Consider the following 111,473-nt stretch of genomic DNA (forward strand, 5'->3'; position numbering starts at 1 on the left):
GAATTCGCCGTCATGTGGTCGGGCGTCTTCAATTTCCTCGGGGTGCTGACCTCGAGCGGCGCGGTGGCCTTCGGCATCCTGTCGCTGCTGCCGGTCGAGCTCATCCTGCAGGTCGGCTCGTCATCAGGCTTCGCCATGGTGTTCGCCCTTCTGGTCGCCGCCATCCTGTGGAACCTCGGCACCTGGTTCCTCGGCCTGCCGGCCTCGAGCTCGCATACGATGGTCGGCTCGATCATCGGCGTCGGCCTCGCCAACCAGTTCATGGCCCCGGCCGGAAGCGCCACCAGCGGCGTCGACTGGGGGCAGGCGACCAATGTCGGCATCACCTTGCTGGTCTCGCCGATCGTCGGCTTCTTCGCCGCCGCCATCCTGCTCTATGCCATGAAGCTCCTGATGCGCAATCCGGCGCTCTATGAAGCGCCGAAGGGCAATGCGCCGCCGCCATGGTGGATCCGCGCGCTGCTGATCTTCACCTGCACCGGCGTCAGCTTCGCGCACGGCTCCAATGACGGCCAGAAGGGCATGGGGCTGATCATGCTTATCCTGATCGGCGTGGTGCCGACAGCTTACGCGCTCAACCGCACGCCCGACATCAACTATCTCGACGCCTACAAGGCGGCCTCGGTGTCTGTCGAGCAGGCTCTGGGCAAGTACCTCAAGCCTGGCGTTGCTGTCGCCGATGCCAATGCTGCCAAGGCTGCCGTGCAGGAGGCCGTGCGCAGCAAGAGCTGGAACGATCAGACCACGATCGCGCTGCAGACCTATATCCACAACACCACCGCCGGGCTGCAGCCTTACGCCTCGGTCAATAACGTGCCGACCGACCTTGTCAGCAACGCGCGCAACGACATCTACCTGATCGGCGAAGCGCTGAAGCTGATCGACAAGAAGAAGCTGCTGCCGATGCAGGACGCCGATCTCAAGGCGGTGACCGACTACCACAAGGCGGTCGACAACGCGACGAAGTTCATTCCGCTCTGGGTGAAGATCGCCGTGGCGCTGGCGCTCGGCCTCGGCACCATGGTCGGCTGGAAGCGCATCGTCGTCACCGTCGGCGAGAAGATCGGCAAGAGCCACCTGACTTATGGTCAGGGCGCCGCCGCCGAGCTTGTCGCGATGATCACCATCGGCATGGCCGACCGTTTCGGCCTGCCGGTGTCGACGACGCACGTGCTGTCGTCCGGCGTCGCCGGCACCATGGCAGCCAACGGTTCCGGCCTGCAATGGTCGACCGTGCGCAACCTGCTGCTGGCCTGGGTGCTCACGCTGCCCTGCTCGATCGCGCTGGCCTTTGTGCTGTTCGTGATCCTCCGCCACGTGTTCTGAGCAGGAAGGTCCTCAAGGAAACGGCGCGGCTGGCGGCGCCGTTTCTTTCCACCGCCGCGCAACTTCTGCCCTGCTAGAGCGGTTCACCGTTTCACGGAAACGGCGAACCGCTCTATCTCTTTGTTTTGCGCAATTCCGGACGGAAAACCGCTCACACTTTTCCTGGAATTGCTCTAAGGCGGCGCAGCTGGCGCAGCGACAAAACATGCAGCAGGATTGAGCTTGGCACCACGAAAGCAGGGGTCAGCACACCCGGATAATCGCCAGCGCCGATGCTCAGCACATCCGGAACGATCAACTGCCACGGGCCGGGCGAGGTGATTATGCCCATGGTGATCGCGACAGCGAAATCGGCAAGGCCGAGGATATTCCAGAGAATTGCTGCCCTCCGGCCCCCGGCTGTGCCGGTCGCCACCGCGATCGCCGCAGGCAACGCGAACAGCCCTGTCAGCACGTCGCCGACGCCTGCCGGCACCGCGAATACGCGGGGCAGCGCACCATGCAGCCACGCCGCGAGCGCCCAACTGCCGAATACGCGGTAGAGCTGAACCGCGACGAGCCAGCTCGCCGGCGTCGCATCGAGCACCTGCCCGACCCGCCTGGAGAACAGCAACAGCGGCGCACCGATGATCACCGGCAGGAAGATGGCCGATGGCAACGCCGGTAAAGCCGTGGCGTCCGGATGGAAGATGCCATTGATCGCGGCGCTCCAAGCGACGGCGAACCACAGCGTATCCGGGATCATGATTGCCAGCCAAGTCGCGCGACGTTGACCCGGTGTCAGGCTCGTATGTTCGAGGCCGAGCCACAATCCCAGGGCGATGAGCCCGTGGGCCGCGAGCTGGTGGAACGTGGTCGGAACGCCGCTCTCCGGGATCGCCGGCCAACGATAGATCAAGAGTAGCCACAGCGTTGTGAGCGGCACAAACCACAGCAGGCCTCGCCAGGCGTCACGCAATGGAACGACGGCAGGGGAAACAGCTTCGGCGGTCATCGGCGGTACTCCATTGAGCCCAGCGCATTTTGCTGACGCCCAGATGTAAGCCCGCTCTCCGCGAGGCGGCTATCCGCGACAATGTTGATGGCCTGTGAAGCAGAGCTTCACAGTTTGCGGGGCTCCCAGGCGAGCGGCCGCTGTGACTTTTTCCCGAGATTGCTCCGCTTGTGGCGGATGCAAATATCAGGTCGGATCTTCGCGATGCAGGTCGTGGATGGTCACGCCGTCGGCGTTGTCGGGCAGCATCAGCCACTTCTTGTGACGCAGCGTGCGCTCGGTGTCTTCCAGGCCCATTTCCCAGTGCTCGCGCATCGAGGTACCGGAAAACTCGTAGTCCTTGGCGTGGCCTTCATAGCCTTTGTGCTGGTAGATCAGGTGGACGATGTTGACCACGCCGGCGTCGGAATAGTCGGCCATCAGTTCCTTCTCGCCGTCCTTGAGCTGGTCCGGCGGCACGCGCTTCAGCGCGTCGAGCAGCTTCATCTTGAGCGCATGGATGCGCTGGAAGTTGTCCGTATTCTGGCGCGTGCGGCTGGAATACATGATGTCCTTGTGGCGCGACAGGACGTCGGCCAAGCCGCGCGGCAACACGCCGCGGGCGCTGAACAGATCGACCTGGAACACCAGCGAGGAGCGGTCCTCCTCCTGGTCGAGCAGGTATTGCAGCGGCGTGTTGGAGACGATGCCGCCGTCCCAGTAATACTCGCCTTCGATGCGGATCGAGGGGAAGGCCGGCGGCAGCGCGCCGCTCGCCATGATGTGCTCCGGCCCGATGCGCACCTTGTCGGTGTCGAAATAGACGAAGTTGCCGGTCCTGACATTGACCGCGCCGACGCTCAAGCGCTTCTTGCCGTCGTTCAGCACGTCGAAGTCGATCAGGCTTTCCAGCGTGTCCTTGAGCTCGGCGGTGTCGTAGAAGCTGGTGGCGCCTTCGGCTCCCGCCAGCTGGAACCAGGGGTTCGGGCTGCGCGGCTTGAAGAAGCCCGGCTGGCCCATCGTCATGGTCATCAATGACGAGGTCTGGTTGCGGATATCGCGATAGATGTCGCCCTCGGGCGTATAGGCCCATATCTTGCGGCCCGAGATCGTCTGCCAGAACTGCTCCAGCCGCTGCAGGCGGCGGCTAGGCTCGTTGCCGGCGATGATCGAGGCGTTGATGGCGCCAATCGAGACGCCGGACAGCCAGGTCGGCTCGCAGCCGGCGTCGGCAAGCGCCTGATAGACCCCCGCCTGGTAGGCGCCGAGTGCGCCGCCGCCCTGAAAGACCAGGGCAATGCGGTCATATTGCGCCGTGATTTCCGCGATGGTGGCGGCGGCCGCCTTGTTGCGGGTACGCTCAAGCACCGACTTTCTCCAGTTCCTTCGCGCCGGCAGCCGATCGGCCGCGGTCTGCGAGATAATCATGCACGACTTCGCCGAGACCCAGCGTCAGGTCGGCGGTGAAGTGAACGGCCGAGACGATGTCGAGCACAGGCAGCTTGGCGACATCGGCCATGACATGCGGCCGAAGGTCGAGCGCGGCGGGCGCCGTCCAGGCCTCCTTCAGCGTGATGTCGGTGAGATAGTAGCGGACCAGCTCGCAGATGCGCGGGCTGCCGTCGACATGCGGGATGATCTTGATGAGGAAATTGGGCGCGGCGAGCGAGGCGAGCACCTCGTCGTGGTCGGCTTCGCGGTGCTTGTAGCCCATGGTTCCGGTGGCGCACAGAACGCTGCCATAATGCAGCGTGCCGACCACCACCTCGCCCTCATGCGCGATCTTGGGGTTGGCGAGCTTTTTCGGGAAACCCCAGAGCTCGCGGCCGCCGGCAATCGGCGCGTCGTCGTCGAGATACATTGAATGCACGTAGCCGCCATGCTGGCCCTTGTAGCGCACCGGGATGACCTGACCGGTCTCGGTGTAATCGCCGAAGCCCGTGGAATCCGGCATGCGGATGAATTCGTATTTGACCAGCGGCTCGTCGATCTCGAGCGGCGCCGGCACGACGGCTTCCAGCGCGTCGCGCGTCGTGCGGTAGGTGATGATGATGTATTCGCGGTCGAAGAAACGATAAGGGCCGGGCGGGAAGGACGGGTTGGTGAGCGGCATGGCATAGGCACGCTTCACGACATCGGCGATTTCCATGGCTGGTGCCCCAGGAAGGTTTGAAATGACCCCGCGCGAATGCGCTGGCAAATATGTTGCATGGCAGCATGACAGTGCCGTGTCAGCCCGGCGACACGCCGCCACGGAGCCGGCAAATGGCGCTGCCGCGCTGTAATCGAGCCGACACACGGCCGTGCCATTGTCGTGCTGCATTGCACCAACTATCTGCTCTCCCAACTCGTTGCGTTGATGAGTCCCTCCCACCTCTTGCGAGATCTCCCATGGGTTCCCTGTCTTCGAAGAATGCGCTCGTCACCGGCTCGACCAGCGGCATCGGCCTTGCAATCGCCCGTGCCTTCGCCGCAGAGGGCGCCAACATCACCATCAACGGCTTGGGCGACGCGGCGGCGATCGAGCAGGAGCGGGCCGGCATCGAAAAGGATTTCGGCGTCAAGTGTCGCTATTCGGGCGCTAACATGATGGACGGCGCCGCCGTCACCGCCATGATCCACGAGGCCGAGGCGGCGTTCGGCAGCCTCGACATCCTGGTCAACAATGCCGGCATCCAGCATGTCGCGCCGATCGAGGAATTTCCCGACGACAAATGGGAAGCCATCATCCGCATCAACCTTCTGGCCGCCTTCTACGCCATCAAGGCGGCGGTGCCCGGCATGAAGAGCCGCAAATGGGGCCGCATCATCAACACGGCTTCGGCGCATGCGCTGGTCGCCTCGCCGTTCAAGTCGGCCTATGTCTCGGCCAAGCACGGCATCGCCGGCCTGACCAAGACGGTGGCGCTGGAAGTGGCGCAGGACGGCATCACCGTAAATGCGATCGCGCCTGGCTATGTCTGGACGCCGCTGGTCGAAAAGCAGATTCCCGACACGATGAAGGCGCGCGGCATGACCGAGGAACAGGTCAAGCACGACGTGCTGCTCGCGGCGCAGCCGACCAAGGAGTTCGTCACCGTCGAGGAGCTTGCCGCGCTGACGCTCTTTCTGTGCTCGGATGCCGCCAAGCAGATGACCGGCACGACCCTGCCGATGGATGGCGGCTGGACGGCGCAGTAAGCGCAACGGCGATCGCAAAACGAAGGCGGTCGGAGGCAACGCCTTCCTTGACAATCGGCGGCGATCGTTCCAGCATTCCGGCAAGGGGTTCCCCGCGACGACCCCGTGAGGCGTCAGCCCAACGATCGCGTCCAAACTCTCTTTGCTCAGGAGGTGGACGCTATGCCATCAACAACCGCAATCACCGTTCCGCAGCTTTCCCGTCTCGTCGGCTTGCCCGATGCGCCTTGCCTGGTCGATGTGCGCATCGACGAGGACTATGAAGCCGATCCGCGCCTGTTGCCGGCGTCATGCCGGCGCGATTTCAGGACTGTCTCAAGCTGGGCGTCGGAATTTTCGGGGCGCAAAGTCGTCGTGATCTGCCAGAGGGGGCAGAAACTCTCGCAAGGCGTTGCCGCGTGGCTGCGCCACGAAGGTATTCCGGCGGAATCGCTGGAAGGCGGCTTCGAGGCCTGGGTCGCCGCCAGGGCGCCGTTGGTCAGCGCCGGTGCGATCCCGCTCCGTGACGAGAAGGGCCGCACCGTATGGGTCACGCGTTCGCGGCCGAAGGTCGACCGCATCGCCTGTCCCTGGCTGATCCGCCGCTTCGTCGATCCCGAGGCGGTTTTCCTGTTCGTTGATCCAGCCGAGGTGCCTCTTGTGGCGGACCGCTTCGCAGCGGTTCCCTTCGACATAGAAGGCGTGTTCTGGAGCCATCGTGGGGATCGCTGCACTTTCGACACGATGATCGAGGAATTCGGCCTGCGCGTCGAAGCGCTCGATCGCCTGGCGCTGATCGTGCGCGGCGCCGATACGGCGCGCCTCGACCTCGTGCCGCAGGCGGCCGGGTTCCTCGCCGCCTCGCTCGGCCTGTCGCGCATGTTCCGCGACGATCTCGAGCAGCTCGAAGCCGGCATGCTCCTCTATGACGCCTTCTTCCGCTGGTGCCGCGATGCCGCGGACGAGACGCACAACTGGCCGGCAGGAGGCAAGGCGTAATGACCGCACTCGCCAAGAACGACGCCGCGCCGCTGGTCGATGTCCCGACCGTGCCGAGCTTTCGCGAGGCGACGCGGCTGTGGGCCAAGATCGGCCTGCTGTCCTTCGGCGGGCCGGCCGGGCAGATCGCGCTGATGCACAAGGAACTGGTCGAGGAGCGCCGCTGGATCGGCGAGGAGCGGTTCCTGCACGCGCTCAACTACTGCATGCTCTTGCCCGGGCCCGAGGCGCAGCAGCTTGCCGTCTATATCGGCTGGCTGCTGCATCGGACGGCAGGCGGTCTCGTCGCCGGCAGCCTGTTCGTGCTGCCGGGCGCGCTGGTCATGCTGGGCTTGAGTAGCTTCTACATGCTCTACAACGATGCACCGGTCGTCGAGGCGCTGTTCTTCGGCGTCAAGGCGGCGGTGCTTGCCGTCGTCGTCGAAGCGGTGATCCGCATCGGCAAGCGGGCGCTGAAGAACCGGGCCATGATCGTGATCGCGGTGGCGGCCTTCCTCGCCATCTACGTCGCCAGAGTGCCGTTCCCGCTGATCGTGCTCGCGGCAGGCCTCATCGGCTGGATCGGCAATCGGTTTGCGCCACGGCTGTTTTCCGGCTCGGCACATGGCAAGGGCAGCGTCGCCGACATCAAAGGCGTGGTCGACCTGATGTTCGAGCGCGGTGAGCTCGGCCACACCGTGCCGACCAGATGGCATGCGGCCCGCACCATCGCCATCTGGCTGCCGCTCTGGCTGGGGCCTGTAGCACTGGTCGCCGTGCTGGCGGGGCCGGGCAGCGTGTGGGCGCAGGTCGGCGGTTTCTTCAGCCTGATGGCCGTGGTCACATTCGGCGGCGCCTATGCGGTTCTCGCCTATGTGGCACAGGCGGCGGTGACCTCGTTCGGCTGGCTTTCGCCTGGACAGATGGTCGACGGGCTGGGGCTTGCCGAAACGACGCCCGGGCCGCTGATCCTGGTGTTGCAATTCGTCGGCTTCGCCGCCGCCTATCGCCATGCCGGTGCAATCAATCCTTTGCTTGCCGGATCGCTCGGGTCGGCGCTGACGCTCTGGGCTACTTTCGTCCCGTGCTTCTTCTGGATATTTTTAGGCGCGCCCTACATCGAGCAGCTGCGGCAGAACCGGGCGCTGGCGGCGGCGCTCGGCGCGATCACCGCGGCGGTGGTGGGCGTCATCATGAACCTTGCGCTGTGGTTCGCGCTGCATGTCGTCTTCGGCAAGGTCGCAAGCGTCGGCTGGGGCGTGGAGGTTCCGGTCCTGTCCTCGCTCGACTGGCGCGCCGCGCTTCTGTCGGCGGCGGCGATGGTCGCCATGTTCAGGCTGAAACTCGGCATGCTGCCGACGCTGGCGGGATCGGCTCTGGCGGGGCTTGCGCTGCAGGCGCTGTAGGCCCGCACGCCGTTCGATCAAGTTGGCGTTAACGAAAAAGCCGACCGGCCGGGAATAAACCGCCCGGTCTGCGGGTCTCCAGAGCATGCGCCATTTGTGCGCAACAGCAGGAGACCGACCATGAAGCGGCGCGAAGACGAATACGCATGTGAACAAGGCGAAGGCGTCAGCCGCCGGCGTCCTATGGAGCGGATGAGCCGGGCGCATCCGGTCCGGGCGATACCGCCTCGCCGCCGGCCCTGATCCGTGCCGATCGCAACCATCGAGATCCACGACCATGACGGCGACCGCCCCTTTGCAGCCAGCGATGCGCCGTCCTCTTCCGAGGCACGCCTTGCTTCCGAGACACTTGACTCCGGTGACACCAATGCCTTCTCCTCCCTCGAAGCAGGCGCCATCGCCTGCGGTCGCGATCTTCGCCCACACGAGCAGGGACAGATCGTCGCCTCCCGCTGAGGGCGGCAAACCCATTGCGGGAGCGCCCGACGGCGGAACGGTGTTGAGCGAAAAGATGCTGGCAGCGCGTTTTGCCGAAGTGGTGCTGCCGCATCTTGGCGATGCGCTGTCGCTTGCCCGCTGGCTCACGGGCAATCAAGCCGACGCCGAGGATGTGGTGCAGGAGGCCTGCCTCAAGGCGCATGCGGGCATTGCAGGGTTCGCTGGGGGAAATCCCCGCGCATGGCTGCTCACCATCGTGCGCAACGCTTCCTACACATGGATGGCGCGCAACCGCCCGCGCAGCGTGGTCGCCGTCGGCGACCTCGCCGATCTCGACGACGTGTCGCCGCCGCCCGACACTGACACCGACAGCCCGGAGGCGGCGCTGATCGCCAAGGCCAATTCGGCGGCGGTGGAAGCGGCGATCGCCAGGCTCCCGCAAGCGTTCCGCGAAACACTTGTGCTGCGCGACATCAACGGTCTCAGCTACCGCGAGATCGCCGCCATGCTCGGAGTGCCGCAGGGCACGGTGATGTCGCGGCTGGCGAGAGCCCGCGGCCTCTTGATGACGGAACTTGGAGGGCGCCACCATGAGCCCGCATGAAAATCGCCCGCGTGAGGATGGATTGCCGCAAGACCCGCAGGATATGAAGCTGATGATCCACGCCCTTGTCGATGGCGAGCTCGATGCCGCGGCCGCTTTGGCGGTCGAGCGGCGCATGGCCGCCGATCCGGCGCTGGCCGCCGAACACGCGCGCCTGGTGGCGCTGCGCGGCGCTGTCGCCAATGTGCCGCGTCAGACGGTCCGCGACGATTTTCTGGCCCGCATTGCGGCCATCGCCGAGGTGAGTGGGGCCGACGAAGCCGTCCAATCCACAGCCGCGAAGGCGCAGTCACAGCCGCAACAGCAGCAAGGCAATGTCGTCGAGATGCGGCCGCGTGCGGCACGCTGGTTCAACTCCTTCGACTGGCGCCAGATGGCGGCCTCGATCGTGCTGACGGCGTTTCTGGCCAGCGGCGCGACGCAGTGGCTGGCGACGTCGGACAATGGGGCCGACAGCTTCGCCGTAGCCGTCGCCAACGGCCATCGCCGCAGCCTGCTCGCGGCGACCCCGGTCGACATCGTCTCGTCCGACCGCCACACGGTGAAGCCATGGCTCGACGGCCGCATCGGCGTCTCGCCTGCGGCGCCCGACATGGCCAAGGATGGTTACGCCCTGCTTGGCGGACGCGTCGAGGTGATCGGCGACAGGCCGATGCCGGCTCTGGTCTACCGCCATCATGAGCATCTGATCACGCTGGTGGCGGCGCCACGGCAGAACGAGGCCAAATCGGTGCCGGTGGCGGACGATCTGTCGGCAGGCGGTTTCCTGCTGGTCCACTGGACAGACGACGCCTTCTCCTACTGGGCGATCTCGGATGCCGAACGCCCCGCGCTCGACGATTTCGTCGCCCGCTTCCGGGCGGCGATCATCGCCAATCCGGCGGCCGGCAGCCCGGGTTAGGGAAACGAAACTTCTTTCGCCGCTATTTCTGAGCGCGATAACCGTTTGGCGGGATGAGCGAAGGCAGATGCCTGTCCGTGTGAGATAATCGGGCCAAAGCACCTGCCCGGCGGCCCGGGCGCGCACGTGGATAAGTCAAAGTCGACCTTGGTATGTTATACACGCTTCGTTCTCGGGGGCGGACACGAGTCGATGGATCAGGAAAGACTTTTAGCCGCGGTCCTCTTGGCTGATGTCGTGGGCAGCACGCCGCTCTATGAGCGCATCGGCGACGATGCCGCTTTGCGGCAGGTCTCGGATTGCCTCGACGCGATACGCGAGATCGTCGCCCAACACGGCGGCGACTTCATTTACTCGAAGGGTGATGATGTGCTCAGCCTGTTCGAGAGCTCGGAGGCGGCGCTGATGGCGGTCTGCCAAATCAGCCATCAACTGTCGAAAAAGCCCTTGATCGCCCGGATCGGATTGCATTTCGGGGCGGTCATTCGCGCGCGGGACGCGGTATTCGGCGACGTTGTCAATGTCACCGCAAGGTTGTCCGCCACGGCCAACCCCGGGGAGGTGCTGATCAGCCAGAGCTTCTTCGAAGCCCTTTCCGCGGGCAGCCGCAGTACCTTGCGGCTCCTCGACAAGATGGCCTTCAAGGGCAAGCAAGAACTCTTCGATGTCTATACGCTGCGAAGCGACAATGAGGCCCTCAGCACGCACGTCGCCAACCGAGGCACTTTTGTCGATAGGCGCTCCGCCCCGCCGCCGCAGATCAATCTGGTCATCCGCTATGAAGATCAGTCGCGATCCTGCCGAAACAACGAATTCGTGACGATCGGCCGATCTCCGGAATGCGATATCGTCGTCCAGCGGCCCTGGGTTTCAAGGCACCACGCGACCTTCACCATTTCGAATGGTAAAGCGCGCCTTGTCGAGCGAAGCTCGTCGGGCACATTTGTGTCGATGGGACCCGGCCATGAAGTGTTCATACGCCGCGAAGATATTCTTCTCTTCGGCTCCGGCGTCATCTCGCCCGGACGCAGATCGTCCCTCGGCGACGCCCAGATCCTTCACTACGAAATTATCTCAGGCTGACCCGGCCGGGCATTTGGCCACGATCAGTCCGATCCATGGAAAATTGTTCGGGGAGGAGCCCTCGAAAGGCGGATCGTTCCTTCTAAGACAGGCCAGAATCTATAAAAATTATAGAAATTAGATCCGGCGCCGGCTTCCGAGGAACGCGCATGCCCGATCCAACCGTTGTCGGTTTCTCCGGAACATATGTGGTTGACGCCGACCAGGCCGGCTTCGGGCGCGAGCCTGCTCTTCTGCGCCTGCGCCATTTCGCGGGTTCTCACCTTTCAGAGCCGACAAGTTTTAACTTCCTTACGGCGATCTCTCGCTTGCGACCCGGATATGCCGTTTCGCGCGATCCATCGGATCACGGATTGGAGTAGCTGGAGACAACTGCAGGGAAACCACGCTCCATGACATCAGCCAATATTCTGATTTGCGATTTTGTCGGGCTGCGCTTTGGCGCGGACGGCAATCCCGACCACAGCGAGGTCAAGGCCTATATCGAAGCCAAGGGTGGGGTGTTCCACCAAACAGGCATCGCCGAGGCCGGCCCACTTGATCCCGACAGGCTGCATTTCTTCTACCTGCCGCAATTGAGCACGCGTGACGAATTGCTGGCAGAGGCCGGTGACGGCCGCTACGACGCCGTCATCGCCGCCGCGACCTTCATTCCGGCGGAGACCAGGTTCCGCCTTGGCGGCGTGCGTATCGGCGCCGGCACCGGCAATATGGGCTCGGCATCCTGGGGCGGAGGCAGCGGGGAAGGCGGCGAAGCGCCGTTGATGAACACGCCCGGCATCAACAGCCGCGCCACCGCGCAAATGGCCATGAAGGCGCTGCTGAAAGTCAGGCCGGATCTCCCCGTGGACAAGCTCAACACCCTGGTCGCCGGCGGGCAGTTCGATACCGGAAAAGATCTGCGGCATTATCCGACCGAGAAGCTCGAAGGCAAAAGGCTGGCGGTGATCGGCTACGGCAATATCGGCCGGGAATTCGCCAGGCTCGGCCAAGCCTTCGGCATGCGGGTCATCATCCATGCGCGGTCCCGTCACCATAAATGGATCGAGGCGGAAGGCTTCCACTATGAGGAGACCATGGAAGACGCCGCGCGCGGCGCCGACGCGCTTTCGGTCCACCTAGGCCTCGGTCCCTTCGATGCCGGCCAGCAGCGATACGCCAATGCCGGACTGATCGGAGATGAAGTCCTCTCCCTCCTCAACCACGGCGCGGTGCTCATCAACTACGATCGCGGCGAGCTGGTCGATGTGGCAGCACTGGAGCGCGCGCTGGCGTCAGGGCGCGTTTCCCATGCGGCGATCGATGCGGACCTGTTCAAGGACGGCAGCACGCTTTCGGGACCAATGCTGCCCTATCTCAGACTGGTCGAGGCCTATGGCCAGCGTCTGGAACTCCTCCCTCACGCCGCGGCCGACACCGACCACCCCTCCCGTGTCGCCGGCGCCAAGCAGGCCGTCGACCAGATCTACGCCGCCATCGTCGAGCATCGCGTCCACAATCTGAAAGGATCGCTGCCTCCGGGCTTTCTCGACATGGGAGCGAAAGTCCCGCCCGGTATCGGCGGCGTCAATCCCCAGCATCTGGCGGCGCTGGCCGGCGATCAAAACGCGGCCGCCGATCTCGCCCGATCGGGCGCTCTCGTCGCCGCGTTTTGGGAACGCATCCTGGCAGCGCCCGAGCAGGAACGACCGGCGCTGATCGCTTCCGGAGGCGAGACATTCGCCGAGGCCGCGAACCACCTCTCCACGCTTTTGCGCAGGCACCATCTTTCGGGGCCGTTCACTTCGGGATCACTTTGACCCCAGCGTGCGGCGACCTGCTCGCCAAGCCTTTGAAAATATGGTGATCCCGACAGGAATCGAACCTGTGACCTACAGATTAGGAACCCGCAACAAGTCCAACGTTTGCACGGCTTTGAGCCGTTATGTTGCGTTTATGTTGCGCTCACAACGGGTGCTAGCAGGGAGCTAACGGCGTCGTCAAGTTCGGACTTGTCTTCTTTGTGCTCAAACAAGTGGCCGTAGGTGTCCATCGTTAAGCCGATAGTCGAATGGCCTAGAAGCTGCTGAACCCGTGCGGGCAGCAGGCCCCTGCCGCCGTCCTTTTCGCGGTTCAAGCACCACGAGGCGAACCAGTGGCGGAACGCGTGAAGTCCGGTGTACTTCGGCGCCAGGATTGGCTTCCCGTCTTCGTCCTTCTCACCTGTGTCGATCGTGATGCCAGCTGCGAGCATGGTCGGAATGAGACCGCTGCGAATGATGTTGCCATGCGCCTCGATGTTCCCAAGCGTGTTCGGGAAAACGAGGTCCAGTTTCTTCTCGCCCTTCGGGCATTGCAGCTTCCATTCCTTGAGCGCATTCACCACAACCGCGGGCAGGGGAATGGTCCGCTGGCTCGTCTCCGACTTTGGCATCCCAATGACGTGGAAGTTGTCGGCCCGCTGTGTCACCGTGAGTTTGCTCTTCGCTAGGTCAACATCTGTCCATCGCAGGCCGCGCAATTCCGATGCTCTCAAGCCGGTGAAGACTGCCGTTATCAGCAGGGGGCGGAAGCGCCCCTTCGCAGCGGCGATCAGCTTGTTGATTTCATCCAGCGTCGGAATGTCCACACCATATTGAAGCTTCTGCTTCCGCCTCTTGTCAGCCTTAGCACGCTTGCTACGCATCCCCTGAAGCGGGTTGACCACGATGTAGCCGCTTTCCTTTGCTTCCGAGAGGATGGAGCTAAGGCTGGTGCGAACACCCCTGACCATCGCAGGCGAGCGCGGTGCGCGGCGCAAGTCGTCCTCCGGCAAGCTATCATCACCCGCTGCTAGCGCGTCGAGGAACTTGCGGATGCGGGGCATGTTCATCCGCGACAGCTTTTCGTTCCCGATGAACGGTTTGATATGAAGGTTGAGGTGCTGTTTGTATTGCAGATAGGTGCCGTGCTCCAACTCATTTTGCGCTCGCGTCAACCACAACAGGCCCACGTCATTGACCGTCTTTGACGTGCTGTCCACGACATGCACGCCATCACGCACTTCCGAGCCAGCCTTCAGCGCGTAGGCATCGGCATCTTTTTTCTTGTCGAAGGTCTTGGCGCGGCGCTCGCCATTTTGATCCACATAATCGACCAACCAAGCTTCCTTCTGGACGCCCTTGGACGTGGTCCACTTACGCTTACGAACAGACATAGCTGTATCTCCTGTCTCAAGAGATATTATGTTGCATAAAATCTGTCGGTCAGCAACGAAAGTAGCGCCGAGATCTGGCCAATGATAAGTCCACGCTATGGCGCAGAACAAGAATCACCACTTCGTTCCACGATGTCACTTCAAACCATTCTCGCTTAACGAGGAAGGGGTGTGTATCAACGCCTATCATACGCCAAGCGGAAAGTTGATCAGAAACGCATCCATATCTGGCCAGTGTTCTAAGAACTATTTCTACGGAGAGGACAACAAGCTCGAAGTGGCCCTTCAAGGTATGGAGGGTCTGCACGCTAGTGCAATCCGCAATGTTCAGGGAAGAAATGGAAAGCCTGCGGATGACGAGCTTTTCAGCTTCCTCCGCTTCACTCTCTTACAGCACCTTAGAACTGAGCAGGCCATGCTCAAAATCAAGCACATGCAGCAACAAATGATTGATACTGCCTTTGCAGGTGATGCTGCGCAACCCTACAAGCCGCCCCCTCTTTCCCAGAGAGAAATTATTCAAATGGCAATGTCGATCCTGAAAGATGCTTCAGATGTGGTCGACGATCTAAAGTCTGTCGTTGTGAGGAATGAATCGGATATCGAATTCATAACGTCAGACGACCCAGCGATTCATACCAATAGATACCATATTCAGCGCCTGGGAAGAACCAATTTTGGACTCGGAAATGCCGGAGCGATAATAGCTCTCCCGCTGTCGCCGAGGCTTTTGTTCTTAGCGTATGATGGCGGATGCTACACCATCCCCGATAAAATCGGAGGGGTGGTTGCAATCTCTAAGCGCTCGGAAGTGCAGGGCCTCAACCGCTTTCAAGTGTTGAACTGCGGGTCGTGCCTCTTTTTCAGCAGTCGGGATATGGCTGATGAGGTTCAAGAGCAATTTAAAGAGAATCAGGAAAGCCGGATTGCAACATGGTCGGCAATCGAGGAACTAGTCGAGGTCGCCGAGGGCGTATTTCGAGCCGCTGGATCTGCGGAGGAGGCGCAGCAGGGAAACAGTTTGATGCATACGTCGTCCCAGTATCCAATCCCGAGTGGCTGGCCTTCGTTCTTAAAGTTTCGGAATCCGGTTCGGGTTGTGGAAACCGGCACCGCTGCGGGGATTCGGCGTTTGGCGGCAGGCGGCCAAAGCCGCCGCCTGTAGCGCGAACAGCATGCATGCCGCCCCAAGTGTGCGGGCGGCGCGATGTTAGCTGTGTGGGGCGGTCTAGTGGGAGGAGTATAGCGCCATCACAGCAATCAGATAGGAGATGGCAATCAGGAGATAGGCGGTCTGGAGCGGCGTCATCTGGGGCGAATCCCTGTTGAAAGATGACCCCCTATATACACCGCCGTTCCTCGCGAATTTCTACCTTTCTGCAACAGTGTCTTCAAACGGGCGTTGATACACGCTTTTCACAGAAAAGAACGGTTTCTCCACAGGGAGTGGCGCTAGACGGCTTTTTTCGCTTGTTTCGAATCAGACAACTGCCAGTCGCTCTACCACATAGGAACATTGTCCTATTGCTGTTTCGTCCGAACAAGGACGCAACCAGACAGGAGAACAGCAATGTCGAAGTCCAAGAGCAAGACCGAAGCCGCCAAGCCCGCCACCAAGAAGAGCCAGGTCGAGGCGATGCTGCGCGATGCCGGCGCAAGCGTCCAGCAGATCGCTGAGAAGCTGTCAATCAGCAAGCAGGCCGCCTACTCGTTGATTGGCGACGTGAAGCGCGGCGGTGTCGCCGTTAACGGCGCCCTCAAGGATGGCGCGATGCACTACAGCGTGGGCGAGGGTAAGAAGCCCAAGGCAAAGGCCGCACGCGCCTTCGGCAAGGGAGCGACCGTCAGCGACGCTCCTTCATCTCAGACAGAAGCGAATTGAAATATCCAGCAGAGGGGGCGGGTCGCTTATCAAGCCAGACCGCTCCCTCTTCGCCTTCGACCAGCCGTTCCACGATTGTATCAACGCTGCTCAGGCCATAGGGCGTTTTCGCTAGAACGACGAAGCCCTTCCCGGTCTCCGACGCCTCCAACTCGAACTCGTTCTGCTCCATCAGCATCGCTATCGCGCCTTCAACGAGGCCGGGCTTGACGCGGGCTTTCGTCAGGGCGCGGTGCAACGCGCTCTCCACCTGGCCATCACGCCGCGCCTTTTTCGCCGCCTCAAGCTTCGCCGGCCCTTCGGTCTTGAGCTTCTCGATCTTCGCATTGAGCTCGGCAATCTCGGCCAGAGCCGACGTGGCGTAGTCCGCTGCACGGCTCGACAGAACAAGATCGCCGTCCGCATGCCCACGCTCACCATAGGCGAGGCGATAGGGTTCAGGCACTGTTTCAAGTTCGGACACCGTGATCTTCCTGCGCAGCTTCACGCCGCCAGTCTCATAAAAAATGTCAGCCATGTTTATGCTCCTTGTCCTGCATGCAAACGCTGCGCATCTTCGACCGCCCGCGCATTGGCTGCCGCCAGCCGAGCCGCAGGGGTGTCGGCAGCCGAATTGACGATGGACACGAACAGGTGCCCCGACCGCTCGGTCGCCTCCACCGCCTTCCTCAGCCTTTGCAGGCGAGCGTAGTCGACGGGATGGAGGTGCGCCCGATAGTGATGGCGAACGCTCTCCAGCTGCGCTTCGCCCAAGCCGCTAACCATGGCAGGCCTGCGCAGGATGGCAGCGAGGATCGTCTCGTTGTTGTCAGCCTTCGCCTTTGCGATGGCGTCGGCGCGTTCCTTGTCGCCCATCGACGCTAGCGTGCGCGTGATGTCACTCTCGATGGATAGAGCAACGTTGTCCTTGGGAGCGGGCGGGGCGCTGATCCGCTTCTCAATGGCCTCTATCTCAGCGATAGCCTTGCTGCGCGCGGCGTCCATCTGCGACGTGACGCGCTGGCCGGTCTTGCGTGCAGCTTCCGCCACCCGCAAAATATTCCACTCGGGCGTCACGGATCGGTCGGCAGTCGCCGCTGTTTCGTAATCGCGCAGGCTTACTGCGCCCTCGCGCGCCAGCTTCACCGCGTTCGATAGTCCGTTCAGCACAGGGTCAGCGACAGGGGAGCCGGTAGTCGGATCGAACTCCGCGTGCCGATCAACGAACGCTTCGTTTAGATCGGCAGGAACTTTTATGGCCATGATAATCTCTCCATCAGACTTTTCTATTTTCCAGAACGAGCAGGGCGCGCGAAACCCGGCAGGTTGCGGCCTCAATCGCTATGAACCCGCCGTTTGGTAGCGCACGGCTTCGTGGCGCGAGCAGCACACGCGCGTCGTCGCCGTCGAAGCTCATGAACGCGCCGGGTAAGCCATCTACTTTCACGGCTTCGCCGGACTCGAAGGTTGGCGTCTCTGCCGGAATCAGCATCGACGTGCTTTTCTGAAAGCCGGTGAACGAACCATCCGAGTTTCTGCGGATCAGCTTAGCGTCCTGGCCGCCCGAAGCGTTGCCCACGAAGCCCAGAACGCAGTATTTCAGGCCGCTCCCGAGCAGAACGATGTCGCCAACCGCAACGGTCATCAAATCTCCTCCGGCTGCGCGAGACGCTGTTCCACAGCAGACAGGTTGATAGATGGCTTGCCTTCGCGATCGCGCTGGACAAGCAGAGCGAATTGCCAGCGCGGAATCGTCAGATGCTCCGAAGGACCGTCATCGAAGTCGCGCTGCACGGTTACGAACAGCTCAGCAAACTCGCGCGGCGCTTTGACCAACATCTTGCCGTCTTCGAACTGCTCGACGAACGGGTGGGCGGGCTTTGGCGCAGCCACCGCGCAGTAGAGCGTGTCCTCGCGAACAGGGTGATGGAGCTGTCGGCTCCGTACCGTGCCGATGTGAATCCGGGGTCGAAATAGTTTCTCTTGTGCCCACGATGCAGATCGCCTTCACTCCGCAGCGTCATCAAAAGTTCGGTGCCGTTCTCCGAGTCGTGATCACGGATAAGCAGCAGGTGGCGACCAGCGGGTAGGTCGATGGGCGTGCCGTTTATTACAGCGGCGACGATCCAGATGTTCCCGCGCCGCGATTTGATGATGTCACCGGCTCGCATGTCCTGGCTCATCGTGAATAGCTCCCTTCAATGGTGTTTGTGTCCAAGGGGAGGGCTTTCTTCAGCAGTTCGTGAAGCTCCACAACTTGATCTTCCGCCAGCTTTTCGATGCCGTACTTATTTGCCGCTTCGTACAGGGTTGTGAGCCGTTCCTGCTCAACTTTGGTGAGCAGATGCAGGTTGTAGGTCCTCATTCCGGTGCCGCCATCACGCGGAGCGTTGACGCGATCAAGCCCGAGAGATTCAAGGGTCCGGCGCAGGCTGTTCAGCACCGTTTGATAGTTCAGCAGGTCTTTCAAGCTGACGACGCCGTTTTGGCCAATCTTGGCGAACTCAACTTCCTGCCGTTCCAAAATGATGGTCATGGTGGCAGCGGCTTTGATCAGGGTGAATTGGCCCTGAGCAACGTTCTCCTGCCCGCCGAGGTCTCTGACGTATTCGGCGCACAAGTCGTGCAGACGGCGCGCCCACTTGGAGCGCCCGTCGATCCCAGGAAGGAGCTCCTTGCCCTTGGTGACACGGGACTGGAAGTTCCCGTGTCGTGGCACTGGATAATTCATCGTCATGGCGGCGACTGCGCTTACGGCGAGGGAATGAGGGCGCTCTCGACCACCAGCGGGCGCGGATAAATTCCGAGTGCGTAAGTCTCGGTGACGAAGCTTTCGTTGCCGCCGGTCTGGATGTTGGCACCGGCTACCAGCGCGCGGAAGTAGACCACGGTGTTGGTGTGCTGCTCGTCCACTGCGTCAGCGATCTCCACCTTGAAGTTGTACTTGAACTTGGTGGCTTCGGCGGCGCGCAGAGCTATCTGGCCGGGGTCCGTTGAGCTGCGCCCGACGACGAGCGCCGGGTCGCCCGCGTTGCGGGTGCCTTTCGCCTTGTCCACGAAGTCGTCGCTCACCGTGGGGAACTGGACGATGTTCGCGACAGAGCCGAACTCGCCCATGTTGCTCACTTCGTTGATCTCCACGTAGCTGTCCGCCTCGAACTGGCTTTGGTTGATGGCAGCCGCCGTTGTGCCGATGTAGATCTTCGAACCTGCGAATGTGTTTGCCATAGCTTGCTTGCTCCACGTTGCTTGGCGCTGGCTGTCTAGGAAGCTGTCGAAAAGCTAGACAAAGCTGCTATCGGCAGGCTTGTTTTGCTTCTGTGTGACGTAACTGAAAGCGTAGGGCGGCCCGCAACATGGGCGCAACATGAACTATTTTTAGGAATGTTTAGAATCGCTTAGCTGGCGACATACAGATACAAAATCTGTTGCTTAAACTACTGTTCTAGCCCACGTGGTATCGGGTGGACTGCTAAGTTAAAACGGCGGCCACTTCGAGGAATGTCTGATCCTCTGACTTTTTTAGGGGGAGGGCGGGACGTGCGGGGCGTCACGTCACGTTTTTTCGCACAATTCCCCAGGAGCGACTTCGCAGCGCATTTTCGGGGGCGCGCGCCACAGGCGGGGGGAATTGCTGATTTTAATAAGAAACGTGGGGCACGTCCCGCCATTGCGGCGCACTCCTTTGAAATCATTACGCTTTTCGGGGCCGGAGGTTGCGAAAAAACGCCCCGCCCCTTCGCGCCTAACGTCCCTGACGTGCCGCCCTAGAACGGAATCTCGTAATCATCGTCAGCGCGGCTGGCCTCACGTGTGGCCCCACTTTCGGGCGGGACGTCAGCCCCATTTCCCTCTTCCTCTCGATTCTCAAGCCATGTGTTTAGCCCGTTACCCCAATCAATCGTTCCATTGAGGTACGTCTCCATGCACTTCCTGCACGATGGGAGACTCGGGAACTTGAGGATTTGCCCGCGCTTCGTCCCGCCCTCCTCGCCGCCCCGTGGATAGGAGACATCATCTCTCGACACTAGGTCGGGAAACCACTTCCGTATCTTCTTCCCGAGCTTGGAACTGATTGACTTGTAGTGCGTCCCGGTCTGCCCGGCATGCTTGAGGTAATCCTGCCACAGCCATTCACTCGGACATTCGCCAAGCTGGACATATCTACTCTGGGTGCCAGGCAACCGCCCACTGACAAGCAAGTCCACCATCCACCGTTCTTCAGGATCGAGCGACTGCAGTTTCTGCTCCATAAGCTCATCCGTCTGCGGGATGTCATTGCGCGGATGCCAGTCACCTAGATCCTCATTAAGCAACTCATAGAGCATGGCTTCCCGCCCCCCGTTGTCCATCTGCTCAAACAGGGCTTTGAAGTACTCCTTGTTCCCCATCTTGGTCGGCGGCACTTTGAAGATGGCGAGACGCCGCGCCGTCCGCGATGCCGGGGCCACCCAGTCGTTGTTGCTGGTGCAGATGATATGGGTGCAGTTTGGCACCATGTAGATGTCGATGCCCTTCGGCTGAACGGCAAAATATGGCTCGGTAATGATGCCCTTGTATGCGCCTTCATCCGCCTTGTTTCCGGGCCAATGCGCTTCATCCACGTAGAGCAGGCAAGCGCGCTGGAGATGGGCGTTGAACTCGCCAGTAAGCTGCTTTGGCTTGTCGATGCGGATGCCGTTCGCTCCGAAGCCAAATATTAGGCACATCTGATTGGCGAGCGCGCCCTTGCCAGTTCCTTCCTCCTCGGACTTGAGGATGAGCATCACCTCGGCGCGCGTCGTCGGGTTTTGCACTGCCCATGCCAGCCACTTCCAAATGTATCGTCCGTGCTTTTCATCACGGCTGGCGAGAACATCGAAGATGTGCTGCCGCATGAGCGACCAGTCGCCCCGCGTGGGCACCACGCCAAATCCCTGCCATAGGTTGAGGCGGGGCGACGTGTCCACAACACTGCCTTTGGGCCCAGACTCAAACGCAATGCCCACATATTGGCGGCGCTGCGAGTGCGCCAGCCACCAACTGCCCTTGCCCTTCTTGCCCACCCGTATGTTGTCATGCAGGTTGCGGAAGGCGTCGAAGCTCATGGTGATGAAGCTTTCGTTGCCGCTGGCGTCCTTCTGAAACTCCCCGACCACGACTTTGCCGCCAAGCTGGATGACGAAATACTGTTCGTTCATCTCAGCGAGCAGACCGCTCTCAGCGTAGCCACACCACTCGGCAATCTTGTTGGCGACCTCGGTGCCGAAGATTTCGCGCATCTTCGGAAGGCCGGGTGTCCTCTTGTTGGGGTTTTTGAGATTGGTGACAGCGTCTGATGCCGCTCGTTCTCGGTCTTCAACCTCATCATCGCCTGCCAGCGTGGCAACGGTCGCGACGAAGCTTGCTGCGTGGCTCGCCATTGCTTCACCACATCGCGCAAGGAACCCGCCAACTGCTCCAGCGGCAGCATGTCGAAGCTCACTGCCCTTGGCCGGCCAATACCGCACTAGCAGGGCAGCGGCAGCTAGCGTCTTGGCTGCAACGAGAAGCCGCTCGGAATCAACGGCTGTGGGGCCCTTGTCCGCCGCCCATGCTATTGGCTCGCCGGTCTCCTTGTGCGTGCTTGGGGGAAACACGGTCTGCGCCCCGTTGCTCCGCACTTCGATCAACATCCTGCTCTGACCCTCATAGTTTGGGTTTGGGTCCTTGAGCTGGACTGTGGCATCAAGCTCCGTGATGTAGAGCCGATGGCTTGCAGGCTTCGATGCCCTGCCAAACACGGCATCGGTAGGCGGAAGCATTTTTGCGGCCAGCGCCAGCGCCTCCGAGCAGTCTATATCGACATCAGTTAAGCCGCTTGACGCTTTGCCAAGCAGCACGCCGATGTTCATCTGCTCGGTCTTGAAATATTCAGGAGCGGTTTCAGCGCTGATGCGCAGATCGCTCCAACCATCAAGATAACATCCCTTTTCCTTGAAGTTGATTGGAAGCGGTGACCAGCCTCTGCCGATGTAATCGAGGGCGGTTGATAGTGGTGTCATGTACCCTAAGTCCTTGTACCATCAAGACTTTGCGGGTACTTTGGGAGTTGATCCCAGGGTCGACTTCCGCACGACACCCTCGGTTTCTTCTGTCTTTTAAGTGCCATAATTCAGCGCCGGCCTAATCAGGTCCGGCGCTTTTTTTGATCACGCCGCCTCCAGTCCAAAGAATTCGCGCAGCTTGTGGCGGCTGATGACCCATTGTCCGCTCACGATCTTCGCGCCGGGGATTTCGCCCTTCTCCAGCATGTAGGCGGTGATGCGCTGCTTCCTACCAATCGCTTGCGCGATAGCGGGGCTACCCCAGATGAGGCCCAATTCATTTTCAGGATTGGTGTCGTCCATCGGACAGCTCCAAGTTCATTGGATGCACCGGTGGCAGTCTCGATGGAAGGGCGTGGAGACAGAGGACGGCGCGGATTCGTTCACGCGCGGCTCCCAAGGGAGCGGGCCTAAGCCACTAAAAGCTGGGCCAGTATGATTGTGTCCCCGTGTTCCGGACCTGTCTAGAAAGGGCAGCAAAGCACGCCTTTTTAGTTCATGCAAGAGCGAGCGACTATCAGCAATTTGTTCTGCACCATGCTGCGTTCATGTTGCGTGTAGGAGCTTGCTCCCCCTTGCAAGTCATTGCTTTTGCTTGCTTCGTGTTGCAGGCCGACGCAACATGAAAAAGGCTCCGAAGCGAACTTCGAAGCCTTCTTAAGTGGTTGCAACTGCTTGTTAATTTTTGGTGATCCCGACAGGAATCGAACCTGTGACCTACAGATTAGGAATCTGCCGCTCTATCCTACTGAGCTACGGGACCACGCGGCCCGACACATAAACGCTTCGGGCCTGTTCGCCAAGAGGCATGGAGACCTCCCCTTTGGCTGTAACTCATCTCGGTGGGCCGCGCCGGCCAAGCCGTATGGCGGAACGTCGCCTTCGCCTGCGTGCGCTCAGGTGGCGAGCGCGGTCTCGGCCAGCTTCACCCAATAGCTCATGCCGTGCGGGATGACCTCGTCGTTGAAGTCGTAGGCCGGGTGATGCAGGCCGGCCGAGTCGCCATTGCCGATGAAGATGAAGGCGCCGGGGCGCGCTTCCAGCATATAGGAAAAATCCTCGCCGCCCATCACCGGCTGGATGGCGCGGTGGACATGGCTGTCGCCGGCGATGTCGGCGGCGATATCGCCCGCAAACACGGTTTCCTCCGCATGGTTGAAGGTGACAGGATAGTTGGCGTCGTAATCGACCTCGATGGTGGCGCCGAAGGCGGAGGCGAGCCCGGCGCAGAGTGCGCGAATGCGCTCCTCCGATTTCTTGGCCACTTCTTTCTTCAGCGTGCGCACGGTGCCGGCGATCTCGGCGCTTTCGGGGATGACGTTATAGGCGTCGCCGGCGTGGAACTTCGTCACCGACACCACCACCGACTCGACCGGATCGGTGCTGCGCGAGGCAATGGTTTGCAGCGCGCCGACCAACTGGCTGGCGATGACGATCGGGTCGATCGTGCCGTGCGGCATCGCGGCATGGCCGCCGCGGCCCTTGACGGTGATGGTGAATTCGGCAGTCGCGGCCATGATCGGGCCGGGCTTGATGGCGAACTGGCCGACCGGCAGGCCCGGCATGTTGTGCATGCCGAACACTTTTTCGATGTCGAAACGCTCCATCATGCCGTCCTTGACCATTTCGTTGCCGCCGCCGCCGCCTTCCTCGGCCGGCTGGAAGATCACAGCCACGGTGCCGGCGAAATTGCGCGTCTCGGCCAGATATTTGGCGGCGCCCAAGAGCATGGCGGTGTGGCCGTCATGGCCGCAGGCATGCATCTTGCCGGGCACGGTCGAGGCCCACGGCTTGCCGGTGATCTCGTCGATCGGCAGCGCGTCCATGTCGGCGCGCAGCCCGATGGTCGGGCCATCGCCCTTGCGGCCGCGGATGATGCCGACGACGCCGGTCTTGCCCAGTCCCGTCACCACCTCGTCGCAGCCGAAGGCCGTCAGCTTCTCGGTGACGAAACCGGCGGTCTGGAAAACGTCGAAATTCAGCTCCGGTGTCTGGTGCAGATGTCGTCGCCAGCCGGCAACTTCTTCCTGCATTTGCGCGGCGCGGTTCAGAATCGGCATGGTCGGTCCATCTCTTGGTTGACTGGCGGCAGTCGGTTCAGGGCCACTGCTCAGCAATTGTGAATATATGGCACTTTGCCATTTTGGCGTCACATAGGGTAAATAGCACCGCAACAATGCGGCCCGGGGTCGAGGGTCGGGTCGCATTATGCTGGCGATGGGTAACGAAATCTTACGGAGCCAGCGGCGATCACGGCAAGAGGCGATTTCGGATTTGATCATGCGGCAAAGGCATTTCCTCAACCTGTTGCTGGCAGGCGCGCTGGCGCTTCCGGCGCTTGCCGGCACGGTGCGCGCCAATCCGGTCGTGCTTTTCGACCTCAAGAGCGGCTCTGTGTTGGAGCACCAGGACGCGTTCAAGCGTTGGTATCCGGCCTCGCTCAGCAAGCTGATGACGGCCTATGTCGCCTTCCGCGCGATCCAGGCCGGCGAGGTGGCGCTCGATTCGCCGATCAAGGTGACGAAGCACTCGGCCGGCGAGCCGCCGAGCAAGATGGGCTTCAAGCCGGGTTCCGTGATGCGGCTCGACAATGCGCTGAAGATGATGCTGGTCAAGTCGGCCAACGACATAGCCATGGCAGTCGGCGAGAATATCGGCGGGTCGCAGGACGCATTCGCCGACCGCATGAACGCCGAGGCGGCCCGGCTCGGCATGGTGGGCACGCATTTCGTCAACCCGAACGGGCTCTATTCGCCGGAACAGTATACGACCGCGCGCGACCTTGCCGTGCTGGTGACGGCGTTGCGCAATGATTTTCCGCAATATGCCCCGTGGTTCTCGATCGAAGGCCTTGCGGTCGGCAAGAAGGCGCTCCCGAACTACAATCTCCTGATCGGCCGCTATCCGGGCGCCGACGGCATGAAGACCGGCTTCGTCTGCCCGTCCGGCTTCAACATGATCGGCTCGGCGACGCGCAACGGGCGCACGCTGGTCGCCGTGGTGCTTGGCGAGAAATCGGCGATCAGCCGCGCCGAAGCGGCGGCAAAGCTGCTCGACCAGGGTTTTGATAAGCCGGCGGCGGGTTCGACCACGCTGGCCGCTCTCAAGCCCTATGGCGACACGCTGTCACCCAACGACATGCATGACGAGATCTGCGCGAAAAAGCCGAAGGCGGAGCAATCGGAGGCGGCGCCCGAGGTTGCCGCCAAGAATAAACCGAAATCGCCCTATCAGGTGAAGCTCGCCCATCCCACGCTCATCGCAGTCGGCCTCGGCGGCGCCACGGGACCCGCGCCCAAGGCGTTCGTCGACCAGACCGACCAGAACTATGCCGATGTGCCGCTGCCGGTCTGGCGGCCGGACAGGCCGGCGCCGCCTGGCGCCGAGCCGCTGGCGACCGCCGCTGCCGGAGCGCAGGGCGACCAGCCCGTCAAAGCTGCCAACTAGGCAAACCAATGAGTGGCTTTCCCATCCCTGTTTCGGTGCTCACCGGCTTTCTCGGCGCCGGCAAGACGACGTTGCTCAATCGGCTGCTCAAGGATCCGGCGCTTGCCGATACGGCGGTGATCATCAACGAGTTCGGCGAGGTGGCGATCGACCATCTGCTGGTGGAGCAGGCGTCGGACGGCATCATCCAGCTTTCCGACGGCTGCCTCTGCTGCACGGTGCGCGGCGACCTGGTCGATACGCTCGCCGATCTGGTCGACCGGCTGCAGACCGGCCGTATCGCGAAATTGGCCCGTGTCGTCGTCGAGACGACGGGCCTGGCCGATCCGGCACCGGTGCTGCAGTCGATCATGGCGCATCCGGCGCTGGTGCAGGCGTTCCGGCTCGACGGCGTCATCACGCTGGTCGACGCCGTCAACGGCGAGGCGGCGCTGGACGCCCATGTCGAGGCGGTGAAACAGGCCGCGGTGGCCGACCGCGTCGTGCTGACCAAGACCGACCTTGTGGACGCGGCCGCAGTCGAGGCGTTGCGGGCAAGGCTCAAGCAGATCAATCCGGGCGCCGTCGTGCTCGATGTCGAGGAGGCCGGCGCAGCGGCGCTGTTCAATTGCGGCCTCTATGATCCTGAAACCAAGTCCGCCGACGTGCGGCGCTGGCTTGGCGAAGAGGCGGCGCACGACCATGATCACGACCATCACCACCATGACGGCGACCATGATCGCCACCACCATCATGAGCATCGCCACGACACGCGCGTGCGCTCGCACTCGCTTGTCCATGACGGCCCGGTGCCGTTCTCGGCGATCGAGATGTTCCTCGATCTCCTGCGCTCGACGTATGGCGAGAAACTCCTGCGCATGAAGGGCGTCATCGAACTCGCGGAAGACCCGTCGCGGCCGCTGGTCATCCACGGCGTGCAGAAGATCCTGCATCCGCCGGCGAGACTGCCGGCCTGGCCCGACGGCCAGCGCGGAACCAGGCTGGTGCTGATCACGCTCGACATGCCTCAGGACTATATCCAGCGGCTGTTCGCGGCCTTCACCAACAAGCCGTCGATCGACACGCCGGACCGCGCAGCGCTGGAAGCCAATCCGCTCGCGATTGCCGGGCTTTAAGCTGAAGCAAGCAGGTCAGCCGCGTTGCCGCGCTCGACCAGGAAACGGTGGCCGCCAGTGACGGCCGCCGTCTCAAGCAGCTGGTGGCCGGCATCGGCGCAGAAGGCCGGGATGTCGATCACCGCCAGCGGATCGGTGGTTTCGAGCCACAGCCGGGCGCCGGGTCGCATCGCGGCCAGCCGCTTGCGGGCCTTCAGCACCGGCAACGGACAGTTCAGTCCCTTGAGATCGTAGATGGCGGGCGGCTTTGCCAAGCGGAAGTCTCAGCCGCCGAACATGCCGAGAAGCTTCTTCTTCAGCTTCGACACGGTGCCCTGGTCGGCGTCGGCGGCGGCCTGCGTTTCCTGCGCCGGCTGGGCGGGCGCGGCCTCGACGCCAGCGGTGACGACCGGCTGCTGCGCCGCCTGCTTGGCGGCCTCCTTCTCGGCCAGCGCCTGCGCCCTTGCCTCTGCCTTGGCGGCCTTGGCCGCCTCGATCGCGGCCAGGCGCTGCTCTTCGGCCTTGCGCTTGGCTTCCTTTTCCGCGTCGGCTGCCGCCATCTTGCGGCCGAGCGGGGAATCGATGCGGCCCATGCGGGTCGTTTCGGTCACCGAGCCGTCGGAATTCAGCGACGGCGGGTCGATCGGCACGCGCTCGCCGCGGGCGCGGCGCTTCGACCAGTCGGAAACGATGCTCGCTTCCTTGATGCCGGCAATCGTCGGCTTCGGCGGCGGCGTGCTGGAATTGACGGCTGCTTTGAAGGCCGCGTCATAACGCTTCTCGTAGTCGGCGTAGGCCGTTTTCAACGAGTCAGGCTGCATGGTCGCGGGGCAGGGGCCGGTCGGGTCGAAGGTCGTGCCTTCCGGCGCCACCTGGTTGAAGACATAGCGCTTCTCGCAGACGTCGACCTTCGGCGGCACCTTGGTGATCTCGAAATTGTCGTAGCCGACCTTCAGCATCTTCCAGAACTCGTAGTTCGGGTCGTTGCGGTAGCGCGCCATGTTGGCGGCGGTCATGCGGAACGGAAAGGCCTGGATTTGGAACTCGGTCTGGCCGCCTTGGAAGGCGTCGCGGCCGAAGGCATAGATCTGCTCGATCTGGGCATCGGTCATCGAATAGCAGCCGGACGACGAACAAGCGCCATGAACCATCAGGTTCTGACCGGTGCGGCCATTGGCGCGGTCATAGGCGTTGGGAAAGCCAATGTTGAAGGACAGATGGTAGCTCGAGCGCGGATTCATCTGCGAGGGACGCACCGTGTAGAAGCCTTCCGGCGCCTGGCGGTCGCCCTCGGTGTATTTGGGGCCGAGCTTTCCCGACCATTTGCAGATGTCGTAGGTGGCGACGAGATCGTAACGGCCATTGGTCTTGGCCTTCCAGATCTCAAGCTTGCCTTCTTCCTTGAAGATGCGCGCCATCACCGAAGAGGTGCGCACCATGCCCTTGGCCTTCATGTCGGCAAGGATCTTGTCCGGCAGCGGCTTGTTGGCCTCCGGCGCAAAATCCTTCATCGACGAATCATTGCAGCCGGCGATGCCGATGGCGGCGATCAGGACTCCGGTGCGGGCAAGCTTGGCAAACATCGATACGGCTACGTCTCTTCTCTCGGGCCAACGGCTGTCGGCATGGCCGGGCCCATAGGCTGAACACCAGTGGACCGTAAGCCCGTTAACCTTGAAAATTCCTTACCGCAAGCCTTGGCAAACCCCTCACGGCGATTTCCATTGAGCCGAATCCGGCGGCATTTTTGTGGCGGAATTGCTTATTCCGGCCACAGTTGAACGTCTTGTCGTGACTTGAGAGGTCAGAGGCTGCGGCCCATCGCCAGGTATTTCTCGCGGCGCTGCTCGCGGAAATCGGTGTTGGCGCCGGCGAAATCCTTCATCGTCCTGGCGATGAGGTCGCCGGTGGACGCAATCACCGTTTCCGGCGCGCGCTGGGCGCCGCCCATCGGCTCGGGAATGATGGCGTCGATGATCTTCATCTCGAGAAGGTCCTGCGCGGTGATCTTCATGTTGGTCGCCGCGTCCTTCGAGCGCGTGGTGTCGCGCCACAGGATCGAGGCGGCGCCTTCGGGCGAGATCACCGAGTAGATGGCATGCTCCAGCATGTAGACGCGATTGGCGGTGGCGATCGCGATGGCGCCGCCGGAGCCGCCTTCGCCGATGACCACCGAGATCGACGGCACCTTGAGCGAAAGACAGGCCGAGGTCGAACGCGCGATCGCTTCGGCCTGGCCGCGCTCCTCGGCGCCGACGCCGGGATAGGCGCCGGCCGTGTCGACCAGCGTCAGGAGCGGGATCTGGAAGCGGTCGGCCAATTCCATCAGGCGCACCGCCTTGCGGTAGCCCTCCGGCCGCACCGAGCCGAAATTGTGCTTGATGCGGCTTGCGGTGTCCGAGCCCTTTTCCTGGCCGATGATCGCCACCGGCTCGCCGCGAAAACGCGCGAAGCCGCCGACAATCGCCTGGTCGTCACCGAAATTGCGGTCGCCGGCCAAAGGCGTGAAATCGGTGAACAGCCCTTTGATGTAGTCGACACAATGCGGGCGGTCGGGATGACGCGCGACCTGCACCTTCTGCCAAGGCGTGAGCGCCTTGTAGAGGTCGCGCAAAGCGTCGCGCGAGCGCTTTTCCAGCCTGCTGATCTCTTCGCCGACATCGACCGCCTCGCCGTTCTCGGCAAGCTTCTTCAGCTCAAGGATCTTGAGCTCCAGATCCTGCACCGGCTTTTCAAAGTCGAGGTAGTTGTACATGCTTGAGCGGACCGATCCGTCGGAAGGCAAATGGCTGGCGGAACCGCTGAAATGCCGGCTCCGGGCGGTGGAACGTCGCCCTCACATAGCGATATGAGGCCTAGTCGGCAAGCGGGTGATGATCGTTGACCAGCCGTACCAGCCGCTCCTCCAGCACATGGGTGTAGATCTGCGTGGTCGAGATGTCGGCATGGCCAAGAAGTTGCTGAACGGCTCTGAGATCGGCGCCGTTCTGCAGGAGATGGCTGGCAAAAGCATGGCGAAGCACATGCGGCGAGATCTTCGCCGACGCTATGCCGGACCGCGCGGCCAAGCCCTTGAGATCGCGGGCGAAAACCTGCCGGGAGAGATGGCCGCTGTCGGAAGAGGCCGGAAACAGGAACGGGCTCTCGGCAAAGGCCGGCCGCTCGGCCCTTGCGGCGAGCCAGGCGCGCATGGCGGCGCGCGCCTTGGTCGAGAGCGGCACCATGCGTTCCTTGTCGCCCTTGCCGCGCACCATGAAGAAGCGATCGTCGCGCAACGCCACCGTGACCGGCAGGCCGACCAGTTCCGACACGCGCAAGCCCGTTGCGTAGAGCACTTCGACCAGCGCGTGCAGGCGCAACGCGGCCAACCTGTCGCCGTCCGGCCCGGATTCTCCGGCTTCCTGCGCTGCCCGGTCGAGCAGGCGCCCGGTCTCGGCTTCGCTCATCGTCTTCGGCAGCGGCCGGCCCTTGCGTGGGCTGTCCAGCGTGCCGGTCGGGTCGTCGCCGCGCAGCCCTTCAGCATAGAGGAATTTGAAGAACTGGCGGATCGCCGACAATTTGCGCGCCTGCGAGGTCGGCGCGAAGCCGCGCGCGGCGATGTCGTCGAGATAGGCACGGATGTCGGCCGATCCCGCGCCCGCCAGTCCGCCGTTGATCGCCTCGGAAGCATCCTCCAGGTCGCGACGATAGGACGAAAGCGTGTTCTCGGCCGCGCCCCGCTCGGCGCTCATCATCTCGAGGAAGGCTTCGATGCGGGCGGCGCTGTTCATCGGGCCGGGATCAGCTCTTTGTCGGTTTTCGTGGGTCAGTTTTTCTTCGGGTTGAGCTTTTCAGCCGGAATTCGGATGCTCATTTCGGCCTTTTTCGGCTCCACGAACATCGCCAGCGCGAACATCGCGCCATAGGCAATGCCTGCAAGAACCGCCAGCGTCACGACGAAGCGAAACAATGTCGGCATTCAATTTTCGCCCGTCTTGTTGTTCTGCTTTTCCAAAGCCCTGTGCCCTTATGGGACGCCGATCCGGTCAATTCAAGCACGAAGCATTCCGGTGAACAGGAGGTTTTGCCGGGGAAGCTTCGCGGCCGTTTGTCCGGCCGTGCTTGACGCAAACAGGCTTTTGATGTCGATACGGCGCAAAGAGGCCCCGATGAACGCTCTGCCACCAAATCCGACGGACGAAGGCCGCGCCGCGCTGATCGAACGGCTCGGAAGCCGGTCGATCGTCTTCGTCGGACTGATGGGCGCCGGCAAGACCGCGATCGGCCGCAAGGTGGCGGCGATGCTGTCGCTGCCCTTCATGGACAGCGACCAGGAGATCGAAAGCGTCTCGCGCATGACGGTGCCGGAGTTGTTCGAGCGCTATGGCGAGCCGGAATTCCGCGCGCTGGAGCAGCGGGTGATCCTGCGCCTGCTGGAGAACGGTCCGCAAGTGCTGTCGACCGGCGGCGGCGCCTTCATGAACGCGCAGACGCGCGAGGCGATTTCCGCGCATGGCGTATCGGTCTGGCTGAAGGCCGATCTGGACCTGTTGATGGAGCGCGTTTCGAAGAAGCAGAACCGGCCGCTCTTGAAGAATCCCGACCCGCGTGGCGTGCTGGAGAAGCTGATGGGCGAGCGCTATCCGGTCTATGCCATCGCCGACCTGACTGTGCCGACGCGCGACGACCGCAAGGAGATCATCGCCGGCGAAGTCGTCGCCGCGCTCTGCGCCCATCTTGGCATCGACGCGATCGCAACCGGCGCTACAAGCGCCACAACTGGCGAGATTCAATCGTGAGCAATGCCGAACCGGTGAAGGTCGAGGTCGGGCTCGGCGACCGCGCCTATGACATTCTGATCGGCTCAGGGCTGTTGACGCGCTCCGGCGAGGAGATCGCGCGCCGGCTTCCCGGTACCCGCGCGGCCATCGTCACCGACGAGAATGTCGCCGCCGCACATCTCGATACGCTGAAGGCTGGGTTGGACAAAGGCGGCATCCAGTCCGCCGTCATCAAGCTGCCTGCGGGCGAGAAGACCAAGAGTTTCGTCCATCTGGAGGAAGTGGTCGACGGTGTGCTCGCGGCAAGGCTCGAACGCCGCGACGTGGTGATCGCGCTCGGCGGCGGCGTCATCGGCGACCTCGCCGGCTTTGCTTCCGGCATTGTGCGCCGCGGCATGAATTTCGTGCAGATACCGACCTCGCTGCTGGCGCAGGTCGATTCTTCCGTCGGCGGCAAGACCGGCATCAACAGCGCGCGCGGCAAGAACCTCGTCGGCGTCTTCCACCAGCCCAGGCTGGTGCTTGCCGACACCCAGGTGCTCGACACGCTGCCGATCCGCGAGTTCCGCGCCGGCTATGCCGAGCTTGCCAAATACGGGCTGATCGACCGCCCGGCCTTCTTCGCCTGGCTCGAACAGAACTGGGGGCAAGTCTTCGCCGGCGGTCCGGCGCGGGTCGAGGCGATCGCCGAGGCCTGCCGCGCCAAGGCCGACGTCGTTGCCCGCGACGAGTTCGAGACCGGCGACCGCGCCTTGCTCAATCTCGGCCACACTTTCGGTCATGCGCTCGAAGCTGCCACGCAGTATGACGGGAGCCGGCTCGTCCATGGCGAGGGTGTCGCCATCGGCATGGCGCTGGCGCACCGCTTCTCGGCGCGTCTCAACCTGGCAAGCCCGGACGACGCGGAGCGCGTCGAAGCGCATCTGCGCGCCGTCGGCCTGCCCTGGCGAATGGCCGACATTCCAGGCGAGCTGCCGGATGCCGAGGCCTTGCTCGGCTTCATTACCCAGGACAAGAAGGTCTCGCGCGGCGCACTGACCTTCATCCTGACGCGCGGCATCGGCCAGGCTTTCATCGCCAAGGACGTGCCGTCGTCGGAAGTGCTCTCCTTCCTCAAATCGAGCCATCCCGGATGGCTCGAGATGAGCCATCCCAGATGAACGGCGCCGGCTGGATCGTCGCCGCCGTCCTTGCCGCCATCGTGCTTTTGGCGCTTTTCTTCCGCGCCCGATTGCTTGCCGCTTGCGGCTATGCGCTGCGGCCGATCGAGCCGCCGCAGCGGTCCGAGCGCAATGGCAAGGATGAAGACGGCGACGAACCCCGGCGCGATGACACGGCTGCCGAGGAGCGCAATCGGCTTGAGGGCCTGTTCGATCTCGACGAGCTCGAAGTGTCGGATGTCATGGTCCACCGCACCAATATGCGCTCGGTCAATGCCGACAATGCGCCGGAAGCGGTGGTGCGCGAGATCCTGCAGAGCCCGCACACCCGCATGCCGCTGTGGAAGGGCTCGCTCGACAACATCGTCGGCGTGTTGCATGCGAAGGATCTGCTGAGGGCCCTCAACGAGGTCGGCAACGATTTTTCGCGGATCGACGTCATGAAGATCGCGGCCAAGCCGTGGTTCGTGCCGGACACCACCACCTTGCAGGAGCAGCTCAACGCCTTCCTGCGGCGCAAGGCGCATTTCGCCATCGTCGTCGACGAGTATGGCGAGGTCGAAGGGCTGGTGACGCTGGAAGACATCATCGAGGAGATCGTCGGCGAGATCGCCGACGAGCACGACATCGACATGCAGGGCGTCAAGAAAGAGGCCGACGGCTCGGTCGTCGTCGACGGCACGGTGCCGATCCGCGATTTGAACCGCGCGCTCGACTGGGACCTGCCCGACGAGGAGGCCACGACGATCGCCGGCCTGGTCATTCATGAGACGCAGTCGATCCCGGAGGAGAAGCAGGCCTTCACCTTCCACGGCAAGCGTTTCGTGGTGATGAAGCGCGAGAAGAACCGCATCGCCAGATTGCGGATACGTCCCGCCAGCGAGGGCTGAGGCGCGTGTCGATGTCCGGCGATGCCGCTCAGAGTTCCTTGGTCCAACGCTCGCTGAGTATCGCGCCGGTACCGGCATCGATTGCCGCCAGGCTGACATCATAGCCCCAGAGGTTGCGGATATGGCGCAGCGTCGCGTCGCGGCTCTGGCCCTCGAGCATGACGCCATCCTTGACCGTGTGCTGGAGCCGCAGATGCCGGTCGCCGAGCAGGTCGACGTCAACCACCTGGATGTCGGGACGGTTGGCGCCGATATCGTAGCTTTGCGCCAACGCCGACCTTATCTTGCCATAGCCGCGCTCATTGTGAATTGAGGCCACCTCATAGTGCGGCTCGTCGGCACCGTCGGCCAGAACGAAGAGCCGCCATTTGCGGATCAGCCTTGGGCTCAGATACTGCCGGATGAAGGATTCGTCGCGATGGTTGGCCCAGGCGTCGAGCAAGGTGTCGCGCCAGTCGCCGCGGCCGGCGATGTCGGGAAACCAGTCGCGGTCCTCGGCGGTCGGCGCGGTCGAGATGCGCTGGATGTCCTGCATCATGTCGAGACCCAGCGCATAAGGATTGATGCCGGAAAAGCGGGGGTCGTCATAGGCCGGCTGGAAGACCACGTTCGAGTGGTTGCGCAGGATTTCGAGCATGGCGCCTTCGCTGATGCGGCCACGGTCGAACAGCATGTTCATGAGCGTGTAATGCACGAAGGTCGCGCAACCTTCGTTCATCACCTGGGTTTGCCGCTGCGGATAAAAATATTGCGCGATGACGCGCACGATCCTGACGATCTCGCGCTGCCAAGGCTCGAGGACGAGACTGTTCTTTTCGAGGAAATAGAGCAGATTCTCCTCTGGCAGATTGAGCGATTTCTTCCGCTCGGCCGCGTCGTCGTCACCGGCTGTTTTGGTATCGTCGCTCTCTTGCGAAGGCGGTAGTGTCCGCCAGAGATCGTTGAACGAACGCTCCTCGTATTCCAGGCGCTCGCGCAGCCCTTCACGCTGCTGCTCGGACGACAGTCTCGGCGGCCGATGATAGCGGAACACACCCTGCTCCATCAGCGCGTGGGCCGAATCCAGGATTGCCTCCACGGCCGCCAAGCCATGCCGTTCCTCGCATCGGGCTATGTAGCTCTTGGCAAAATCCAGATAGCTCAGGATGCCGCCGGCGTCCGTCCATTGCCGGAAAAGGTGATTGTTCTTGAAGAAATGATTGTGTCCCAGCGCGGCATGCGCCGTCACCAAAGCCTGCAGGGCCATGGTGTTTTCTTCCATGAGGTAGACGATACAGGGATTGGAGTTGATGACCAGTTCATAGGCCAGACCGCGTGCGCCCTTACGGTAGAGCAGTTCGTTGTAGAGGAAGTGCTTGCCGAACGACCAATGCCGGTACATCAGCGGCATGCCCACCGACGAATAGGCGTCGAGCATCTGCTCGGAAGAGATGATCTCCATCTGCACAGGGTAGATGTCGAGGCGAAGCTCTTCGAGGCCGATCGCTTCGATCTCGTCATAGACCCGGGACAGCTTGTTGAAATCCCAGTCCGACCCGGAAAACAGCAATTCGGATTTGCGCGCCTGGCTGACCATCGGCCTATGTTCCTTCGAGCCTCAGTCCTCAAGCGCTCTTGCGCAGATCAGGTTGCCTGGCGAAGAGCTCGCGGAAGACCGGGTATATGTCGGCCGGCGCGGCGATGCGCCTCATCTGGAAATTCGGCCATTTCCCATCGACGGCATTGTAGGCGCGCCAGAGCGATGTGCCGTTCTCGGTCGAGCCGAAAATGTGGCTTTCCCGCTCGTCGATGATCTCCACATAGGCGAAATACTGGCAAAGCCGCATCAGCTTGCGGTCGAGCAGTTCTATGCAGCGCTCGGAATCGGTGGCGAAATTGTCGCCGTCGGAGGCCTGTGCGGCGTAGATGTTCCATTCGGCGACCGGGTAGCGTTCCTCGATGATGCGGTGCATTTCCTCGAGCGCGGTGGAGACGACCGTGCCGCCGCTTTCGGTGTGGTAGAAGAACGTATGCTCGTCCACCTCCTTGGCTTCGTGAGTGTGGCGGATGAAGACGACCTCGGTGCGTTCGTAGCGCCGTGTCAGAAACAGATGCAGCAGCACGAAGAAGCGTTTGGCCAGATCCTTCTCGCGCTCTCCCATCGAGCCGGAGACGTCCATCAAACAGAACATCACCGCGCTGGCGTTCGGCACCGGCTGGGGATCGAAGCGATTGAACCGGATATCGACCGGATCGACATAGGCAATTCGCCTGCGCCTGCGCTCGATCCGGTCGAACTCCTCGCGCAGGGCAGCGATGCGTTCGCTCATGGCCGTGCTTGCCGGCTTCGCTTCAAGCTCGGCAATCTGCAGGGCGATTGCGTCCAACTCCGCCTGCTTGGGGCGTCTGAGCGCGATGCGGCGCCCATGGCTGTTGCGCATCGTGCGCCCGACATTGATGTTGGTCGGCGCTCCGCTTGCCGTGAAGCCTGCCCGTCTCGGCTTGAAGCTCAGTATCTGCTTGAGATTGAGCTTGACCAGATCCGGCAGTTCGAGGTCCTCGAAGAAAAGGTCGAGCACTTCCTCGCGTGACAGCACAAAGCGGAAGTCGTCTTCGGATTCCGTGGTCCCTGGAGCCGATCCGTAGCCTCCGCCGCCGCCCGGTTTGGAGATAAGATCGCCAGGGCTGAATGTCCTGTTGCCGGGCAGGATGTGCTGGCGCCTGCCGCTTTCCTTGTCGTCACCGAAGGTCGGTTCGCTGGTGCCCTTGCGAGGCATCGGCACGGCATGCTCGCGGTCAATGTCGGCGATACGACCTGTCCGGACGTGGTCGCGGATGCTGCGCTTGAGCTCATCACGGGCGCGCCGGAGGAAGCGCTGGCGATTGCCCAGGCTCTTGTCCTTCGGGTTCAGGCGGCGGTCGATGAAGATCGGCATGGAACCGTCCCGGCTTTGCTCAACCCGCCTTGTTCACGCGCATATACCAGTCGACCAGCCGGCGAACCTGCCGCTGGGTGTAGCCGCGTTCCACCATGCGCTGCACGAATTCGTTGTGCCGTTTCTCCGTGACGCTGTCCTGCTTGGAGCCGAAGCTGATCACCGGCAGCAGGTCCTCGACCTGGCCGAACATGCGCTTCTCGATGACCTCGCGAAGCTTTTCATAGCTCGTCCAGGAGGGATTGCGGCCATGGTTGCGCGCCCGGGCACGCAGGGTGAATTTGACCACTTCGTTGCGGAAGTCCTTCGGGTTGGCGATGCCAGCCGGTTTTTCGACCTGCGACAATTCCTTGTCCAGCACCTCGCGGTTGAGGATCTGGCCGGTGTCGGGGTCCTTGTAGTCCTGATCCTCGATCCAGGCGTCGGCATAGGCGATGTAGCGGTCGAAGAGGTTCTGACCGTACTCGCTGTAGGATTCCAGATAGGCCTTCTGGATCTCATGGCCGATGAACTCGGCATAACGCGTCGCGAGTTCCGACTTGATGAATTCGAGGAAGGCGGCTTCCGTTTCTTTCGGAAATTGCTCGCGCTTGATGGCCTCCTCGAGGATGTACATCAGGTGCACGGGATCGGCCGCCACCTCCTTGGTGTCGTAGTTGAACGTCTGCGACAGGATCTTGAAGGCAAAGCGCGTGCTGACCCCGGTCATGCCCTCGTCGACGCCGGCAGCGTCGCGATACTCCTGGACCGACTTGGCCTTGGGGTCGATCTCCTTGAGGTTCTCGCCGTCATAGGCGCGCATCTTGGTGTAGAGCGGCGAGTTCTCGTGCTCGGCAAGGCGGGTCGAGACGGTGAAGCGGCTGAGGATGTCCAGCACTTCGGGCGCGCAGGGGCTGTTTGCCAGCTCGCTCTCGCGCAGCAGCTTCTCGTAAATGTGCCTCTCCTCGGTAACACGAAGGCAATAGGGAACCTTGACCACGAGGATGCGGTCGAGGAAGGCTTCGTTGTTCTTGTTGTTCTTGAACTGCTGCCATTCCGATTCGTTGGAATGGGCCACGACGATGCCCTGATAGGGGAAGGCACCGAAATTCTCGGTGCCGTTGTAGCTGCCTTCCTGGGTTGCCGTCAGCAATGGGTGCAGGACCTTGATGGGCGCCTTGAACATCTCGACGAATTCGAGCAGCCCTTGCGTGGTCCGGTTGAGGCCGCCGCTGTAGGAGTAGGCGTCCGGGTCGGACTGGCTGAAGTGCTCCAACTGCCTGATGTCGACCTTGCCGACCAGGGCCGAGACATCCTGGTTGTTCTCGTCGCCGGGCTCGGTCTTGGCGATGGCGATCTGGCGCAGCCGCGACGGCATCAGCTTGACCACGCTGAATTTGGAGATGTCGCCCGACAGTTCGTCGAGGCGCTTGGCCGCCCAGGGCGAAATCAGTCCGTTCAGGCGGCGGCGGGCGATGCCGTATTTATCCTCCAGCAGATCGCCCATGCGATCGGGATGGAAAAGGCCGAGCGGCGATTCGAAGACCGGGCTGATCTTATTGCCGACCTTGAGCGTGTAGATCGGGCGCTCCTCCATCAACTTCTTCAGCCGTTCGGCCAGTGAGGATTTGCCGCCGCCGACCGGGCCAAGGAGATAGAGAATCTGCTTGCGCTCCTCGAGGCCCTGCGAGGCATAGCGGAAATATCCGGCGATGCGCTCGATCGTATCCTCCATTCCGTAGAAATCGGAGAAGGAGGGATAGACCTTGATGGTGCGGTTGGAGAAAATGCGGCCGAGCCGCTCGTCCTTGCTGGTGTCGACCAGGTTCGGCTCACCGATCGCCTCAACCATGCGTTCGGGCGCCGACGCATACATGGATTTGTCTTCGCGGCAGGCCAGGAGATATTGCTGCAGGCTGATCTCTTCCTGAGCCGCGTTGGAATAAATCTCCGAAAACAGATCGAAGACGTCTGATTGGTTCTCGCGCATGGTGCTTTGCCTCGGAGCCGGTGGGCTGCCAATCGGCTCATCGCTGCATCAACTGCCGGAAAGCACTGTTTGTTCCCTTCACACGAAGGATAGCGCATGCAATCTGGCATTGACCCGGGGGATACCCGACGCGGCCGAAAATGCTCGCCCGAGAAATACGTGGTGATTGCCGGCGGAGCTTCAAGGTCCTGATTTGGTTTGCTGCCCACAAGTTGTCATTATTGATCCAATCGAGGTGCGCGGCGCGCTTGCGCCGCAGCCTGGCCGGAGATGACATGATCGATCGACGCGGCTTCATCGCGGCATGCCTGGGGGCGCTGCTGCCGGCAGGTGCGTCAGCCGCCAGGCGTCCGGGCCGGCAGGCACCGCAAACCCTCGATTACGGTCCGGCCAAGCTCGATGTCTACGCGCCGGACGGCGCAAACAACCTGCCGGTGGTTTTCTTTGTCCATGGCGGCGCCTGGCGGTTCGGCAAACGCGGCCAGGTCGGCTCAAAGCCGGACTTCCTGCTCGCCAATGGCTTCGTGTTCGTCTCGATCGATTACCGCATGCTGCCAGAAACCGATGTCGCTACCCAGGCCGGCGACGTCGAAAAGGCCTACGGCTATGTGCGCGCCAACATTGCCCGATACGGCGGCGATCCCAGTCGCATCGTCGGCATGGGCCATTCGGCCGGGTGCCATCTGATCGCGCTGACCGGCATGCGCGGCGGGTTGCCCGGTGTCGCCGCGCTGATCCTGGACGATACCAGGGCCTATGATCTTGCGGCGCTTTCCATGAATGGCGGCATGATGGGCGCCTATGCGCGTGCCTTTCCCGACCCGACACAATGGGCGGCGCTATCGCCGTCGACCCATGTCGACGGCAGGAAACATCCGCCGACCTTCATCGCCTATTCGCGCGCGCCCGGGCGCGCCGAAGCGTCGAAGGCTTTCGCGGAACGCCTGCGCGCCGCCGGCGCCAAGGTCACGCTGTTCGATGGCAGCGCCTATACGCATATGTCGATCAATCGCGATTTCGGCCAGGACGGCGACGCCTTGACCGCGGCTGTGTTGGCCTTCCTCAAGGCGAGCGTCGGCTGAGAGCTTACCAGCGCGTCTTCTCGCCGGGTGCCGCTGGCTCGATCGCCAGCGCATGCACGCCGGCTTTCAGTTCGTCCGCGAGCAATTCGTTGACGGCACGGTGGCGCTCGATGCGAGCCATGCCGGCAAAGTTCGGCGAAACGATGCGAACGCGAAAATGCGTCTCGCCGCCGCCGTCGAACGTCGCGTGGTGGCCGGACTCGACGTGATGATGACCGGCGTGAAGGTGGCTCTCATTGATGACCGCTAGCCGTTCGGGCGAAAATGCCGCTTTCAGCTTGTTTTCGATTGTCGACTGTATGGACATCCGGGTTTCCCTTCCCCACATCTGCGGCATAGCCGCAAAATCTTGAATTTCGACCGCTTTTAAGCCGCGATTCAGCGGTTAGGGCGATCATCGGCGAAATGTCAATTCTTGTTTCGCACATGCGAACAGCCCATAAATGGGTGAGATGAAAGCGTACCCCAAATATTTCGAGAAAATTCGAATTCGGCCGGAGAAGGACGCGGAGCTGAAGTCGCGCGCCCCGATCTGCCAGTGGGACGGCTGCAACGAAGCCGGCACGCATCGCGCGCCGGTCGGGCGCCTCAAGGAGGGCGAGTATTTTCGCTTCTGCTTCGACCATGTGCGCGAATACAACAAGGGCTTCAATTACTTCTCCGGCGTGTCGGACACTGAGATCGCCCGCTTCCAGAAGGAGGCGCTGACCGGCCACAGGCCGACATGGCGCATGGGCGCCAATGGCGGCGGGACGCGCTCGGCGCCGGATTTCGCGCAGCAGCGTTCGGGACGGGCCGGCTACTACAACCGCATGCGCGATCCCTTCAACCTGTTCAGCGGCGGAGCACGCGAGCCGCGCGAGCGCAAGGCAAAGCCACTTGAGGCCAAGGCGCTGGAAACGCTTGGCCTTGACACAAAGGCGACTGGTCAGGACATCAAGGCGCGCTATAAGGAACTCGTTAAGCGCCACCATCCGGATGCGAATGGCGGCGACAGAGGTTCGGAAGACCGGTTCCGCGATGTGCTGCAGGCCTATCGCGTGCTCAAGCAAGCAGGATTGTGCTGAGCGGCCCCACGGTACCAAGTCGTTTTTCCAACTTTCATATGGTTGGAAAAGGCTCTAAGACCGCCCCCGGACAAAATCGATTGCCGGCGAAACGCGGCGTTTCGCCCGTGGAGACGTTGATAGTGATGAACAAGGTCGATCGCGACATCGCCAACCTGCCCGACACGACCGTGCCGGTGAAGGAGAAATTCGGCTTCGATTCCAAGATGATCGTTCCCGCCTATTCGGCGGCGACGGAGCATGTGCCGGACATCGACCCCGACTATCTGTTCGACAAGGCGACGACACTGGCGATCCTCGCCGGCTTTGCCTACAACCGTCGCGTCATGGTGTCGGGCTATCACGGCACCGGCAAGTCGACGCATATCGAGCAGGTCGCGGCGCGGCTCAACTGGCCCTGCGTGCGCGTCAACCTCGACAGCCATGTCAGCCGCATCGACCTCGTCGGCAAGGACGCCATCGTCGTCAAGGAAGGGCTGCAGGTCACCGAATTCCGCGACGGCATCCTGCCCTGGGCCTATCAGCACAATGTGGCGCTCTGCTTCGACGAATATGATGCCGGCCGTCCGGACGTGATGTTCGTCATCCAGCGCGTGCTGGAATCGTCGGGCCGCCTGACCCTGCTCGACCAGAGCCGGGTCATCCGCCCGCACCCTGCATTCCGGCTGTTCGCCACCGCCAACACGGTCGGCCTCGGCGACACCACGGGTCTCTATCACGGCACGCAGCAGATCAACCAGGCGCAGATGGACCGCTGGTCGATCGTCACCACGCTCAATTACCTGCCGCACGACAATGAAGTGAATATCGTGCTGGCCAAGGCCAAGCACTATCGCGACAGCAAGGGCAAGGACATCGTCAACAAGATGGTGCGCGTCGCCGACATGACGCGTTCGGCCTTCATCAATGGCGACCTGTCGACCGTGATGAGCCCGCGCACCGTCATCACCTGGGCCGAGAACGCCGAGATTTTCGGCGATATCGGCATGGCGTTCCGGCTGACCTTCCTCAACAAGTGCGACGAGTTGGAGCGTTCGGTGGTGGCCGAGTTCTACCAGCGCGCCTTCGGCGAGGATCTGCCGGAAAGCGCCGCCAACGTGGTGCTGGGGTAGGCGCGCGGCTGAAAAGGCCTCCAGCCTTTCAGCATGAATCGCGCAGGGAATGATCATGGCGGGTCCAGGCGACAACACGCGCAACAAGCCGAAGAACGGGTCTGAAGCCGACAGCTTCAAGCGCGCGGTGACCGTGTGCATGCGCGCCGTCGCCGGCGACAAGGACCTCGAGGTCGGTTTTGCCAAGGACCGGCCGGCTTTGGCCGGCAACCGCGCGCGCCTGCCCGAACTGCCGAAGAAAGCGTCCCGCAACGACATTGCGATCACGCGCGGCCTGGGCGATTCCATGGCGCTGAAGCGCGCCTGTCACGATCAGCGCATCCACAACAGGCTGGCGCCGGAAGGCAAGCTGGCGCGTTCCATCTTCGACGCCGTCGAGCAGGCGCGCGTCGAGGCGATCGGCAGCCGCGCCATGCAGGGCGTGGCCGACAATATCGGCTCGATGCTCGAGGACAAATACGCCAAGGCGAACCTCGTCGACGTCAGGGACAAGGCGGACGCGCCGCTCGAGGAAGCGATTGCGCTGATGGTGCGCGAGAAGCTCACCGGACGTTCCGTGCCGAAGAGCGGCGAGCGGCTGGTCGATCTCTGGCGTCCCTGGATCGAGGAAAAGGCGAGCGGCGAGCTGGACGGCCTGTCGGCCAAGCTCGAGGACCAGCAGGCCTTTGCCCGCGTCGTGCGCGACATGCTGGTTTCCATGGAAATGGCAGAGCAACTCGGCGACGACCAGGAAACCGACGACTCGGAGGAAAACGAAGAGAACGAGCAGCAGGGCGAGGAACAGAGCGAGGAAGGCGGCGAGGAGGATTCAGGCTCCGAGCAGTCGCAGTCGGAAGATGCCGAAGCCTCCGCCGACGACGAAGAGTCGGCCGAGACCGAAGCGACCGACGCCACCTCCGACGACCTGTCCGATGAGGACGACGCCGACGCCGAGACGCCGGGCGAGGCCAAGCGCAACGACAATCCGTTCCTGAACCTGCCGAAGGAGATCGACTACAAGGTGTTCACCACCGCCTTCGACGAGACGGTGGGCGCCGAGGACCTGTGTGAGGAAGAGGAGCTCGACCGGCTGCGTGCCTTCCTCGACAAGCAGCTTGCCAACCTTTCCGGCGTCGTCGGGCGGCTCGCCAACCGGCTGCAGCGCCGGCTGATGGCGCAGCAGAACCGCTCCTGGGATTTCGACCTGGAGGAAGGCTATCTCGATCCGGCCCGCCTGGTGCGCGTGGTCATCGACCCGATGCAGCCGCTGTCCTTCAAGCAGGAGCGCGACACCAAGTTCCGCGACACGGTGGTGTCGCTGGTGCTCGACAATTCGGGCTCCATGCGCGGCCGGCCGATCACCGTCGCCGCGACCTGCGCCGACATCCTGGCGCGCACGCTGGAGCGCTGCGGCGTTTCGGTGGAAATCCTCGGCTTCACCACGCGGGCGTGGAAAGGCGGGCAGGCGCGCGAGAAGTGGCTGAAGGATGGCAAGCCGCCTAATCCCGGCCGGCTCAACGATCTGCGCCACATCATCTATAAGTCCGCCGATCATCCGTGGCGGCGTGCGCGGCGCAATCTCGGGCTGATGATGCGCGAGGGCCTGCTGAAGGAAAACATCGACGGCGAGGCGCTACTATGGGCGCATAACCGCCTGATCGGCCGGCCGGAGCAGCGCAAGATCCTGATGATGATCTCCGACGGCGCGCCGGTCGACGATTCCACGCTGTCGGTCAATCCGGGCAATTACCTGGAACGCCATCTGCGGGCGGTCATCGAGCTGATCGAAACGCGCTCGCCGGTCGAGCTTCTGGCGATCGGCATCGGCCACGACGTCACGCGCTATTATCGCCGCGCTGTCACCATCGTCGATGCCGAGGAACTCGCCGGCGCCATGACCGAGCAGCTCGCCTCGCTGTTCGGCGAGGAGAGCGCACGCGACACGCGGCGCGGCGGATTGCGACGCGCCGGATGATCCTTTCGGGGCGGTGTGCGCGGCGGACGCTTTTCGCCTGCGTGCTGGCCTGCGCCTCACCGGCCATGGCCGCTCCGGGAACTCCCGTCGAAACAGTCGGGATTTCGGCGCGGCCGATCAGCCAGTTCCATATCGGCCGCGACGAGACGCGGTTCGGGCCGCTTGAATTCGTCGGCGGGCTGGAGATGACTTCGCAGGCGCGCGATTTCGGCGCGCTGTCGGCCTTTCGCTTTCTGAAGCCGGGCAGCGACTTCATCGGCGTCGCCGACACCGGCTTCTGGTTCTTCGGCACGATCACGCATGACGCCGACCGACGTCCGTCGGGCGTTTCGAACTTCCGCCTGCAGCAGATGGTCGACGCTTCGGGCCGGCCGATCAACCGGAAATGGAAGGTCGACGCTGAGGGGCTCGCGGTCAGGGACGGTATCGCCACCGTCGGCTTTGAGCGCGACCAGCGCGTCGCCCAGTTCAAGATCGATCCCGACAATATGAAAGCGCCGATCCGGCAGCTCGATTACCAGATCCCCGCCCGGGAGCTGCGCCAGAACCGCGGCTTCGAGACCGTCACCCATGCCAATCCTTATGGGCAGCACGCGGGCGGCCTGGTCGTGGTCTCGGAGAGGAGCCTCGATGAAGCCGGCAACGTCTATGCCGCCATCATCGAGGGGCCGCATAAGGGCATCTTCACCGTCAGACGCGACGGCGATTTCGACGTAACCGACGGCGCCTTCCTGCCGGATGGCGACCTGTTGCTGCTTGAGCGCAGTTTTTCGATCGCGCGCGGGGTGAAAATGCGGCTGCGGCGCATCTTTGGCGAAAGCGTCGAGAAGGGCGCGGTCGCCGACGGGCCGGTACTGATGGAGGCCGATATGGGCTACCAGATCGACAATATGGAAGGGCTGGATGTCTGGACCCGCGAGGATGGCGCGCTGATGGTGTCGCTGATATCCGACGACAACCATTCGATCCTGCAGCGCAACCTCTACCTGGAATTCATCCTGCACCAGGATTGACGACGGCTGGCCGGTATGGATTCAGCCGTGCCGACGGGGCGCGCCGAAAGATTACCGGCCGACGTGGCGGACTTCGTTCATCACGAAATTGGCCGCGCGCTTGCTCCGGTTGCGGATCTTGAGCGTCGCGGTGTTGTCCACGAAATAGGTATGAATAATGCTGTCGCGGGTGCGGATTTCCGGTCCGACAGTGTCGACCGCGTGCCAGGTGTCGGTGCCGACCGCAAAGGCGTAGCCGGTGTTCGGCGAAAACGACATCCGGTGCGAATTCTCGAAACGCCCGTCCGGCATGCGCTCGGCGAAGCGGGTGCCGATATGGTTGATCGAGTCGTCCTCCGGCAGGTAGAACTGGACCGTGATGCCCTTCCATTTCGTGTCAGTATGAAAGCCGATCTTGTAGCCCGCCACGTCGCGCGTCAGCATCGGCACCGGATACATGCCGACCTTCATGAAGTCCGAGCCGAACCGGCGCTCCAAGCCCGGGGCAAGGCGGCGCATGAATGCGTCCTTAAGCTGCGGCGCATGCAATGCCTTGCCAACCAGGGACCAAATCGCCCGCTTCTCCTGCGGCAGATGGCGGATGTATTCGGGGTAGAGGTCGATCTTGATCCGCGTTGCGGTGCCGTCAGCCTTGATATTCACATTGTTGCGTCCCTTGAGCGCACGATATTCGCGCGCCTCCGGCATGGCGGCGCGCATGCGCCGATAAAGGTCCGCCGGGAAAACATCGGTCATTTCCAGATGCCAGAAAGGCTTTTCCACAAACGCGGCGCGGTTCACGGCGTCCACCATGTGAGAGACAACATGCTGCAGCGTTTGTGTGGCTGATGCTGGCGCCGCCGCGCCCTCTATGGCCGACATGGATGTCTTCTCCCCAAGCTAAAACCCCGAATCCAAATTTCTTGAATACATATATCGCCGCCTAAACGAAATGCTAACCAAAGCACAGGCTGGATTGCAACGATCCACGGAACTGATTTCGATAGCGGTTTTCTAAATCACGCAGTGAAATTGCATCAGCGCAGAGCAGCCGTGTTGCGAGGGCGCTGTCGACGATGCTGATATGGCCGCGGGCCGATATTCAGCGGATCTTGTAGATCTCGATCGGCTTTCCGGCTGTAGACTGCTCCAGTTCGAGCCATTCCGGCAGGTCGCCCCGCAGCAACGCCGCGACAAGGCCCTTCGGCGCGTCCAGAGCCAGCGATATCTCTTCCGTGTTGCCGCGGCAGATCGCGACCAGCCCGACATGCTCGCGTTCGATGACGGCGCGGGCGGCCTCCGGCGTCCCCATGAAAGCGTCGAGCATGGCGAGATTGCCGCCGACATTGCGGTGGTAAGGGCCGGCCAGCGCCCGATGGCCGGTGAAGGTCAATATTCCCGAGCCGAGATTGGACGAGGCAAGCACCGTCGTCGCGGGCATCGCGGCAAGATCGTGGAAGTCGCCCGGCTTGCCGCAGGTCACGGCATGGTCGGGGTCGGAATTAACCCGCTGTGGCGCCTGCCGAACCACGGACTGCGCCGCCACCGCGACCCCGGCCCAGGTCGCGTTGAGCGAGACCAGCCACGCCATGACGATGCCGGTGGAAAGGCGCCACGAGGGCGCGGCGTCCGCCCGCAGGCGGATTCTCGCGATCCAGGCCGAAAGCGGCAGCACGGCGATGGCGACGGAGAAGGTCGAGCCGCGCACCTGCCATAGGCTGACGCCGAAGGCGACGACGAGCAGGATGGTGGCGAGCATCTCGGCGCGGCGCAGGCGACGGCTTCGGAGCTGAAAGCCGACCAGCAGGATCGCGATGAAGGGCGTCACATAGCGCGCCGCCATCAGCTTCGGCTGGTGGATGGCGACGCTCCAGAAGGGCTGCGCTTCGACCACGTCGGCCAGCCAATAGGTGCGGATACGTTCGTCCATGCCCGCATAGGGCGATGCCAGGCATTGCGGGAAGAACACGATCACAACGACCGCGACCGCCGCCATCAGCGCCAGTATCGAAACCAGCCGCGCCCGGCGGCTCGATGCGGCAAAGGTACTGGCGATCACGAGGCCGAAGCCGGACAATGCGGCCACGGCGAACTGGAAGGAGGAGAAGGCGTCGCATTGGGCCACGCCCCAGTCGGCGGGCCGGATGGTCGCCACGAAGACCAGGGATGCAATTCCGGCAAATCCGAGGCCGAAGTCTCGCGCCGTGACGCGCTCCTTGTCGTCGAGGACGAACAGGACAGCCGCACAAATGCCAAGCACCGCCACATAGGGAGCCGTCTCCATGCCGACCGCGAGCGTCAGGCCGGCGCAAATGCCCGACAGAAGGGCCGCGGGCCGCCAGGAGGGCGCTTCCATCAGAAGCCAGAGGCCGGCCGCCGTCAGAAGCAGCTGGACATTGTGGTGATCGATCACGCCCGGGCTGTAGATCACCAGGTAGAAAAGCGCCGCCGTCGACAGAATGACTGCCGGCATCGCGACATTCGCAGCGGCGAAGCGCTGCGAGGCGCGCATCAGCACGAATATAGTCAGCCCGTAGAGGAGGGTCGGCCAGATGATCTGCGCGGCTCGCTCGGCCGTGGCCGTGCTGGCGCCCAGCGCATCGAAGGCCATGATGATCAGCGCGAGCGGCGTATCGACAAGCCGCGACCAATGCATGACGAAGCCGCCCGAGATGCCCATCCTGTATTGGTGGAGATCGAACCAGCTTTGGCCGCCTAGCAGGTCGCGAACCTCGACCAGCCGCAGCATGCTGTCATTATCGGCGCCATAGTCGCCAAGGGTCGGAAAACCGGAAACGGCGTTGATCGTCAGCACCACCAGCGTGGCGCACAGCGCAAGCAGAAGGTCGTTTTTCCAACCGGTGCCCGGCATGGTCATGCTGGTCGCGATGTCCTAGAGCAATTCCAGGAAAAATGTGCCACGGTTTTCCGTCAGGAATTGCGTCAAAACAAAGAGATAGAGTGGTCCGCCGTTTCCGTGAAATGGCGGACCACTCTGGAGAATTTTCGCGATCCTGCACGATCGGGCGTAAGAAAGCGTAAAGCCGCCGCGGCTGTGGCTGAAAGCGTCAGCCCTGATTGGTTGCGATCCAGATGACGTGGCGGGCGCCGCGCTTGCCGTTGGCCCGCGTGTTGATCTCCTCGACCACGAAGCCGGCCTGTTTCAGCCGCCGGGTGAAGCCGCTGTCCGGCCCCTGCGACCAGACCGCCAGCACGCCGCCGGGCCTCAACGCGGTGCGTGCGGCCGCAAGGCCGGCGGCGCCATAGAGCGCATCGTTGCCCTCGTGGACGATGCCTTCGGGACCATTGTCGACGTCGAGCAGGATCGCGTCCCAGACGGCTTTCTCCGCCCCTATCACCTGGCCGACATCGGCCTCGCGAATGGTGACGCGGGGATCATCGAGACAGCCGCCGAAGATTTCCGCCATGGGACCGCGTGCCCAGGCGACGACCGCGGGGACGAGTTCGGCAACGGTGACGGCAGCATCGCCATTGAGCGCGGCGAGAGCGGCGCGCAAGGTAAAGCCCATGCCAAGCCCGCCGATGAGGATGCTTGGCCGCCCGCGTCCGGCGATACGCTGACAGGAAAGCCTGGCCAGCGCTTCCTCGGAACCGCTGAGGCGGCTGTTCATCAGCTCCTTGGTGCCGAGCATGATCGAGAATTCAGCGCCGCGCCGCTTCAGGCGCAGCTCCTGGCCGCCATCGGGCGTGCGGGCGGAGTCAAGCTGAACCCAGGGGATCACGGCCCGATTCCACTTGCTGGGATCATGCTCCGACCGCGACCGCCGGCTGGCTCCAGCGCGCGGCGAGCAGCCGGTAGGGGATCAGCGCCACTACGGCGATGATCAGCTTGACCGAAAGGTCGCCGAGCGCCCAGGAGACCCAGCGCATCGTCTCGACCGGCAGCACACCCATCAGCGGCGCGGTCTCCAGCGCGAAGCTGTCGTTGGGACCGGCAAAGGCGAAGGCGGCGGAGAAGGCGACGCCGAAGAAGACGACGGTATCGAAGATGGAGCCGACCAGCGTGCCGACGATCGGCGCGCGCCACCAGCTCTGCCGGCGCAGCCGGTTGAAGACGGTAACGTCCAGCAATTGCGCGGCGAGGAAGGCAGCTCCCGAGGCGGCTGCGATGCGCACCAGCCGGTCGGCGGCGGTCTCGAACTCGATCAGTCCATGACGGAACAGGAAGGGCGGAATCAGGATCGAACAGGTCACCGCGGTCATGAAGCCGACGAACACCACCTTGCGCGCCACGGCCGGGCCATAGCGGCGGTTGGCGAGGTCGGTGACCAGGAAGGAGAAAGGATAGGTGAAGGCGCCCCAGGTCAGCAGGTCCGCCAACGACAGGCCACCGACTTGGCCCTGCATCGGGAACTGCACGAGGATGTTCGACGCCACGACGACAAACGCCATGGCGGCCACGAAGGGCAAATATCGCGTCAGGAAATACATTTTTTTATCCTGGGTAATGGAACCAGCCGAGCGTCATGCCGACGCTCGCTCCTGTTTCGAGCACCGGTCTGGCCGGGGCTCGAGGCGGTCGTCCCCCGCCTAAAAACTGCGGCTTAAGCGGCCGACTGCTCGGCCAGCTTCTTGGCGATCTGCTTCTTGAGCAGACGGGCGCGCTGCGACAATTCCTTGACGTCGGCCTTGGCCAGGAAAGCGTCGAGGCCGCCGCGGTGCTCGACCGAACGCAGCGCGTTGGCCGAAATGCGCAGGCGAACATTCTGGTTCAGCGCTTCGGAAATCAGCGTCACATTAACCAGATTCGGCAGGAAGCGACGCTTGGTCTTGTTGTTGGCGTGGCTCACATTGTTGCCAGTCTGGACTGCCTTGGCAGTGAGTTCGCAGGTGCGGGACATCTTGTCTAACCTCAGTTCTAAGCCTGCCAAACCATTCTGCCCGCGCCGGGCGGCGCGCGGTCTCGGTCAGGCGGCCTTTGGAAAAGTTGGCGTTCCATAGTGGCATTTCACCACTGCGTCAAGCTCCGGCACGCGCCCCGCTGTCAGGCACGCTCCATATAAAGGCCGGATTTCACAGTATAAGCCCCTCGCGAAGGGATCTGACAGGCTGGAGCCGCTGCGTTCCGGCCGAACCGCCAGGGATCAGCCAGCCGCCATGCTCCGTCCTTCTCATGCACTTGCCGCCCTGCTTGCCGTTGCCGTGCCGGCAACGAGCTTCGCCGCCGCGCCGCCGCAGTCGTTCAAGGGCGAGTATACGGTGTCGTTTCTCGGCCTTTCGATCGCCAGGGCGACTTTCTCCAGCCGATACCAAGGCGACAACTATGCCATTGACGGCACCGTCTCGGCCGCCGGCCTCGGCAAGTTGTTCGACGACACGAAAGGCACGATTTCCTCGAAAGGCACCATTTCCGGTAAGCAGATGCAACCGCACGCATTCCGGGCCGACTATACGTCGGGCAAGAAGGCCTCGATGGTCGATATCCGCTTCAACAACGGCGCCGTCACCTCCACGCAAGTCGTTCCCGCGCCAAAGAAGCGCGATCCGAAGAGCTGGGTGCCGCTGGGCGATAGCGACCTGAAATCGGTGCTCGATCCGATGGCCGCGACCGTCATCCATGCCGACAGCCTGGACAAGGTCTGCGGACGCACGGTCAAGTTCTATGATGGCGAGATGCGCGCCGACCTGACCTTGACCTATGCCTCCAAGGGATCGATCTCGGTGCCGGGCTACAAGGGCGACACGGTGACCTGCAAAATGGGCTTCGAGCCGGTGGCGGGCTATCGCAAGGGCCGCAAGGCACTGAATTTCCTGAAGAACAAGAGCCGCATGCTGGTGACGTTTGCACCGCTCGGCCAATCCGGCATATATGCGCCGATCCGCGCCACGGTCGGGACCCAGATTGGTCCGCTGACCATCAGCGCGAGACGGTTCGAGGCGGTAAATTAGGACAGGCGCCACCGCGCGCCGGCGGGGGAAATATGGGGCGCGCAACACTGATCGGGTTTTCGGCGGTCGCCATGTGGGCGCTGCTGGCGCTGCTCACCAACGCTTCCGGACAGGTGCCACCCTTCCTGTTGTCGGCCATCACCTTCGCCATCGGCACCTGCGTCGGGCTCGTGGCGCGGCTGGTGATGCCGGCTTCCGACCGGGGCCGGAAGATCCCTCGCCAAGTCTGGGTGATCGGCATTGCCGGGCTGTTCGGTTATCATTTCTTCTACTTCACGGCGCTGCGCAATGCGCCGGCGGTCGAGGCGAGCCTGATCGCCTATTTGTGGCCGCTGCTGATCGTGCTCGGCTCGGCGCTGATGCCGGGCGAGCGGCTTGCCTGGAACCATGTCGTCGGGGCGCTGCTCGGCCTTGCCGGCACCTTCCTGATCGTCACCAAGGGCGGCGGGCTGGCCTTCGACGCGCGCTACGCCTTCGGCTATGCGATGGCGGCCGTCTGCGCGCTGTTGTGGTCGTCATATTCGCTCTTGTCGCGGCGCTTTCCGTCGGTGCCGACCTCGATCGTCACCTGGTTCTGCGCGGCGACGTCGGCGCTGTCGCTGGCCTGCCATCTGCTGCTTGAGAAGACGGTGCTGCCGGACAGCCTCGGGCAATGGCTGGCCGTCATCGGGCTCGGCCTGATGCCGGTGGGCGCGGCCTTCTATGCCTGGGACATCGGCGTCAAGCGCGGCAACATCCAGGTGCTGGGCGCGGCGAGCTATGCCGCGCCGCTTCTGTCGACGCTGGTGCTGATCGCTGCCGGCGTCGCCGAGCCGTCGCTGCGCATCCTCGCTGCCTGCGTGCTCATCACCGGTGGCGCTGCGCTCGCGGCGAAGTCGCTGCTGATGCGCAAGCCGGCGGCGAAAGAGGTCAACGCATGATGCCGTTTTCCGGCGGCATCGAGGCCAACGCCAACGCGACGCTTTTGTTCTCGTTCGTCGCGGCCGTGATCTACGCCTTTGCGCTCGACATGCCGCCGAAGTGGACGCGCACGGCGGCAAAGACGCTTGCCGTGGCTTTGCTGGCCGTGCTTGCCGCCATGCAGGGCGGTCCGCTGCTGCTCGTCGCGGCGCTGGCACTCAGCGCCGTCGGCGACGCCTTTCTGTCACGCGACGGCGAAAAGGCCTTTCTCAGCGGGTTGGCGAGCTTTCTCGCCGGTCATATCGCCTATATCGCGCTGTTTTCGCAGGCAGGCGGCGGGCTCGGCCTGTTGAGCGCCGAATCCTGGCGCGGCGCGATCGCCTTGGCCATGGCCGCATTCAGCATCGTCATGCTCGCCGCGCTCTGGCGCCGCGTCGGCCCGCAACTGCGCGCGCCAGTCGCCGTCTATGTCGCGGCGATCCTCGCCATGGGCATTTCGGCGCTCACCACGGACCATCCCTGGGTGATTGCCGGCGCGGTGCTGTTCATCGCCTCGGACGGGCTGCTGGCGGCCGAGCGCTTCCTGCTCGCGGCGATCTCGCCGCAGCTCGTGTGGATGCGCCATGCGGTCTGGGTGCTTTACTATGCCGCCCAGTTGGCGATCACGCTGGGACTTCTACTCGCCTAGTGCGTTTCACCGTTTCACGGAAACGACGAAACGCCCTATCTCTTTTTTTCGCAATTTCGGACGGAAAACCGCTCACACTTTTCCTGGAATTGCTCTAGACCGGCTGCCAGCCCGGCTCGGCCAGTTCGAAAGCGGCGAAATCGAAGCCCGGCGCCACGGTGCAGCCGACCAGCGTCCACTCGCCGAGGCTGCGCGCCGACTGCCACCAGCCGGCCGGCACGATGATCTGCGGCCGCTCGCCGGCGGTAAGGGCCGTGCCAAGCACCTGCTCGATGACGGCGCCTGCGCCTTCCTCATGCATCGACAGCGCCAGCGGCGCTCCAGCATAAAAATGCCAGACCTCGGCCGCATCCTTCACCCGGTGCCAGGCCGAAAGCTGGCCGTGCTCGAGCAGGAAATAGATCGCGGTCGAATGACCGCGCGGGCCGCCTGTGGCGTCGCGAAAGGTCTCGGCGTACCAGCCGCCCTCCGGATGCGGCTCGAGGCCTAGCCTTGCGATGATCTCGGCGGCGCTGGTCATTGGCGGCCTTTGCTGCGACGAACGTCGAGCCTTTTGGTCGACATGCGGTGGAACTAAAAATTGTCTTTGCGCTTGCGGATCTCGGCAAACACCTCGGCATCCGAGGCTTTCTCCATGCCGAGACGCTTACGGATCGCCGGGTCGTGCCAGCGCAGGAACGGGTTGGTCGACAACTCCTCGCCGATGGTCGTCGGCAATGTCGGCTTGTTGTCGGCGCGCAGCGCTTCGATCCTCGCCGCGCGCTGCTTCAGCGCTGAGTTGGTCGGGTCGACCGTCACCGCGAAACGGGCATTGGCCAAGGTGTATTCGTGGCCGCAATAGATGGCGGTTTGCGCCGGCAGCGCCGCCAGCTTCTTCAGCGATTCGTACATGACCGGCGGCTTGCATTCGAACAGGCGGCCGCAACCCAGCGCAAACAGCGTGTCGGCAGTGAAGGCCACCTTCGAAGCCGGCAGATAGTAGGATACGTGGCCGGCGGTATGGCCGGGCGTCTCGATGACCTCGATGCGTTCCTCGCCAAGGAGCACGACCGAGCCCTGGCTGACCGTCTCGTCGATGCCCGGGATCTTCGCCTTCTCCGCTTCCGGGCCGACGATGCGCAATTTGAAGCGTTCCTTCAGCGCCAGATTGGCTTCGACATGATCAGCATGATGGTGCGTGGTGAGGATCAATGTCGGCGTCCAGCCGGTGCGCTTGACCGCCGCCAGGATCGGCGCTTCTTCCGGCGCGTCGATGATCGCCGTCTGTCCGCTTTTCGGGTCGTGGACCAGCACGCCGAAATTGTCGGTGCGGCACATGAACTGCTCGATTTCGACCGGCATCGCATGTCTCCCTTTGTCGTCGCAGACATAGGGCGGCCGGCCGCCGATGTCATCCGGGTTTGTTGAACTCGGCACCTTTGTTGAACTTTCCGCCTTTGTTGAACTTGGGCCCCTTCGCAGCTACCGTCGCGCGCATGCATTCGGATATCGTCGACCTGCGTTCCTTCTATTCGACCACGCTCGGGCGCCTGGCCGAGCATTCGATCACCATGGCGCTGTCGTCCGTATGGGCGACCGTTCCCAATGAGCGGCTGGTCGGCCTCGGCTATGCGCTGCCATGGCTGGAACGCTTCGGCACCGATGCCGAGCGCGTCTTCGCCTTCATGCCGGCGACGCAAGGCGCGGTGGTGTGGCCGGTGTCGGGGCCGACGGCGACGGCGCTAGTCTTCGACGAGGAACTGCCGCTGGTCGATTCCTGCATCGACCGCGTGCTTTTGGTGCATTCGCTCGAACATGCCGAAAATCCGCGCGAGACGCTGAACGAGATCTGGCGGGTGCTGTCGCCGGCGGGCAGAGTCGTCATCGTCGTGCCCAACCGGCGCGGCGTCTGGGCGCGGTTCGAGCACACGCCCTTCGGCAATGGCCGGCCGTTCTCGCGCGGCCAGTTGACCGAGCTGCTGCGCGAGGCGAATTTCACCCCGGCGACATGGAGCGATGCGCTGTTCTTCCCGCCGTCGCCGCGGCGTTTCATGATGCGCTTCCACAATGTGCTGGAGAAGGCCGGCCGGCGGTTCTGGCCGATCTTTTCCGGCGTCATTGTCGTCGAGGCGCAGAAGCGGCTCTATCAGGGTGTGCCGGTCGCGCAGCGTGCCTCTCGCCGCGTGTTCGTGCCGGTCTTCTCGCCGCAGGGGGCAACGCGGCTTGGCCGGCGTGCGGCTGATGCCGCGCCTGGCCAAGTGACGCGTTCGTGATCGCCGCGCCTTGCATCGCGCGGCAATCGTCACCCTATCTGAGGCATGCCCGAGCTAAGGCATGCTCGCTCGGCGCGGTATTCATGACCGAAGCGGAAATCAGGAATATCCTTCATGGACGACCAGACCAATAAAAAGCCGGGGCCGCAGAAACCCGTTGTCTCGGTGGAGGCGAGCAGCCTCGCCGACCAGGTGGCGACGATCAAGCTGGGGCTGAAATCCTCGCCGGTGCGCAGGCAACTTGCCTGGGTCTCCATCGGTATCGTCGCGGTCATCGTCGCAACCTCGGTCGGACAGGTCCTGCTCAATCGCTGGAACCAGCCTTTTTACGATGCGCTGGCCCGGCGCGACATGACGGCCTTCCTGCACCAGCTTCTGGTCTTTGCGATGATCGCCGGCGGGCTTCTGGTGCTCAATATCGGCCAGACCTGGCTCAACCAGATGATCCGTCTGAGGCTGCGCGAGGCGCTGACGCTCGACCTCATCGATCAATGGATGCGCCCGGCGCGGGCCTTCCGGCTTGCCAATGCCGGCGCCATCGGCGTCAATCCCGACCAGCGCATGCAGCAAGATGCCGCTCATTTGTCGGATCTGTCGACGGATCTGGGCGTCGGCCTGCTGCAGTCGTTCATTCTGCTTGTCTCCTTCATCGGCGTGCTTTGGGAGCTGTCTTCCGGCTTCGTGTTCCATGTCGGCGGCCATTCGCTGGAGATACCGGGCTACATGGTCTGGGCCGCGTTCTTCTATGCCGGCATCGCCTCGTGGCTGAGCTGGCTGGTCGGGCGTCCGCTGATCGGCCTCAACAGCGAGCGCTACACCCGCGAGGCGGAGCTGCGCTCCTCCATGGTGCGGGTCAACGAGAATGTCGATGCGATCGCGCTCTATCATGGCGAGCCCGACGCCAGACGCCGGCTCGAGCTCGATCTCGGCACGGTGCTGGGCGCCATGCGGCGCATCTTCACCGCTCAGATCAACCTGGCCTGGGTGACCGACACCTATGGCTGGATAACGGTGGTGGCGCCCATCCTGGTGGCGTCGCCGGTCTATTTCTCGGGCGACATCTCATTCGGCGGGTTGATGATGGCGGTCGGCGCCTTCAACCAGGTTCATTCATCCCTGCGCTGGTTCATCAACAACATCGGCAGTATCGCCGACTGGCGCGCGACGCTGATGCGCGTGGCCGATTTCCGCATCGCGCTCACCGAAACCGACGCGCTGCATGACACGGAAAAACACATCCAGTTCGGCGAAAACGCCAATGGCAGCCTGACCTTCGACACGCTTCAGGTGGCTTCGCCGGAAGGCTGCACCAAGCTTGCCCAGACGGATGTCGAAATCCACGCCGGCGAGCGCGTCATGATCACCGGCGAGCCGGGTGCCGGCAAGACATTGTTCTTCCGCGCCCTTGCCGGCCTGTGGCCGTGGGGAAGCGGCCGGATTGGCCTGCCGGCTGGCGAGACCCCCATCTTCGTGCCGCGCGTGCCCTATTTCCCGGCCGGCACGCTGCGCGAGGTGCTCGATCATCCGAACGGCAAGGCCCCGGCCAGCGATGCCGAGATCGCGGCGGTGCTTGGCGAGGTCGGCCTCGATCCACTGGCAACCACCCTTGATCGTCCCAGGCGATGGGAACGCGAGCTCGGCGATGACGAACAACGGGCGCTGGCTTTCGCCAGGCTCGCCTTGCGCAAGCCGAAATGGGTGATCATCGACGAAGCCCTGGATGCGTTCGACGGGCCGACGTTGCGGCGGGTGCTAGCCATGCTGCAGAAGCGCCTGCCCGAAACCGCAATCATCAATATCGGGCGGGGCCAGCACAACACCCAGTTCTTCCCGCGCGCGCTGAATATCGTGAAGGATACCGGCGCACCGGCTTTGAAGCCGGCCCGTGTCCGCGCCGGCGCGATCGAGCCACCACCCATCGCTGCCCGCCAGGGGAAGAAATAGCTTATTTTCGCCGTGATCGCCGGGAAAATCCGCCGGGTCGTTCGAGGCTGCCATGCTTGCGATGCTCGGCCTGCTTGTGTGCCTTGCCTGCGCCGAGGCGGCGCCATTGCCCATGCCGGGCAAAGGCGCGCCGGTGGACGTGGAACTTGTGCTTGCCGTCGACATCTCGCAGTCGATGGACCAGCGTGAACTCGCCCTGCAGCGCGCCGGCTATGTCGAAGCGCTACGCCATCCCGACTTCATCAACGCCGTACGCTCGGGTCCAAATGGCCGCATAGCGCTCGCCTATTTCGAATGGGCGGGCGTCGTGCGCGAGGACGGGGCCATTGCCTGGCAGATCATCGACGGCGAGGACAGCGCCAACGCCTTCGCCGACAAGATCGCCACGCGGCCGTTCCGCAGCTTCCGAGGCACCTCGATCTCGGGCGCCCTCGGCTTCGGCGCCGGGCTCCTGGAGAGAACCGGCTTTTCGGCGCCACGCCGCGTCATCGACATATCGGGAGACGGGCCCAACAATACCGGGCTGCCCGTCACGGCAGTCCGCGATGCCGCCGTTGCCAGCGGTGTCGTCATCAACGGCCTGCCTATACTGATCAGTCCGTCGCCGAGTGTGGGCCGTCTCGACCGCTACTACGCCGACTGCGTGACCGGAGGAGCCGGTTCGTTCGTGCTGCCGATCTACGCGGCGTCCGAATTCTCCACCGCCGTCCGCCGCAAGCTGGTCCAGGAAGTCAGCGGCCTGACAGACGCCAGCTCCTTCCACGTTGAGGATGCGATGCCGGTCGATTGCCTGCTGGGCGAGCGCCTGCGGCAGCGGTTTTCCGATCCTTATTTCCCGGAACTCGACAGATAGCCGTCTTGCGGTTCTCAGACCGCCCGGGCGCCGTATTTGGCGCGGAACTCATCGTAGCAATCGCGCCGCCAGCGGCGGCCGACGACATAGCCGCGCAAGAGTTCGGCGGGCGAGTAGCCGAGCGACTTGGACGACCGGTTGGCATGATAGCCCGAAAACGCCTGCGGCAACCTGCCCTTGAGGATATCGGCGATGATCTGACGCGCAATCATGTAAGGCGGAACGTCGGGATAGCGGTCGGCGATATAAGGATGCTTGTCGATCAGACTGGCATAGGCCTCGACATAGCCGTCGCGGCGGCCGGAGATCGAATTCTCCGAATTGTACTTCTTCCAGTCGATATCCTCGGACAGCAAGGCGCCGCCGCGTTGGGCAAAGCGCAGCAGCAATTCGCGATCCTGCATGCGCGTGATGTCGCTGTCATAGCCGCCGATCGCGAGCAGCGACTCGCGTCTTGCGGTGATCGCCGAGCCGGCAATGAAGATGGTCTGCGAGACCAGGGCGCGCTGCAGCGTGCTCTTGTCGAGGAAGGCGTCGCGATTGATGCATTTGGTGCTGCGGCCGCCCTTCAGCGATACGAACGAGCTGATGAGGACTTCGAGCGAGGGGTTCTGGTCGAAGCGCGCCAGCGTCCGTTCCAGCCGGTCGGGCAGATAGACGTCGTCCGAATCGAGAAACGTCACGACCGGCGCCCGCGCGCGCTCGATGCCCGCATTGCGCGCGGCATTTGCACCGCGCCATTTGGCGCCGACATAAATCAGCCTCGGGTCGCGGATTTCGGCGAGCGCAGCGGCCGTCCCGTCGGTCGAACCGTCGTCGACCACAATGTGCTCGAAGCGGGTAAGTGTCTGCGCCAGAACGCTTTCCACCGCGCGCACGACCTGGCTGCGACGGTTATGGGTTGGCGTGATCACTGAGATCAGCGGAACGTCCTGGCTCGACATCGGGCTGCCACCACCGGTCGGATCTAGCGTTTGTCGGATGGGTCCGATGGCTATCTTCGTGTCCCACCTCTGATTTGCGGCCGACGCTACAAAAAACCCCCCTTTGTGTCACGCCAGGCCGGCCGAGAAATGCCAAAATTAGCGGTTTTTCCGCAACATTGCGGTCTGATGGCAACACAACTGGCCTTCCTGTTGATTAGGCGGCCCGCCAACAGGAACCAACGGACGGTTTTGCCCTTGGCCCGGGCACCTGATCGTCATCGAATTCCCCGGCAGGCAGCATATGCGGGACCGGTACAATTCACCGGCCTATCAGGCGATCCTTTCGCTGCGCACCCAGAGCTCGCAGTCCGACGTGATCTTCGTCGACGGCGTCGAGCATCCGCACAAGGCTAGGGATGTGCTTCGCTAGCGGGAAAAGATTGACGCTAGCTGTGCCCGATATAGTCCGGCACCATTTCGACCTCGTCGCGGACAAGGCCGGCCGCCAGGCTGAAATGGCCGAAAAACGCCAGTGTATAGAACGCCAGTCCGACAATGACAGCAAACGGGATTTGCCAGAACGGCATGCCGGTCTGCCGCGCATGGCCTGTCACTCGCCGGATCGTGCGCCAAGACATAGTCCCCCAGCGCGTGAAGGATTTGACGATACGCCGAGCCCTGCCAGGTGCATGAAGCTCGACGAATTTTCGATCGGCGTCCCTGCCGGTTACCAGCGCGCGCCAAAAGAAGAACCCCCAGCCCCGCGGCGAGTAGTGGTGAACGCGTGCGTCCACGTTGACTATCTTGTGGCCTTCGCTCCAAAGCTGGTGCATCAGCAACGTGCACGAGACCTTGAAGCCGTTGTGAACTGGAAATGGGTGACTGGATATCCAGTCATGCCGAAAGGCGATGTTGTTGGCGTTGAGAGCACGCTTCGAGGCGAATCTCTCGTCTCCCTCAGCCATCGGGAAAAACCAGATCAACGCGAAGGTTCGCGAGAAGAAGTCATCGTATGAAAGATAGGTGTGTCCATTCACACAGATGGTTTCAGGCTGGTCGACGAAGGGTTTCAGCAGAGTTGAGAGCCAGTTCCGTTCCGGAACTGTATCGGAATCGAGAAAAACAAGGACGCTCCCTTCGCACGAGGGAATGCCGTTGTTCTTGAGGTCGTAATATCTGCCGCCAGGGAACGCCGCGAAGGCCAGATCGGCAACCTGCTCCAGTTGTGGCGCTTCAGCTCCGATACTGCTTCGCAGTGAGACTGCGTCAGTTTCGAGGCCGCCGTGCGAGATTATGACCTTCGGCTTCGGAAATCCGGTAGCGGAAGCCTGGGCGATCTCGCGCGCCAAGGCCTTCAGCCCAAGGCCAATCTCGTCCCAGTCGATGGATTTGGCATTTTCCATCTCCAAGACGATAGAATAGGTGGGATGTTCAGCCATCGCGGCACAACCGGTTGATCAACCCAGTGGCTATAGTCCTAACAGCATGCTGTCAAACTATCGGGATGCAATTATGCGCTGCGAATTTGTCAGATGAGTTATCTTATCGGCAAGTTGTGCGAACTGACTCGCAAAGAGCTTGATTGCATAGACGCCGGTAGAGGACCGCCCCTGTCAGCGCACGCAGTAGCTGGGCGCGGGGATCTCGCGGATAATCCGGCAGCTCCAGCAGACGTCGCCGCCGAACCATTCCAGCGGATGGCCCAGCCCGGCGGAAACCATCAAACCTGCAAGATGACCGCTGCGCGGCGATGTGCAGACGAGAATTCCCGCCCGTATTTCGGAAAGAATATTCGGGGGGATTTCCACCACTGCCGGCGATCGACGAAAGAAACGAATTTCCGTCATCGCCTCAGCAAAAACACCGCCTGCTGACCAAAAAAATTCCAGAACCACCAGGGCATCGACAGGCCGATCTTCTGGCCGTTGGCGTCGAGCGCGGTTGCCTTCTCGACGGTCGCGCCGAGTTCCTCGCAGAGGTTGACGAAGTCGCGGATGGTGCAGAAATGGATGTTGGGCGTGTCGTACCAGGAGTAGGGCAGGTCCTTGGTGACCGGCATCCTGCCCTTGACCAACAGCGAGAAGCGCACGCGCCAGTGGCCGAAATTGGGGAAGGAGACGATGGCGCGGTTGCCGATACGAAGCAGCTCGTCGAGCACCAGCTTCGGGTTCCGGGTCGCCTGCAGGGTCTGTGAGAGCACGACGAAGTCGAAGCCCTTGTCGGGATAGAATTCGAGGTCCTTGTCGGCATCGCCCTGGACGACGGAAAGGCCGCGCGCCACGCATTCGTTGACGCCGCGCTGCGACAGTTCCAGCCCGCGGCCGTCGACCTGCTTGGTCTCCTGCAGGAGTTCCAGAAGCAGTCCGTCGCCCGAGCCGACATCGAGGACGCGCGAATTGGCCGGGATGAGATCGGTGACGACCTCGAGGTCGACACGCTGGGCGCGATTGACGCTCATGGCTTCGCCTCCTGCATAGCGCATGATGCCGGTCCGAAAAGTCGGCGACTTTTTGCGTTCGCTGACCTTCGGTTCGGGGTCATAGACTTAGCCCCCTGGCGCGGGCGGCGGAGGCGATGAAGCCGTTGATGGCCGCGAACAGTTCCGGCTCGTCGAGCAGGAAGGCGTCGTGGCCGCGATCGGTTTCGATCTCGACGAAGGAGACGGAAGCGCCCGCCGCGTTCAAGGCATGCACGATCGATCGGCTCTCCTCGGTCGGGAACAGCCAGTCGCTGGTGAAGGAAACCAGGCAAAAACGCGTCTTGGTGCCGGCGAAGGCGTCGGCGAGGCGCCCGCCGTGATCGGCGGCAAGGTCGAAATAGTCCATCGCGCGGGTCAGATAGAGGTAGGAATTGGCGTCGAAGCGGTCGACGAAAGTCATGCCCTGATGGCGCAGATAGCTCTCGATCTGGAAATCGGCGTCGAAGCCGAAGGTCAGCGCCTCGCGGTCCTGCAAATTGCGGCCGAACTTGCGGTGGAGCGCGGCTTCCGAAAGGTAGGTGATGTGAGCGGCCATGCGCGCGACGGCGAGCCCTTTTTCCGGCCGCTTGCCGAAATCGAGATATTTGCCGCCATGCCAGTCGGGATCGGCCATGACGGCCTGTCGGCCGACTTCATGGAAGGCGATGTTCTGCGAGGAATGGCGGGCGCCGGTGGCGATGGGCAGGACGCAGAACACGCGCTCCGAATGGCTCGCCGCCCATTCCAGAACCTGCATGCCGCCCATCGAGCCGCCAAGCACGCAAAACAGCTTCTCGATGCCGAAATGATCGACCAGCATCGTCTGCGCGCGCACCATGTCGCGTATGGTGATGATCGGCAGGTCGAGCCCGTAGGGCTTGCCGGTCGCCGGGTTGGTCGAGGCCGGGCCGGTCGAGCCGAGGCAGCCGCCGACGACGTTGGAGCAGATGACGAAGAAACGGTTGGTGTCGATGATCCTGCCGGGGCCGATCAGAACCTCCCACCAGCCCGGCTTGCCGGTCACCGGATTGGTGTTGGCGACGTGCTGGTCGCCGGTCAGCGCGTGGCAGACGAGGATGGCGTTGGAGCGCGCGTCGTTGAGCGTGCCATAGGTCTGGTAGGCAATCTGGAAGGGCGAGAGCAGCGTTCCGGCGTCGAGCTTCAGCGGCTTGTCCGGGCCGAACCGCAGCACCGGGCTCGACGGATGGTCGGCCTCGTCGTTGGTTCTTGCAGCACGCTGAGCGGCCATGTCCGTCCTCATCCTGTCCCGCATCGGACTCGTCCCGACGCGGTGTCCGGCCGGCAGCGGACAATAAAAAACCGGCATTGCCGTCGCAAAGCCGGTTACAGGTTGCAAACGGCCCTTTAGCGAGTTGTTTAACGTGGCTGCAAGCCGACCGGCCAAATCACCACGGGAGTCTGGCAATCCTTCTAGGACCAGCGCCGCGCTTCGTCAACGGGTGGCCTCCTCGCGACCGGATACGGGTGCCAGGCGCCGGCCCTCGACATTCCAGCCCGTGGCCTGTATTTCCGCTGCGGCCTTGAAGGCCTTCTCGACGGATTTGTGACATGAAGCAGGATCAGCCCCGTCCGACGCCCCGCGCGGGCATCATGGACATCGAGGCCTATGTGCCGGGAAAAAGCAACGCGCCGGCCGGCGTGACGAAAGTCTACAAGCTGTCGGCGAACGAAAATCCGCTCGGGCCCTCGCCTAAGGCGATCGAGGCTGCGCGCGAGGTGGCGGCGAAGCTCGATGTCTATCCGGACGGCACGGCGCGGCGGCTGCGCGAGGCGATCGCTGAGGTGCATGGGCTGAATCCGGCCAACATCATCTGCTCCAACGGCTCCGACGAGATCCTGGGATTGCTGGCGCAGACCTATCTCGCGCCGGGCGACGAGGCCGTGTTCACCGAGCACGCCTTCATGGTCTACAAGATCTATATCCAGGCGGCGGGCGCCAAGCCGGTGGCGGTCAAGGAGACCGACGAGCGCGCCGACATCGACGCGATTCTCGCGGCGGTGACGCCGGCGACGCGGATCGTGTTCCTCGCCAATCCCAACAATCCGACGGGCACCTATGTGCCGTTCCAGGAAGTGCGCCGGCTGCACGCTGCATTGCCGAAGAACGTGCTCCTGGTGCTCGACGCGGCCTATGCTGAATATGTGCGGCGCAACGACTACGAGGCCGGCATCGAGCTGGCGGGCAGCTCCGAGAACGTGGTGATGACCCGCACCTTCTCCAAGCTCGGCCTCGGCGGCGCGCGTATCGGCTGGATGTACGGGCCGGCGCATATCGTCGATGCGATCAACCGCGTTCGCGGCCCCTTCAACGTCAACGCCACAGCGATCGAGGCCGGCATCGCCGCGATCCGCGACCGCGCCCATATCGAGCGCAGCGTGGCGCATAACGAGAAATGGCTGGCTTGGCTCAGCGCCGAGCTGACCGGGCTCGGCCTGCGCGTCACGCCCAGCGTCGGCAATTTCGTGCTGATCCATTTTCCCGACGGCAAGAAACATTCGGCGGCGGCGGCGGACGATTATCTGAGCGCGCGCGGCTACATCCTGCGCCGCGTCACCGGCTACGGCTTCCCCAATGCGCTGCGCATGAGCGTCGGCACCGAGGAAGCCAATCGCGGCGTCATCGATGCGCTGAAGACCTTCCTGAAAAGCTAGACACCATGGCATCACCGATGTTCGAGAAAATAGCGCTGGTCGGCATCGGCCTTATCGGCTCGTCGCTCGCCCGCGTCATCCGCCGCGAGGGCCTGGCGCGCCATATCGCCATAGCGACGCGTAGCGCTTCGACGCTCGAGCGCGCCGAGGAGCTTGGCCTTGGCGATTCTTACAGCACCGACGCCAGCCAAGCGGTGCGTGACGCCGATCTCGTCATCGTCTCGGTTCCGGTCGGCTCGTCCGGCGAGGTTGCGGCCGAGATCGCGCCTGCGCTGAAGAAGGGCGCCATCCTCACCGATGTCGGCTCGACCAAAGCCTCCGTCATCGCGCAAATGCAGCCGCATGTGCCCGAAGGCGTGCACTTCATCCCCGGACATCCGTTGGCCGGCACGGAAAAGTCCGGACCCGATGCCGGCTTTGCCGATCTCTTCGAGAACCGCTGGTGCATCTTCACGCCGCTGCCGGGAACCGATTCCGCCGCGCTCGAGACGCTTTCGGAATTCTGGCAGCGCTGCGGCTCCAACATCGACACGATGGACCCGCAGCACCACGACATGACGCTCGCGATCGTTTCGCATCTGCCGCATATCATCGCCTACAACATCGTCGGCACGGCGGACGATCTGGAAGCGGTGACCAAGAGCGAAGTCATCAAATATTCCGCTTCCGGCTTCCGCGACTTCACCCGTCTTGCCGCCTCCGACCCGACCATGTGGCGGGACGTGTGCCTGCACAACAAGGACGCGATCCTGGAGATGCTGGCGCGTTTCTCGGAGGATCTGGCCTCACTGCAGCGGGCGATCCGCTGGGGCGACGGCGAGAAGCTGTTCGACCTCTTCACCCGCACCCGCGCAATCCGCCGTTCGATCATCGAGGCCGGCCAGGATATCGATGTGCCGGATTTTGGCCGCCAGGCGGTCGAGCACCCGGCCAAGCCTTAGGCTTTTCCCTCGTTCTCTGGCGTGGATTGACCTGTCAGCCTGGGCAGGCGCATGCGCTGGAGATTGGCCGAAACGCCCATCGCGATCGTCATCCACGGGCGGAGCAAGGAGCGAAGCGACCCGCGCAGACCCGAGGATCCATTCCGTGACTTCCGAGCGCTGTCGCGGTGCAGAATTCTGCTCCGCCGCGTTCCATGGCTCAGGTCACGGAATGGATTCCAGGGTCTCCGCGACGCCGCCTCGCGACTGCTCCGCCCTGGAATGACGAGGTTGAGCGGCTTACGCCAACCCCAGCATTTGTGCCGATTTCGCGGAAATAGCCGAGATACTTTTGCGTTCTAGCCCTGGGCTGGCGGCCAGTGCGCCGCCATCATCGCCAGCGTTTCGGCCCGATCCGGCGCGCCGAGGCGGCCGCCGAAGCGCAGGCATTTGAGCGCCGCGGCGGCGCTGGCAAAGCGCAGGGCTTCCTCCATGGGCAGGGCCTCGGCGAGGCCGACGGCGAAGGCGCCGTGGAAGACATCGCCGGCGGCGAGCGTGTCGATCGCCTTGACCTTCGGCGCCTCGACATGGCGCACGCGCCGAGTCGCGCGGTCGTGCCACCAGGTGCCGGCCGCGCCGCCGGTCACCGCGACAAAGGCATCGGTGCGCGAAGCGAGGTCGGCGCAGGCGCTTTCTGGGTCGAGCGCGTGGCCGCAGACGATGCGCGCCGCCGGTTCGGAAGCGACGATGTGCGAGGCCAAGGGCAACAGCCGCTCCAGCACCTCGATCGGCGCGGTGTCGGCGTCCAGGATCGCCGGACGGCCGGTCGATCTGGCCGCGCCCAGAGCCAGCGCCGCGGCGCCCGGCCAGCGGACATCCACCAGCACGGCGTCGAAGGCGGAGAGGTCGGCGAGCGGCAGCGCCTCGGGATCGGCTTGCGCCTTTTTGTCATAGAAGGGAACGATGACGCGCTCGCCATGCGCATCCACCAGGATCGCGGCCAGCGCCGATCGCGCGCCGGGAACACGGCGGATAAGGCTGCAGTCGACGCCTTCGGCCTGAATGTCGGCGATCAGCTGATTGCCGACCGGATCGTCGCCCGTGCTTGCCCAAAGCGAGACCTCGGCGCCGAGACGCCGAGCGGCGCAGGCGGCGCTCGTCGCCATGCCGGAAGCGATCTGGACGCCGTCGCTGGCGATGAACTTGCCCTGATGCGCGGGCAGCGTCTCGACGCGAAGGATCGTATCGAGGGTGAAGGCGCCGACGCTGAGCAGTCTGACCGGCTTCGGCATCGTTGCTTTACTCTTCTCAGTCGGCATGATCTCACCCGAAAACCGGTCCCCACCTTTTGCTATGCTGACCTTCGGTTCGGGACCACGCTCTATTCAAGCGGCTTGATCTTGCCGAGCGGGATGAAGCCCAGCGAGGCCTTGCCCTTGACGATCTTGAGCGGCATCGAGGGTTCTTTTCCAAGCATCGACAGGGCGGCAAAGCCCTGCTCGATTCCGCTTTTATGCTCGGGAATCGCGCCGGCAAGGATAGATGCCACCGCTTTCGGGTCCTTGAGCTTGATCGTCAGGTCCCCGTTGACCAGCCCTTCCGCGTCGACGGAGACCGGTCCGGACACGATGATGCGCGCCGTGCCGGACGACAGGTCGAGCTTGGCGATCTCGATCGACTGGCCGCGCAGGCTCTTCGGCGGCGCTGCGATCAGCGCCACGCCGTTCTTCAGCGTCACGTCGCCGCTGCCGTCCAGCGCCGGCAGCACGCGTCCGTCGATGGCATCCGCGTTGATCTCCAGGTCGCCGAAGCTGCCGACATAATTGATGTCCTGGCCGGCCGGCTGCAATTGGCCGGCCGCCTTGCCGGCGCTGAACAATTGGATCGGATCCGTGTCGTCCTGCGGGTCGGTCTGACCGTTCAGGCCTTCAGCCTGCACGGAAACGCTCCTTGGCAACGGCCACCACACTTTGACATTGGCCTGCAACCGGTCCCAGTCGATCCAGAGCGGCGGCATTCCGGGCGCCATCGTTCTCAACGGCCCGCGCAGGTCGGCGACCGGCGACAAGGGTCCGGCGATCCCGGCGACGGCGTTGAAGCTGCCGGTGGAGGCGGCGACCTTCCTGGTGTCGTCTTCATAGGCGATGTTGTCGCAGGAGACCGTGAAGCTCATCGGGTAGCCGCTGACGGCGAGGTTGGCGCAGCCGGCGGCGATCCCTTTGCTGCCCAGTCTCGCCACCGCCTGATCTGCCTCGGTCTTGAGCCTGTCGGCGAGATAGAACCAGCCGCCGCTATAGGCGGCGAACAGCACGACAAGGAGCGCGGCAAGCCAGAACAGCCGGCGGCGAAGTTTGGGCGATCGCTCGTCACTTGACGTCATGCTGCGGCTCTCGTTAACCCGGCGAGCGGGCATTTACCAATACGCAAACAAGCGGGGGCCAGAAGAAGCACCTCGGCGGTGCGGTGTCGTTCACTCGAATGCGATCAGGCTTGGCGATATGGGCGATTTTTGGGTTTTTGGCTATGGGTCGCTGATTTGGCGGCCCGGATTTGCCCATGTCGAGACGCGCCGCGCCCGGCTTTACGGCTATCGCCGCTCGCTTTGCGTCTATTCCTTCGTGCATCGCGGCACGCGCGCGCGGCCAGGCCTGGTGCTCGGCCTCGACCGGGGCGGCTCCTGCGTCGGCCTCGCCTACCGTGTTCCCGGCAATTTGCGCGACGAGGTGCTTTCCTATCTGCGCGAGCGCGAGCTGGTCACCAGCATCTATCTCGAACGCATTCTCGATGTCCGGCTGGATGGTGGAGGCGCGGTCGAGGCGGTCGCCTACACCGTCGACCGCCGGCATGAGCAGTATGCCGGCGCGCTCGACGCCGATCACGCGGCCAGGATCGTTCGCGGCGCGGTCGGCCAATCCGGGCGAAACGAGGACTATCTCTTGAGCACACTTGAGCATCTCGAGGCGCTCGGCATCCGCGATCACTGGCTGGAGGAGGTGGGCCGTCGGGTCGCGTCTTCGTGAAGCGCATTTTCGGCGAAATAATTTCGCCTCCAATGCTCTATCTTTTTGTTTTTACGCAATTCCAGACGCAAAACCGCGACGCAGTTTTGCTGGAATTGCTCTGGTCCGATCAAAAAACAAAACCATGCCTTTGACCTCGCCCGGCCGCGACCTAGCTTAGCGGCATCCCATTCCTTGGGCGTCAGGCCCGTTCCAGCATCACGGAGATCAGTCTTGCAGAAACGTCGTCTCGGTCGCACCGACCTTTCCATCGCGCCGCTGGTCCTGGGCGGCAACGTCTTCGGCTGGACCGCCGACGAGAAGACCTCCTTCGACCTGCTCGACCGGTTCGTCGCTGCCGGCTTCAACGCCGTCGATACGGCCGATGCCTATTCGCGCTGGGTTCCCGGCAACAAGGGCGGCGAATCGGAAACGATCATCGGCAACTGGATGAAGAGCCGCGGCAACCGCGATCAGGTCATCGTCATCACCAAGGTCGGTTCGGACATGGGCCAGGGCAAGCGCGACCTCTCCGCTGCCTATATCGAAAAGGCGGTCGACGCTTCACTGAAGCGGCTGCAAACCGATGTCATCGACCTCTATCTGTCGCACTGGCCGGATCCGGCCACGCCTTACGAGGAAACGCTCGGTGCCTATCAGCGGCTGCTCGAAAAGGGCAAGATCCGCTATCCCGGCTGCTCCAATCTCGATGCCGGGCAGCTGCGCGCCGCGCTCGACGTCGCCAGCTTGCGCAGCCTGCCACGTTACGAGGTGCTGGAACCCGAATACAATTTGTACGACCGCTCGTCGCTCGACGGACCGCTGCTCGACCTCTGCAAAGCCGAGGATATCGGCGTCATCACCTATTTCAGCCTCGCAAAGGGATTCCTGAGCGGCAAATACCGCAGCAAGGCCGATCTCGGCCAGAGCGCGCGCGGCGAAGACGTCGCCGAATATCTCAACGAGCGCGGCATGCGCATCCTTTCCGCGCTCGATGCCGTGGCCGAGCGCCATTCGGCCAAGCAGGCGGAGGTGGCGCTGGCCTGGATCATCGCGCGGCCTGGCGTCACCGCGCCGATCGCCAGCGCCACGACCCTGGCCCAGATGGATAGCCTAATCCGCGCCGCGTCGCTCAAGCTTTCGGCCGACGATATCGCGGCATTGGACCGGGCCAGCGCCTGAGACGGGCGCTGCGCACGAACGTCCAAGACGGCCATGACGATCCCTCCTAAATCCTGTCGCATCGCGGCGGCAGGAGCGTTCGGCATGGCCGATGGCATCTTGAACGAGGCGCAGACCTGGCAGCAGGTGCTGGCGCTTATCGTGGCGGCGACGGTCGTCATGGGCAGTCCGGGACCTGCGACGATCAGCGTGACCGCCGTCGGCGCGGCTTTCGGTCTGCGTCCTTCCCTGGGTTACACGTCTGGCGTGGTGCTCGGCACGATAGCCGTGCTTCTGGCGGTGGCGGGCGGGATTTTCGGCATGCTGACCTCGGTGCCGGGAGTGGCGCCGGTGCTGGCGGTCGCCTCGGCAGGCTACATCCTTTATCTCGCCTTCAAAATAGCGACAGCGCCGCCATTGGCCGAGCGCGGAAGCACGGCGACGAAGCCTGATTTCCTTGGCGGCTTCATGCTCGCCGTCGCCAACCCGAAAGCCTATGTGGCGATCGCAGCGGTTTTCGCCGGCGCCGCGTCGCAGGCCGATGCGCTCGGCGTCTCCACCAGGCTGCTGGTGCTTGCCGCCATGATCGTCGCCATCCACGTCGTGTGGCTGCTTGCCGGAACGGCGTTCGCACGCGTCCTGCGCCATCCGCTGGCCTCGCGGATCATCAACCTGGTGTTTGCCGCCACGCTGGTGCTGACGACTCTGCTGGCGGTGCTGCGGTAGCCGATCAGGTCTTCGCGGTTACGCCGAGTTCCGCCAGCCGCTTCACCGCCGTCGGCGGCATGGGCGGCGGGTTCGGCGCCTGCGCCGCTTCGATAAGCATCTGGTCGCAGGCGGCCTCGATCTCGCCGATCAGCCGCTGCATGAATTCCTCCTTGCCGAGCCCTGGCGGGATCGGCGGCAGGAAGCGGGCCTTGATGGTGCCGGGATAGCGCAGGAACTTGCGGCGCGGCCAGTAGAGGCCGGCGACATGAGCCACCGGGACCACAGGAACGCCGAGCTGCGTGTAGAGCTCGACGATGCCGTATTTGTAGGACGGCTCGGCGCCCGGCGGGCGGCGCGTGCCTTCGGGATAGATGATGAGCTGGCGCGGATTGCGGTTCATCTCCTGCCTGGTCGCGACGACGACAGCCTTCAGCGCTTTCGAACGGTTGCCGCGATCGACCGGGATCATGCGCATTTTCAAGATGTACCAGCCGAAAAAGGGGATCCAGGTCAGCTCGCGCTTCAGGATGTAGAGCGCGTCGTCGAGATAGGGGAAGAAGGCGATCGCGTCCCAGAAGGACTGATGCTTCGGCGCCAGGATGAAGGAGCCTTCGGGCAGGTTCTCGACACCCGTGATCTCGCTCTTCGTCGCGGCGATCTTGTCATAGAGCCACATTGAGGTGCGCGACCAGAATTTCGGCACGAACCAGGCGCGGTGGCGCGGCGACAGGAAATAGAAAGGCGTCCAGAAGATCATCTGGACGATCAGGCTGAGATAGAAGACGAAGTTGAACGCCAGCGAGCGGATGATGAGCATGCAAGGGGCCCGTGAGGAAGTGTGCGTTGGTTACACCAAGCGGCGGCAAAAAGGAAACGCCGCCATTGTCGAATGGTGCCGCTAGAGTGACCGAGCCAGCCGTTCCTTGAGACGCGGCGCGGCGAAATCGAGGAAGGCGCGCAGCTTTACCGGCAGCCGGCCCTGGCCGGCATGGACGAGGCTCACCGGCCAGGGCGGCGGTTCGAAGGCCTGCAGCACCAGCCGCAGCGCGCCGGCGCGCACCGCGGCATCCGCCTGGTAGGAGAGCACTTTCGTCAGGCCGAGCCCGGCAATCGCGGCATCGATGGCCGCTTCGGCGGTGTTGACTTGCAGGCGCGAGCGAACAGGGATTGTCGTTTCCGTCTTGCCGGTTCCGAAGCTCCATGCCGCGGGAGCGGCGAGACCTTCGAAGGTGACACAGTCGTGGCCGGCAAGGTCTTGCGGGGTCGCCGGCGTGCCATGCAAGGCGAGATAGGCGGGACTTGCGCAGACGATACGGCGGATCGAGCCGATGCGGATTGCAACCATGGCGGAATCCGGCAGCTCGCCGATGCGCAGGGCGAGATCGATATGCTCCTCGACCAGTTGGGTGATCCGGTCCGACAGGGTCAAGCGGACATCCACCTGCGGGTAGACGGCGAGAAAGCCGGCGATCACCGGCAGCACATGCAGGCGGCCGAACACGACCGGCGCCGTGATGACCAGCTCGCCGGTCGGGCTCGAATATTCGCCGGCAGCATCGCGCTCGGCCTCGCTCACCTCGTCGAGGATGCGACGGCAGGCGGCAAGATAGGACTGGCCGGCATCGGTCAGCGTCAGGCGCCGCGTCGAGCGGTTGAGCAGACGCGTCCCCAAATGCTTCTCCAGTTCGGAAAGCTTGCGGCTCACCGTCGGCAGCGGCACGCCGGCGCGCTTGGCTGCAGCGGAAAGGCTGCCGGCCTCCACCGTGGCAACGAACAGGGACATAGCGTTGAGGCGGTCCATTATTCTTCCGAAATATGGAAAGATAGATTGCAAACATGCTCTCTACATCCGGTTTTCGGAAGAGCCTAACTGATGTGCGATCCTGTCCGCGGAGCGCCAGCATGAATGAATTCACCAGCGACGTCGCCTTCACGCCTACCGTCAAGGCCATCCAGTCCCGCAAGGGGTCGCGCAATTCCTATGCGCGCGTAGAGCAGCACGGCGGCTGGCGGGCAACGATCGCTCCGGATCTTGCCGCCTTCATCGAAGCACAGACCAGCGTGTTCCTGGCGACGGCCAACGCCGAAGGCCAGCCCTACATCCAGCATCGCGGTGGGCCGGCCGGTTTCCTCAAGGTGCTGGACGAGCACATGATCGGCTTTGCGGACTTTTCCGGCAATCGGCAGTTCATCACCCAGGGCAATCTCGAGGACAATGACCAGGCCTTCCTGTTCCTGATCGACTATATGCTCCGGCAGCGCATCAAGATCTGGGGCAGGGCGCGCGTCGTCGAGAATGACCCGGAGCTGACGGCGAAGCTGATGCCCGCGGACTACAAGGCGCGGCCGGAGCAGGCGATCCTGTTCACGGTCTCCGCCTGGGACGCCAATTGCCCGCAGCACATCCCGCAGCGCTTCGAGGCGGCGGATGTCGCGGCCGCCCTTGCCGAGCGCGACCGGCGCATCGCCGGCCTGGAGCAGGAGATTGCGCGCCTGCGCGGCGGCTGACGTTTAATTCTTCACCACGGTCGAGGCTTCCGCCAGTGTGACGCCCTCGGGCGTCGTGCGCAGCGGCAGGAAGCCGCGCGCCAGAGACAGCACATATTTGCTGTATTCGGTGAGCAGCACACGCAGGGCCTCCGGCTTGGTCAGCCAGCCGCCGTTGCCGAGATTGGTATTGACCACCGGATAGGGCTCCAGGCGCGCGCCATGCAGCAGCCGGCCCATCTCGAGCAAGCTGCGCGGCATGTGGTAATTGTTGGTGACGATGATGATGCTGCCATAGGCGTGGTTTTCCACCCATTTGGCGCTTTCCTCGGCATTGCCGATGGTGTCGAGCGCGGCGCGGTCGATATCGACGCAACAGGAAAAGAGCTGTTTGTCGCCGCCCATCGCCGCCTGCAGCTGGCGCTTGGTTGCCGACGGATGGACGCCGCTGATCAGCAGCCGTTCGCCCTTGCCGGAGGCCAACAGGTCCATCGCCGCGTCGAGCCGCGACTGCCCGCCGGTGAGCACGATGATGGCGTCGGCCCTGGCCGGATTGGCCGGAGTCGTCATATGGCTGACCTTGTCGGCAAACCAGCCGAAGCCGCCGGCAAAAAGCACCAGCGCGGCGAGAACCACGAAACCGCAGACGCGCAGGGCGAGCCTCAAACGACCGAACCCGGCGAAGGCAGCGCTGCGCACACGCATCGCCGGCATTCGTCCAGCCGTCTCGATCGAATCCCGCGCTTCCATCATCCCCGGTTAATCCTGAAAGCCTCTAATGGTTAACTCCGAAATGCGGCCGTTGATAGGTGAGACGGCGCACATTGCGTTACGGCAGGTGTCCCACGCGTGATCATTGTCCCGTTTGAATATAGCGCTTTGCGCCGGTTTCCGGATTGATCTCATCGGTCAGCCCGCATCCGGCTGGCGAACGTCGATGTCGCTGAGATAGGCGACGACGGTCGCGTGCGAAGTGGCTGCGGTCAGCGCGCCGATCACCAGCACCATCAGGCCGACGCCGAGATAACCGGCCGAACCGATGGCGAAATTGCCGAACAGCGCGGTTGCCTGGTCGGCCTGGGGCGTCGCCATGTTGCGCGACGACCACCAGGAAAAGACGATGAAGACGGCGATCGCCAGGGCGCCCCCGGCGGCCGCGCCCTTCATGCCGGTGACCAGGAAATGCCAGCGGAATTCGCGCGCGATGAAGCGCGCCTCGGCGCCGACGAAATGCAGCACCTCGATGATGTGGCCGTTGCCGGCCATGGCGCCGCGCGTGGCGAACACCACCGTCAGCACGGTTGCCGACAGCATCAGCACCAGAACGGCAATGCCGATCGTCACGGTCGTGCGCGCCATGGCGACCAGCCGGTCGACCCAGGTGCGGTGATCGTCGAGTGCCGCGGTCGGTATTTTCGGCGTGATGGCGGCGCGCATGGCGGCAAAGTCGGGCGGGCTGGCCTCGTCGATGGTGACGATGATGAGGCGCGGCACCGGCAGCTCATCGATGTTGAGGCCGCTGCCCAGCCACGGTTCCAGAAGACGCGCGGTCGCGTCGCGGTCGATGATCTTGGTGCCCTTCACGCCGGGGAACTCGCTGGCGATCTGCGAGGCCTGCGCAAGGGCCGCCTCCATGTCCAAACCGTCGGCCGGCTTGATCTGGATCGTCGCCTCGCGCGATATCTGGTTCTCCCAGACGGAGGCGGTATCGCGCACCAGCGTCACGGCGCCGAAGGTGAGACAGGACAGGAAGGTCATGATGGCGATGACCAGCACCAGCGCCCGTCCAGCGATGTTCTGCGCCGGCACGATCGGCGCCGTCTTGCGCTGGACACGCCGGACCGTCACCGGCGCCTCGGCTTCATCGTGGAGGTGATCGGCCGGAAGGTCAGTCATAAACGTCCAACCTTCCACCGGCCAGGATCATGCGACGCGCATCGACCTGTTCCATCAGGCCGAGGTCGTGGGTGGCGATCACCACGGCGGTGCCTAGCCGGTTGAGCTCGATGAACAGTCTTAGCAGCCGGCGCGCCAGCGGCGGGTCGACATTGCCGGTCGGCTCGTCGGCAAGCAGGATCTCCGGCTGTTCGATCAAGGCCCGGGCGATCGCGGCGCGCTGCTTCTCGCCGCCCGACAGCACCGGCGGCAGCACATGCATGCGGTCGCCGAGCCCGACCCATTTCAGCAGCTCGGTGACGTCGGTGCGGTAGCCCGCTTCCTCGCGCCCGCGCACGCGCAGCGGCAGCGCGACATTCTCGTAGGTCGTCATATGGTCGAGCAGGCGGAAGTCCTGGAACACCACGCCGATGCGGCGGCGCAGCAGCGGCAGCTCGCCGCGCGAAATGCGCGAGCGGTCCTTGCCGAAGATGGTGATCAGGCCGCGCGTCGGCTTCAGCGACATGAACAAAAGGCGCAGCAAGGTCGTCTTGCCGGCGCCCGAAGGGCCGCTCAGGAACTGGAAGGAGCGCTCCGGAATGTGCAGGGAGATGTCGCGGAGGATCTCCGGACCCATGCCATAGCGGAGGCCGACATTTTCGAAGCGGATCACGTTCGGCGACCTGGAAACTCTCGGCGGCGACGCGCCACAATCTATCTTAACAGACCATCGGCCGGCGTGGTTAACCGGCGGTTAATTTTGCAACGTCCAGCATGCATCAAAAGCCATTTCGGTGGGGAAGCGTTAACCAATTGCGTTTACGCAAAAGAAACGAAGACTGCACTGGTGCCGTAATGGCTGACGAGAGAACCGCGCGCCCTGTTTCCGGCGAAATCATGACCGGCACGGCAACAAATGCCGTGCCGGAACGCGTCACGTTCGATGCGGCCGACATCGTCGATGCCGATTATGTGGTGCTGCCGCGTTTTGCCGCTTATCCAGAATCGGCACCGCCGCCGCAGATGCCGTCGACGCCATCGATCGGCGGCATGGGCATGCTGCGCAGGCCGGAGGCGGCGCCGTCGCGATCCTCGCGTGGCGGTCCGTTGTTCTGGATAGCCGGCGTCGGCGTAGCGCTCGCATCCTTCTGGGTGTCGGGTGGTCATGCGCTGGTCCGGCAGGGCCCTTTCTGGGCAACCGCTGCGCCGTCGAGCGCGCTCACCATTTCCGGCGTAACGTCGCGCATCGATGCGTCGGGATTGAAGCCGGTGCTGTTCGTGGATGGCGAGGCGGCGAATGACGGGATGAAGTCGGAAACGCTGCCGCCGCTCGAAATCCGCGTCACCGATAACAATTCCAATATCATCCGCTACAGGCTGGGGACATTCAACCGTTCGCTAGGCCCGGGCGAAAGATTCGGCTTTTCGAGCCGCCTCGATGTGCCTAAAGACGGCGTAAGGACAGTCTCCGTAATCTTCGCCGGCTAGGTGTGTCGATATTCAGGTGAGGCCGGCCTGCGAACGAGAGCTTCCTTCGCTTCCGGTGCTCACGTACTTCAAGTACGCTCCGCTCCGGTTCTCGGAAGCCATCGTTCTCGACTCGGCCTGACCTGAATCTCGACACATCTAGCGCCTGGCGTCCTAGGTGGTTTTGAAGGACAAAAGAATGCCAGTTGTACGCGGCAAGGACATCGAGGTCCTGTTTTCGGCGTCGGCGATCGCGCGCCGCAATCTCGAACTCGCCAAGGAAATCGCCGGGCGCGACTACCACGACCTGCTGGTGATCTCGATTCTCAAGGGCTCGTTCGTCTTCGCCGCCGATCTCATCCGCGCCATGCATGATGTCGGCCTGTCGCCGGAAGTCGAGTTCATCTTCATCTCCAGCTACGGCGCCGGCACGACCAGCGGCGAGGTCAGGGTGCTGCGCGACATCGACAACGAGGTCGCCGGCCGCGACGTGCTGTTGATCGACGACATACTCGAATCCGGCAAGACGCTTTCCTACACCCGCGACCTGATGCTTTCGCGCGGCGCCAAGAGCTGCGCCATCGCGGTGCTGCTCGACAAGCGGATGCGCCGCCAGACCTCGCTCAACGCCGATTATGTGGGCTTCGACTGCCCGGACTATTTCGTCGTCGGCTACGGCATGGATGTGGCCCATGCGTTCCGCGAGCTGCCGTTTGTCGGGGTGGTGAAAGGCGACGCCTGAGAAGGCGGCGCCATCCCGAAAAACCGCCGATCGTTAGAATTTTCAGAAAACATCAACGTTTCGGCGGCATCTATCTCGGCATGGCAAAGCTTCTGATCGTCGAGGACGATGAGTCCGTCCGCACCCTCGCTGCCCGCGCGCTCGAGCGCGATGGCCATAATGTCACCATCGCCACCGACGGCGCGCAGGGGCTGGACATGATCCGGCAGGCGCGCGGCGGTTTCGATCTGGTGGTGTCCGACATCCGCATGCCGGAGATGGACGGCATCGAGATGGCGACATCGGCTGCAAGAGAGTTCCCGACGATGCGGATCATGCTGATGACCGGCTATGCCGACCAGCGCGAGCGCGCCGAGGAGCTCAACGGCATCATCCTCGACGTCGTGCAGAAGCCGTTCACGCTTGCCGAGATCCGTGGCCGCGTCGGCAAGGCATTAAGCTGCTTCGCTTGATACCGCATCGGCCGTGACAGCGGCGGCCGGCGCCGCACTTCGCCGACGTCCGCCGCTGAGCGCAAGCAGGCCGGCGCCGATGATCAGCGCCGCGCCCAGCACCGTGGTTTCACGCGGCACTTCGGCGAAGAACAGGAAACCCCACAGCGGCGACCACAGGATGCCTGTGTATTCGAAGGTGGCGACGCGATTGGCCGGCGCCATCCGGTAGGCCTGCGAGAGCAGGATCATGCCGGCGGACGCGACGAGGCCGCAGGCGGCCATCTTCAGGAAGTCCGGCATTGTCGGCCATACCCATGGCCGCACCAGGAATTCGACGCTCGGATGCGCCGCATGGGTGATGCCGGCAAGGTGGAAGACGGTTGCGACGGCGATGGCGCCGCTGAGATAGGCGCCGTTCTGATAGAAGGCCATCACGGTCGATGATTCGGTGTCGCCGATACGGCGCGCCATCAGTTGCGAGAAGCCGTAGAGGAAGGCCGAGCCCAGCGACAGCAGCGCCGCCCAGTCGAACACGCCGGCGCCAGGGCGCACCATCACCAGCACTCCAACCAAGCCGATCAGCACCGTCGACAGGGTTTTCCATGAGACGCGCTCGCCGAGATAGGGACCGGCCATCGCCATGATGAACAGCGGCGCCATGAAATAGAGCGCCACCGCATCGGCCAGCGGCAAGGCGGCGATCGCCAGATAATAGACCGTGTAGGACGAGAACTGGATGAAGGCGCGCAGCGTCAGCATGCCTGCCCGCTTCGACAGCACCGCCTTCAGGCCGACATCGGCCTGAACGAGCACGATCAGGATCGGCAACGCGACGATGGCGCGGATTGCCATCACCTCGGTCACCGGATAGCCGCCCGAAACCGCCTTCACCAGCGGATCCTGCAGTGAAAAAACCAGCACGCCGAGGCAGAGGCTCAGAATGCCAAGCACCGTCCGGTTCTGCATGATCTATCCAGCGAAAAAGAACCCGCCACCATTTTCAGGCAGCGGGTACGAGTGAGGACTCTTCGATTGGTCCGCGACCGATTTCGCGGCCGCATATCCAATGGGTGTCATGACTATCCTGCGGCGTTTGACATCTGGCAAACGAATTGGAATGATGCCAGCAATCAACTTTGCTTATGGCGACTCGATGCGACCGGTCCTCGACAGCGATCTCTTGCGCACCTTCGTGGCGGTGGCCGAAACCGGCAATTTCACCCGCGCGGCGGAGAAAGCCGGGCGCACGCAATCGGCCGTGTCCATGCAGATGAAGAAGCTGGAGGACATGGTCGGCGACAATCTGTTCGAGCGCGGCTCGCGCGGCGTGGCGCTGACGCGCCGCGGCGGCGAGCTCATCGCCAACGCGCGCCGCATCGTCTCTCTGCTGGACGAGACCGCTGCCTCCCTGGTGGCGCCGCCGCTGGGCGGGCTGGTGCGCATCGGCATTCCGGCCGAGTATGGACGTTCGATCCTGTCGCGGGCGCTGGGCGAATTCGCCAAGCGCCATCCGCGCGTCGAGGTCACAGTGCGCTACGCGCATTCGGATTCGCAGGTGCGGGCGCTCGCGGCCGGCGAGCTCGACCTCGCGGTGGTGTTCGAATGGGAGGGCTCTTCCGGCGGCGAGGTGCTGATGCACGACCCGACGGTCTGGGTGACCTCGACGCTGCACCACATGCATGAGGAACGGCCGGTGCCGATCGCGCTCTACAGCCGCAACGGCTGGTGCCGCGACTTCGCCATCAAGTCGCTGCAGCAGCGCGGCCTCGACTACCGCGTCGCCTACACCAGCGACACCAATGGCGGCCTGACGCTCGCCGTCACGTCCGGCCTGGCGATCGCGCCGATCTCGCGCAGCAACATCCCGCCTGATTGCCGCGAACTGACGGCCGCCGACGGTTTCGGCGACATCGATTCCTCCAACGTCGTCCTGCACCGCAATCCGCTGGCGACCGGCGAAGCGATCGACGGCATGGAGAACGCCATACGCGAGGCGTTCATGCTGACCCGGCAGGCGGGCGCGGCGGCCGGGCTTTAGTCCGGCGGGCCACTTTCAATCTGCCTGAGCCAGCGCATGGCATCATCCAGGCGATCGTCGCCCCAGAACAGCTCGCCGTCGACGACGAAACTCGGCGAGCCGAAAATGCCGAGCGCCTTGGCTTGTTCGGTCGCGGCGGCGAGATCAGCCTTGGCGGCATCGCTGTCGGCCTCCCGCAGGATCGGCTCCGGTTCCTGCCCCGCTTTCTTGATGCTTGCCGAGATGTTCGGCTCGCTGCCGGCCGGCTCACCCATCTCGAACCAGCGTCGGTAGCTCTCCCTGGCATAGGCCTCGCACCAGCCCTCCCGCGCGGCAATGACGGCGACGCGATTGGCGCGCTCAAGTTCGGCAAGCGGGTAGGGCGCGGGCAGTTTAGGCACCATCCTGTACATCGCCGCGCGACGCTCTATGTCGCGCCACATATAGGCGGCCTTCACCGGCTTCTTGGCGAAGGGGATATTGTCCATCTCGATCATGATCGAGCGCACGTTGAACGGCCGCCAGCGGAACTCGATGCCGGTCTCAGCCTGGATCTTCGCCAGTCGCATCACCGAAAGGTAGGTGTAGGTGCTGCCGATGGAAAACCAGAAATCGATCATCGCTCTGTGCTCTCGGCCATGACGCTACCGGTTCTGAACGTGCAGGGCAATCTCGCAACGCCGATGACGGACTATTTCAGCTCCAGCAGCCGCTCGAGATAGCTGCGCTCGATATCGGGGCTGAGCGCGTTGCCGAGCCGTTTGCGGATCGCGTCGAGGATCTGGCGGGCACGCTGGACGTCGATCTCGTCGGGCACCTTGACCGAGGTGCCGTCATCGGGACCGTTGGTGGCGCGGGGTCGTCCCAGCGGGTCGCGATCGGCGTCCTGCTGGCGGCCGCCCTGCTCGCTGCCGCCCTGGTCGCCCTGCATGGCCTGCATCTGCTTCATCATTTCCTTGGCGCCGCGGCGCAGCGCTTCCAGTGCGCGGCCCTGGTGGCCGACGGCTTGATCACCGTCGCCCTGGCCGAGTGATTGTTCGGCATTGCCCATCGATTTGCCGGCCTCGCCAAAGCCCTCATTGGGCTCCATGCCCAGGCCTTCGAGGCCTTTCTTCAACTGATCGAGCTCGCTCTGCAATTGGCCCTGGCCTTCCTGCAGCTGCTTCAGCGCATCGGCCAAATCCTTCGGCGACATTTTCGGCCGGCCCAGCGGATCGCGGTCCTGGCCGGGACCGGGCCGCTGCTGCTGGTCGTCGGACTGGCCCTGTTCGCCATCCTCGCCAAGCTGCTGCTGCTCGCCGCCTTCACCACGCTGCCCGCGCTGCATCTGGTCCAGCCGGAAGGTGTCGTTCATCATTTCCTGCTGGCGGCGCATGATGTCGCCGAGCTTGTCCATCTGCTGGCGCATCTCGCTGTCCTGCTCGCCGCCCGGCTGCTGGCGGCCGGCCTGCAGGTTGTTCATCATGTCCTGCAGCTCGGAGAGAAGCTGCTGGGCCTTGTCGCGATCGCCCGATTTGGCCAGATTCTCGATCTGGTCCATCATGCGGTCGATATCGCTCTGGCGCAGCTCGCGGCCGTTCTGCTGCATCTGCGGCGCATTCGGGTTCTGCTGCGCTCGCTGGGCGAATTCCTGCAGGAACTGGTTCATCGCCTCGCGCAGTTCCTTCATCGCCTTTTCGATCTCCTGATCGCTGGCGCCGTTCTTGATGGCGTCCTGCAACGCCTGCTGCGCTTGGCGCAGCCGCCGCTCGGCGGCCGACAGGTTGCCTTCCTCGATGCCGAGCGCGATCTCCCACAGATAGGACACGACGTTGCGCAACTGATCGTCGCTCTCGGAGAGCTTCAGCCGGCTCCTCGCGCTCATGATGGCGAGATAGTTCGACATGTTGTCGAACGTGTCCTCGGGCCGCAGCGTGACCGCATCCATCAGGTCGAGAACGCGCGGCTTGGCATTGGTGTCGAGCGCCACCAGCCGGCGCTGTTCGATCACCGCTCTAGCCAGCGGATTGGCGAAGGGCCGCTCCGGCATGACAAGCGTTTTGGTTTCACTGGTGGCCGTGTGGCCGGCGTCGTCCGTTGCAGTGAGCGTCAGCTTGATATTGCTGCCGGCCCAGACATGCTCGGTCAGGTCCTTGGTCGTCTTGGCCGCGCTCGGCTTGCCGCCGCGGCGCGGCAGCGTCAATGGCATGTCGGGCGCGCCGTAGAGCGGATGCGCGTTGGCGGCAGGCGGATCCGACAGCTCGAAAACGGCCTTGGCGGAGGCTGCACCATAGTCGTCGGCGATCTCGTAATTGAGCTCGATGGCGCCGTTGACGGCGCGCTTCGGCTCGCCGATGAAGCGGATCGTCGGCGGCTTGTCGGGAATGACGGCAAAGGCCCAGTGGCCAAGATCGCCTTCGCCGGATTTCAGCGTCAGCGTGCCGTTGGTGTTCAGCTTGCCGGAGAACTGGCGCACTTTTGGTGCGGTCTGGCCGGCGGCAGGCGCGGGGCCTTTCGGCGCGGCGGGCTCAATGGCGCGGTCATTGCCGCCTTGATCGGCATAGCTCAGCGTCTCCTCGCCCGAACCGCCGGTGACGCGCAGCGAGATGTCGCTGCCTTGCGGAACGGAAAAGGTCTGGACGGCCTGGTTGGCATCGGCCGTCAGGAACACCGGGGCCTTGCCGGTGTAGGCAGGCGGCGTCACCCAGGCGTCGATGCGCGGGGGCACGGCATCGTGCGCGGCGCGGGCGACAAAAGCGTCGCTGGCCCTGCCGCCAAAGGGTCCGAAGGAGAAGGCAAGCGCCGTGACGAACAGCAGCCCCGCCACGGCGCGCAAGCCCCAGCGGTCGTAGTCCGGCACGCCGGTGCGCGGCCGGTCGGCGCCGAGGCTCGAAAGCCGTTCGGCCATGCGCTTCTGGTGCTCGCGCCACAGCGCCTGCGAGAAGATGCTCTCGGCGCCGCTCGGCCGGTCGGTCTGCACCTGCACCGGGCTGTGCAGCAATTCGTTCGCCGCCTCGATGCGCCGGTCGATCTCGGCTGCCGAGGGCATGCGGAAGAAGCGCAGCGGGTAGAGCGCGGCGACCGCCGCCAGCCCGAACAGGATCAGAAGGCCGACGCGTGCCGCGTCGGGCAGGCGCGGGAACAGGCCGAACCACGAAAAGCTGAAGAACAGGCTGGCGACGACCAGCAGCGGCAGCACGAGCGGCCAGGCGCGCTCGAAGGTCATGGAGGCCCGCGTCGCCAACCGGCTGAGCGCCAAGCGCCCTGCAAAGCCGCGTCCATCGCTGGCCCGGCTGCGTTCGCCGCTGGAAATGGGTCGTTCGGTCATCGGCCCTTCCTGCCCGGGCACGATAGCCCGGACGTCATCGCCAGAAGGATACCAGCAAACACGGCAAAGGCGAGGCGGGTTCCAAAAAACGTGAAGCGGTTTGGCCGGTTATGATCAGAAATTGGCGAGATTCGTGTTCGAGCCGCAGACGAGGACGGCCACGCGCTCGCCGTCTCCGGGCACATAGCGTCCGGAAAGCAGGGCGGCGAAGGCGGCGGCGCCGCCCGGCTCGGCGATGATTCGCACGCGGTCCCACAGCGCCTTCTGCGCCGCGACGATGTCGTCGTCGCTGACCAGGATCGAGCGCTCGACGAAGGCCTCGGCGATCGGAAACATCATTTCGCCGACGCGCTTCGGCGCCAGCGAATCGGCGGCGATGCCCTCGGCCGGCGCATCGACCGGCTCGCCGGCCTCCAGGGCGCGGTAAAGCGTCGGCGCTCCCTCGGGCTCGATGGCGACGATGCGGATGCGGCCAGCGAACCAGGCCGCGATGCCGCCGATCAGGCCGCCGCCGCCGACCGCGACCAGCAGCGTGTCGATCTCGGGCAGGTCGGCCTCGATCTCCAGGCCGAGCGTGCCCTGGCCGAGCAGCGTTTCTTCCTGGTTGAAGGCGTGCACCTGCAAGGCGCTGGTTCTGGCCGCGAAGTCTTCGCTGGCGGCCAGCGCTTCGGCATAGCGCGCGCCGCCGACGATCAGCTCGGCGCCGTAGCCGCGAATGCGCGCGAGCTTCGCTGGCGGGCTGACCTCGGGCACGAAGATGGTCGCCTTGTGCCCGAGCTTCATGGCGGCGTAAGCGACGGCGGCACCATGATTGCCGCCGGACGCGGCGACCACGCCGGCTTCGGGCACTCGGCGTTCGAGCAGGTTGGTGAAGGCGCCGCGCGCCTTGAACGAGCCGGAATGCTGGAGGCATTCGAGCTTCAGGTCGACCGGAAAGGCGGGCCGGTCGAAATCCGCCATGTCGACGCGCATGACCGGCGTGTGGCGTACATAGGGCCGGATGCGCGACTCTACGGCGCCGATGCGTTCGCGCGTGATCGTCTTTTTTTCCAGCATGGGCCAGCTCCTTAAGGCGCGCCGCTCGGTTACTTCAGCCAGTCGGGGACCGAATCCAATCCAATCAGGTCCTCATAGGTCTGGCGCGGCCGCACGACGTGAAAACGGTCGCCGTCGACCAGCACCTCGGGCACCAGGAGCCTGGTGTTGTAGGTGCCGGCTTGCACCGCGCCATAGGCGCCGGCGGTGGAAACCGCGATCAGGTCGCCCGACTTCAATCCCGGAAGGTCGCGGTCGAGGCCGATGAAATCGCCGGTCTCGCAGACCGGCCCGACGACGTCGACCTTCATACGCGGCGCCGAAGCAGGCGGCTGCACCACCGGCCTGATGTCGTGGAAGGCGTCATAGAGCGTCGGCCGGATCAGGTCGTTCATGGCGGCGTCAACGACGAGGAAGTTCTTGGCGTCGCCTTCCTTCACGTAGATGACCTCAGACACGAGGATGCCGGCATTGCCGACGATCAGGCGGCCGGGCTCGAACATCACCTTCAGGCCGAGCTTGGTGACGTGCTTCCTGACGATTTCGGCGTACGCGTCGGGCAAAGGGGGCGGGCTGTTGTCGACGCGGTAAGGAATGCCGAGGCCGCCGCCGAGATCGACATGCGCGATCTCATGCCCGTCGGCGCGCAGCGCTCCGACCAGCTCGACCAGCAATGCGAAGGCATCGTCGAAAGGCTGCAATTCGGTGATCTGGCTGCCGATATGGGTGTCGATGCCGGTTACCTTGATCCCGGGCAGTTCAGCCGCGCGGGCATAGACTTGCCGCGCGCGCTGCCAGGGAATGCCGAACTTGTTCTCGGCCTTGCCGGTCGAGATCTTCTTGTGCGTTCTGGCATCCACATCCGGGTTGATGCGCAGCGAGACGGGCGCCACCTTGCCGAGGGCCACGGCGCGCGCCGACAAAAGCTCCAGCTCAGGCTCGGATTCGACGTTGAAGCAGAGAATGCCGGCCGAAAGCGCAAAGTCCATCTCGCGCGCCGTCTTGCCTACGCCGGAAAACAGGATCTTGCCGGCCGGGATGCCGGCGGCCAAAGCGCGGCGCAATTCGCCTTCGGAGACCACGTCGGCGCCGGCGCCCTGCCTGGCCAGCGTCCTCAGCACGGCCTGGTTGGAATTCGCCTTCATGGCGTAGCAGACCAGTGCGTCGAGGCCGGCGAAAGCTTCTCTGAAGACGCGGAAATGCCGGGTCAGCGTCGCGGTCGAATAGCAATAGAAGGGCGTGCCGACCTCGGCTGCGATGTCGGGGATCGCGACGTCCTCGGCATGAAGAACGCCGTCGCGGTAGTCGAAATGGTTCACGGGTTCGGTTCCGGAAGGTTGAAGCTCGATGGGACCGGGTCGATCTCACCGGCTCTAGAGCAGGGGGTCGAGGATGAATTTCCTGTCCTTGACCGGTTTGTCCGGCTCGGGCGGCACCGGCTGCTTGGCGCGTTCGGCATCCTTGCGCGCCTGCTCCGCCGCCTCATAAGGCGTGTCGAGGCCGGTCTTCCTGCCGCAGGCCGTGACGGTGACTACCGCAGCCAGCAGCGCCAGCGTCACCAAAATCCTGCTACGGGTCATCGATCCATCCGTTCGAAACTGATTGCGTGCTGCGCTTTTAGCCGAGTTCTCAGCGCTTTGCATCCCGGCAATTGTTTTGATGCATGTCGTTTACCCAGAACCGCTGCACACTTCTGGGCGACATGCATTAAGCCTTGGCGAGCCGCTTTTTCCAGTAGCGGATCTGCTTTCGCACTTCCGACGGCGCGGTGCCGCCGAAGCTCGTGCGGCTCTTCACCGAATTCTGCACGGCAAGCACCGAGAAGATGTCGTCGGTGATGCCCGAATGGATCGAGCGCAGGTCGTCCAGCGAGAGCTTTTCCAGCCCGAGCTTCTTCTCCTCGGCCAGCGCCACGGCGCGGCCGGTGATATGATGGGCTTCGCGGAAGGGGAGGCCCAGATTGCGCACCAGCCAGTCGGCTAGGTCGGTCGCGGTGGCGTGACCGGCGCCTGCGGCCTTCTTCATGGCGGCGGCGTTGACGGTCATGTCGCGCACCATGCCGGCGGTCGCCGCCAGCATCAGGTCGAGCGTCTCGGCGGCGTCGAAGACCGCTTCCTTGTCCTCCTGCATGTCCTTGCCGTAGGTCAGCGGCATGCCCTTCATCACGGTCAGCAGGCCGACGAGATGGCCGTTGACGCGGCCGGTCTTGCCGCGCACCAGCTCGGCAGCGTCCGGGTTCTTCTTCTGCGGCATGATCGAGGAGCCGGTGGAGAAGGAATCCGACAGGCGGATGAAGCCGAATTGCGGCGTCGACCAGATAATGATCTCCTCGGCGAGCCTGGAGAGGTGCGTCGCGCAGATCGCGGCGAGGCTCAGGAACTCGAGCGCGAAGTCGCGGTCCGAAACGCTGTCGAGGGAATTGCGCGTCGGCTCGCGGAAACCCAGCGCCTTCGCCGTCATGTGGCGGTCGATTCCGAAGCTCGTGCCGGCAAGGGCCGCGGCGCCCAGCGGGCTTTCATCCATGCGCTCGATGGCGTCGCGGACGCGCGAGAGGTCGCGGCCGAACATCTCGACATAGGCCATCAAGTGGTGGCCGAAGGTCACCGGCTGCGCCGCCTGCATGTGGGTGAAGCCGGGCATGACGGTTGCCGCATGTTCCTCGGCGCGTTCCAGGAACGCGGCGATCAGGTCCTTCAGCGCCAGGGCGACGCGCTGGCACTCCTGCTTGACCCAGAGCCGGAGGTCGACCGCCACCTGGTCGTTGCGCGAGCGGGCGGTGTGTAGGCGTCCCGCCGCCGCGCCGATCAGGTCGGCAAGGCGGGCCTCGACATTCATGTGGATGTCTTCCAGCTTGGTCGAGAATTCGAACGTGCCGGCCTCGATCTCTTTCAAGATCGTGTTCAGCCCGTGAGCGATTTTTTCTTGATCGGCGGCCGAAATAATGCCCGTTTGAGCCAACATCTCGCTATGGGCGATCGATCCGCTTATGTCCTGCGCATAGAGCTTGCGGTCGAAGCCGATCGACGCATTGATCGCTTCCATGATCGCGGCCGGACCCGAGGCAAAACGTCCGCCCCACATCTGGTTGCTGGCCTTCTTGTTGCTCATCGCTATAACCCGTGCTCCGGAGCAGTTTTGAAAATGGCAGACGGCAAGAGATTGTTTTTTCCGACTACGCGCCTCATCCTCGCCGCTTTGGTGGCGGGCGTGCTGGCCGGCGCGGTCGCGGTATATGTCAGCGAGAGCGGTTCTGGCAACAACGCTCCCGAGAAGGCCGTCGCGGTCGCCGGCAAGGACGATGCCGCCTGCGCGCCAAAGGCCGCCCGCGCCAAGCAGGTCGCCGCCAAGGCCGTCGGCCAGGTCGCGGCGCTGCAGCCGGCCGATCCGCCGCAATCGCTGAAGAGCTTGGCCTTCAACGGCCCCGACGGCAAGCCAATGACAATCGCCGACTATGCCGGCAAGACCGTGCTGCTCAATCTGTGGGCCACATGGTGCGCGCCGTGCCGCGCCGAGATGCCGGCGCTCGATGCGCTGCAGAAGGAAAAGGGCAGCAATGCCTTCGAGGTCGTCGCGGTCAATGTCGACACCGGCGACGACGCGAAGCCGAAGAAGTTCCTCAAGGAAATCGGCGTCGAGACGCTCGGCTTCTACCGGGACCCGACGATCGCGCTGTTCAATGAAGCGAAGACGCGCGGGCTGGCGCTCGGGCTTCCCGTGACCATGCTGATCGACGGCGAAGGCTGCTTGATAGCGCATATGAACGGCCCGGCCGAATGGTCGAGCCCCGACGCCAAGCGGCTGGTGGAAGCGGCGCTCGAACCCTGATCGTGGCCGCTATCTTATCCGCACCGTAACCACCAGCGCCTCGTGGTCGGCGCTCGGACTGCCGTCCGGCAACACCGCCGGCAGCGTCTCCGGTGCGCTTGCCGCAAGGCCGCGGGTGAAGAACCAGTCGATATGGCCGGTGGGCGTGGTGTCGCCCGCCGGGCGCCGCTGCGTCGGCTTGTCAAACGCATTGGCGTCGCGCCAATCGTAGCCACGCCCGGCCATGATGGCGAAGAGGGGCTCGTGGCGGTCGGGGCACATCAGCCGGTCCGGCTCGGCATCTATGCAAGCCTGCCATGCTGCCGGGTCGGTGTGACGCTCTTCATAGGTGGCGGTCAGCGTGTTGAAGTCGCCGCCGATCAGGACCGGCGCTTCCGCGTCATACCTGTCGATGGCGTCGAGGAGGTGGCGCGTCTGGTCGGCACGGCCGGCAGGCGTCGTACGGTTCTCGAGATGCACCGAGACGACGGTGACTCGGCGCTCGCCCACCATCACCTGGCCGCCAAGCGCCATGCGGCCGCCGATGCGCGGCTGGCCGTGCTCCGGCAGGAACCAGGCGCCGGCCGCATCCAGCCGAACGAGGAAAGGCCGCAGCAGCGGGACGGCGCTGGTTATGGCGTTGCCATGGAAGCCCTCAACGTTCTCGGCGCCGCCATTTGCCGCTTGCTCCGCCTCATTGCCGGCGCCGAGTTCAAGGAACTCGACGCCATAGGCATAGGAATGGCCTAGACGATCGGCAAGCCGGCTCAGAAGATGGCCGTTGCCGGAGCGCGCCATGCCCTTGTCGACCTCCGACAACAGCACAACGTGCGGCGCTTGGCCGGCGATCGTTGCGGCGATCGCATCGACATGGCGCAGCCGCTCGACGTTCCAGGCCATGACGGTCAGGCTCTCGCCGGCGCTCTCGCGCGACGCCTTGCCGCCGATCTCGATCTCGCCGAGAGCGGGAACGGCGGCGGCGTGGCGCAGATGGGTGGCGCTGTCGCGCGGTCCGTCCCGCATGGCGTTGCGGGCGACGACGGGCACGTGCGTGAGCTGCGGGACCAGCATGTCTCTTCTCATCCAGTTAGCCGGTTAATCACGGAGGCCTTTTCGACGCTTCGCAGCGCCCTAGCTTCCTAGAGCGCCGATGTGACGTTTTCATGCCGGCGCGACCGCTGCCAGGGGAGGAGAGACTGGCTGTCCATAGGGCCTCAGGGCCACAACAGAACTGTCACATACCTTCTCTATGAGAGCGGGCAAGGACTTGCGCAAAACCTTGTCACACTGCCACTCAAGAGGGAAAAACCATGACGATCATCAAGCGGGGCTTTGCCGCCCTTGCCGCCGGCGCGCTCAGCACCGCGCTTGCGATTCCTGCATTTGCGGAGCCGGTCAAATTCGATTTCTGGTTCGGTCTTTCGGGCGATCTCGCCCGCGTCGTCGATACGCTGTGCAAGAACTTTAACGATTCCCAGAAGGACTACCAGGTCGTCTGCACCAGCCAGGGCAATTACGACGCCACCCTGCAGAACACGATCGCCGCCTTCCGCGCCGGCAAGCAGCCCACCGTCGTCCAGGTCTATGACGTCGGCACCGCCACCATGATGCTGTCGGGCGCCTACAAGCCCGCCGACAAGCTGATGGAAGAGAACGGTTACAAGATCGACTATAGCGACTATTTCCCAGGCATCGCCCGCTACTACGCGACGTCGAAGGGCGAGATGCTGTCTTTTCCGTTCAACTCGTCGACGCCGCTGATGTACTGGAACAAGGACGCCTTCGCCAAAATCGGCAAGACCGAGGCGCCGAAGACCTGGGAAGACGTCGCCGCCGACCTCAAGGCGCTGAAGGACGCCGGCTATGATTGCCCGATGGCGATCAACATCTCGGCCAATGAAAGCTGGCAATTGATGGAGCAGTTCTCGGCGCTGCACAACCAGCCTATCGCCACGAAGAACAATGGCTATGACGGTCTCGACGCTCGTCTGGAAGTCAACAAGACCAAGTTCGTCCAGTACGTCACCGATCTCAAGAAGTGGTATGACGCGGGTCTGGTCAAGATCAAGTCCAAGGACCTCGGCCAGGACATGGTTCAGGCTTTCGCCACCGGCACCTGCCAGCTCATCCTGACCTCGGTCGGCGATCACGGCACCGTCGGCCGCACCCAGAAGGAAGGCATGAAATGGGACGTCGCCGAGCTCCCGGTCTATGCCGGCACCGAGCGCAAGAACTCGCTGGTCGGCGGCGCTTCGCTGTGGGTGCTGTCGGGCAAGTCGGACGCGGAATACAAGGGCGCGGCAGCGTTCCTCAACTTCATCCACGACCCCAAGACCGCTTTGTTCTGGTCGACCAACACCGGCTATATCCCGGTGACGAAGTCGGGCTTCGATTTCATGAAGTCCAACGGCTTCTACGACAAGGCGCCCTATAAGGGACGCGAAGTGGCGATCGCCAGCCTGACCGCCTCGGAGCCGACCGAGATCACCCGTGGCATCCGCCTCGGCAACTTCACCCAGATCCGCGCCGAGTTCGGCACGCAGATGCAGGCGATCTTCGCCAACAAGGTCAGCGTGCAGGAAGGCCTCGATGCGCTGGTCAAGAATGGCGACGCGATCCTCGAGCGCTTCCAGCAGACCTATCCGGGTAAGACCCTGCCCTGATCCCGGATACTGGAACGGCCGCCCGCCGAGCATCGACGGGCGGCCATTTCATATGGATTTTTGATTTGGGCATGCCTTTGTCTCCCGAAACCGGTTCCCACTTTCGGGAGACATGCCTTAGTCTTGTGCCGCGCGAGCGGGTTGGCGGTTCAACGACATCGGCGGATCGATGGAAAAACGCGTCACTTTCAGCAAATGGACGATTGGCATCCTGTTCGCGGTGCCGCAGCTAATTCTGATCTTCACCTTCTTCTACTGGCCAGCCGGGCAGGCGGTGTACTGGTCGCTGACGCTGCAGCAGCCCTGGGGGGGCGGCAATATCTGGGTCGGGCTCGACAATTTCCGCTCGATCCTGTCCAACGCCAGCTACTGGGACTCGATCACCGCCAGCATGATCTTCGCCGGCATCAGCACGGGACTTGCGATGACAATCGCGCTGGTGCTCGCCGCCTTGACCGACCGCCAGCTTGCCGGCTCATGGCTTTACCGCGTGGTCCTGATCTGGCCTTACGGCATCGCCGCACCGGCGCTGGCGCTGGCGTTTCGCTTCATCCTGGCACCGGAAGCCGGCTTCATGGCCGTGGTCAACCAGGTCTGGCCCGGTTTCTGGGACCCCGGCCTTGACGGCGCCGACGCCATGGCTTCGATCATCATCGCCTTCTCGTGGAAATATGTCGGCTACAATTTCATTTTCTTCCTCGCCGCCTTCCAGGCGATTCCGCGCTCGCTGATCGAGGCGGCGGCGATGGACGGCTCCGGCGTCATCCGGCGCTTCTGGGATATCCAGTTTCCGCTGATCACGCCGACCATCTTCTTCCTGCTGGTCATCAACATCACCGAGAGCTTCCAGGATTCCTTCGGCATCGTCGACATCATGACCGCAGGCGGACCGGCCAACGCCACCAATCTGATGGTCTACAAGATCTATTCCGACGGCTTCAAAGGCCTCGATTATTCGGGCGCCGCCGCGCAGAGCATCATCCTGATGCTGCTCATCATCGCGCTCACCATCGTCCAGTTCCGCTTCATCGAGCGGCGCGTGCATTATCGTTGAGGCGGGCCATGGTCGAGCGCACCCCGATCCTCAATTTCTTCACGCATCTGATCCTGTTCGTCGGCTTCGTATTCTGCGTGGCGCCGTTCGTCATCGTGGCGATCGCCGCCTCGCATAATCTGAAGGACGTCAACGACGTGCCGATGTCGCTGCTGCCGGGCAGCGATTTCTGGGTCAATATCAGGACGGCCTGGACGACCGCCGACCTCGGTCCGAAGCTGTTCAATTCCTTCATCATGGCGTTTGGCGTCGCCGCCGGGAAAGTCATCATCTCGGCGCTGACCGCCTTCTCGATCGTCTATTTCCGTTATCCCGGCCGCATGCTGATGTTCTGGCTGATCTTCATCACGCTGATGCTGCCGCTCGAGGTGCGCATCGTGCCGACCTACGCGGTGGTCGCCAACGTGCTCGAGCCCTATCAGGCGATCATGGACCTGACCGGCCTCTCCTGGCTGATCGAAAAGGTCTCGGGCGTGCAGGTTTCGCTCAGCCTGGGACTGCTCAATTCCTATAGCGGCCTGATCCTGCCGCTGGTCGCCACCGCCACCGGCACCTTCCTCTACCGCCAGTTCTTCCTGACCGTGCCGGATGAGTTGACCGAGGCGGCGCGCATGGACGGCGCCGGTGCGCTGCGCTTCTTCGTCGATATCCTGCTGCCGCTGTCGCGCAACAACATGGCGGCGCTCGGCACCATCATGTTCCTGTGGGCCTGGAACCAGTATCTGTGGCCGTTGCTTATCACCACCGACCAGTCGCATGCGATGGCGGTGACAGAGCTGAAGCAGCTCATCCCCAATGTCGGCGGCGCGCCGGAATGGCATATCGCCATGGCCGGCACGCTGATCGTCATGCTGCCGCCGCTGATCGTCGTGGTGCTGATGCAGCGCTGGTTCGTGCGCGGCCTGATCGCCACCGAAAAATAGGGAGACGGAAAATGGCCTCCATCGCCATTCGCGGCGTCAAGAAGAACTACGCCAAGACGCAGGTCGTGCATGGCGTCGACCTCGACTTCGCGTCGGGCGAATTCGTCGTCATCCTCGGGCCGTCCGGTTGCGGCAAGTCCACGCTGCTTAGAATGATTGCCGGGCTGGAAGAGATTTCCGACGGCACGATCGCGATCGACGGCACGGTGGTCAACAAGCTCGAGCCGCGCGAGCGCGGCTGCGCCATGGTGTTCCAGAACTACGCGCTCTACCCGCATATGAGCGTGGCCCAGAACATCGGCTATTCGCTGAAGGTGGCCGGCGTTCCGTCGGCCGAACGCGCCCAGCGCGTCCAGGCGGTTGCGCGGGTCCTAGAACTGGAGCACCTGCTCGACCGCAAGCCGATGGCGCTCTCCGGCGGCCAGCGCCAGCGCGTCGCCATGGGCCGCGCCATGATCCGCGAGCCGAAGGTGTTCCTGTTCGACGAGCCGCTCTCCAACCTCGACGCCAAGCTGCGGGTGCAGATGCGCTCCGAGATTCGCAAGCTGCACCGGCGCCTCAGCGCCACCTCCGTCTTCGTCACGCACGACCAGGTCGAGGCGATGACGCTGGCCGACCGGCTGGTGGTGATGAATGGCGGCCGTGTCGAGCAGGTGGGCACACCGGCGGAAGTCTATAGCCGGCCGGCGAGCCGCTTCGTCGCCACCTTTGTCGGCGCGCCGGCGATGAACATGCTCGAAGGCACCGTCACGCTCGACGGGCTGTCATTGCTCGGAGGCAGCCGCAAGCTCAACGTGTCGCGCACGGGCGTTCCCGTGGGCGCGAAAGTCGCGGTCGGTATCCGGCCGGAGGCGGTGCGCATGGTGGCGCCGGGCACGCCGGGAGCGCTTGCGGCGACCGTCGATCTCATCGAGGAATTGGGCGCCGGCCGCGTCGTCTATGTCGATCTCGACGGCGTGCCGTTCTCTGTCGTGACGTCGGAGATCGTCCACTCCGAACCGGGCAGCACGATCGGCCTGCAGTTCGCCGAAGCGGACCTGCACTTCTTCTCCTCGGAGACGGGCGGCAGGCTCGACGTGTTCAAGGCCTCGGTGCCGGAACCGGTGCTGTAAGGCGGGCCTTGCAAGGCTGACTTTGCAAATTATCTGAGGGTTCACGGAATGAAGATCATCCAGGTCACCGACGTTCCATCTCGATCGTCGGCGCCAGATACGCTATGGCGCGGATCTGAACGAGCGGCTCGATCGCTGCATAGATCATATCAATACTCGGCATGGAGATGCGGCGCTCTGCATCTTCACCGGCGATCTGGCCGACGACGGCGAAGCCGAGAGCTATGCCGATTTGAAATCGGCGCTGAGCCGGCTCACTGTGCCTTACCAGCTGCTGCCTGGAAACCATGACCGGCGCGCCAATCTGATCGCCGCCTTTCCGGATAACGGGACGGACGGCAACGGCTTCGTGCAGTCGGTGCTCGACACGCCGGAAGGGCGACTCGTTTTTCTCGACAGCATGGCGGAGGGCCGTGTCACCGGCGAGTTGTGCGACAACCGGCTTGCATGGCTCGACGTACGGCTTGGCGAGGCGGCAGGCAAGGCGGTTTATATTTTCCTGCATCATCCACCCGTCGAGCTTGGCCTCACCCTGCTCGACCCGCTCGGCCTCGAACAGCCGCAGCGGCTCATCGACGTGCTGACCCGCCACGGCAATGTCCGCTACATCTTCTTCGGCCATGTCCATCGCGACATCGCCGGCACCGTCGCCGGCATTCCGTTCTCGGTGCAGCGCGGCCTGCATGCCCGCTTCATGCTCGACCTGGTCGGCGACGAAGTGGTCGAGCAGGCGCCACCCGCCTATTCGATTATCCTGATCGATGGGCAGCGCGTGGTCATCCACAGCGTTGATTTCCTGGAGCAATGGCCGCTTTGGTCGCCTGCAACTGGGCAGCGCGTGCGCTGAGGCATGCCGATATTCAGGTGAGGCCGGCCTGCAAACGGCGGTTTCCTGCGCTTCCGGTGCTCACGTACTTCAAGTACGCTCCGCTCCGGTTCTCGAAACCCGCCGTTTTCGGCTCGGCCTGACCTGAATATCGACACGCCTCAACCCCGACCTAAGCAAAGACATGCGCCTTGCCGGTGACGGTCAAGCGCACGATCTCGCCGATCTCCGGCGCGTCCATGCCTGTCCTGCGCAGGATCAGCGGCGTGTTGCCGATGGCGGCCGCATCGGGCGGGTCCGGGCTGTTGAGCAGCCGCACCGCGACGGTGCAGACCGAACCCGCGAACTCGCAGTCCGTCACTTCGCCGAACAGCATGTCGGGTGTGCCCGACATGCCTTCGCGCGAGGTCCGTTTGAGCAGGATCTGCTCGGGCCGCAGCATGATGCGGGCGACATCGCGCCGTCCCTTCGTGTCGACGGCGATGCGGCCGAGCCGCGAGACGGCGAAGCCGTCCGCGATCCTGGCCGGCACGATGATGGCGTCGCCGAGGAACTCGGCGACCATCCTGTCCCTGGGTTGGAAATAGAGCTCTCGCGGCGTGCCGACCTGCGAGAACAGCCCTTCGCGCATCACCGCCACCTGGCTGGCGAAGGACAGCGCCTCGGCCTGATCGTGCGTGACCAGGATGGTGGTGATGCCCGCCTCTTCCAGAAGCTCGGCCACCGCCTTCCGCATCGAAGCGCGAAGCCCGGTGTCGAGCGCCGAGAACGGTTCGTCAAGCAGCATCAGCCGGGGCTTCATCGCCATGGCGCGGGCAAGCGCCACGCGCTGCTGCTGGCCGCCGGAAAGCTCGTGCGGCCGGCGCTTCAGGATCGCCTTGTCCAGCCCCACGATGTAGGCGAGCTCGACGATATGCTCGGCTCGCTTGTCGGCATTCCGCGGGATGCCGAAGCCGATATTGTCGGCGATGGTGAGATGCGGGAACAGGGCACCGTCCTGGGCCACCACGCCGATGCCGCGGCGATGCGCGGGCACGGCCGCGCCGCCATTGGCGAGCACCTTGCCGTCGAGTGCGATGCGGCCGCGGTCCGGCGCCTCGAAGCCGGCGATCAGCCTGAGCAAGGTGGTCTTGCCGCAGCCGGACGGCCCGACGATCGCGGTGCGGCTGCCGCTTTCCACCGCAAGGTCGACGCCGGCGAGCGCCGTCACCGGGCCGTAGCTCTTCGCGACGCCGCTGAGTTCGAGAAAGCTCATCGTCCGGCCATCCGCTTCGACTGGATGTAGAGCCACCAGGTCATCGGCAATGACATCGCCACCATGATCAGCGCGTAAGGGGCGGCGGAGGCGTAGTCGATCTCGCCGCTATAGGACCAGAATGCCATCGCCAGCGTGCGGGTGCCGTTGGGCGCCAGCATCTGGGTGGCGGTGAGCTCGTTGGTGATGCCGAGCGCCACCATCGCCATGCCGGCCGCGGCGCCCGGCGCCGAAAGGCGGATGGTCGTCGACCACAGCGCCTTGACCGGCGGACGGCCGAGGCTGGAGGCGGCGCGCTCCAGCTCCACCGGCGCCTGCGCGATCGAGGCGCGCAGGCTTATCAGCGCGCGCGGCAGGAACATCAGCGCGTAACCGAACAGGATGGTGAACAGCGTCTGGTAGAGCGGCAGCGCGACGCGCACGGTGATGGTCACCAGCGCCAGCGCGATGACCACGCCCGGCAACGCGCCGACGATATAGTTGCAGCTCTCGAGCAAACGCTGCAGCGGCCCCGGCACGCGGATCGAAATCCAGGCCATGGGCATGGCGGCAACCGTTGCAAGCACCGCGCCGGCGATGGCGAGGAACAGCGTCTGGCCGAGCGCCAGGCCGATCTCGTCCCAGCGCCAGACTTCCGTGCCCCCGGCGATCAGCCAGCGGCTGACCGTGACGAAGGGCACGCCGAGCGACAGCAGCGCGACGCCGGCCGGCAAAAGCAGGCATGGCAGGGTGGCGCGGCCGAGGCGAGCGCGCTGCTGCTTGCGCGCGGCGCCGGAACCGACGCGGGCATAGCGCTCCTCGCCGCGTATCATCACCTCGAGGGCGAGCAGGAAGAGGCAGCAGACCACCAGAACGGCGGCCAGCATGTTGGCCGCCGGACCGTTGAAGGTCGACTGGAACTGGTCGACGATCGCGGTGGTGAAGGTGTCGAAACGGATGAAGACATAGAGGCCGTATTCGGCCAAGAGATGCAGGCCGACCAGCAGCGAGCCGCCGCAGATGGCGAGCCTGAGCTGCGGCAGCACGACGCGCGCGAAGACCCGCCACGGGTCAAGACCGAGCGCCGCGGCCGCATCCTCCAGCGCCGGATCGAGGCGGCGCAGCGCGGCGGCGATCGGCAGGTAAAGGAATGGGAAATAGGCGATTACGGAGACCAGCACGCCGGCCCACAGCCCATGCAGGCCCGGAACGAAGCTGATCCAGGCATAGGAGTGCACGAACGCGGGGATAGCGAGCGGCGCGACCGAAAGCCACGACCACCAGCGATTGCCGGGCAGGTCGCTGCGCTCTGTAAGCCAGGCCAGCGCCACCGACAGCACGATGGCGATCGGCACCGTGACGACCACCAGGAGCACGGTGTTGACCAGCAATTCGCCGACGCGCGGGCGGAAGATCAGCGCCACCACGGTGTCCCAGCCGGTCTGGATCGCGACCCAGATGATGAAGGCGAGCGGCAGCAGCGCGATGAGCGAGATAAGAGCCGCGGCGAGCGTGATCCATGATGTGGGCCGGCGCTCCTTCATCCGGGCCGCAGGCAGTCTTGCCGGCGTCATGTCGATCGCCGATTGCATCAGGCAGGCCGCTGGGTCGCCTCCGCCTGCCGGCGGAAGCGGTCCGATGTGCCACTCAGGCGGGTCGAAGCGCAGTCGACTGTCATCGACGAAGCGATCTCCAAACAAAAACGCTCCCGCGGAAGGCAAATTCCCGCGGGAGCACGGTCGTTGCCCTTTTAGGACGAACGCGAACTAAAGCAAGCCGGCTTGCGTCATCAGGTCGATGACCTTCTTGGAATTCAATCTCGCCGGATCGACTTTCGGCGCCTGCAGATTGGCCAGCGGCACCAGCTTCGGGTTGGATTGGGCATCCTTGCCGATCGCATATTCATAGGACGTTCCGGTCTTCAGCACGTCCTGGCCGCCCTTGCCGGTCACCCACTTCAGGAATGCCTGGGCTTCCTTCGGATGCTTGCTGGAAGCCAGCACGCCGCCGCCCGACACCGAAACGAAGGCGCCCGGATCCTGGTTCTTGAAATAGTGAAGGCCGATATTCCCGCTGTTCTCGCCGGTCTTGGCCTGATCGCCGAAATAGTAATAGTGGTAGATCACGCCGCCATCGATCTCGCCGGCATTGACCGCCTTCATCACCGTCGAGTTGCCCTTGTAGGCGGTGAAATTCTCCTTCATCGCCTTCAGCCAGTCGGCGGTAGCGGCCTCGCCCTTGAGCTCAAGCAGGGCGCTGACGATGGCCTGGAAGTCGGGGCCGGACGGCGAGGCGGCCCAGCGGCCCTTCCAGCTCGGATCGGCAAGATCGAGCAGCGACTTCGGCAACTGGTCTTCCTTCAGCTTGTCCTTGTTATAGGCAAAGACGGTGCTGCGGGCGGCGACGCCGACCCATTTGCCAGTCGACGGCTGGTATTCCTGCGGAACCTGCGCCAGCGTATCGGCGTCGACGGGCGCGAACAGGCCGGCGGCCTCGACCAGCGCCATTGCCGGCGAATTCTCGGTCAGGAACACGTCGGCCGGCGAGGCCGCTCCCTCGGCGACGATCTGGTTGGAGAAGTCGCTGTCGCCGCCATTGCGCAGCGTGACCTTGATGCCGGTTTCCTTGGTGAAGCCCGCTGCCCATTCCTTGGCGAGGCTCTCATGCTGGGCATTGTAGACGATAATGCCTTGATCCTCGGCCTTGGCCGGGCCGGCGATCAGGCCGAGCGCCAGCGCGGCGCCGGCAAGCGTGGAAAGGGCAATTTTCATGGGCATCGTCCTCAATTCGAGACAGGGGTTTGGGCACGGCTGCACCTATCAATACATGATTGTTATAGTCAACATTGTGATCCTGCTTCAATCGGTCGCCGTTCCGCAAACTTTCGTGATTTTGCGGCAGTTTGGCTTGGACATTATTTCGCCGGCCACGTAACAAACCAGGGCCGAGACGCGAACATTGGGGGTAAACTCTTGTGACCGGCAAGGACGAGGCCGAGCTTTCCCGGCTGCTCAGGGCCGCGATCGCGGGAGACGAAAGGGCTTATGCCGACTTTCTGCACGGGATCGCCGCCCTCGTTCGCGGCTTTGTCCGGCGCAAGATCGTTCAAGGCGGGGTCGATCCCGAGGATGTCGTGCAGGAAACCTTGCTGGCCATTCATGTCAAACGCCACACCTGGCGGCCTGATGCGCCGGTGCTGCCCTGGGTCTATGCGATTGCCCGCTTCAAGCTGATCGACGCGTTCCGCCGGCGCGGGCGGCGCATCGAGGTCGAGATCGACGAGATCGCCGAAACCTTCGCCGAGCCGGAGGCGGAAACGGTGAGCGAGCGCGACATCAACCGGGCGCTCGACGGCCTGCCGCCGGCGCAACGCTCGGTGGTGGCATCGATCTCGGTCGATGGCCATTCGATCGGCGAGACGGCGAGCAAGCTCGGCATCAGCGAGACGGCGGTGCGCGTGTCGCTGCATCGCGGCCTGGCCGCGATCGCCAAAAGATTTGGACGAACAGCGACATGAGGACAGAGGATCTCATCAAGGCGCTCGACGCCGATGCCCGCGACGAGGCGATGCCGATGGGCAGGGCCTGGTGGCTGGCGGTCGGCGTGGCCATGGCGATCGCGGCGATGGTCTTCTTTGCGACCATCGGGCCGCGTCCCGACATCATGCCGGCCATGCACACGATGCGCTTCATGTCCAAATTCGTGTTCACGCTGACGCTCGCCGCCAGTGCCTTCGCGTTGATTCGCGCGCTGTCGATGCCGGGTGCTTCGACCAGGTGGGCGACGGCCTCGATGATTGCCGCACCGCTTCTGGTGGTGCTCGCGGTGGTTCTCGAGCTTTTCGTCGTGCCCGAGGCCGATTGGGGCAAGCGGCTCATCGGCTCGAACATGATGATCTGCATGAGCTTCATCCCGCTGATCGGCATCGGCCCGCTGGCTATCTTCCTCGGCATGCTGCGCTATGGCGCGCCGACGCGGCCGGTGTTGGCGGGCGCGGTGGCCGGCCTGCTCGCCGGCGGGCTCGCGGCGACCTTCTACGCCGCGCATTGCTTCGACGATTCGCCGCTCTTCGTCGCCACCTGGTATACGGTCGCGATCGCCTTCCTGACCGCGCTCGGCGCGCTAGGCGGACGGTTTTTCGTCCGCTGGTAGGATTAGACACCGATCCTTCGGTACAGTTTTGAAACAGTACCTTAATCATACCGGCAATTGTTTGCCGGTTATCGGAGCAGCCGCTGCCGCTCGTGCAACCATTCCTTAAAATCGATCCGCCAGAGTTGTGGCAACGCGCAGTCGCGCATTGGGTGGGATCGCATTGTGGCGTGGTTGAGTTGGAAAGGTCCGCGGGCCGGCAAGCGCGCCGTGCCCGTCTTGATGGCAGCCGGACTCGTTGCCTTGACCGCATCGGTCCTGTTGCCGGCGCTGGAACTCGGCACGGACGCGTTGAAGGTCTGCCTGCAGATATCCGTCGCCGTCACGGCCGTCACGCTGTTTGTCTCGGCGCTGTTCATCCGCAAGATCATCGACGACCGCCGGCAGATTGCCGAGAGCGAGCAACGCTTCCGCCGGGCCATGGAGGATTCGGCGATCGGCGTCGCCATTGTCGGCCTCGATGGCCGCATCCTTCAGGCCAATCCTGCCTTCGCCGACATGCTGGGATACACCCGCTCGGAAATCGAGGCGCTGACCTTCTTCCAGATCACGCATCCCGACGATCTGCAGATCGGCCGCGAGACGATGACGAGCCTGAAGGAAGGCAAGATCCACTCCTTCCATTTCGAGAAGCGGTATCTGCGCAAGGACGGCACCCCGGTCTGGGCGCAGCTCGCCGGCTCGGTCATCCGTGAAGAGGAGACAGGTCGTCCGCTCTATCTGGTGTCGCAGATCGAGGACATCGATGCGCGCAAACAGGCCGAGGCGCGCATCGCCGAGGCAGAAGACCGGTGGAATTTCGCGCTCACCAGTGCCGGACAGGGTATCTGGAGCCTCGATATGCGCAGGGGCGGCACCACCTATTCCGAAACCTGGGTGAAGATGCTGGGCTATGCCGATGGCGAGCTCGACGGCGACCCCGATCGCTGGCTGGCCATGATCCATCCCGACGACCAGGAACGCGTCGCCGAGGCGGATCGCGCGCATCTTGCTGGCGAGACGCCCTTTTTCGAGGCCGAGTTCCGCATGCGGCACAAGGACGGCCGCTGGGTCTGGATTCTCGACCGCGGCAAGGCGATCGAGCGCGATGGCGAGGGCCGCCTGATTCGGGCAATCGGCAGCCTGACCGATATCACGGAACGCAAGGAGGCCGAGGCGCGGCTGATGGTTTCGGCGGCCATGCTGGCCGACGAGAAAGAGCGTCTCAGGGTGACGTTGCAGTCGATCGGCGACGCGGTGATCTGCACCGATGCCGCCAACCGCATCACCTTCATGAACCCGGTCGCGGAAAAACTCACCGGCGTCGTGGCCGGCGAGGCCCTGGGCAAGCTGCTCGGCCATGTCTACTGGGCGGTCGACGAGGAAAGCGGGCAGAAAATCGGGCTCTCGCGCCCTTCCGCGAGCGAGCAGCCGCACTGCGACCAGAACACGCGCGCTGTGCTTGTCCGGCGCGACGACACGCGCTGCAGCATCCGCCAGGTGGTGTCGCCGATCATGAACGACCGCGACGAGTTCTGCGGCCTCGTCATCGTCTTCCAGGATTTCAGCGACGCGCGCGCCCTGCAGCGCCAGCTGGCCTACGCCGCCGCGCACGACGCGCTGACCGGGCTCGCCAATCGCTCGAGCTTCATCCGCATCATGGAGGACCTGGTCGACCAGTGCCGCCTCAATGGCGGCGAGCATCAGTTCATGTTCGTCGATCTCGATCACTTCAAGGCGGTCAACGACACCGGCGGCCATGCCGCGGGCGATGCGCTGCTCAAGCGCGTGGCCGACGCCCTGCGCAATGTGCTTGGCCCGGAAGACATCGTCGCGCGGCTTGGCGGCGACGAGTTCGCCATCGTCCTCAAATCGGGCGCCGCGGCCTGCGGGCCGATCGCGGCGCGCTCGATCATCGACGCCATCGGCAATCTCGACTTCAGCTGGGACGGGCGCCCGCATTCGATCGGCGCCAGCATCGGGCTTGCGCCGATCCGCGCCGCTTGCGGCGAAGTGGACGAGATCATCGCCCGCGCCGACGCCGCCTGCTATGCCGCCAAGGCGGCCGGGCGCGGCTGCGTTTCCGCCGCGCCCGACGAAGTTTCGACAGGCGAAATCTCGAACGGCGGCGTGCCACTTCCGCCGCTCGCCGCGGCGTCCTGAGCCGCGTCGAAAAGGTTCAGCCGCAGAAGATCAGCGCGTCGGCACCGGATGGTCGCCGCGATAATCGTAGAAGCCGCGACCGGTTTTGCGGCCGAGCCAGCCGGCTTCGACATATTTCACCAGCAGCGGGCACGGGCGGTATTTGGAGTCCGACAGGCCCTCATGCAGCACCTGCATGATCGACAGGCAGGTGTCGAGGCCGATGAAGTCGGCGAGCTGCAGCGGTCCCATCGGATGGTTGGCTCCCAACCGCATGGCGGTGTCGATGGCGTCGACCGTGCCGACGCCTTCATAGAGCGTGTAGATCGCCTCATTGATCATCGGCAAAAGGATGCGGTTGACGATGAAAGCCGGGAAATCCTCCGAGACGGTGATGGTCTTGTCGAGGTGCTTCACATAGCTCTTGGCGGCCTCGAAGGTCTGATCCTCGGTGGCGATGCCGCGCACCAGCTCGACCAGCTTCATCACCGGCACCGGGTTCATGAAATGAATGCCGATGAAGCGCTCGGGACGGTCGGTCTGCGCGGCAAGCCGGGTGATCGAGATCGACGAGGTGTTGGTCGCCAGAATCGCTTCCGGATTGAGCTGCGGGCAGAGCTGCGCGTAGATCTTGCGCTTGACCGTCTCATCCTCGGTCGCCGCTTCGATCACCAGGTCGGCGGCGGCGAGGTCGGCCATAGCCGGGGCGGCGGAGATGCGCGCCATCGCTTCGTTGCGCGCCTTCTCCTCGAGCTTGCCGGAGCCGACCTGGCGCGCCATGTTGCCGCTGATGGTGGCGATGCCCTTCTCGATACGGTCGGGCGACACGTCGTGGATCAGGACCTTGTAGCCGCCCAGCGCCGAGACATGGGCGATACCGCCACCCATCTGACCCGCGCCGACAATGCCGATCGTCTCGATCTTGCTCATGACCCCGATCCCGTCCGGAGCATCTTCCGCGTCTTGAAGCGCGGAAACGCTCCTGTTGTTCATTTCCTGCAACCCGGACGCAACCCGCCGGATTGGCTTCAGGCCTTGATGGCCCGCTTTTTGTGCAGTGCAAACTAAAAGGGCGGGGCGACTTCGTCTACCCCACCCTTCCGATTTTAATATGCCAGAACCGGTGGCGTCAAAGCGCCTTTTGCAGCTCCGGCAGGATGACGAAGAGATCGCCGACCAGGCCGTAATCGGCGACCTGGAAGATCGGGGCTTCCTCGTCCTTGTTGATGGCGACGATGACCTTCGAGTCCTTCATGCCGGCCAGGTGCTGAATGGCGCCGGAGATGCCGACAGCGATGTAGAGGTCGGGCGCGACCACCTTGCCGGTCTGGCCGACCTGCCAGTCGTTCGGCGCGTAGCCAGCGTCGACCGCGGCGCGCGAGGCGCCGACCGCGGCGCCGAGCTTGTCGGCGACCGGCAGGATGACTTCCTGGAACTTCTCCGAGGAACCAAGCGCGCGGCCGCCCGAGATGATGATCTTGGCCGAGGTCAGCTCCGGACGGTCGTTCTCGGAGAGCTTGTTCTCGATGAAGGAGGAGAGGCCTGGATTGGCGGCGGCGTTGACCGTCTCGACCGCGGCCGAGCCGCCTTCGGGCGCCGCCGCGAAGGACGCGGTGCGCACGGTGATGACCTTCTTGGCGTCGGTCGACTGCACGGTCTGGATGGCGTTGCCGGCATAGATCGGCCGCTTGAAGGTGTCGGGCGAGACAACCTCGATGATCTCGGACACCTGGGCGACGTCGAGGAGTGCCGCCACGCGCGGCGCGACGTTCTTGCCCGACGAGGTCGCGGGCGCGACGATCGCGTCATAGGAGCCGGCGAGCGAGACGACCAGCGCTGCCGTCGGCTCGGCAAGACGCTCGGAAAGCTCGTCGGCCTCGGCGAGCAGCACCTTGCGCACACCCTTCAGCTTGGCGGCGGCATCAGCCGCGCCCTTGGCGCCCTTGCCGGCCACCAGCACGTCGACATCGGAGCCGATCTGGAGGGCCGCCGACAGCGCCTTGGCGGTCTGGTCGGAAAGGCTTGCATTGTCATGTTCGGCGATGAGGAGAATTGCCATTTTCTTTGTCCTTTCCCGATCGCTTTAAAGCACGCCGGCTTCGTTCTTCAGCTTCTCGACCAGTTCGGCCACCGACTTCACCTTGACGCCGGCCTTGCGGCCGCCCGGCTCCTCGGTCTTGATCACCTTGAGGCGCGGCTTGACGTCGGCGCCGTAGTCGGCCGGGCTCTTCTCGTCGAGCGGCTTCTTCTTGGCCTTCATGATGTTGGGCAGCGAGGCATAGCGCGGCTGGTTGAGGCGAAGGTCGGCGGTGACGATCGCCGGCATCTTCAATTCCACCGTCTGCAGGCCGCCGTCGACCTCGCGCGTCACCTTGGCCTTATCGCCTTCGAGCACGATCTTGGACGCGAAGGTGCCCTGCGGCCAACCAAGCAGTGCCGCCAGCATCTGGCCAGTCTGGTTCGAATCGTCGTCGATCGCCTGCTTGCCGAGGATGACGAGGCCGGGCGCTTCCGCCTCGACCACGCCCTTCAGCACCTTGGCGACGCCCAGCGGCTCGGTCTGCTCGTCGGTCTTGACCAGGATGGCACGGTCGGCGCCCATGGCGAGCGCGGTGCGCAGCGTCTCCTGCGCCTGCTGCGGGCCGATCGACACGACGATGATTTCTTCCGCCTTGCCGGCTTCCTTGATGCGGATCGCTTCCTCGACCGCGATCTCGTCGAACGGGTTCATCGCCATCTTGACGTTGGCAAGCTCGACGCCCAGTCCGTCGGCCTTCACCCGGACCTTGACGTTGGCGTCCACAACCCGCTTCACGGGCACAAGGATCTTCATTTTCCTGTCACCTCTCCTGAGATAGTCGGGGCGCTATAGCAGCGTGCGCCCTGTCAGAGTTGTCGAAAGCCGACATCGCGGACGGAATATCCGCCCAACTGTGCCGTTTCCGTAGTGGCGACAAATCGGCGCGTCAATATCCCACGACGCACCCAAATCGGTTCAGTCCCGGGGCGCCGCTGCTCCACGGCCCCATTGCGCCGCCGGCTGCGCCGGATCGCTCGCGGCCGGCTCGACAGGAACAGGCGGCTGCTGGATGTTGGGCGTCGGGTCCGGCTCGCCGTCGGCGCCGGCCAGCAGCGGCACGCCCCGGCTGCGCAGAACCAGCACCAGGATCGATCCGGCGATGATGCCGCCGATATGGCATGCCCAGGAGATCTGGTCCTCGCCGGCCGCTGCGAACATCACGACCTGGAACAGGATCCATAGGATCAGCGGAATGAAGGCCGGGATGCGCAACGGAATGCGGGCAAAGGCCAGCACCCAGACTTTCACCCGGGGGTAGAGGATCAGGTAGGCGGCGACGACCCCGGCGATGGCGCCCGAAGCGCCGATCAACGGCACCTGCGAATCCCAGGCCACCAACCCCTGGAAGAAGGCGCCGGCGATGGCGCAGGCGAGGTAAAAGATCAGATAGCGGATATGGCCGAGCGCATCCTCGACATTGTCGCCGAACACCCAGAGGAACAGCATGTTGCCGCCGAGATGGAAGATGTCGGCATGCAGGAAGGAATAGGTGAGGTAGCTCAGGCTCTCGGGGATGACGACGAATTCGGGCGAGAGCTCGACCTTGTCGTGAACCACCGACGGGATGAAGCCGAGACCGAGAACCGCGGCATTGGTGAAGTTCTCACCGCCGAGCGTGGTCGCCAGGTAGACCAGCACGTTCGCCACGATCAGGCCGATCGTCACATATTGCAGCCGGATATGGCGCAGCCTGTTGGTGTCGTAAAGCGGGATGAACATCGGACCCTCCCGCCTGCGGATTCAGCGGTTCTTGCCGGGAACCCATAGCACGTCGGCCTTTCCATTGTCATTGACCGCGCGGGCGGCGACGAACAGGAAATCCGAGACGCGGTTGATGTATTTGAGCGCCTCGCGGTTGACATGCTCGGCTGGATCCTGCGCCAGCGCCACCATCAGGCGCTCGGCGCGGCGCGCCACGGTGCGGGCAAGATGGAGCGCGGCCGCGGCCGGCGTGCCGCCGTTCAGCACGAAGGATTTCAGCGGCTGCAGTTCCTTGTTGAGCGCGTCGATGTCCTGCTCGACGCGGTCGGTCTGGGCGGCGACGATGCGCAACGGCTCGTATTCCAGCGGCTTGCCGTCGTCCGGCACGGCGAGGTCGGCGCCCAGATCGAACAGATCGTTCTGGATACGCGACAGCATGGCGTCGATCGCCAGATGCTCGGCGCCGGTGTGGACGCGGGCCATGCCGATGCAGGCATTGGCCTCGTCGACGGTGCCATAGGCGTCGACGCGCAGGTCGGATTTCAGCCGCCGCTCGCCGGTGCCGAGCCCGGTAGTGCCGTCGTCGCCAGTGCGGGTGTAGATCTTGTTGAGCTTGACCACGCCGTCCTCTCTGAGATCCTCTATTTGCGCGTGAAATAGACAACCAGCAACAGCAGCGCCAGGGCCACGGCCTGCAGCATGATGCGCGCCTGCATCAGCTTGTTCGAGGTGAAGCCGGAGCCGCCGCGCATCATGTTGATCAGGCCGCGAACCAGCACGATCACCACGGCGGCCATCGCGACGATGGCGAGAATCTTGAAGATGATGAGCATCTGGCTGGCTCCGGTTCAGGTTCGGTCAGGCGCGCCTGGCGAGCACGCGGTAGAGCAGGGAGGCCGGCAGGATGCGTTTCAGCGCCGCGCCGATCCTGGCCGGCAGCGTTACCACATAGTGCGGGCGCGGGCGCTGTGACAGAAGCGCGTGGCGCAACGCCCTGTGCACGACCTCCGGTCCCGGCTTCAGCTTCGACACGCTGCCGCCCGCCTGAAGCCTTGCGAGCTGCGTCTGATAATCGGCGCGGTGGACGGAATTCTCGACGTCGATATTCTTCAAGAACCAGGGCAGGCCATTGCTGGCGATCTTCGACCTCACCGGTCCCGGTTCGATCAAGGATAGGTGGATGCCGCTGCCTTCGAGCTCCTGGCGCATGCACAGCATCAGGCCTTCGATGGCGTGCTTGGAGGCCGAATAGGCGCCGCGGAAGCGGACCGGAGCCAGTCCGAGGATCGAGGAGCAGTGGACGAGCCGGCCGTGCCCCTGGCGGCGCATGACCGGCACGACGCGCCGGGTGAGATCGTGCCAGCCGAAGAAATTGGCCTCGAACTGCTCGCGAAGTGCTGCGACCGGCAGGTCCTCGACGGCGCCGGGCTGGGCGTAGGCGCCGTTGTTGAAGAGCGCATCAAGCGTGCCGCCGGTCCGCTCCAGCACCGCATCGACCAAGGCGGCGATGGATTCGGGCTCGCGATAGTCGAGATAGAAGGCCTCCAGGCCGTCGGCCTCGAGGGCCGCGATGTCGGCCGGCTTGCGCGCCGTGGCGAACACCCGCCAACCTTCCGCCTTCAACGCCCGCGCGCAGTAGGCGCCGATACCGGAGGAGGCGCCGGTGACGATGACGGTGCGCAACTCTTCTGCCGCGGGGCGCGTTGTGGGACCTGGGGTTGCCATTTACCGCAATCACTTCCCATATTCGCGGCGTTGACACAATCGAGCGGAGCGCGGGCCCTTGCTGCGGAATATCGTCGCCCTCAAGCGCGTGCTCTACGATGCGATAGGCCACTTCAATACCGATGACGGCTGGGCGATGGCCAGCCATCTGGCGATCACCTCGCTGATGGCGCTGTTTCCGTTCCTGATCTTCGCCACGACGCTGGCCAGCTTCCTCGGCGCGCGCGCCTTCGCCGACACGGCCGTGCATCTGGTCTTCGACACATGGCCGGAGCAGATCGCCAAGCCGATCGCGCATGAGGTGCTCAACGTGCTCACGGTGCGCCGCACCGACCTTCTGACCTATGGCGTGCTGCTTGCGGCCTATTTCGCTTCCAACGGCATCGAAGCCCTGCGCACTTCGCTCAACCGCGCTTATCGGGTCACCGAGACGCGCGGCATCATCCACCGCCGGGTGCAAAGCATCATCTTCGTCTTGATCGCCACCGCCTGCTTTCTCGCCATCAGCGTGCTTTTGGTGTTCGCGCCGCTGCTGGCGCGGCTGGCGGAAGCGCATCTGGAATGGATCAAGCCCTATATGGGAACGATCACCATCTGGCGTTACGTGATCGCCTCGACGGTCATCGTCATCGGGCTGTTCTCCGTGCATATCTGGCTGCCGGCCGGCAAGCGGCGCTTCGTCTCGATCATACCGGGCATCGTCTTCACGCTGGTCGCCTGGCTGGTCGGGTCGACGATCTTCGCCACCTATCTCGACCATTTCTCGTCCTATGTGACGACCTATGCCGGGCTCGCCTCGATCATGATCGCGGTCGTCTTCCTCTACATCATCTCGGCGATCTTCATTCTCGGCGGCGAGCTCAATGCCGCGATCAGCCGTTATCTCGAAGCCCGAGCGCGGGTCGGGTGAGTTGGCGCCGGTCAGAAGAGGAACTGAAGAACTGGAGAATTGAAGAATTGAGGAACTGGGGAAAATGCGCCGACGCTTGGCTCCGCCCTTCTTCCTCAATTCCTCAGTTCCCCAGTTCCCCAGTTCTTCAATTCCCCAGTTCCCCTTTCCTCGCCTGTCGCGCCGTCGCCAGGGCGACGCCGAGCGTGGCGATCGCCATGCCGGCGATCTGCAGCAGGTTGAGCTGCTCGTTGAAAAGCAGCCAGGCGATGACCGCGGTTACGGCCGGCACCAGGTAGAATAGCGAGGCGACCTTCGACATCTCACCGTCCCTGATCATCACCATCAGCAGGAATATGGCGCCGACCGACAGCACCAGGACCAGCCAGGCCATGGCGAAGATCAATTCGCCATTGATGGTGACGGCGCGGGTCTCGAAGGCGAGCGAGCCCAGGATCATCACGGCGGAGCCGCCGACATACTGCCACATCGTCGCCGACACCAGATCGCCGCCTGAGGCATAGCGCTTCTGCCAGATGGTGCCGGCGCTCATGCCAAGCACGGAGACGAGCGAAGCCGTCAGCGTCGCCGGCGTGACGCCGCCGCCCAGCGCGCCCAGCTTCGGCCACAGCACGATGACGACGCCGAGAAGGCCGACGGCGAGGCCGGCCCAATGGCGCGGCAGGATCGCTTCGCCGAGGAACTTTCCGGCGAGCACGGCGGTGATCAACGGCTGCAGGCCGACGATCAGCGCCGAAAACCCGGCCGGCATGCCCCTGTGGATCGCCCAGAAGACGGCGCCGAGATAGACACCATGCATGAGGACGCCGGCCACCGTTGCGTGCAGCGCCTCTTCGCGCGTCGCCTTGCGCGAGCCAAGCAGAACGGTCAGCCCCGCGAACAGGGCCGCCGCGATCACGAAGCGGATGGCAAGGAAGGTGAAGGGTTCCGCCCAGGGCATGGCATAGCGCGCGCCAATGAAGCCGGTCGCCCACAGAACGACGAAGGAGGCGGGAATGAACCGCTTGATGCTCTGCATGGGGGAGGCTGCCGGGATGAACGGTTGATGACGGCAATTGCTCTAATGCCGTTCAATCCCGCAAGCAAAACGAAACGGTTGATCCATAAGCTAAGTTGAATTCATCAAACCGTGCCAACAGGGGCATGGCGTGTCGCCGCGCCATGGTGAGGCATGTTTTTGCATCTGGACACGACCTGGCTCTTGTTCGCCTTCGCGATCATTGTGGCCTTCGGCTTCTTCTTCGGCACGGCGCTCGACGCGATCATGAAGGAGAGCGGCTTCGGCCCGACCGGCAACACACTGCTGTTCATCTTCGGCTTTTTCGTCGCGGTGGGGGTCGCAAACAAGCATGGCATCAGCCTGAGCGATCTCAAGCTGGCGGTGGCCTGCGGGCTGGGCGGCGCCTTTGTCTTCATCAGCGTGCTGGCGCTGATCAAGGCCGGGATGGCGCGCCTCTAGCCAGCTAAAAACCGACCAATCGTCTGACGTCCTGCGGCGACATGCCCGCCTCCCGGAGGGAGGCCAGGCCGGTGTCCTTGAGGCTCTTTGACAGTTTCCTGCCGTCCGCACCGAGGATCAGGCGGTGGTGGAAATAACGCGGCTGCGGCAGGCCGAGCAGTTGCTGCAGCAGGCGCTGCACCCCGGTCGCCGAATAGAGGTCCTGGCCGCGCACGACATGGCTGACAGCCTGCAGCGCGTCGTCGACGACGACGGCGAGATGATAGCTGGTCGGGATGTCGCGGCGGGCGATGATGACGTCGCCCCAGGCCCGCGGTTGCGCTTCGATTGCTCGCGTCGCCGACATCGTCTCGTCGGTGAACTCCACCCATGACAGGCCGGCCGTGACGCGCGCCATCGCCGCCTCGACATCGAGCCGCCAGGCGAAGGGCATGTTGTCCGCGATCCGCCGCTTGCGTTCCTTCACCGGCAAGTGCTTGTCGAGCGGCGGATAGAGCGGCACGCCGTCCGGATCGCGCGGCCAGTCGCGGCCGCCGGTCTCGGCGATAAAGGCGCGGATCTCGCCGCGGCTCATGAAGGCCGGATAGACGAGTTCCTCGGCGATCAACCGGTCCAGCACCTCCCGGTATTCGGCGAAATGCTCGGACTGGCGGCGCACCGGTTCTTCCCAACGCAATCCCAGCCATTCGAGGTCGCGAAAAATGCCGGCTTCGAATTCGGGCGTGCAGCGCAGGACATCGATATCCTCGATGCGCAGCAGCAGGCGCCCGCCGACCTGCGCCGCCATGCGCTGGTTGAGCAGAGCCGAGTAGGCATGGCCGAGATGCAATTGGCCATTGGGGCTCGGCGCGAAGCGGAATGTCAGGAGTGTCATATCTCGGGCGGTATTCGGGTTGAAAGGCGCTTCCGCCGGTTGCTAGTTAGCCATCAATTGCCATTTCGCGGGCGCCCTGGGAACAAGCAACGTGCAACGCATCGCCTCGCTGGACGACATTGCGACAGGGCTCGACGCGCTCTGCCGGATCGATCCGCGGCTGGCGACCGTGCGCGGCCGGGCGGGCGAAGTGCCGCTGCGGCTGTCGGAACCTGGCTTTCAGAGCCTCGCTTCCATTATCGTTTCACAGCAAGTTTCCCGCGCCAGCGCCGACGCCATCTTCGGGCGGCTGGTGAAGCTTGTCGACCCGCTGACGCCGCAGGCGATCCTTGCCGCCGGCGAGGGCGTGTTTCGCGAGGCCGGGCTGTCGCGGCCGAAACAGCGCGGGCTGCTCGCCGTGGCCGAAGCGGTGGCCGGCGGGCTCGATCTCGATCACCTGTGCACCCTGGACGCCGGCGAGGCGATCGCGGCGATGACGGCCGTGCCCGGCATCGGTCCATGGACGGCGGAATGCTACCTTTTGTTTGCCGCCGGCCACCCGGATGTGTTTCCCGCGCGCGACGTCGCACTGCAGACGGCGGTCGGCCATGCGCTCGGCATCAACCCGCGCCCGCCGGAGAAAATGCTTATCCGGCTGGCCGAATCATGGAGCCCGTATCGGGGTGTCGCGTCACGGCTTTTTTGGGCTTATTACCGGGAATTGAAGGGCAGGGATGCGGCGCCGACTGTCGAAATGGCAAAAAAAGCCTGAAAATCATGCGGTTTTGGCGATTTCGACGCACGACAATCCGCTTCACATCCCTGTCATGTCGGGCTTACAGTATCCGCGCCGTTCGGTTCTAGAAGCAAGGAGGCGAAGGACGTGACGGTTGCCGTATCTCCGGATGGGCTTCCCGCGCTGGTGCTGAACGCGGACTACCGTCCGCTCAGCTATTACCCCCTGTCGCTCTGGTCGTGGCAGGACGCCATCAAGGCCGTCTTCCTCGACCGGGTGAACATCGTCGCCGAATACGAGCACGCCGTCTCTTCGCCGACCTTCTCGATGAAGCTGCCGAGCGTGGTCAGCCTCAAAGCCTATGTGAAGCCGTCCAGGCATCCCGCCTTCACCCGCTTCAACGTCTTCCTGCGCGACCGCTTCCAGTGCCAGTATTGCGGAACGCCCGAGGATCTGACGTTCGACCATGTCATCCCGCGCCATCGCGGCGGAGCGACGACCTGGGAGAATGTCGTCGCCGCCTGCTCGCCTTGCAACCTCCGCAAGGGCGGCATGATGCCGGCCCAGGCCAAGATGTGGCCGCTGCAAAAACCCTATCAGCCGACGGTGCACGACCTGCACAACAACGGCCGCCTGTTCCCGCCCAACCATCTGCATGAAAGCTGGATGGATTATCTCTACTGGGATGTCGAACTCGAACCTTGAGATCGTTCGAGAATTCGGGAGGCTGGCCGTCTGAAGCAAGCGTCTGCGCTTCCGGCGCTCACGTACTGTAAGTACGCTCCGCTCCGGTTCTCGACGCTCACTTCATACGACTCATCCTGCCGAATTCTGCGCCGCTTTGGTGCCGGCTCAGTCCCGTGCGAGCGCGCTGCGGAAGGCGACGGCGGCGAGGACGAGGCTGGCGATGGCGTTCCAGCCGGCGAGCGACAGGCCGAGGATGCGCAGCGCGGCCTTGTCGCAGGAGGGCGGCACGAACTTGTCGAGCGCGTCGAGCACGCCCTTGCCGCCGGTGTCGACCGGACCGGCGCCGGCGGTGCAGTCGGCCGGACCTTGCCACCAGGCCCATTCGACGCCCGAATGATAGACGCCGAGATAGAGGCCGTAGAGCATCAGCAAGCCGCCGATCGCGAGCAGGCCGCGCGTCACCCAGGCCGGCGCGCGCAGCATCGAGGCGATCGCCGCCAGCACCATCAGCGGTACACCGATATAGTAGGGCGTGCGCTGCTCCAGGCAGAGATGGCAGGGGATGTAGCCGCCGATATATTGGAAGGCGAGCGCCGAGCCGACCGTCGCGGCCATGGCGACGGCGAGAAAGAGCGCCGCGCGCATGCGCTGGCGTCCGGTATCGGCATTCATGGTCGCGGTCATCTATCGGGTCCGTTGTTGCGTCGCTATCCGTGGGCGTATCTGACGAGGATATAGAGCAAAATCAGGGCAGCGGCGCCGGCGCCGACAATCAATCCCAAGCGCTTTTCGATGAACTCTCTGATCTCCTCGCCATAGCGGCGAAGCAGCCAGGCAAGCAGCAGGAAACGCGCGCCGCGCGCCACGATCGCGAGCCCGATGAAAAGCAACAGATTGACGCCGATGACGCCCGACAGGATCGTCACCACCTTGATCGGCGGCAGATGGGCCGCGCCCGAGGTGACCAGCATCAGGATGATGAAGCCGACGCCGGACGAGGTGCGCAACTGCTCGAACTCATCATATTTGCCGTAGAATTCAAGCACCGGCTTGGCGACTGCCTCATAGGCATAGTGGCCGATGAACCAGCCGGCGACGCCGCCCAGGACCGAAGCGACCGTGGCGATCAGCGCGTAGCGATAGGCGCGCTGGGGTTTGGACAGCGCCATCGGCAGGAAGAGCACGTCGGCCGGCACCAGGAAGACCGAGCTTTCGACGAAGGCGATGAAGGCCAGCCACCATTCGGCCGATTTGCGCGCCGCCAGC

General features: G+C 63.7%; 113 protein-coding genes, 1 tRNA gene, 1 pseudogene and 1 riboswitch (2 of these 116 running past the window's edge). Of the genes and pseudogenes, 51 read left to right on the top strand and 64 right to left on the bottom strand.

Annotated features, from left to right (window positions below):
* Positions 1-1,326, top strand: partial view of an inorganic phosphate transporter gene (locus LB538_RS17860; RefSeq protein ID WP_224527246.1) — the 3' portion only. It extends 285 nt beyond the left edge of the window; 1,326 of the gene's 1,611 nt are visible here — the last part of the coding sequence; its start codon lies off the left edge, out of view; the stop codon is at positions 1,324-1,326.
* Positions 1,327-1,477: 151 nt separating this feature from the next.
* On the opposite strand, the gene LB538_RS17865 is transcribed toward LB538_RS17860, so the two are convergent.
* From LB538_RS17865 to LB538_RS17875, 3 genes are all read right to left on the bottom strand, one after another.
* Entirely contained in the window at positions 1,478-2,320 is an 843-nt protein-coding gene (locus LB538_RS17865; RefSeq protein ID WP_224527248.1) for an MFS transporter, read from the bottom strand.
* 186 nt (positions 2,321-2,506) lie between these two features.
* Complete coding sequence (locus LB538_RS17870; protein ID WP_224527251.1) at positions 2,507-3,667, bottom strand: patatin-like phospholipase family protein; 1,161 nt, start codon at positions 3,665-3,667, stop codon at positions 2,507-2,509.
* Positions 3,660-4,448, bottom strand: coding sequence for an acetoacetate decarboxylase (locus LB538_RS17875; protein ID WP_224527253.1), 789 nt, complete (start codon positions 4,446-4,448; stop codon positions 3,660-3,662). The genes LB538_RS17870 and LB538_RS17875 overlap by 8 nt, the downstream gene beginning before the upstream one ends.
* 242 nt (positions 4,449-4,690) lie before the next feature.
* Here LB538_RS17875 and LB538_RS17880 point away from each other — a divergent pair, with 242 nt between their 5' ends.
* The 8 genes from LB538_RS17880 to LB538_RS17915 all read left to right on the top strand — a co-directional run bounded on the left by LB538_RS17880 (position 4,691) and on the right by LB538_RS17915 (position 12,667).
* Positions 4,691-5,479, top strand: a complete 789-nt coding sequence (locus tag LB538_RS17880; protein WP_140842971.1) for a 3-hydroxybutyrate dehydrogenase — start codon at positions 4,691-4,693, stop codon at positions 5,477-5,479.
* Between the two features lie 162 nt (positions 5,480-5,641).
* On the top strand, positions 5,642-6,457 hold the full coding sequence (locus LB538_RS17885; protein WP_224527256.1) for a chromate resistance protein ChrB domain-containing protein: 816 nt from the start codon (positions 5,642-5,644) through the stop codon (positions 6,455-6,457).
* Complete coding sequence (chrA, locus tag LB538_RS17890; RefSeq protein ID WP_224527259.1) at positions 6,457-7,842, top strand: chromate efflux transporter; 1,386 nt, start codon at positions 6,457-6,459, stop codon at positions 7,840-7,842. The genes LB538_RS17885 and chrA overlap by 1 nt, the downstream gene beginning before the upstream one ends.
* Positions 7,843-8,088: 246 nt before the next feature.
* A complete protein-coding gene (locus tag LB538_RS17895; protein WP_224527262.1) occupies positions 8,089-8,298 on the top strand; it encodes a hypothetical protein in 210 nt (69 codons plus the stop codon).
* A gap of 43 nt (positions 8,299-8,341) precedes the next feature.
* A complete protein-coding gene (locus LB538_RS17900) occupies positions 8,342-8,884 on the top strand; it encodes a sigma-70 family RNA polymerase sigma factor (protein ID WP_224527267.1) in 543 nt (180 codons plus the stop codon).
* Positions 8,871-9,785, top strand: a complete 915-nt coding sequence (locus tag LB538_RS17905; protein WP_224527270.1) for an anti-sigma factor family protein — start codon at positions 8,871-8,873, stop codon at positions 9,783-9,785. The genes LB538_RS17900 and LB538_RS17905 overlap by 14 nt, the downstream gene beginning before the upstream one ends.
* A 192-nt stretch (positions 9,786-9,977) precedes the next feature.
* Positions 9,978-10,868, top strand: a complete 891-nt coding sequence (locus tag LB538_RS17910; protein WP_224527273.1) for an adenylate/guanylate cyclase domain-containing protein — start codon at positions 9,978-9,980, stop codon at positions 10,866-10,868.
* Positions 10,869-11,260: 392 nt separating this feature from the next.
* Entirely contained in the window at positions 11,261-12,667 is a 1,407-nt protein-coding gene (locus tag LB538_RS17915; protein WP_224527276.1) for an NAD(P)-dependent oxidoreductase, read from the top strand.
* A gap of 134 nt (positions 12,668-12,801) precedes the next feature.
* Here LB538_RS17915 and LB538_RS17920 read toward each other — a convergent pair whose 3' ends face one another.
* Positions 12,802-14,043: a tyrosine-type recombinase/integrase gene (locus LB538_RS17920; protein WP_224527279.1), complete on the bottom strand. Its 1,242-nt coding sequence runs from the start codon at positions 14,041-14,043 to the stop codon at positions 12,802-12,804.
* A 97-nt stretch (positions 14,044-14,140) separates the two neighbouring features.
* On the opposite strand from LB538_RS17920, the gene LB538_RS17925 reads away from it, so the two are divergent.
* Both LB538_RS17925 and LB538_RS17930 read left to right on the top strand, forming a co-directional pair.
* Positions 14,141-15,208 (top strand): DUF4238 domain-containing protein, encoded by a 1,068-nt coding sequence (locus LB538_RS17925; RefSeq protein WP_224527281.1) that lies wholly within the window; start codon positions 14,141-14,143, stop codon positions 15,206-15,208.
* Between the two features lie 405 nt (positions 15,209-15,613).
* Positions 15,614-15,925: a hypothetical protein gene (locus LB538_RS17930; RefSeq protein WP_224527284.1), complete on the top strand. Its 312-nt coding sequence runs from the start codon at positions 15,614-15,616 to the stop codon at positions 15,923-15,925.
* Here the strand turns inward: LB538_RS17930 and LB538_RS17935 are convergent.
* From LB538_RS17935 to LB538_RS17980, 10 genes are all read right to left on the bottom strand, one after another.
* Entirely contained in the window at positions 15,888-16,442 is a 555-nt protein-coding gene (locus LB538_RS17935) for a hypothetical protein (protein WP_224527287.1), read from the bottom strand. The genes LB538_RS17930 and LB538_RS17935 overlap by 38 nt on opposite strands.
* A 2-nt stretch (positions 16,443-16,444) precedes the next feature.
* Positions 16,445-17,167 (bottom strand): hypothetical protein, encoded by a 723-nt coding sequence (locus tag LB538_RS17940; protein WP_224527290.1) that lies wholly within the window; start codon positions 17,165-17,167, stop codon positions 16,445-16,447.
* Positions 17,168-17,180: 13 nt separating this feature from the next.
* On the bottom strand, positions 17,181-17,549 hold the full coding sequence (locus tag LB538_RS17945) for a hypothetical protein (protein ID WP_224527292.1): 369 nt from the start codon (positions 17,547-17,549) through the stop codon (positions 17,181-17,183).
* A complete protein-coding gene (locus tag LB538_RS17950; RefSeq protein WP_224527295.1) occupies positions 17,549-17,797 on the bottom strand; it encodes a hypothetical protein in 249 nt (82 codons plus the stop codon). The genes LB538_RS17945 and LB538_RS17950 overlap by 1 nt, the downstream gene beginning before the upstream one ends.
* Positions 17,798-18,083: 286 nt before the next feature.
* Positions 18,084-18,641 (bottom strand): hypothetical protein, encoded by a 558-nt coding sequence (locus LB538_RS17955; RefSeq protein ID WP_224527299.1) that lies wholly within the window; start codon positions 18,639-18,641, stop codon positions 18,084-18,086.
* Positions 18,642-18,655: 14 nt separating this feature from the next.
* Positions 18,656-19,132, bottom strand: coding sequence for a hypothetical protein (locus LB538_RS17960; protein WP_224527302.1), 477 nt, complete (start codon positions 19,130-19,132; stop codon positions 18,656-18,658).
* 539 nt (positions 19,133-19,671) lie between these two features.
* Complete coding sequence (locus LB538_RS17965; RefSeq protein ID WP_224527305.1) at positions 19,672-21,927, bottom strand: DUF5906 domain-containing protein; 2,256 nt, start codon at positions 21,925-21,927, stop codon at positions 19,672-19,674.
* Positions 21,928-22,074: 147 nt separating this feature from the next.
* Positions 22,075-22,272: a DNA-binding protein gene (locus tag LB538_RS17970; protein ID WP_224527307.1), complete on the bottom strand. Its 198-nt coding sequence runs from the start codon at positions 22,270-22,272 to the stop codon at positions 22,075-22,077.
* 383 nt (positions 22,273-22,655) lie between these two features.
* Positions 22,656-22,732, bottom strand: a tRNA-Arg gene (locus LB538_RS17975).
* Positions 22,733-22,865: 133 nt separating this feature from the next.
* Positions 22,866-24,029, bottom strand: a complete 1,164-nt coding sequence (locus tag LB538_RS17980) for a M20 aminoacylase family protein (protein ID WP_224527310.1) — start codon at positions 24,027-24,029, stop codon at positions 22,866-22,868.
* Between the two features lie 220 nt (positions 24,030-24,249).
* Between LB538_RS17980 and LB538_RS17985 the strand changes: the two genes are divergently transcribed.
* On the top strand, positions 24,250-25,416 hold the full coding sequence (locus tag LB538_RS17985) for a D-alanyl-D-alanine carboxypeptidase family protein (protein ID WP_224527313.1): 1,167 nt from the start codon (positions 24,250-24,252) through the stop codon (positions 25,414-25,416).
* A gap of 8 nt (positions 25,417-25,424) precedes the next feature.
* On the top strand, positions 25,425-26,531 hold the full coding sequence (locus tag LB538_RS17990) for a CobW family GTP-binding protein (RefSeq protein ID WP_224527316.1): 1,107 nt from the start codon (positions 25,425-25,427) through the stop codon (positions 26,529-26,531).
* On the opposite strand, the gene LB538_RS17995 is transcribed toward LB538_RS17990, so the two are convergent.
* From LB538_RS17995 to LB538_RS18015, 5 genes are all read right to left on the bottom strand, one after another.
* The gene (locus LB538_RS17995; protein WP_095767426.1) at positions 26,528-26,785 is read right to left on the bottom strand and encodes a sulfurtransferase TusA family protein; all 258 of its coding nucleotides are present in this window, start codon (positions 26,783-26,785) and stop codon (positions 26,528-26,530) included. The genes LB538_RS17990 and LB538_RS17995 overlap by 4 nt on opposite strands.
* Before the next feature lie 9 nt (positions 26,786-26,794).
* Positions 26,795-28,093, bottom strand: coding sequence for a murein L,D-transpeptidase family protein (locus tag LB538_RS18000; RefSeq protein WP_224527320.1), 1,299 nt, complete (start codon positions 28,091-28,093; stop codon positions 26,795-26,797).
* Positions 28,094-28,314: 221 nt separating this feature from the next.
* A complete protein-coding gene (locus LB538_RS18005) occupies positions 28,315-29,265 on the bottom strand; it encodes an acetyl-CoA carboxylase carboxyltransferase subunit alpha (protein ID WP_140843171.1) in 951 nt (316 codons plus the stop codon).
* A gap of 100 nt (positions 29,266-29,365) precedes the next feature.
* Positions 29,366-30,280: a site-specific tyrosine recombinase XerD gene (locus LB538_RS18010; protein ID WP_224527325.1), complete on the bottom strand. Its 915-nt coding sequence runs from the start codon at positions 30,278-30,280 to the stop codon at positions 29,366-29,368.
* Between the two features lie 35 nt (positions 30,281-30,315).
* Entirely contained in the window at positions 30,316-30,468 is a 153-nt protein-coding gene (locus LB538_RS18015; protein ID WP_042643428.1) for a hypothetical protein, read from the bottom strand.
* Between the two features lie 190 nt (positions 30,469-30,658).
* Between LB538_RS18015 and LB538_RS18020 the strand changes: the two genes are divergently transcribed.
* Genes LB538_RS18020 through LB538_RS18030 form a run of 3 tightly spaced genes read left to right on the top strand, consistent with a single transcriptional unit; the run spans position 30,659 to position 33,320 of the window.
* Positions 30,659-31,288, top strand: a complete 630-nt coding sequence (locus LB538_RS18020; RefSeq protein ID WP_224527328.1) for a shikimate kinase — start codon at positions 30,659-30,661, stop codon at positions 31,286-31,288.
* Positions 31,285-32,430, top strand: a complete 1,146-nt coding sequence (gene aroB / locus LB538_RS18025; RefSeq protein ID WP_224527330.1) for a 3-dehydroquinate synthase — start codon at positions 31,285-31,287, stop codon at positions 32,428-32,430. Before LB538_RS18020 ends, aroB begins: the two co-directional genes overlap by 4 nt.
* Entirely contained in the window at positions 32,427-33,320 is an 894-nt protein-coding gene (locus LB538_RS18030) for an HlyC/CorC family transporter (protein WP_140845859.1), read from the top strand. The genes aroB and LB538_RS18030 overlap by 4 nt, the downstream gene beginning before the upstream one ends.
* A gap of 28 nt (positions 33,321-33,348) precedes the next feature.
* Here the strand turns inward: LB538_RS18030 and LB538_RS18035 are convergent, their stop codons facing one another.
* From LB538_RS18035 to LB538_RS18045, 3 genes are read right to left on the bottom strand one after another with little or no spacing between them, the layout of a single operon-like run.
* Positions 33,349-34,896, bottom strand: coding sequence for a SpoVR family protein (locus LB538_RS18035; protein WP_224527333.1), 1,548 nt, complete (start codon positions 34,894-34,896; stop codon positions 33,349-33,351).
* A 28-nt stretch (positions 34,897-34,924) separates the two neighbouring features.
* Complete coding sequence (locus LB538_RS18040; protein WP_095767434.1) at positions 34,925-36,235, bottom strand: YeaH/YhbH family protein; 1,311 nt, start codon at positions 36,233-36,235, stop codon at positions 34,925-34,927.
* A 19-nt stretch (positions 36,236-36,254) separates the two neighbouring features.
* Positions 36,255-38,204, bottom strand: coding sequence for a PrkA family serine protein kinase (locus LB538_RS18045; protein WP_095767435.1), 1,950 nt, complete (start codon positions 38,202-38,204; stop codon positions 36,255-36,257).
* 275 nt (positions 38,205-38,479) lie between these two features.
* Here LB538_RS18045 and LB538_RS18050 point away from each other — a divergent pair, with 275 nt between their 5' ends.
* Positions 38,480-39,286, top strand: coding sequence for an alpha/beta hydrolase (locus LB538_RS18050; protein ID WP_224527338.1), 807 nt, complete (start codon positions 38,480-38,482; stop codon positions 39,284-39,286).
* Between the two features lie 4 nt (positions 39,287-39,290).
* Here LB538_RS18050 and LB538_RS18055 read toward each other — a convergent pair whose 3' ends face one another.
* Positions 39,291-39,593 carry a BolA family protein gene (locus LB538_RS18055; RefSeq protein WP_224527341.1) on the bottom strand — a complete coding sequence of 101 codons (303 nt, stop codon included), beginning with the start codon at positions 39,591-39,593 and terminating at the stop codon, positions 39,291-39,293.
* 136 nt (positions 39,594-39,729) lie between these two features.
* Here LB538_RS18055 and LB538_RS18060 point away from each other — a divergent pair, with 136 nt between their 5' ends.
* The 4 genes from LB538_RS18060 (at position 39,730) to LB538_RS18075 (ending at position 44,432) form a co-directional block, all read left to right on the top strand.
* The gene (locus LB538_RS18060) at positions 39,730-40,353 is read left to right on the top strand and encodes a J domain-containing protein (RefSeq protein WP_095767437.1); all 624 of its coding nucleotides are present in this window, start codon (positions 39,730-39,732) and stop codon (positions 40,351-40,353) included.
* A 125-nt stretch (positions 40,354-40,478) separates the two neighbouring features.
* Entirely contained in the window at positions 40,479-41,465 is a 987-nt protein-coding gene (gene cobS, locus LB538_RS18065; protein ID WP_095767438.1) for a cobaltochelatase subunit CobS, read from the top strand.
* A 55-nt stretch (positions 41,466-41,520) separates the two neighbouring features.
* A complete protein-coding gene (cobT, locus tag LB538_RS18070) occupies positions 41,521-43,419 on the top strand; it encodes a cobaltochelatase subunit CobT (RefSeq protein WP_224527344.1) in 1,899 nt (632 codons plus the stop codon).
* Positions 43,416-44,432, top strand: a complete 1,017-nt coding sequence (locus tag LB538_RS18075) for an esterase-like activity of phytase family protein (protein ID WP_224527347.1) — start codon at positions 43,416-43,418, stop codon at positions 44,430-44,432. The genes cobT and LB538_RS18075 overlap by 4 nt, the downstream gene beginning before the upstream one ends.
* A gap of 51 nt (positions 44,433-44,483) precedes the next feature.
* Here LB538_RS18075 and LB538_RS18080 read toward each other — a convergent pair whose 3' ends face one another.
* The 5 genes from LB538_RS18080 to rpmB all read right to left on the bottom strand — a co-directional run bounded on the left by LB538_RS18080 (position 44,484) and on the right by rpmB (position 49,273).
* Positions 44,484-45,293: a hypothetical protein gene (locus LB538_RS18080; protein ID WP_224551547.1), complete on the bottom strand. Its 810-nt coding sequence runs from the start codon at positions 45,291-45,293 to the stop codon at positions 44,484-44,486.
* A gap of 220 nt (positions 45,294-45,513) precedes the next feature.
* Entirely contained in the window at positions 45,514-47,289 is a 1,776-nt protein-coding gene (locus tag LB538_RS18085) for a GtrA family protein (protein WP_224527355.1), read from the bottom strand.
* Between the two features lie 190 nt (positions 47,290-47,479).
* Complete coding sequence (locus LB538_RS18090; protein WP_224527358.1) at positions 47,480-48,154, bottom strand: hypothetical protein; 675 nt, start codon at positions 48,152-48,154, stop codon at positions 47,480-47,482.
* 22 nt (positions 48,155-48,176) lie between these two features.
* Positions 48,177-48,863, bottom strand: coding sequence for a queuosine precursor transporter (locus tag LB538_RS18095; protein WP_224527360.1), 687 nt, complete (start codon positions 48,861-48,863; stop codon positions 48,177-48,179).
* Between the two features lie 113 nt (positions 48,864-48,976).
* The gene (gene rpmB / locus LB538_RS18100; RefSeq protein WP_095767449.1) at positions 48,977-49,273 is read right to left on the bottom strand and encodes a 50S ribosomal protein L28; all 297 of its coding nucleotides are present in this window, start codon (positions 49,271-49,273) and stop codon (positions 48,977-48,979) included.
* A gap of 256 nt (positions 49,274-49,529) precedes the next feature.
* Between rpmB and LB538_RS18105 the strand changes: the two genes are divergently transcribed.
* The 3 genes from LB538_RS18105 to LB538_RS18115 are packed head-to-tail and all read left to right on the top strand — an operon-like array spanning position 49,530 to position 51,909.
* Positions 49,530-50,321: a DUF3108 domain-containing protein gene (locus tag LB538_RS18105; protein ID WP_224527363.1), complete on the top strand. Its 792-nt coding sequence runs from the start codon at positions 49,530-49,532 to the stop codon at positions 50,319-50,321.
* 32 nt (positions 50,322-50,353) lie between these two features.
* On the top strand, positions 50,354-51,241 hold the full coding sequence (locus LB538_RS18110) for a DMT family transporter (RefSeq protein WP_095767451.1): 888 nt from the start codon (positions 50,354-50,356) through the stop codon (positions 51,239-51,241).
* Positions 51,238-51,909, top strand: coding sequence for a lysoplasmalogenase (locus tag LB538_RS18115; protein WP_224527366.1), 672 nt, complete (start codon positions 51,238-51,240; stop codon positions 51,907-51,909). Before LB538_RS18110 ends, LB538_RS18115 begins: the two co-directional genes overlap by 4 nt.
* 94 nt (positions 51,910-52,003) lie before the next feature.
* Here LB538_RS18115 and LB538_RS18120 read toward each other — a convergent pair whose 3' ends face one another.
* Entirely contained in the window at positions 52,004-52,429 is a 426-nt protein-coding gene (locus LB538_RS18120) for a cupin domain-containing protein (RefSeq protein ID WP_224527370.1), read from the bottom strand.
* A 53-nt stretch (positions 52,430-52,482) separates the two neighbouring features.
* Complete coding sequence (gloB, locus tag LB538_RS18125) at positions 52,483-53,250, bottom strand: hydroxyacylglutathione hydrolase (RefSeq protein ID WP_224527372.1); 768 nt, start codon at positions 53,248-53,250, stop codon at positions 52,483-52,485.
* Positions 53,251-53,384: 134 nt separating this feature from the next.
* Between gloB and LB538_RS18130 the strand changes: the two genes are divergently transcribed.
* The 3 genes from LB538_RS18130 to LB538_RS18140 all read left to right on the top strand — a co-directional run bounded on the left by LB538_RS18130 (position 53,385) and on the right by LB538_RS18140 (position 56,958).
* Complete coding sequence (locus tag LB538_RS18130; RefSeq protein ID WP_095767455.1) at positions 53,385-54,161, top strand: class I SAM-dependent methyltransferase; 777 nt, start codon at positions 53,385-53,387, stop codon at positions 54,159-54,161.
* A 114-nt stretch (positions 54,162-54,275) separates the two neighbouring features.
* Entirely contained in the window at positions 54,276-56,105 is a 1,830-nt protein-coding gene (locus LB538_RS18135; RefSeq protein ID WP_224527375.1) for an ABC transporter ATP-binding protein/permease, read from the top strand.
* Between the two features lie 61 nt (positions 56,106-56,166).
* Positions 56,167-56,958 (top strand): DUF1194 domain-containing protein, encoded by a 792-nt coding sequence (locus LB538_RS18140; RefSeq protein WP_411909033.1) that lies wholly within the window; start codon positions 56,167-56,169, stop codon positions 56,956-56,958.
* 14 nt (positions 56,959-56,972) lie between these two features.
* Here the strand turns inward: LB538_RS18140 and LB538_RS18145 are convergent, their stop codons facing one another.
* Positions 56,973-57,902 carry a glycosyltransferase family 2 protein gene (locus LB538_RS18145; protein WP_224527381.1) on the bottom strand — a complete coding sequence of 310 codons (930 nt, stop codon included), beginning with the start codon at positions 57,900-57,902 and terminating at the stop codon, positions 56,973-56,975.
* Positions 57,903-58,140: 238 nt separating this feature from the next.
* Here LB538_RS18145 and LB538_RS18150 point away from each other — a divergent pair.
* Positions 58,141-58,314: pseudogene (locus LB538_RS18150) on the top strand (DUF1330 domain-containing protein); the annotation flags it as partial.
* Between the two features lie 16 nt (positions 58,315-58,330).
* Here the strand turns inward: LB538_RS18150 and LB538_RS18155 are convergent.
* From LB538_RS18155 to metX, 4 genes are all read right to left on the bottom strand, one after another.
* Complete coding sequence (locus LB538_RS18155) at positions 58,331-59,323, bottom strand: glycosyltransferase (RefSeq protein ID WP_224527384.1); 993 nt, start codon at positions 59,321-59,323, stop codon at positions 58,331-58,333.
* Positions 59,324-59,497: 174 nt separating this feature from the next.
* Positions 59,498-59,731, bottom strand: coding sequence for a hypothetical protein (locus LB538_RS18160; protein ID WP_224527388.1), 234 nt, complete (start codon positions 59,729-59,731; stop codon positions 59,498-59,500).
* Positions 59,728-60,342: a methionine biosynthesis protein MetW gene (gene metW, locus LB538_RS18165; protein WP_095767561.1), complete on the bottom strand. Its 615-nt coding sequence runs from the start codon at positions 60,340-60,342 to the stop codon at positions 59,728-59,730. Before metW ends, LB538_RS18160 begins: the two co-directional genes overlap by 4 nt.
* A gap of 79 nt (positions 60,343-60,421) precedes the next feature.
* A complete protein-coding gene (metX, locus tag LB538_RS18170; RefSeq protein ID WP_224527392.1) occupies positions 60,422-61,591 on the bottom strand; it encodes a homoserine O-acetyltransferase MetX in 1,170 nt (389 codons plus the stop codon).
* Positions 61,592-61,687: 96 nt separating this feature from the next.
* Positions 61,688-61,765, bottom strand: a riboswitch (SAM riboswitch).
* 146 nt (positions 61,766-61,911) lie between these two features.
* On the opposite strand from metX, the gene hisC reads away from it, so the two are divergent.
* On the top strand, positions 61,912-63,015 hold the full coding sequence (hisC, locus tag LB538_RS18175) for a histidinol-phosphate transaminase (protein WP_224527395.1): 1,104 nt from the start codon (positions 61,912-61,914) through the stop codon (positions 63,013-63,015).
* A 5-nt stretch (positions 63,016-63,020) separates the two neighbouring features.
* Positions 63,021-63,956, top strand: coding sequence for a prephenate/arogenate dehydrogenase family protein (locus tag LB538_RS18180; protein WP_224527397.1), 936 nt, complete (start codon positions 63,021-63,023; stop codon positions 63,954-63,956).
* Between the two features lie 338 nt (positions 63,957-64,294).
* Here the strand turns inward: LB538_RS18180 and LB538_RS18185 are convergent, their stop codons facing one another.
* Together LB538_RS18185 and LB538_RS18190 are read right to left on the bottom strand one after the other, a co-directional pair.
* Positions 64,295-65,227 (bottom strand): sugar kinase, encoded by a 933-nt coding sequence (locus LB538_RS18185; RefSeq protein ID WP_224527401.1) that lies wholly within the window; start codon positions 65,225-65,227, stop codon positions 64,295-64,297.
* Between the two features lie 89 nt (positions 65,228-65,316).
* Entirely contained in the window at positions 65,317-66,315 is a 999-nt protein-coding gene (locus LB538_RS18190; protein ID WP_224527404.1) for a DUF2125 domain-containing protein, read from the bottom strand.
* A gap of 118 nt (positions 66,316-66,433) precedes the next feature.
* Between LB538_RS18190 and LB538_RS18195 the strand changes: the two genes are divergently transcribed.
* The 3 genes from LB538_RS18195 to LB538_RS18205 all read left to right on the top strand — a co-directional run bounded on the left by LB538_RS18195 (position 66,434) and on the right by LB538_RS18205 (position 68,821).
* Complete coding sequence (locus tag LB538_RS18195; protein WP_224527407.1) at positions 66,434-66,955, top strand: gamma-glutamylcyclotransferase; 522 nt, start codon at positions 66,434-66,436, stop codon at positions 66,953-66,955.
* 213 nt (positions 66,956-67,168) lie between these two features.
* Complete coding sequence (locus LB538_RS18200) at positions 67,169-68,116, top strand: aldo/keto reductase (RefSeq protein ID WP_224527410.1); 948 nt, start codon at positions 67,169-67,171, stop codon at positions 68,114-68,116.
* Positions 68,117-68,200: 84 nt separating this feature from the next.
* Positions 68,201-68,821 carry a LysE family translocator gene (locus LB538_RS18205; protein ID WP_224527413.1) on the top strand — a complete coding sequence of 207 codons (621 nt, stop codon included), beginning with the start codon at positions 68,201-68,203 and terminating at the stop codon, positions 68,819-68,821.
* A 4-nt stretch (positions 68,822-68,825) separates the two neighbouring features.
* On the opposite strand, the gene LB538_RS18210 is transcribed toward LB538_RS18205, so the two are convergent.
* Entirely contained in the window at positions 68,826-69,620 is a 795-nt protein-coding gene (locus tag LB538_RS18210; protein ID WP_224527416.1) for a lysophospholipid acyltransferase family protein, read from the bottom strand.
* Positions 69,621-69,701: 81 nt separating this feature from the next.
* Complete coding sequence (locus LB538_RS18215) at positions 69,702-70,604, bottom strand: LysR family transcriptional regulator (protein WP_224527419.1); 903 nt, start codon at positions 70,602-70,604, stop codon at positions 69,702-69,704.
* Positions 70,605-70,705: 101 nt separating this feature from the next.
* Between LB538_RS18215 and LB538_RS18220 the strand changes: the two genes are divergently transcribed.
* Complete coding sequence (locus tag LB538_RS18220; protein ID WP_224527421.1) at positions 70,706-71,311, top strand: pyridoxamine 5'-phosphate oxidase family protein; 606 nt, start codon at positions 70,706-70,708, stop codon at positions 71,309-71,311.
* A 3-nt stretch (positions 71,312-71,314) separates the two neighbouring features.
* Here LB538_RS18220 and LB538_RS18225 read toward each other — a convergent pair whose 3' ends face one another.
* The 3 genes from LB538_RS18225 to ftsE form a co-directional block, all read right to left on the bottom strand.
* Positions 71,315-72,043 (bottom strand): YdcF family protein, encoded by a 729-nt coding sequence (locus LB538_RS18225; RefSeq protein WP_224527424.1) that lies wholly within the window; start codon positions 72,041-72,043, stop codon positions 71,315-71,317.
* 156 nt (positions 72,044-72,199) lie between these two features.
* A complete protein-coding gene (locus LB538_RS18230; RefSeq protein WP_224527428.1) occupies positions 72,200-73,186 on the bottom strand; it encodes a cell division protein FtsX in 987 nt (328 codons plus the stop codon).
* Positions 73,179-73,838: a cell division ATP-binding protein FtsE gene (gene ftsE, locus LB538_RS18235; RefSeq protein ID WP_126091697.1), complete on the bottom strand. Its 660-nt coding sequence runs from the start codon at positions 73,836-73,838 to the stop codon at positions 73,179-73,181. Before ftsE ends, LB538_RS18230 begins: the two co-directional genes overlap by 8 nt.
* 182 nt (positions 73,839-74,020) lie before the next feature.
* On the opposite strand from ftsE, the gene LB538_RS18240 reads away from it, so the two are divergent.
* The 3 genes from LB538_RS18240 (at position 74,021) to LB538_RS18250 (ending at position 75,826) form a co-directional block, all read left to right on the top strand.
* The gene (locus LB538_RS18240; protein WP_224527431.1) at positions 74,021-74,653 is read left to right on the top strand and encodes a hypothetical protein; all 633 of its coding nucleotides are present in this window, start codon (positions 74,021-74,023) and stop codon (positions 74,651-74,653) included.
* A gap of 178 nt (positions 74,654-74,831) precedes the next feature.
* On the top strand, positions 74,832-75,374 hold the full coding sequence (gene hpt / locus LB538_RS18245; protein WP_095767471.1) for a hypoxanthine phosphoribosyltransferase: 543 nt from the start codon (positions 74,832-74,834) through the stop codon (positions 75,372-75,374).
* Between the two features lie 80 nt (positions 75,375-75,454).
* Positions 75,455-75,826: a response regulator gene (locus LB538_RS18250; protein ID WP_224527434.1), complete on the top strand. Its 372-nt coding sequence runs from the start codon at positions 75,455-75,457 to the stop codon at positions 75,824-75,826.
* Here LB538_RS18250 and LB538_RS18255 read toward each other — a convergent pair.
* The gene (locus LB538_RS18255) at positions 75,809-76,774 is read right to left on the bottom strand and encodes a DMT family transporter (RefSeq protein ID WP_224527437.1); all 966 of its coding nucleotides are present in this window, start codon (positions 76,772-76,774) and stop codon (positions 75,809-75,811) included. The genes LB538_RS18250 and LB538_RS18255 overlap by 18 nt on opposite strands.
* A gap of 187 nt (positions 76,775-76,961) precedes the next feature.
* Here LB538_RS18255 and LB538_RS18260 point away from each other — a divergent pair, with 187 nt between their 5' ends.
* Positions 76,962-77,846, top strand: coding sequence for a LysR family transcriptional regulator (locus LB538_RS18260; RefSeq protein WP_095767564.1), 885 nt, complete (start codon positions 76,962-76,964; stop codon positions 77,844-77,846).
* Here the strand turns inward: LB538_RS18260 and LB538_RS18265 are convergent.
* The 6 genes from LB538_RS18265 to argH all read right to left on the bottom strand — a co-directional run bounded on the left by LB538_RS18265 (position 77,843) and on the right by argH (position 85,275).
* A complete protein-coding gene (locus LB538_RS18265) occupies positions 77,843-78,445 on the bottom strand; it encodes a 2-hydroxychromene-2-carboxylate isomerase (protein ID WP_224527440.1) in 603 nt (200 codons plus the stop codon). The two genes, LB538_RS18260 and LB538_RS18265, sit on opposite strands and share 4 nt — an antisense overlap.
* A gap of 71 nt (positions 78,446-78,516) precedes the next feature.
* Positions 78,517-81,132, bottom strand: a complete 2,616-nt coding sequence (locus LB538_RS18270) for a TIGR02302 family protein (protein WP_224527443.1) — start codon at positions 81,130-81,132, stop codon at positions 78,517-78,519.
* A gap of 114 nt (positions 81,133-81,246) precedes the next feature.
* The gene (locus LB538_RS18275; protein ID WP_224527445.1) at positions 81,247-82,188 is read right to left on the bottom strand and encodes a threonine/serine dehydratase; all 942 of its coding nucleotides are present in this window, start codon (positions 82,186-82,188) and stop codon (positions 81,247-81,249) included.
* Between the two features lie 29 nt (positions 82,189-82,217).
* Positions 82,218-83,486, bottom strand: coding sequence for a diaminopimelate decarboxylase (gene lysA, locus LB538_RS18280; protein ID WP_224527447.1), 1,269 nt, complete (start codon positions 83,484-83,486; stop codon positions 82,218-82,220).
* A gap of 54 nt (positions 83,487-83,540) precedes the next feature.
* Positions 83,541-83,747 carry a lipoprotein gene (locus LB538_RS18285; protein ID WP_224527448.1) on the bottom strand — a complete coding sequence of 69 codons (207 nt, stop codon included), beginning with the start codon at positions 83,745-83,747 and terminating at the stop codon, positions 83,541-83,543.
* A 127-nt stretch (positions 83,748-83,874) separates the two neighbouring features.
* Positions 83,875-85,275, bottom strand: a complete 1,401-nt coding sequence (gene argH / locus LB538_RS18290; RefSeq protein WP_224527450.1) for an argininosuccinate lyase — start codon at positions 85,273-85,275, stop codon at positions 83,875-83,877.
* 33 nt (positions 85,276-85,308) lie between these two features.
* Here argH and tlpA point away from each other — a divergent pair, with 33 nt between their 5' ends.
* Positions 85,309-85,992, top strand: coding sequence for a thiol:disulfide interchange protein TlpA (tlpA, locus tag LB538_RS18295; RefSeq protein WP_224527451.1), 684 nt, complete (start codon positions 85,309-85,311; stop codon positions 85,990-85,992).
* 9 nt (positions 85,993-86,001) lie between these two features.
* On the opposite strand, the gene LB538_RS18300 is transcribed toward tlpA, so the two are convergent.
* A complete protein-coding gene (locus LB538_RS18300) occupies positions 86,002-87,042 on the bottom strand; it encodes an endonuclease/exonuclease/phosphatase family protein (RefSeq protein ID WP_224527453.1) in 1,041 nt (346 codons plus the stop codon).
* A 239-nt stretch (positions 87,043-87,281) separates the two neighbouring features.
* Between LB538_RS18300 and LB538_RS18305 the strand changes: the two genes are divergently transcribed.
* The 5 genes from LB538_RS18305 to LB538_RS18325 all read left to right on the top strand — a co-directional run bounded on the left by LB538_RS18305 (position 87,282) and on the right by LB538_RS18325 (position 92,570).
* Complete coding sequence (locus tag LB538_RS18305) at positions 87,282-88,634, top strand: extracellular solute-binding protein (protein WP_224527455.1); 1,353 nt, start codon at positions 87,282-87,284, stop codon at positions 88,632-88,634.
* Positions 88,635-88,803: 169 nt separating this feature from the next.
* On the top strand, positions 88,804-89,688 hold the full coding sequence (locus LB538_RS18310; protein ID WP_224527457.1) for an ABC transporter permease subunit: 885 nt from the start codon (positions 88,804-88,806) through the stop codon (positions 89,686-89,688).
* 8 nt (positions 89,689-89,696) lie between these two features.
* Positions 89,697-90,611 (top strand): ABC transporter permease subunit, encoded by a 915-nt coding sequence (locus LB538_RS18315; protein WP_224527459.1) that lies wholly within the window; start codon positions 89,697-89,699, stop codon positions 90,609-90,611.
* A gap of 11 nt (positions 90,612-90,622) precedes the next feature.
* Positions 90,623-91,723, top strand: coding sequence for a sn-glycerol-3-phosphate ABC transporter ATP-binding protein UgpC (gene ugpC / locus LB538_RS18320; RefSeq protein WP_224527461.1), 1,101 nt, complete (start codon positions 90,623-90,625; stop codon positions 91,721-91,723).
* Positions 91,724-91,904: 181 nt separating this feature from the next.
* Positions 91,905-92,570, top strand: a complete 666-nt coding sequence (locus LB538_RS18325; RefSeq protein ID WP_318011877.1) for a metallophosphoesterase — start codon at positions 91,905-91,907, stop codon at positions 92,568-92,570.
* A 151-nt stretch (positions 92,571-92,721) separates the two neighbouring features.
* Here the strand turns inward: LB538_RS18325 and LB538_RS18330 are convergent, their stop codons facing one another.
* From LB538_RS18330 to LB538_RS18340, 3 genes are all read right to left on the bottom strand, one after another.
* Positions 92,722-93,804 (bottom strand): ABC transporter ATP-binding protein, encoded by a 1,083-nt coding sequence (locus LB538_RS18330; protein WP_095767486.1) that lies wholly within the window; start codon positions 93,802-93,804, stop codon positions 92,722-92,724.
* Positions 93,801-95,375 carry an ABC transporter permease gene (locus LB538_RS18335; RefSeq protein ID WP_224527464.1) on the bottom strand — a complete coding sequence of 525 codons (1,575 nt, stop codon included), beginning with the start codon at positions 95,373-95,375 and terminating at the stop codon, positions 93,801-93,803. Before LB538_RS18335 ends, LB538_RS18330 begins: the two co-directional genes overlap by 4 nt.
* Before the next feature lie 174 nt (positions 95,376-95,549).
* Complete coding sequence (locus tag LB538_RS18340) at positions 95,550-96,554, bottom strand: iron ABC transporter substrate-binding protein (protein WP_224527466.1); 1,005 nt, start codon at positions 96,552-96,554, stop codon at positions 95,550-95,552.
* Between the two features lie 203 nt (positions 96,555-96,757).
* Here LB538_RS18340 and LB538_RS18345 point away from each other — a divergent pair, with 203 nt between their 5' ends.
* From LB538_RS18345 to LB538_RS18355, 3 genes are all read left to right on the top strand, one after another.
* Positions 96,758-97,300 carry a sigma-70 family RNA polymerase sigma factor gene (locus LB538_RS18345; RefSeq protein ID WP_095767489.1) on the top strand — a complete coding sequence of 181 codons (543 nt, stop codon included), beginning with the start codon at positions 96,758-96,760 and terminating at the stop codon, positions 97,298-97,300.
* The gene (locus LB538_RS18350) at positions 97,297-97,935 is read left to right on the top strand and encodes an NrsF family protein (RefSeq protein ID WP_224527468.1); all 639 of its coding nucleotides are present in this window, start codon (positions 97,297-97,299) and stop codon (positions 97,933-97,935) included. Before LB538_RS18345 ends, LB538_RS18350 begins: the two co-directional genes overlap by 4 nt.
* Before the next feature lie 243 nt (positions 97,936-98,178).
* Positions 98,179-100,077 (top strand): PAS domain S-box protein, encoded by a 1,899-nt coding sequence (locus LB538_RS18355; protein ID WP_224527470.1) that lies wholly within the window; start codon positions 98,179-98,181, stop codon positions 100,075-100,077.
* Positions 100,078-100,107: 30 nt separating this feature from the next.
* Here LB538_RS18355 and LB538_RS18360 read toward each other — a convergent pair whose 3' ends face one another.
* The 7 genes from LB538_RS18360 to LB538_RS18390 form a co-directional block, all read right to left on the bottom strand.
* The gene (locus tag LB538_RS18360; RefSeq protein ID WP_224527472.1) at positions 100,108-100,986 is read right to left on the bottom strand and encodes a 3-hydroxybutyryl-CoA dehydrogenase; all 879 of its coding nucleotides are present in this window, start codon (positions 100,984-100,986) and stop codon (positions 100,108-100,110) included.
* A gap of 199 nt (positions 100,987-101,185) precedes the next feature.
* Positions 101,186-102,115, bottom strand: coding sequence for an electron transfer flavoprotein subunit alpha/FixB family protein (locus tag LB538_RS18365; protein WP_224527476.1), 930 nt, complete (start codon positions 102,113-102,115; stop codon positions 101,186-101,188).
* 24 nt (positions 102,116-102,139) lie between these two features.
* Positions 102,140-102,889, bottom strand: coding sequence for an electron transfer flavoprotein subunit beta/FixA family protein (locus tag LB538_RS18370; RefSeq protein ID WP_224527479.1), 750 nt, complete (start codon positions 102,887-102,889; stop codon positions 102,140-102,142).
* Between the two features lie 162 nt (positions 102,890-103,051).
* Complete coding sequence (locus tag LB538_RS18375; protein WP_224527482.1) at positions 103,052-103,855, bottom strand: rhomboid family intramembrane serine protease; 804 nt, start codon at positions 103,853-103,855, stop codon at positions 103,052-103,054.
* A gap of 21 nt (positions 103,856-103,876) precedes the next feature.
* Positions 103,877-104,458: a cob(I)yrinic acid a,c-diamide adenosyltransferase gene (locus tag LB538_RS18380; protein ID WP_224527484.1), complete on the bottom strand. Its 582-nt coding sequence runs from the start codon at positions 104,456-104,458 to the stop codon at positions 103,877-103,879.
* Positions 104,459-104,478: 20 nt separating this feature from the next.
* Positions 104,479-104,670, bottom strand: a complete 192-nt coding sequence (locus LB538_RS18385) for a twin transmembrane helix small protein (protein WP_095767495.1) — start codon at positions 104,668-104,670, stop codon at positions 104,479-104,481.
* 25 nt (positions 104,671-104,695) lie between these two features.
* Positions 104,696-105,562: an SDR family oxidoreductase gene (locus LB538_RS18390; RefSeq protein ID WP_224527487.1), complete on the bottom strand. Its 867-nt coding sequence runs from the start codon at positions 105,560-105,562 to the stop codon at positions 104,696-104,698.
* A gap of 58 nt (positions 105,563-105,620) precedes the next feature.
* Here LB538_RS18390 and LB538_RS18395 point away from each other — a divergent pair, with 58 nt between their 5' ends.
* A complete protein-coding gene (locus LB538_RS18395; protein WP_095767497.1) occupies positions 105,621-106,472 on the top strand; it encodes a YihY/virulence factor BrkB family protein in 852 nt (283 codons plus the stop codon).
* 127 nt (positions 106,473-106,599) lie between these two features.
* On the opposite strand, the gene LB538_RS18400 is transcribed toward LB538_RS18395, so the two are convergent.
* Positions 106,600-107,490: a DMT family transporter gene (locus LB538_RS18400; RefSeq protein ID WP_224527489.1), complete on the bottom strand. Its 891-nt coding sequence runs from the start codon at positions 107,488-107,490 to the stop codon at positions 106,600-106,602.
* Positions 107,491-107,673: 183 nt separating this feature from the next.
* Here LB538_RS18400 and LB538_RS18405 point away from each other — a divergent pair, with 183 nt between their 5' ends.
* Entirely contained in the window at positions 107,674-107,931 is a 258-nt protein-coding gene (locus LB538_RS18405) for a hypothetical protein (RefSeq protein ID WP_224527491.1), read from the top strand.
* A gap of 4 nt (positions 107,932-107,935) precedes the next feature.
* Here the strand turns inward: LB538_RS18405 and gluQRS are convergent, their stop codons facing one another.
* A complete protein-coding gene (gene gluQRS, locus LB538_RS18410; RefSeq protein WP_224527493.1) occupies positions 107,936-108,805 on the bottom strand; it encodes a tRNA glutamyl-Q(34) synthetase GluQRS in 870 nt (289 codons plus the stop codon).
* A gap of 91 nt (positions 108,806-108,896) precedes the next feature.
* On the opposite strand from gluQRS, the gene LB538_RS18415 reads away from it, so the two are divergent.
* Both LB538_RS18415 and LB538_RS18420 read left to right on the top strand, forming a co-directional pair.
* Positions 108,897-109,556, top strand: a complete 660-nt coding sequence (locus tag LB538_RS18415; RefSeq protein WP_224527495.1) for a DNA-3-methyladenine glycosylase family protein — start codon at positions 108,897-108,899, stop codon at positions 109,554-109,556.
* A gap of 111 nt (positions 109,557-109,667) precedes the next feature.
* Positions 109,668-110,225, top strand: a complete 558-nt coding sequence (locus LB538_RS18420; RefSeq protein ID WP_027167440.1) for an HNH endonuclease — start codon at positions 109,668-109,670, stop codon at positions 110,223-110,225.
* A gap of 147 nt (positions 110,226-110,372) precedes the next feature.
* Here LB538_RS18420 and LB538_RS18425 read toward each other — a convergent pair whose 3' ends face one another.
* The gene (locus LB538_RS18425) at positions 110,373-110,891 is read right to left on the bottom strand and encodes a disulfide bond formation protein B (RefSeq protein ID WP_095767503.1); all 519 of its coding nucleotides are present in this window, start codon (positions 110,889-110,891) and stop codon (positions 110,373-110,375) included.
* 23 nt (positions 110,892-110,914) lie between these two features.
* A protein-coding gene (locus LB538_RS18430) for a YqaA family protein (RefSeq protein ID WP_224527497.1) crosses the window boundary here: on the bottom strand, positions 110,915-111,473 show its 3' portion. 32 nt of this gene lie beyond the right edge of the window; the window shows 559 of its 591 coding nt (coding positions 33-591); its start codon lies beyond the right edge, outside the window; its stop codon occupies positions 110,915-110,917.

The sequence above is a fragment of the Mesorhizobium sp. Ca11 genome, from assembly GCF_020165275.1.
GTDB lineage: Bacteria > Pseudomonadota > Alphaproteobacteria > Rhizobiales > Rhizobiaceae > Mesorhizobium.

What these genes read in the sequence shown, in the direction of transcription:
- metW (WP_095767561.1), bottom strand. Translation starts at nt 60,342, where the DNA reads ATGAGCGTCAATCGCGCCCAGCGTGTCGACCTCGAGGTCGTCACCGAT.
- LB538_RS18055 (WP_224527341.1), bottom strand. Translation starts at nt 39,593, where the DNA reads ATGTCCATACAGTCGACAATCGAAAACAAGCTGAAAGCGGCATTTTCG.
- LB538_RS18275 (WP_224527445.1), bottom strand. Translation starts at nt 82,188, where the DNA reads ATGCTGGAAAAAAAGACGATCACGCGCGAACGCATCGGCGCCGTAGAG.
- LB538_RS18185 (WP_224527401.1), bottom strand. Translation starts at nt 65,227, where the DNA reads ATGCCGAAGCCGGTCAGACTGCTCAGCGTCGGCGCCTTCACCCTCGAT.
- cobS (WP_095767438.1), top strand. Translation starts at nt 40,479, where the DNA reads ATGAACAAGGTCGATCGCGACATCGCCAACCTGCCCGACACGACCGTG.
- LB538_RS18220 (WP_224527421.1), top strand. Translation starts at nt 70,706, where the DNA reads ATGAATGAATTCACCAGCGACGTCGCCTTCACGCCTACCGTCAAGGCC.
- LB538_RS18210 (WP_224527416.1), bottom strand. Translation starts at nt 69,620, where the DNA reads ATGCTCATCATCCGCTCGCTGGCGTTCAACTTCGTCTTCTATCTCAGC.
- LB538_RS18085 (WP_224527355.1), bottom strand. Translation starts at nt 47,289, where the DNA reads ATGACCATGCCGGGCACCGGTTGGAAAAACGACCTTCTGCTTGCGCTG.
- LB538_RS17945 (WP_224527292.1), bottom strand. Translation starts at nt 17,549, where the DNA reads ATGACCGTTGCGGTTGGCGACATCGTTCTGCTCGGGAGCGGCCTGAAA.
- LB538_RS18075 (WP_224527347.1), top strand. Translation starts at nt 43,416, where the DNA reads ATGATCCTTTCGGGGCGGTGTGCGCGGCGGACGCTTTTCGCCTGCGTG.
- gloB (WP_224527372.1), bottom strand. Translation starts at nt 53,250, where the DNA reads ATGCCGGTCGAAATCGAGCAGTTCATGTGCCGCACCGACAATTTCGGC.
- LB538_RS18000 (WP_224527320.1), bottom strand. Translation starts at nt 28,093, where the DNA reads ATGTTTGCCAAGCTTGCCCGCACCGGAGTCCTGATCGCCGCCATCGGC.
- LB538_RS18240 (WP_224527431.1), top strand. Translation starts at nt 74,021, where the DNA reads ATGGCTGACGAGAGAACCGCGCGCCCTGTTTCCGGCGAAATCATGACC.
- LB538_RS18230 (WP_224527428.1), bottom strand. Translation starts at nt 73,186, where the DNA reads ATGACTGACCTTCCGGCCGATCACCTCCACGATGAAGCCGAGGCGCCG.
- LB538_RS18060 (WP_095767437.1), top strand. Translation starts at nt 39,730, where the DNA reads ATGGGTGAGATGAAAGCGTACCCCAAATATTTCGAGAAAATTCGAATT.
- cobT (WP_224527344.1), top strand. Translation starts at nt 41,521, where the DNA reads ATGGCGGGTCCAGGCGACAACACGCGCAACAAGCCGAAGAACGGGTCT.
- LB538_RS18195 (WP_224527407.1), top strand. Translation starts at nt 66,434, where the DNA reads ATGGGCGATTTTTGGGTTTTTGGCTATGGGTCGCTGATTTGGCGGCCC.
- LB538_RS18340 (WP_224527466.1), bottom strand. Translation starts at nt 96,554, where the DNA reads ATGAAAATTGCCCTTTCCACGCTTGCCGGCGCCGCGCTGGCGCTCGGC.
- LB538_RS17970 (WP_224527307.1), bottom strand. Translation starts at nt 22,272, where the DNA reads ATGGACGACACCAATCCTGAAAATGAATTGGGCCTCATCTGGGGTAGC.
- LB538_RS18385 (WP_095767495.1), bottom strand. Translation starts at nt 104,670, where the DNA reads ATGCTCATCATCTTCAAGATTCTCGCCATCGTCGCGATGGCCGCCGTG.
- LB538_RS18180 (WP_224527397.1), top strand. Translation starts at nt 63,021, where the DNA reads ATGGCATCACCGATGTTCGAGAAAATAGCGCTGGTCGGCATCGGCCTT.
- LB538_RS18190 (WP_224527404.1), bottom strand. Translation starts at nt 66,315, where the DNA reads ATGACGTCAAGTGACGAGCGATCGCCCAAACTTCGCCGCCGGCTGTTC.
- LB538_RS18225 (WP_224527424.1), bottom strand. Translation starts at nt 72,043, where the DNA reads ATGATGGAAGCGCGGGATTCGATCGAGACGGCTGGACGAATGCCGGCG.
- LB538_RS17910 (WP_224527273.1), top strand. Translation starts at nt 9,978, where the DNA reads ATGGATCAGGAAAGACTTTTAGCCGCGGTCCTCTTGGCTGATGTCGTG.
- LB538_RS18105 (WP_224527363.1), top strand. Translation starts at nt 49,530, where the DNA reads ATGCTCCGTCCTTCTCATGCACTTGCCGCCCTGCTTGCCGTTGCCGTG.
- LB538_RS17880 (WP_140842971.1), top strand. Translation starts at nt 4,691, where the DNA reads ATGGGTTCCCTGTCTTCGAAGAATGCGCTCGTCACCGGCTCGACCAGC.
- LB538_RS18115 (WP_224527366.1), top strand. Translation starts at nt 51,238, where the DNA reads ATGATGCCGTTTTCCGGCGGCATCGAGGCCAACGCCAACGCGACGCTT.
- LB538_RS18160 (WP_224527388.1), bottom strand. Translation starts at nt 59,731, where the DNA reads ATGACGGAAATTCGTTTCTTTCGTCGATCGCCGGCAGTGGTGGAAATC.
- LB538_RS18205 (WP_224527413.1), top strand. Translation starts at nt 68,201, where the DNA reads ATGGCCGATGGCATCTTGAACGAGGCGCAGACCTGGCAGCAGGTGCTG.
- LB538_RS18130 (WP_095767455.1), top strand. Translation starts at nt 53,385, where the DNA reads ATGCATTCGGATATCGTCGACCTGCGTTCCTTCTATTCGACCACGCTC.
- LB538_RS18155 (WP_224527384.1), bottom strand. Translation starts at nt 59,323, where the DNA reads ATGGCTGAACATCCCACCTATTCTATCGTCTTGGAGATGGAAAATGCC.
- LB538_RS18375 (WP_224527482.1), bottom strand. Translation starts at nt 103,855, where the DNA reads ATGTTCATCCCGCTTTACGACACCAACAGGCTGCGCCATATCCGGCTG.
- ugpC (WP_224527461.1), top strand. Translation starts at nt 90,623, where the DNA reads ATGGCCTCCATCGCCATTCGCGGCGTCAAGAAGAACTACGCCAAGACG.
- LB538_RS17920 (WP_224527279.1), bottom strand. Translation starts at nt 14,043, where the DNA reads ATGTCTGTTCGTAAGCGTAAGTGGACCACGTCCAAGGGCGTCCAGAAG.
- LB538_RS18370 (WP_224527479.1), bottom strand. Translation starts at nt 102,889, where the DNA reads ATGAAGATCCTTGTGCCCGTGAAGCGGGTTGTGGACGCCAACGTCAAG.
- LB538_RS18350 (WP_224527468.1), top strand. Translation starts at nt 97,297, where the DNA reads ATGAGGACAGAGGATCTCATCAAGGCGCTCGACGCCGATGCCCGCGAC.
- LB538_RS18005 (WP_140843171.1), bottom strand. Translation starts at nt 29,265, where the DNA reads ATGTACAACTACCTCGACTTTGAAAAGCCGGTGCAGGATCTGGAGCTC.
- LB538_RS18425 (WP_095767503.1), bottom strand. Translation starts at nt 110,891, where the DNA reads ATGACCGCGACCATGAATGCCGATACCGGACGCCAGCGCATGCGCGCG.
- LB538_RS18400 (WP_224527489.1), bottom strand. Translation starts at nt 107,490, where the DNA reads ATGCAGAGCATCAAGCGGTTCATTCCCGCCTCCTTCGTCGTTCTGTGG.
- LB538_RS17980 (WP_224527310.1), bottom strand. Translation starts at nt 24,029, where the DNA reads ATGCCGATTCTGAACCGCGCCGCGCAAATGCAGGAAGAAGTTGCCGGC.
- LB538_RS18040 (WP_095767434.1), bottom strand. Translation starts at nt 36,235, where the DNA reads ATGCCGATCTTCATCGACCGCCGCCTGAACCCGAAGGACAAGAGCCTG.
- LB538_RS17875 (WP_224527253.1), bottom strand. Translation starts at nt 4,448, where the DNA reads ATGGAAATCGCCGATGTCGTGAAGCGTGCCTATGCCATGCCGCTCACC.
- LB538_RS17960 (WP_224527302.1), bottom strand. Translation starts at nt 19,132, where the DNA reads ATGGCAAACACATTCGCAGGTTCGAAGATCTACATCGGCACAACGGCG.
- LB538_RS18335 (WP_224527464.1), bottom strand. Translation starts at nt 95,375, where the DNA reads ATGCAATCGGCGATCGACATGACGCCGGCAAGACTGCCTGCGGCCCGG.
- LB538_RS17865 (WP_224527248.1), bottom strand. Translation starts at nt 2,320, where the DNA reads ATGACCGCCGAAGCTGTTTCCCCTGCCGTCGTTCCATTGCGTGACGCC.
- LB538_RS18310 (WP_224527457.1), top strand. Translation starts at nt 88,804, where the DNA reads ATGGAAAAACGCGTCACTTTCAGCAAATGGACGATTGGCATCCTGTTC.
- gluQRS (WP_224527493.1), bottom strand. Translation starts at nt 108,805, where the DNA reads ATGACACTCCTGACATTCCGCTTCGCGCCGAGCCCCAATGGCCAATTG.
- LB538_RS17965 (WP_224527305.1), bottom strand. Translation starts at nt 21,927, where the DNA reads ATGACACCACTATCAACCGCCCTCGATTACATCGGCAGAGGCTGGTCA.
- LB538_RS18365 (WP_224527476.1), bottom strand. Translation starts at nt 102,115, where the DNA reads ATGGCAATTCTCCTCATCGCCGAACATGACAATGCAAGCCTTTCCGAC.
- LB538_RS18270 (WP_224527443.1), bottom strand. Translation starts at nt 81,132, where the DNA reads ATGACCGAACGACCCATTTCCAGCGGCGAACGCAGCCGGGCCAGCGAT.
- LB538_RS18265 (WP_224527440.1), bottom strand. Translation starts at nt 78,445, where the DNA reads ATGATCGATTTCTGGTTTTCCATCGGCAGCACCTACACCTACCTTTCG.
- LB538_RS18215 (WP_224527419.1), bottom strand. Translation starts at nt 70,604, where the DNA reads ATGGACCGCCTCAACGCTATGTCCCTGTTCGTTGCCACGGTGGAGGCC.
- LB538_RS18015 (WP_042643428.1), bottom strand. Translation starts at nt 30,468, where the DNA reads ATGCCGACATTGTTTCGCTTCGTCGTGACGCTGGCGGTTCTTGCAGGC.
- LB538_RS18305 (WP_224527455.1), top strand. Translation starts at nt 87,282, where the DNA reads ATGACGATCATCAAGCGGGGCTTTGCCGCCCTTGCCGCCGGCGCGCTC.
- LB538_RS18045 (WP_095767435.1), bottom strand. Translation starts at nt 38,204, where the DNA reads ATGCGCGAGAACCAATCAGACGTCTTCGATCTGTTTTCGGAGATTTAT.
- LB538_RS17915 (WP_224527276.1), top strand. Translation starts at nt 11,261, where the DNA reads ATGACATCAGCCAATATTCTGATTTGCGATTTTGTCGGGCTGCGCTTT.
- LB538_RS18120 (WP_224527370.1), bottom strand. Translation starts at nt 52,429, where the DNA reads ATGACCAGCGCCGCCGAGATCATCGCAAGGCTAGGCCTCGAGCCGCAT.
- rpmB (WP_095767449.1), bottom strand. Translation starts at nt 49,273, where the DNA reads ATGTCCCGCACCTGCGAACTCACTGCCAAGGCAGTCCAGACTGGCAAC.
- LB538_RS17940 (WP_224527290.1), bottom strand. Translation starts at nt 17,167, where the DNA reads ATGGCCATAAAAGTTCCTGCCGATCTAAACGAAGCGTTCGTTGATCGG.
- chrA (WP_224527259.1), top strand. Translation starts at nt 6,457, where the DNA reads ATGACCGCACTCGCCAAGAACGACGCCGCGCCGCTGGTCGATGTCCCG.
- LB538_RS17955 (WP_224527299.1), bottom strand. Translation starts at nt 18,641, where the DNA reads ATGACGATGAATTATCCAGTGCCACGACACGGGAACTTCCAGTCCCGT.
- LB538_RS18250 (WP_224527434.1), top strand. Translation starts at nt 75,455, where the DNA reads ATGGCAAAGCTTCTGATCGTCGAGGACGATGAGTCCGTCCGCACCCTC.
- LB538_RS18330 (WP_095767486.1), bottom strand. Translation starts at nt 93,804, where the DNA reads ATGAGCTTTCTCGAACTCAGCGGCGTCGCGAAGAGCTACGGCCCGGTG.
- LB538_RS18260 (WP_095767564.1), top strand. Translation starts at nt 76,962, where the DNA reads ATGCGACCGGTCCTCGACAGCGATCTCTTGCGCACCTTCGTGGCGGTG.
- LB538_RS18080 (WP_224551547.1), bottom strand. Translation starts at nt 45,293, where the DNA reads ATGTCGGCCATAGAGGGCGCGGCGGCGCCAGCATCAGCCACACAAACG.
- LB538_RS18020 (WP_224527328.1), top strand. Translation starts at nt 30,659, where the DNA reads ATGAACGCTCTGCCACCAAATCCGACGGACGAAGGCCGCGCCGCGCTG.
- LB538_RS18360 (WP_224527472.1), bottom strand. Translation starts at nt 100,986, where the DNA reads ATGAGCAAGATCGAGACGATCGGCATTGTCGGCGCGGGTCAGATGGGT.
- LB538_RS18285 (WP_224527448.1), bottom strand. Translation starts at nt 83,747, where the DNA reads ATGACCCGTAGCAGGATTTTGGTGACGCTGGCGCTGCTGGCTGCGGTA.
- LB538_RS18315 (WP_224527459.1), top strand. Translation starts at nt 89,697, where the DNA reads ATGGTCGAGCGCACCCCGATCCTCAATTTCTTCACGCATCTGATCCTG.
- LB538_RS18035 (WP_224527333.1), bottom strand. Translation starts at nt 34,896, where the DNA reads ATGGTCAGCCAGGCGCGCAAATCCGAATTGCTGTTTTCCGGGTCGGAC.
- LB538_RS18255 (WP_224527437.1), bottom strand. Translation starts at nt 76,774, where the DNA reads ATGCAGAACCGGACGGTGCTTGGCATTCTGAGCCTCTGCCTCGGCGTG.
- LB538_RS18095 (WP_224527360.1), bottom strand. Translation starts at nt 48,863, where the DNA reads ATGTATTTCCTGACGCGATATTTGCCCTTCGTGGCCGCCATGGCGTTT.
- LB538_RS17930 (WP_224527284.1), top strand. Translation starts at nt 15,614, where the DNA reads ATGTCGAAGTCCAAGAGCAAGACCGAAGCCGCCAAGCCCGCCACCAAG.
- LB538_RS18010 (WP_224527325.1), bottom strand. Translation starts at nt 30,280, where the DNA reads ATGAACAGCGCCGCCCGCATCGAAGCCTTCCTCGAGATGATGAGCGCC.
- LB538_RS18030 (WP_140845859.1), top strand. Translation starts at nt 32,427, where the DNA reads ATGAACGGCGCCGGCTGGATCGTCGCCGCCGTCCTTGCCGCCATCGTG.
- LB538_RS18145 (WP_224527381.1), bottom strand. Translation starts at nt 57,902, where the DNA reads ATGTCGAGCCAGGACGTTCCGCTGATCTCAGTGATCACGCCAACCCAT.
- LB538_RS18050 (WP_224527338.1), top strand. Translation starts at nt 38,480, where the DNA reads ATGATCGATCGACGCGGCTTCATCGCGGCATGCCTGGGGGCGCTGCTG.
- LB538_RS18110 (WP_095767451.1), top strand. Translation starts at nt 50,354, where the DNA reads ATGGGGCGCGCAACACTGATCGGGTTTTCGGCGGTCGCCATGTGGGCG.
- tlpA (WP_224527451.1), top strand. Translation starts at nt 85,309, where the DNA reads ATGGCAGACGGCAAGAGATTGTTTTTTCCGACTACGCGCCTCATCCTC.
- LB538_RS18390 (WP_224527487.1), bottom strand. Translation starts at nt 105,562, where the DNA reads ATGGCAACCCCAGGTCCCACAACGCGCCCCGCGGCAGAAGAGTTGCGC.
- LB538_RS17990 (WP_224527316.1), top strand. Translation starts at nt 25,425, where the DNA reads ATGAGTGGCTTTCCCATCCCTGTTTCGGTGCTCACCGGCTTTCTCGGC.
- LB538_RS17935 (WP_224527287.1), bottom strand. Translation starts at nt 16,442, where the DNA reads ATGGCTGACATTTTTTATGAGACTGGCGGCGTGAAGCTGCGCAGGAAG.
- argH (WP_224527450.1), bottom strand. Translation starts at nt 85,275, where the DNA reads ATGAGCAACAAGAAGGCCAGCAACCAGATGTGGGGCGGACGTTTTGCC.
- metX (WP_224527392.1), bottom strand. Translation starts at nt 61,591, where the DNA reads ATGGCCGCTCAGCGTGCTGCAAGAACCAACGACGAGGCCGACCATCCG.
- LB538_RS17925 (WP_224527281.1), top strand. Translation starts at nt 14,141, where the DNA reads ATGGCGCAGAACAAGAATCACCACTTCGTTCCACGATGTCACTTCAAA.
- LB538_RS17905 (WP_224527270.1), top strand. Translation starts at nt 8,871, where the DNA reads ATGAGCCCGCATGAAAATCGCCCGCGTGAGGATGGATTGCCGCAAGAC.
- LB538_RS17985 (WP_224527313.1), top strand. Translation starts at nt 24,250, where the DNA reads ATGCGGCAAAGGCATTTCCTCAACCTGTTGCTGGCAGGCGCGCTGGCG.
- LB538_RS18300 (WP_224527453.1), bottom strand. Translation starts at nt 87,042, where the DNA reads ATGCTGGTCCCGCAGCTCACGCACGTGCCCGTCGTCGCCCGCAACGCC.
- hisC (WP_224527395.1), top strand. Translation starts at nt 61,912, where the DNA reads ATGAAGCAGGATCAGCCCCGTCCGACGCCCCGCGCGGGCATCATGGAC.
- hpt (WP_095767471.1), top strand. Translation starts at nt 74,832, where the DNA reads ATGCCAGTTGTACGCGGCAAGGACATCGAGGTCCTGTTTTCGGCGTCG.
- LB538_RS17885 (WP_224527256.1), top strand. Translation starts at nt 5,642, where the DNA reads ATGCCATCAACAACCGCAATCACCGTTCCGCAGCTTTCCCGTCTCGTC.
- LB538_RS18135 (WP_224527375.1), top strand. Translation starts at nt 54,276, where the DNA reads ATGGACGACCAGACCAATAAAAAGCCGGGGCCGCAGAAACCCGTTGTC.
- LB538_RS18140 (WP_411909033.1), top strand. Translation starts at nt 56,167, where the DNA reads ATGCTCGGCCTGCTTGTGTGCCTTGCCTGCGCCGAGGCGGCGCCATTG.